General features: G+C 33.7%; 65 protein-coding genes and 1 riboswitch. Of the genes, 43 read left to right on the top strand and 22 right to left on the bottom strand.

The genetic code is table 11. The features are described from left to right. Together F6464_RS13300 and F6464_RS13295 are read left to right on the top strand one after the other, a co-directional pair. On the top strand, window positions 1–5,734 hold a 5,734-nt coding region (locus F6464_RS13300), incomplete at its 5' end, for a T9SS sorting signal type C domain-containing protein (protein WP_151108443.1). A gap of 267 nt (window positions 5,735–6,001) precedes the next feature. Next, complete coding sequence (locus tag F6464_RS13295) at window positions 6,002–6,355, top strand: hypothetical protein (RefSeq protein ID WP_151108442.1); 354 nt, start codon at window positions 6,002–6,004, stop codon at window positions 6,353–6,355. Window positions 6,356–6,458: 103 nt separating this feature from the next. Here the strand turns inward: F6464_RS13295 and metK are convergent, their stop codons facing one another. After that, window positions 6,459–7,709, bottom strand: coding sequence for a methionine adenosyltransferase (gene metK, locus F6464_RS13290; protein ID WP_151108441.1), 1,251 nt, complete (start codon window positions 7,707–7,709; stop codon window positions 6,459–6,461). Between the two features lie 700 nt (window positions 7,710–8,409). On the opposite strand from metK, the gene F6464_RS13285 reads away from it, so the two are divergent. The 20 genes from F6464_RS13285 to F6464_RS14740 all read left to right on the top strand — a co-directional run bounded on the left by F6464_RS13285 (window position 8,410) and on the right by F6464_RS14740 (window position 30,091). Continuing rightward, window positions 8,410–9,690, top strand: coding sequence for an O-acetylhomoserine aminocarboxypropyltransferase/cysteine synthase family protein (locus tag F6464_RS13285; protein ID WP_151108440.1), 1,281 nt, complete (start codon window positions 8,410–8,412; stop codon window positions 9,688–9,690). A 67-nt stretch (window positions 9,691–9,757) separates the two neighbouring features. Continuing rightward, entirely contained in the window at window positions 9,758–9,961 is a 204-nt protein-coding gene (locus F6464_RS13280; RefSeq protein ID WP_151108439.1) for a hypothetical protein, read from the top strand. 159 nt (window positions 9,962–10,120) lie between these two features. Continuing rightward, window positions 10,121–10,226: riboswitch (SAM riboswitch) on the top strand. Between the two features lie 78 nt (window positions 10,227–10,304). After that, on the top strand, window positions 10,305–13,697 hold the full coding sequence (gene thrA, locus F6464_RS13275) for a bifunctional aspartate kinase/homoserine dehydrogenase I (protein WP_151108438.1): 3,393 nt from the start codon (window positions 10,305–10,307) through the stop codon (window positions 13,695–13,697). A 55-nt stretch (window positions 13,698–13,752) separates the two neighbouring features. Continuing rightward, entirely contained in the window at window positions 13,753–14,184 is a 432-nt protein-coding gene (locus F6464_RS13270) for an OsmC family protein (RefSeq protein WP_151108437.1), read from the top strand. Window positions 14,185–14,264: 80 nt separating this feature from the next. Beyond that, entirely contained in the window at window positions 14,265–15,437 is a 1,173-nt protein-coding gene (locus tag F6464_RS13265) for a trans-sulfuration enzyme family protein (RefSeq protein WP_151108436.1), read from the top strand. A gap of 46 nt (window positions 15,438–15,483) precedes the next feature. Continuing rightward, on the top strand, window positions 15,484–15,894 hold the full coding sequence (locus tag F6464_RS13260) for an RrF2 family transcriptional regulator (RefSeq protein ID WP_151108435.1): 411 nt from the start codon (window positions 15,484–15,486) through the stop codon (window positions 15,892–15,894). 105 nt (window positions 15,895–15,999) lie between these two features. Beyond that, entirely contained in the window at window positions 16,000–16,902 is a 903-nt protein-coding gene (locus F6464_RS13255) for a sulfite exporter TauE/SafE family protein (protein WP_151108434.1), read from the top strand. Beyond that, window positions 16,902–17,603, top strand: coding sequence for a phosphoadenylyl-sulfate reductase (locus F6464_RS13250; RefSeq protein ID WP_151108433.1), 702 nt, complete (start codon window positions 16,902–16,904; stop codon window positions 17,601–17,603). The genes F6464_RS13255 and F6464_RS13250 overlap by 1 nt, the downstream gene beginning before the upstream one ends. Window positions 17,604–17,711: 108 nt before the next feature. After that, on the top strand, window positions 17,712–18,611 hold the full coding sequence (cysD, locus tag F6464_RS13245) for a sulfate adenylyltransferase subunit CysD (RefSeq protein WP_151108432.1): 900 nt from the start codon (window positions 17,712–17,714) through the stop codon (window positions 18,609–18,611). Between the two features lie 103 nt (window positions 18,612–18,714). Then, a complete protein-coding gene (locus F6464_RS13240; protein WP_151108431.1) occupies window positions 18,715–19,959 on the top strand; it encodes a sulfate adenylyltransferase subunit 1 in 1,245 nt (414 codons plus the stop codon). Window positions 19,960–20,019: 60 nt separating this feature from the next. Further along, window positions 20,020–22,110 (top strand): HEPN domain-containing protein, encoded by a 2,091-nt coding sequence (locus F6464_RS13235; protein ID WP_151108430.1) that lies wholly within the window; start codon window positions 20,020–20,022, stop codon window positions 22,108–22,110. Continuing rightward, window positions 22,110–22,688, top strand: a complete 579-nt coding sequence (locus F6464_RS13230) for a precorrin-2 dehydrogenase/sirohydrochlorin ferrochelatase family protein (protein ID WP_151108429.1) — start codon at window positions 22,110–22,112, stop codon at window positions 22,686–22,688. The genes F6464_RS13235 and F6464_RS13230 overlap by 1 nt, the downstream gene beginning before the upstream one ends. Before the next feature lie 90 nt (window positions 22,689–22,778). After that, window positions 22,779–23,831 carry an NAD(P)/FAD-dependent oxidoreductase gene (locus F6464_RS13225; RefSeq protein WP_151108428.1) on the top strand — a complete coding sequence of 351 codons (1,053 nt, stop codon included), beginning with the start codon at window positions 22,779–22,781 and terminating at the stop codon, window positions 23,829–23,831. A 120-nt stretch (window positions 23,832–23,951) separates the two neighbouring features. Continuing rightward, the gene (locus F6464_RS13220; protein WP_151108427.1) at window positions 23,952–24,953 is read left to right on the top strand and encodes a homocysteine S-methyltransferase family protein; all 1,002 of its coding nucleotides are present in this window, start codon (window positions 23,952–23,954) and stop codon (window positions 24,951–24,953) included. An 82-nt stretch (window positions 24,954–25,035) separates the two neighbouring features. Continuing rightward, window positions 25,036–27,717, top strand: a complete 2,682-nt coding sequence (gene metH, locus F6464_RS13215; RefSeq protein WP_151108426.1) for a methionine synthase — start codon at window positions 25,036–25,038, stop codon at window positions 27,715–27,717. A 73-nt stretch (window positions 27,718–27,790) separates the two neighbouring features. Further along, complete coding sequence (gene metF / locus F6464_RS13210) at window positions 27,791–28,747, top strand: methylenetetrahydrofolate reductase [NAD(P)H] (RefSeq protein WP_151108425.1); 957 nt, start codon at window positions 27,791–27,793, stop codon at window positions 28,745–28,747. Window positions 28,748–28,947: 200 nt separating this feature from the next. Next, entirely contained in the window at window positions 28,948–29,265 is a 318-nt protein-coding gene (locus F6464_RS14690; RefSeq protein ID WP_225318090.1) for a hypothetical protein, read from the top strand. Next, on the top strand, window positions 29,265–29,498 hold the full coding sequence (locus F6464_RS14685) for a hypothetical protein (RefSeq protein ID WP_225318089.1): 234 nt from the start codon (window positions 29,265–29,267) through the stop codon (window positions 29,496–29,498). Before F6464_RS14690 ends, F6464_RS14685 begins: the two co-directional genes overlap by 1 nt. Further along, window positions 29,492–29,794 (top strand): DDE-type integrase/transposase/recombinase, encoded by a 303-nt coding sequence (locus tag F6464_RS14680; RefSeq protein ID WP_225318088.1) that lies wholly within the window; start codon window positions 29,492–29,494, stop codon window positions 29,792–29,794. Before F6464_RS14685 ends, F6464_RS14680 begins: the two co-directional genes overlap by 7 nt. Before the next feature lie 174 nt (window positions 29,795–29,968). Then, the gene (locus F6464_RS14740) at window positions 29,969–30,091 is read left to right on the top strand and encodes a hypothetical protein (protein ID WP_262714081.1); all 123 of its coding nucleotides are present in this window, start codon (window positions 29,969–29,971) and stop codon (window positions 30,089–30,091) included. Window positions 30,092–30,191: 100 nt separating this feature from the next. Here F6464_RS14740 and F6464_RS13200 read toward each other — a convergent pair whose 3' ends face one another. The 4 genes from F6464_RS13200 to F6464_RS13185 form a co-directional block, all read right to left on the bottom strand. Beyond that, entirely contained in the window at window positions 30,192–30,464 is a 273-nt protein-coding gene (locus F6464_RS13200; protein WP_151108424.1) for an HU family DNA-binding protein, read from the bottom strand. Window positions 30,465–30,641: 177 nt separating this feature from the next. After that, window positions 30,642–31,589, bottom strand: a complete 948-nt coding sequence (gene fmt / locus F6464_RS13195) for a methionyl-tRNA formyltransferase (protein WP_151108423.1) — start codon at window positions 31,587–31,589, stop codon at window positions 30,642–30,644. Next, on the bottom strand, window positions 31,589–33,484 hold the full coding sequence (locus tag F6464_RS13190; RefSeq protein WP_151108422.1) for a RecQ family ATP-dependent DNA helicase: 1,896 nt from the start codon (window positions 33,482–33,484) through the stop codon (window positions 31,589–31,591). The genes fmt and F6464_RS13190 overlap by 1 nt, the downstream gene beginning before the upstream one ends. Window positions 33,485–33,532: 48 nt before the next feature. Further along, entirely contained in the window at window positions 33,533–34,099 is a 567-nt protein-coding gene (locus tag F6464_RS13185; protein ID WP_151108421.1) for an AAA family ATPase, read from the bottom strand. A 149-nt stretch (window positions 34,100–34,248) separates the two neighbouring features. Here F6464_RS13185 and F6464_RS13180 point away from each other — a divergent pair, with 149 nt between their 5' ends. From F6464_RS13180 to F6464_RS13165, 4 genes are all read left to right on the top strand, one after another. Continuing rightward, complete coding sequence (locus tag F6464_RS13180) at window positions 34,249–34,545, top strand: DUF493 family protein (RefSeq protein ID WP_151108420.1); 297 nt, start codon at window positions 34,249–34,251, stop codon at window positions 34,543–34,545. 3 nt (window positions 34,546–34,548) lie between these two features. Continuing rightward, the gene (locus tag F6464_RS13175) at window positions 34,549–35,268 is read left to right on the top strand and encodes a DUF4290 domain-containing protein (RefSeq protein WP_151108419.1); all 720 of its coding nucleotides are present in this window, start codon (window positions 34,549–34,551) and stop codon (window positions 35,266–35,268) included. Window positions 35,269–35,337: 69 nt separating this feature from the next. Beyond that, window positions 35,338–36,648, top strand: coding sequence for a UDP-N-acetylglucosamine 1-carboxyvinyltransferase (gene murA, locus F6464_RS13170; protein WP_151108418.1), 1,311 nt, complete (start codon window positions 35,338–35,340; stop codon window positions 36,646–36,648). 23 nt (window positions 36,649–36,671) lie between these two features. Continuing rightward, window positions 36,672–37,538: a cation diffusion facilitator family transporter gene (locus tag F6464_RS13165; protein ID WP_151108417.1), complete on the top strand. Its 867-nt coding sequence runs from the start codon at window positions 36,672–36,674 to the stop codon at window positions 37,536–37,538. 7 nt (window positions 37,539–37,545) lie between these two features. Here F6464_RS13165 and aroQ read toward each other — a convergent pair whose 3' ends face one another. Then, complete coding sequence (gene aroQ / locus F6464_RS13160; RefSeq protein ID WP_151108416.1) at window positions 37,546–37,959, bottom strand: type II 3-dehydroquinate dehydratase; 414 nt, start codon at window positions 37,957–37,959, stop codon at window positions 37,546–37,548. A gap of 223 nt (window positions 37,960–38,182) precedes the next feature. Between aroQ and F6464_RS13155 the strand changes: the two genes are divergently transcribed. From F6464_RS13155 to F6464_RS13140, 4 genes are all read left to right on the top strand, one after another. Beyond that, a complete protein-coding gene (locus F6464_RS13155; RefSeq protein ID WP_151108415.1) occupies window positions 38,183–38,878 on the top strand; it encodes a hypothetical protein in 696 nt (231 codons plus the stop codon). A 74-nt stretch (window positions 38,879–38,952) separates the two neighbouring features. Next, window positions 38,953–39,855: a site-specific tyrosine recombinase gene (locus tag F6464_RS13150; protein ID WP_151108414.1), complete on the top strand. Its 903-nt coding sequence runs from the start codon at window positions 38,953–38,955 to the stop codon at window positions 39,853–39,855. Between the two features lie 165 nt (window positions 39,856–40,020). Further along, the gene (locus tag F6464_RS13145; protein WP_151108413.1) at window positions 40,021–41,538 is read left to right on the top strand and encodes a PAS domain-containing sensor histidine kinase; all 1,518 of its coding nucleotides are present in this window, start codon (window positions 40,021–40,023) and stop codon (window positions 41,536–41,538) included. Continuing rightward, complete coding sequence (locus tag F6464_RS13140) at window positions 41,531–41,923, top strand: response regulator (RefSeq protein ID WP_151108412.1); 393 nt, start codon at window positions 41,531–41,533, stop codon at window positions 41,921–41,923. The genes F6464_RS13145 and F6464_RS13140 overlap by 8 nt, the downstream gene beginning before the upstream one ends. Before the next feature lie 55 nt (window positions 41,924–41,978). On the opposite strand, the gene rny is transcribed toward F6464_RS13140, so the two are convergent. The 3 genes from rny to F6464_RS13120 all read right to left on the bottom strand — a co-directional run bounded on the left by rny (window position 41,979) and on the right by F6464_RS13120 (window position 44,347). After that, a complete protein-coding gene (rny, locus tag F6464_RS13135) occupies window positions 41,979–43,544 on the bottom strand; it encodes a ribonuclease Y (RefSeq protein ID WP_151108411.1) in 1,566 nt (521 codons plus the stop codon). A 209-nt stretch (window positions 43,545–43,753) separates the two neighbouring features. After that, entirely contained in the window at window positions 43,754–44,047 is a 294-nt protein-coding gene (locus F6464_RS13125; RefSeq protein ID WP_151108410.1) for a cell division protein ZapA, read from the bottom strand. A 9-nt stretch (window positions 44,048–44,056) separates the two neighbouring features. After that, window positions 44,057–44,347, bottom strand: coding sequence for a hypothetical protein (locus F6464_RS13120; protein ID WP_151108409.1), 291 nt, complete (start codon window positions 44,345–44,347; stop codon window positions 44,057–44,059). Between the two features lie 188 nt (window positions 44,348–44,535). Between F6464_RS13120 and F6464_RS13115 the strand changes: the two genes are divergently transcribed. The 7 genes from F6464_RS13115 (at window position 44,536) to F6464_RS13085 (ending at window position 56,595) form a co-directional block, all read left to right on the top strand. Beyond that, entirely contained in the window at window positions 44,536–46,227 is a 1,692-nt protein-coding gene (locus F6464_RS13115; RefSeq protein WP_151108408.1) for a M23 family metallopeptidase, read from the top strand. Between the two features lie 11 nt (window positions 46,228–46,238). Further along, a complete protein-coding gene (locus tag F6464_RS13110) occupies window positions 46,239–48,758 on the top strand; it encodes a TonB-dependent receptor (RefSeq protein ID WP_225318087.1) in 2,520 nt (839 codons plus the stop codon). Window positions 48,759–48,794: 36 nt separating this feature from the next. Beyond that, on the top strand, window positions 48,795–49,520 hold the full coding sequence (locus F6464_RS13105) for a hypothetical protein (protein ID WP_151108407.1): 726 nt from the start codon (window positions 48,795–48,797) through the stop codon (window positions 49,518–49,520). A 134-nt stretch (window positions 49,521–49,654) separates the two neighbouring features. Beyond that, entirely contained in the window at window positions 49,655–50,632 is a 978-nt protein-coding gene (locus tag F6464_RS13100) for a pyruvate dehydrogenase complex E1 component subunit beta (protein WP_151108406.1), read from the top strand. A gap of 124 nt (window positions 50,633–50,756) precedes the next feature. Then, the gene (locus tag F6464_RS13095) at window positions 50,757–53,252 is read left to right on the top strand and encodes a DUF5686 and carboxypeptidase-like regulatory domain-containing protein (protein ID WP_151108405.1); all 2,496 of its coding nucleotides are present in this window, start codon (window positions 50,757–50,759) and stop codon (window positions 53,250–53,252) included. A gap of 179 nt (window positions 53,253–53,431) precedes the next feature. Then, window positions 53,432–53,962, top strand: a complete 531-nt coding sequence (locus F6464_RS13090) for an inorganic diphosphatase (RefSeq protein WP_151108404.1) — start codon at window positions 53,432–53,434, stop codon at window positions 53,960–53,962. Between the two features lie 116 nt (window positions 53,963–54,078). Beyond that, window positions 54,079–56,595 carry a sodium-translocating pyrophosphatase gene (locus F6464_RS13085; RefSeq protein ID WP_151108403.1) on the top strand — a complete coding sequence of 839 codons (2,517 nt, stop codon included), beginning with the start codon at window positions 54,079–54,081 and terminating at the stop codon, window positions 56,593–56,595. Between the two features lie 129 nt (window positions 56,596–56,724). Here F6464_RS13085 and F6464_RS14545 read toward each other — a convergent pair whose 3' ends face one another. The 6 genes from F6464_RS14545 to F6464_RS13060 form a co-directional block, all read right to left on the bottom strand. Then, window positions 56,725–56,889, bottom strand: coding sequence for a hypothetical protein (locus F6464_RS14545; RefSeq protein WP_191963392.1), 165 nt, complete (start codon window positions 56,887–56,889; stop codon window positions 56,725–56,727). Window positions 56,890–56,906: 17 nt separating this feature from the next. Continuing rightward, a complete protein-coding gene (locus F6464_RS13080; RefSeq protein WP_151108402.1) occupies window positions 56,907–57,113 on the bottom strand; it encodes a hypothetical protein in 207 nt (68 codons plus the stop codon). Between the two features lie 142 nt (window positions 57,114–57,255). Next, window positions 57,256–57,648, bottom strand: coding sequence for a hypothetical protein (locus tag F6464_RS13075; RefSeq protein WP_151108401.1), 393 nt, complete (start codon window positions 57,646–57,648; stop codon window positions 57,256–57,258). Window positions 57,649–57,817: 169 nt separating this feature from the next. After that, the gene (locus tag F6464_RS13070) at window positions 57,818–58,432 is read right to left on the bottom strand and encodes a deoxynucleoside kinase (protein WP_151108400.1); all 615 of its coding nucleotides are present in this window, start codon (window positions 58,430–58,432) and stop codon (window positions 57,818–57,820) included. After that, window positions 58,432–59,223, bottom strand: coding sequence for a hypothetical protein (locus F6464_RS13065; RefSeq protein ID WP_151108399.1), 792 nt, complete (start codon window positions 59,221–59,223; stop codon window positions 58,432–58,434). The genes F6464_RS13070 and F6464_RS13065 overlap by 1 nt, the downstream gene beginning before the upstream one ends. Window positions 59,224–59,269: 46 nt before the next feature. Continuing rightward, the gene (locus tag F6464_RS13060) at window positions 59,270–60,502 is read right to left on the bottom strand and encodes an HTTM domain-containing protein (RefSeq protein ID WP_151108398.1); all 1,233 of its coding nucleotides are present in this window, start codon (window positions 60,500–60,502) and stop codon (window positions 59,270–59,272) included. 371 nt (window positions 60,503–60,873) lie between these two features. Here F6464_RS13060 and F6464_RS13055 point away from each other — a divergent pair, with 371 nt between their 5' ends. Beyond that, on the top strand, window positions 60,874–62,349 hold the full coding sequence (locus F6464_RS13055) for a M28 family peptidase (protein ID WP_151108397.1): 1,476 nt from the start codon (window positions 60,874–60,876) through the stop codon (window positions 62,347–62,349). Window positions 62,350–62,422: 73 nt separating this feature from the next. On the opposite strand, the gene htpG is transcribed toward F6464_RS13055, so the two are convergent. Beyond that, window positions 62,423–64,309 carry a molecular chaperone HtpG gene (gene htpG / locus F6464_RS13050; RefSeq protein WP_151108396.1) on the bottom strand — a complete coding sequence of 629 codons (1,887 nt, stop codon included), beginning with the start codon at window positions 64,307–64,309 and terminating at the stop codon, window positions 62,423–62,425. A gap of 175 nt (window positions 64,310–64,484) precedes the next feature. On the opposite strand from htpG, the gene F6464_RS13045 reads away from it, so the two are divergent. From F6464_RS13045 to F6464_RS13030, 4 genes are all read left to right on the top strand, one after another. Beyond that, complete coding sequence (locus F6464_RS13045) at window positions 64,485–64,958, top strand: putative periplasmic lipoprotein (RefSeq protein ID WP_151108395.1); 474 nt, start codon at window positions 64,485–64,487, stop codon at window positions 64,956–64,958. 7 nt (window positions 64,959–64,965) lie between these two features. Further along, window positions 64,966–65,655, top strand: coding sequence for an OmpA family protein (locus F6464_RS13040; protein WP_151108394.1), 690 nt, complete (start codon window positions 64,966–64,968; stop codon window positions 65,653–65,655). A gap of 141 nt (window positions 65,656–65,796) precedes the next feature. After that, the gene (locus F6464_RS13035) at window positions 65,797–66,468 is read left to right on the top strand and encodes a TetR family transcriptional regulator C-terminal domain-containing protein (RefSeq protein WP_151108393.1); all 672 of its coding nucleotides are present in this window, start codon (window positions 65,797–65,799) and stop codon (window positions 66,466–66,468) included. 20 nt (window positions 66,469–66,488) lie between these two features. After that, window positions 66,489–67,805 (top strand): ABC1 kinase family protein, encoded by a 1,317-nt coding sequence (locus F6464_RS13030; protein WP_151108392.1) that lies wholly within the window; start codon window positions 66,489–66,491, stop codon window positions 67,803–67,805. A 53-nt stretch (window positions 67,806–67,858) separates the two neighbouring features. Here the strand turns inward: F6464_RS13030 and F6464_RS13025 are convergent, their stop codons facing one another. Both F6464_RS13025 and F6464_RS13020 read right to left on the bottom strand, forming a co-directional pair. Further along, window positions 67,859–69,784 (bottom strand): tail fiber domain-containing protein, encoded by a 1,926-nt coding sequence (locus F6464_RS13025; RefSeq protein ID WP_191963391.1) that lies wholly within the window; start codon window positions 69,782–69,784, stop codon window positions 67,859–67,861. A 591-nt stretch (window positions 69,785–70,375) separates the two neighbouring features. Next, window positions 70,376–72,700, bottom strand: a complete 2,325-nt coding sequence (locus tag F6464_RS13020; protein WP_151108390.1) for a tail fiber domain-containing protein — start codon at window positions 72,698–72,700, stop codon at window positions 70,376–70,378. 1,020 nt (window positions 72,701–73,720) lie between these two features. Between F6464_RS13020 and F6464_RS13015 the strand changes: the two genes are divergently transcribed. After that, window positions 73,721–74,050, top strand: coding sequence for an HU family DNA-binding protein (locus F6464_RS13015; protein ID WP_191963390.1), 330 nt, complete (start codon window positions 73,721–73,723; stop codon window positions 74,048–74,050). 245 nt (window positions 74,051–74,295) lie between these two features. Here F6464_RS13015 and F6464_RS13010 read toward each other — a convergent pair whose 3' ends face one another. The 4 genes from F6464_RS13010 to F6464_RS12995 form a co-directional block, all read right to left on the bottom strand. Beyond that, a complete protein-coding gene (locus F6464_RS13010; protein WP_151108388.1) occupies window positions 74,296–83,346 on the bottom strand; it encodes a YDG domain-containing protein in 9,051 nt (3,016 codons plus the stop codon). 544 nt (window positions 83,347–83,890) lie between these two features. Further along, window positions 83,891–87,499: a T9SS type A sorting domain-containing protein gene (locus tag F6464_RS13005; RefSeq protein ID WP_151108387.1), complete on the bottom strand. Its 3,609-nt coding sequence runs from the start codon at window positions 87,497–87,499 to the stop codon at window positions 83,891–83,893. An 835-nt stretch (window positions 87,500–88,334) separates the two neighbouring features. Continuing rightward, a complete protein-coding gene (locus tag F6464_RS13000; RefSeq protein ID WP_151108386.1) occupies window positions 88,335–88,772 on the bottom strand; it encodes a hypothetical protein in 438 nt (145 codons plus the stop codon). Window positions 88,773–88,861: 89 nt separating this feature from the next. Further along, a partial coding sequence (locus tag F6464_RS12995; protein WP_191963389.1) for a T9SS type B sorting domain-containing protein occupies window positions 88,862–91,436 on the bottom strand: 2,575 nt, incomplete at its 5' end.

Raw genomic sequence — 91,436 nt, 5'->3', positions numbered from 1 at the left:
AGATGCTACTACGGTAGCTTTTTCAGGCAATAGTATAAATTCATCCACAGGAGCTGTTACCTATGCAGCGGGCTGGAGCGGAACGACAACCATCACGGCAAGTGCAGCAGGTTGTAATGGACCAGCGACTACTACTCATGTAGTAACGATAAGCCCTATATCAACCACAGCAACCAATGGTTCTACTCAAACTATTTGTTCTATAGGTACTGCTACTTTAACTGGAAATATTCCTTCAGTGGGAACAAGTGCTTGGAGCGTAGTTAGTGGTCCAAGTATCTCTTCGGCACAGTTTGACAACACAGCTTTACCAGCCGCTATTTTTACACCTGCAGGTGGAGGAGGTTCGTATATTTTGAGATGGACCATAACCAATGGCGCGTGTAGCTCTTTTGCCGATGCAACGATTACAGTTACTTCTGGAACAATAGATGGAGTTAACTTGCAATATTGGTCAGCTTCTCCGAGTGCACAACAGGTATGTAACGGAAGTTCGTTTACCGTTTTTGGACAAGTTTATAAAGCAGGATTAACTAATATTACCACGGGAAGTGGAACCGGAATACAAGCCCAATTTGGTTATAATACAACTAATAACGATCCTTCGGTTACTTTAAATTCATGGACATGGGCAGATGCCACTTTTGGAAGTGATAAACCCTCTAATGATGAGTATACTTATAATTTTACTCCTCCAAGTACGGGACCGTATTACTTTACTTTTAGATATCGATTGAACGGATGTGCTTGGTATTATGGAGGCTATAAATCGGATGGCACTTTAGGTGCTTGGAATGGAACAACTTATGTAAGTGGTTCAGCAAACGTATCAGCAGCACCAACCACTGCTACCAACTCTTCCGCTCAAACCATTTGTTTTACAGGAACTGCTAATTTATTAGGGAATACTCCTTCAGTTGGCACAGGCGCTTGGAGTGTAGTGAGTGGACCAAATATATTAACAAGTCAATTTAGTAGTTTAAGTAATCCAACTGCAGTATTTACACCAGCAGGAGGAGCAGGATCATATACAGTAAGATGGACAATAAGCAATTCTCCGTGTTCTGCTTCGTTTACTGACGCTATAATTACTGTCAGTGCAACGAACACATGGACAGGAACAACCAGCAAAGATTGGAATGATGCTACTAACTGGAGTTGCAATGCTGTGCCAAATTCATCTACTGATGCATTAATTGTATCAGCAACTAATTCACCTGAAATTGGGTTTAGCGGAACAACTGCTGCAAACTGTAGAAATTTAACCATTACTTCAGGGACACTTACCATGTCAAATGCATCTTCACTTACATTAGCAACTACTTCGACATTTAGTAATAGTGCTTCATTTGTTCCTGGTAACGGAACAGTAAACTTTTTTGGAAGTGGGACTATCATAGGAACAGTTGAATTTAATAATATCAATTTAAGTGGCTCTGTTTCTTTTAGTAACGCAGTTTCTATTAAAACAAGATTGACAATCTCGACCAATGGAGCAGTTACTACTAATTCTCCAACATATTTGTTTAATAGTTTATTACAGTATTCTACAGGGGGTCCTTATAATAGAAATCTGGAGTGGACTACCGCAACTTCAGGAGCTGGTTATCCAGTCAACGTTCAAATTTCAGCTAATGGCACTTTTACTACCTTAAATATGTTGAGCACGGTTGCCCAATGTTCTGGAAATCTAACCATTGACTTAAATAATACTCTGAATACCACTTCAAATACATTAACGGTACTAGGAGATGTATTGATTAATGGTACGATGAGTTTGGGAGGAGATGTAAAAACCAGAGGCAATTGGACGGTAGGTGCCAACGGTGTTCAAACTAATAATGGAAAAGCAGTATTCTTTACAGCAGCTACTGGAGACCAAACGGTAACAAAAACTGGAGGAGGAACCGTGTTTTTTGATTACCTAATAATTGATAAAGCTACAAGTGGTAATGTTGTGATTGAAAGCACAACAAATATTACTTTAAACACTGCTACAGGACGTGTATTGCAATTGAATAACGTTGGAGGATTGGATTTGAATGGAAGGTCATTGACCCTTAATAATAGTGGAGGTTCTATTTATGTAAATGGTGCTAGAAGTATTATTTCATCACTATCTTCACCGAATGGGACTATTGAAATTAATCAATATAAATTTATTGGTAACAATAGCGGTACAGGATTTCTAAGTCTAGGAGCTACGGTTACAGTGAATTTAAATACCAACGGTAATCTTGATTTTGGACTATCAGGAGGTACGCCAATAACCACTTTAAATGGTATATTGTCTATAAACAGTAATACTAGCTGTTTTGTAAATACCAACCCACCAATTTATAGTACTACTTCTACCTTGATTTACAACAGTGGAGGAACCCGAAATAGAGATTTGGAATGGAACGCTACCAGTGGAGCGGGATATCCAAACGATGTGATTGTACAAAATCAAACTACTCTTGAAGTAGCTAATGGTAGTGATACCTTTAGAAAAATAGCAGGAGATTTAACTATTTTAGGAGCAGCTACATCAGGGACTTTGGGCTGCGCCAACTGTAGTAAATTTCGTATTACCGATTTGTATACTGCTAGTCCAGCAATAGTCTCTGGAACAACTGGAGTTGGTGTTGAGATAGGCGGAGATATTATTAACAAAGGAAGAATAGAATTAAAAGGAGATACCAATACTCGATTAAAATGTACTAATTTTTTCAATGGAGACACAACAACTGAGGGAAGAAAATCGACTACAGCTTTATCAGGAGATTTAAATGCTACTCCTCCTTTTAATGGAAATTATGGTGGAGATTTGGAAGTAACTGCTGATTTTCAAGATGATGCTTCTTTTGTTAGTAATCAAAGAGCCGTTTTCTTTACGGGGTCAGGTATACAAGATGTTAGAGGTTCTGCTCCTGGTACACTAAATATAGATTATGTGGTTGTTGCCAAAAGCGGCAGTACCAATCCAGTTCTTTTAAATAAAGAATTATTAATAGGTGGTCCTCAAGGAGGTAGTGCAGTTGTTTTTTATGCTGCTACTGACATCATCGATTTGAATGGTTTTAAATTAACAGTGGGTACCTCAGGGGTTTATAATACCGTTATTGGAGACGGAAAGTTTAAAGGAGGAACTAATGATTCTGAATTATCCATTTTGGGTATTGGAGAAATTGGAACGATTAATTTTGACAATTCAACCCCAGGAGTTACCAATAATTTGAAATACTTAACTCTTAATAGAACCATTTCTGCGCCAACCTATCCAACAGCTGGATTTAACTTAGGTAGTGATGTAGCTATTTCTAATACTGCTACCTTGACAGCAGGAACCCTAAATTTAGGTTCAGCCAATATGACTATTGGAGGATCAGGCTCTATTGCTGTTACATCACCTGATGCTACAAAAATGATTATAGCCAGTGGTACTGGTGAGTTGAGAAAAACGTTTTCAGCTGCGGGTTCTTTTACTTTCCCAATAGGAGATAATGTGGGTACTGCAGAATACAGTCCTGCTACTTTAGCTTTCTCAGGAAGTCCGTCAGGATATGTTGGAGTAAGAGTTCAAGATGCCAAACATCCAAATATTAATGTTGGTATAACAGATTATATAACTCGTTATTGGCCGGTAACCTCAACAATCGCTAGTCCATCATGTACAGCTTCGTTTACTTATTTAGCTGCTGATGAGAATGGAACAGTTGCAAATTATTTTGGAGGTCGCTATTTATCATCTGATTGGTATTGTATGGATGATGTAGATCAAACCAGTAGAATTATTTCTAAAACTGGTTTAAGTGCTTTTGGGGATTTTACGGTTTATACTCCGCCAGCCATGACAAGCGCACTTACTACTTCTGCAGCTACTATTTGTGCTAATACTAGTGCCAATTTGCAAGTTGCCATAGGAGGAGGTGATAGTCCTTATACCGTTGGGCCATATACAGTAGTATATAATGATAGTGTTTTGGCAACTAATGTTACGGTTAATAGTTATACTAGTGGCGCTAACATTACAGTATCACCAACAGCTGCCACCACCTATACCTTGGTGTCTGTTACTAGTTCTAAAGCTTGTTCTTCTGTGGCATCTGATGCGAAAACTGTAGCTATCGGCGGTACCTCTACTTGGAATGGAACTTCTTGGATAGGTGGAACACCAGGAGACACCAGCACAGCAGTTGTTACATCGAACTATAATCAATTTGCTAATATTACGGCTTGTACCTTGACGGTAAACAACAATGCTATAGTAACTATCCCTTCAACATTTAAAGTTACTTTGAGTGGTGCTTTGACGGTTGAGAATGGCAGTAGCTTTACTTTACAGAATGATTCTAATTTAGTTCAAACGGGAGGTACTACGAATCCAAATACAGGAAGTATACAAGTGAATCGAAATAGTTCATCCTTGTACTTGTTAGATTATACATTGTGGTCCTCACCAGTTGAGAATCAAAACTTGTATGCATTTTCACCTAGAACCCTTGGGAATCGTTTTTATGTATATGACACTCCAACCAATCAGTATAGTCCTATAGCTTCTAGTAATAACTTTACAGTAGCCAAAGGATATTTAATACGTGTGCCTAAGGATTACTCCTCAACAACACCTGCTATTTATAATGGCGTATTTACAGGGAAGCCTAATAGTGGTACAATAACATTCCCAATGAGCATGGGAGGAACACCAACTATAGGTTATGGCTTTAACGCAACAGGAAATCCGTATCCATCTCAAATAAACGTTCATAATTTTATAGATGCAAATCTTTCAAATATAACGGGAACACTTTATTTTTGGAGAAAGAAGAATGATCAAACTCAAACGAGTTATGCTACTTTAACAAAATTAGGCTATGTTGCTAATAGTGCACCAGGAGGAGGAACAACCAATACTTTCAATTATTTTAACACAGCAAATAATGCAGCAAATACATGGGTTATCAATGTAGGCCAAGGCTTTTTTGTAAAAGCTACAAATGCTGCAAATTTAGTATTTACCAATGCAATGCGAAGAGGTGTTAATAACAGCAACCAATTCTTTAGAACTGGCAGCAAGACTATTACTAGTGATCCTAGTCTTTATAAGTTGACAGTAACAAGCAACAATGGTTTCTACAGTCAAATGTTAGTAGGATACTCAACAGAGTATACCTTGGGAGTAGATCCAGGAATTGACGGTGAACTTGATTCTATTGACAATGATTATTTTTGTAGTAGTATAGAAGGAGCGCCATATAGAATTCAAGGACGACCAGAGTTCGATATTTCAGATGTAGTCCCATTACAATACAAGATAGAAACAGCAGATGAATATACAATAACAATCGAACAATTTGATGGCTTGTTTGGAACACAAGATGTATTTATAAAAGACAAATTGACAAATGTTATTCATAACTTAAAAACGGGACCATATATTTTTGGATCAGAATCTGGAACGTTCACCGATCGTTTTGAAGTGGTTTATGAAAGTCCACTGAGCACAATTGATTCACAGTTTAATCCAAACAGTGTAGTGGTATATAAACAGAATCAAGATGTAGTTATTAATACAGGTACAGTCCAAATGTCAAATGTAAAAATCTATGATATTCGAGGACGTTTGTTGGCATCAAAAACCAATATCAATGCCTCACAAGTTAAACTGTATGCAGGAACTACCCAACAGGTATTAATTGTAAAAATCACTTCAGACACTGATGCAGTAGTTACCAAAAAAGTAATCAACTAAAAAGTATCTTTTTTATTCTAAAAAGCCCTTTCGGTCACGAAAGGGCTTTTTTTATGCATAAAATCTAAAAAGTGATAGGTATTTCACCGATGAAGTGCCTAAACACAGTCGATGAAGTGCATCTTTTTTAGCCGAAATACTCCAAAATTACTGTTTTTGTAACTTGAACGAGTATTGCAGTACTTCAACGAAAATAATTGGAGTAGGCTAAGTGCTGGCCTATCTTTGACTTGTATTAGAAACGAAACAATACCTAAAACAAAAAAGATGAAAACAGCAACTCAAAACACCACAACTCAAAATTCTTTCTCAGGAATTAGAATGGTTGTTTTATTTGTTTTGCTAGTAGCATCTAGTTTTACAATGATAGGACAAAACAAAGATGAAGTTGTTACACCAGAAACTACAGTTGTTGCTACACAAAGTAATGTAACTACTAATACTTCAATGAATTTTGTTTCTTGGTTCATGGGAACAAAACAAACTCCAAACGCAAATCAATCAGGAGATGCTGCAACAAGCCAGAAAAAACAAATGATTAATTCAGGAATTGCTCCAAACCGTTTGTTGATTAAAGCTTTTTTGAAAAAAGCATCAAACTATAGTTCTACAATAGCATAATAGTTTTTTTAGACAGAAGAATTTTAAGGACTTTTAATTACTTTAAAGAACAAAAAAAAATCCAGATCAAAGAACTGGATTTTCATAATAGTTTAAGTATAGATTAGATTCCAAAAGCAATTTTTACCTGTTCTACAAAATCTAATTTTTCCCAAGTAAATAATTCGACCGTTACCGTTTTTTCGTTTCCGCCAGGAGCTGAGAACGTTTTAGTTACCATTTCTGGAGTTCGTCCCATATGTCCGTAAGCGGCAGTTTCGCTATAAATAGGATTTCTTAATTTTAAACGTTGCTCAATAAAGTAAGGGCGCATATCAAAAATAGCTTCTACTTTTTTTGCGATTTCACCATTTGTTAAATCTACTTTCGATGTTCCGTAGGTGTCAATAAAAATACCCATTGGTTTAGCAACACCAATAGCATATGAGACTTGAACCAATATTTCTGAAGCAACACCAGCCGCAACTAAGTTTTTTGCTATGTGTCTTGTAGCATACGCAGCACTTCGGTCTACTTTACTTGGGTCTTTCCCTGAGAATGCACCACCACCGTGAGCACCTTTTCCCCCATAAGTATCTACAATGATTTTTCTGCCAGTTAAACCAGTGTCTCCGTGAGGGCCTCCGATTACGAATTTTCCTGTTGGGTTAATGTGGTATTGAATTTTATCATTAAATAAATGAGCGTGTTTTGGATTTTTAGCAATGATTCTTGGAATCAAAATTTCAACAATATCTTTTTTGATTTTAGCAAGCATAGTAGCTTCTTCATCAAAATCGTCATGTTGAGTAGAAATCACAATGGCATCAATACGTGTTGGAACGTTGTCATCACTGTATTCTAAAGTAACCTGTGATTTTGCATCTGGACGTAAATAGGTAATTTCTTTATTTTCACGTCGTAATATCGCTAATTCTTGCAATAATTTATGCGATAAATCAAGCGCCAGTGGCATGTAATTTTCGGTTTCATTTGTCGCATAGCCAAACATCATTCCTTGGTCACCCGCACCTTGCTCTTCTGGATTTTTTCGATCTACTCCTTGGTTAATATCTGCAGATTGTTCGTGAATCGCTGAAAGAATACCACAAGAATTAGCCTCGAACATGTATTCGCTTTTGGTATATCCAATTTTACGAATAACATCACGAGCAATTTGTTGCACATCTAAATAGGTATTTGATTTTACTTCCCCAGCCAAAATGACTTGCCCAGTTGTAACTAAAGTTTCACACGCTACTTTAGAGTCAGCATCAAATGCTAGAAAGTTATCAATTAATGCATCCGAAATTTGATCTGCAATTTTGTCTGGATGTCCTTCACTTACAGATTCAGACGTAAATAAATAAGCCATAATAATTATAGTATTTAAAATTAATTGAGAAAAAAAATTGCTAAAAAGGACTAAAGGAGAATTTCTGCTTTAGCATTTTTACTACTGAAATTTTTTCAGTACTCATAATGAATTCCTTTCATTATGAAGAGGTTGCAATCAGTTCAAATTTTTCCTCTTGTATTCGGGTGCAAATGTATGAAACCATTTTGAATTGCAAATTATTCTTTACAGATTTTTGATGTTAAAATTAAGTACAAATGATTTGTTTGTAAAACGAATTGCTTTAAAACAATGTTATAACTTTATTAAATTTTATAATTTAATTTGGATAGATAGACATTAGTTTGCAAATTTGTTTAACATAAAAAAAACAAATGAATTCAAATATATGTTATACGTCGAAAGCCATTCAGGAGATATCTTGAGGGTAGACTATTGCTTAAATTTTAAAAAACAAATAGCAAAAGCCTCCCGAAAATTCGGAGGCTTTTTTAGATTTTATTCAAAAGACACTATTTAAAAATGAATGCCTTAAAACAGAAACAAATAAATTCTTCTACTGTCAAATCAATGATATGTATTAGTAGGACAATGTAAAATTACGTGTGTTAATTCCAAAAGAAAAGGTTTTCAGCTAATATCGCTTTTGGATTCCAATCTAAAAGGGGTTTTAGTTTTTAAAATTAAAAACAAAATTAAACATAAATAAAAAATAATCATGAGTACAACAAAATTTGCAACAAATGCTTTACATGCTGGACACGATGTTACCAAAACTGCTGGAACTAGAGCCGTTCCTATTTATCAAACATCATCTTATGTTTTTAACAATTCAGAACATGCAGCCAAATTATTTGGTCTTGCCGAAGCGGGTTTTATATACACAAGACTAAACAATCCTACCAATGATATTTTAGAGCAACGTCTTGCTTCGCTTGAAGGAGGAATAGCAGCTGTAGTTACTGCATCTGGCACTGCTGCAATTGCAACTTCCTTGTTGGTATTGCTTAAAGCAGGTGATCATATTGTGGCTTCTAGTAGTTTATATGGTGGAACCTATAATTTGTTGAATGTAACGTTGCCAAGATTAGGAATTACAACCACTTTTATTGATGCATCTGACGCAGCAAATTTTACAAAAGCGGCAAAAGAAAACACAAAAGTTTTCTTTGCAGAATCTTTAGGAAATCCAAAATTAGATGTTTTAGATTTAAAAGCTATTTCAGCTGAAGCTAAGGCTTTTAAAGTGCCATTTATTGTTGATAATACGGTTCCCTCTCCCTATTTGTTAAATCCAATTGAATTTGGTGCCAATATTGTCATTCATTCTTTGACAAAATATATTTCAGGCAATGGAACTTCATTAGGGGGAGCAATTATTGATGCAGGAACATTTGATTGGAGTAGCGGAAGATTTCCTGAATTTACAGAGCCATCTGCTGGATACCATGGTTTGGTTTACCATCAAGCATTAGGTAATGCCGCATTTATAGCCAAAGTTAGAATTGAAGGATTACGTGATTATGGTGCTGCTTTGAGCCCATTTAATGCCTTTCAAATTATTCAAGGATTAGAAACGTTGCCAGTTAGGGTTCAAAAACATAGTGAAAATGGACTTGAGTTAGCAAAATGGCTGGAAAAACAAGATGTTGTTTCTTGGGTTAATTACCCTGGTTTACAATCGAGTAAGTACTATGAATTAGCAAAAGAATATTTGCCAAAAGGACAAAACGGATTGCTTACTTTTGGTTTAAAAGGAGGTTTTGAAGCCGCCAAAAAAGTAGCCGACGAAACTAAATTATTCTCTCTTTTAGCTAATATAGGGGATACAAAATCACTAATTATTCATCCTGCAAGTACAACCCACCAGCAATTGTCCGATGACGAACAAGTCGCTACAGGAGTTACGAAAGATTTGATTAGACTTTCAGTTGGTTTAGAAGATATAGAAGATTTAAAAGAAGATTTGAAAGCAGTTTTCGATAATTTAAAAGCATAAATAACAGCATATTTGAACTTAGAGAAACTGAATTCAATATGTTTTATCATTAATAAAAATAGACATCATGAAAACACTAAAATATTTTTCAAAAGCAATTCAGTTTCTTACATGTTGGAATAGTAAGTCAAAAAAAGCAAATCAAACTAACCTAGAATTAACAAATTCGAGATTTGGAATTAATTTGAAAGAAATTTCAAAATCAAGTAGAATAACTAATTCAAGGTTGTTTCAATTGTATTCAAAAGAAAATGACACATTGTTCATTTAATTTGAATTAAAGTACAAATTACAAGACGGATTAAATTAAAGATATAAGTAACCTTTTTTTTAATCTGTTTTGTAATTTTATTTAAAAACAAATTTAGAGTACTTGCTTATTAAAAAAATAGTGCTAAATTTGCATCGTTAAGTTCATTATCGTATTGAAATGTTATAAAGAAAGGCAGAGGGATTAGACCCGATGAAGCCTTAGCAACCCTTCGGTTAACGAAGAAGGTGCTGCATTCTACCATACTTATATGGACAGATAACAACAAGGAGTCTTCTAATTCAATTCGAACTTTCTTTCTAATATTTCCAAATACAAATCATCAAACAATAAAGATTTGAAATTGGATCATAAACCGAAAAATATAGTTTTACAAAATTTTGTCACAGAAAGTGGAGTGCTTTGTCCTGTAATAAATCTAAGTTATCAAATATTTGGACCTGAGCTAAATTCGGCACCTATAATAGTTGTAAATCATGCATTAACTGGAAATTCACAAGTAGTAGGTGAAAACGGTTGGTGGAATGATTTGATAGGAATTGACAAAACCATAGATATTCGTAAATATACTATTGTATCATTTGATGTGCCAGGAAATGGTTTTGATGGTCATATAATTGATAATTATTTAGATTTTAATACTCGAGATATTGCCAGAATGTTTCTTGAAGGACTTCGATATTTAGATGTAAAGCGATTGTTTGCCCTTATAGGTGGTTCGGTTGGTGGAGGAATTGCTTGGGAAATGGTAGCACTAGCACCCAAAATAACTGAGAATTTAATTCCTATAGCAACCGATTGGAAATCGACAGATTGGTTAATTGCTAATTGCTATTTGCAAGAACAAATCCTCAACAATTCGCGTAAGCCAATTGAAGATGCTAGAATTCACGCTATGTTATGTTATAGAACTCCTGAATCTTTTAAAGAAAAATTTCAGCGAAATACCAGCGATCAGCTTGAAACGTTTAAAGTAGAAAGTTGGTTGAATCATCATGGTGAAAAGTTGCAAAAAAGATTTCAACTCTCAGCCTATAAAATGATGAATCAATTGCTTAAAACCATTGATATTACTCGAAACAGAATCTCTTTTGAATCGATAATCACTGAAGTAGATGCTACTATTTATATCATCGGAATCAATTCAGATCTCTTTTTTACAGCTAATGAAAATAGAGAAACCTATCAAGAAATTAAAAAGTTTAAAGAAAATGTGTTTTATAGCGAAATAGACTCACAACACGGTCATGACGCCTTTTTAATGGAATATGATCAACTAGACAATTTATTAGAAGTTGTTTTTAAAAATAAAAAAGACAAACAAATGAAAATATTGAAATTCGGAGGCAAGTCATTAGCAAATGGGGAAGGAATAAACAAAGTTTTAGATATAATTATTGACAAGAAAAATAAAGGAGAAAATATTGCTGTAGTTGTTTCTGCAAGAGGGAATGCAACTGATGAATTAGAAGATATTTTAACAATAGCTGCTAAAAACGGAAACTACAAACCTTTATTACAAAGTTTTAAAGAATACCAACAAGAGGAATACAGAGATGTGGATTTGTCTGAAGAATTCGAAAAATTAGATAAACTTTTTGAAGGAGTAAGTTTGATTGGTGATTATAGCGATAAAATAAAAGATCAAGTGTTATCGCAAGGCGAATTATTAGCTGCCAAATTAATTACTGCAGTTTTAATAAAAAAAGGGATTAATGCTAACTTTACCGATACTAGAGGTCTTATAATAACCGATTCAAAGTTTGGCGACGCTCAACCTTTAGAGCAAGTTTCAAAGAAAAATATTGTTCAGTATTTTAAAGAGAATAAAGATTCGGTTAACATAATTACAGGTTTTATAGGTTCAAATAATAAAAGCGAAACCACTACTTTAGGAAAAAATGGAAGCAATTATACTGCTTCGTTAATAGCCAATTACCTAAATGCATCGGAGCTTCAAAATTATACGCATGTTGATGGCATTTATACTGCTAATCCAGATTTAGTTTTAGACGCGAAAAAAATAGATCATTTATCTTTTAATGAAGCCAACGAATTAGCCAATTTTGGAGCAACGATTTTACATGCCAAAACGATTATTCCTTTATTAGAGAAAAATATTCCTTTACGAATTTTAAATACTTTTAACAATGATAATGATGGCACTTTAATCACATCAAATTCAAATAAAGAAGGAATTAAATCACTTTCGGTTTTAGATAATGTTTCGTTAGTTAATCTTGAAGGAAGAGGATTACTGGGAAAAACAGGAGTTGATGCTCGTATTTTTAAAGTTATGGGCGACCATAATATAAGTGTAAGTATTATTTCGCAAGGCTCATCAGAGCGAGGAATTGGTCTGGTTGTGTCTGCTGATAAGGCTACTAAAGCCATGATTGAGTTAGAAAAAGAATTCGAAAATGATTTTTATTCTAAAGATGTCAATAAAATAACCGTAACTGATAATGTAGCAGTAATTTCGATTATTGGACAGGATTTGAGTACTTTTCATAAGCCTTATACAGCGCTTATCAAAAACAAAATTATTCCAATACTTTTCAACAATACGGTTACTGGAAAGAACGTGAGTTTAGTAGTAAAAAAATCAGAACTTAACAAAGCGTTGAATGTAATTCACGGAGAGATTTTTGGTGTTTCTAAAAAAATAAATATTGCCATTTTCGGTCACGGATTAGTAGGCGGAACGCTAATCAATCAACTTTTAGAATCGGCTGGTGCTATAGAAAAAAGAAAAGGAATTAAATTGAATGTTTTTGCTATTGCGAATTCTAAAAGCCTTTTGTTAAATAAAAATGGAGTTTCGCCTAATTGGAGAAATGAAATCCAAACCAACGGAAGTTCTTATACAATTAACGACGTTATAGCTTTTGCAAATGAACATAATTTGGAGAATTTAATTGCAATTGATAACACTGCAAGTGCTAGTTTTGTGGAGAATTACTTCAAGTTGGTAGAGAATAGTTTCGATTTGGTTTCCTCTAATAAAGTTGCAAACACCTTGAGTTATGCTTTTTACAAAAAATTACGAAAAGTGTTAGAAGAAAATCAAAAAACATATCTCTATGAGACAAATGTTGGTGCTGGATTGCCATTAATTGATACTATAAAATTATTGCATCTTTCAGGTGAAAACATAACAAAAATTAAAGGTGTTTTCTCAGGTACTTTAAGTTATTTATTTAATAATTTTTCAGCTAAAGATATTCCATTTAGCGAAATTTTGAAAGAAGCAATTGATAATGGCTACACCGAACCCGACCCCAGAGAAGACCTTTGTGGCAACGATGTAGGTAGAAAATTATTGATTTTGGCAAGAGAATTAGATTTGCAAAATGAGTTTGAAGAAATAAATATTCAAAATTTAATTCCAGAGCATTTGCGTAAAGGAAATGTAACAGATTTTCTAAATAAATTGACAGAGTTTGATACAATTTATAACAAAATAAAAGCAGAACAAAAACCAAATCACGTCTTGAGATATATTGGCGAATTATCAGGTAATTTGCAAAACGAGAAAGGAAATCTTGAAGTAAAATTAGTTTCAGTGCCATCAGATACTGCTCTGGGCGGATTAAAGGGTTCTGATTCATTCTTCGAAATTTACACAGAATCTTATGGTGACAGGCCAATAGTCATTCAAGGAGCAGGAGCAGGTTCTGCAGTTACAGCACGTGGTGTTTTTGGCGATATTTTAAGATTATCCGATAAAGGGTAGGGATTTAAGATTGTAGAATTGAGACTTTTGATTTCAGATTTAAATTAAATATAAAATGAAAATTACATTAAACAGAGTGAACGATAACTTTCACTTCGAACTAAAAAACGATCGAGGACATATAGTAAATGTAGATGCTAGACCTGATTTTGGTGGAAATGATATGGGGCCAAGTCCAATGGAATTAGTATTAATGGGTGTTGCAGGCTGTAGCGCTATTGATATGATTTCAATTTTGAAAAAACAACGTCAAGAGATTACATCATTCAAAGCTGATGTAGAAGGAGTTCGTGTTCAAGTAGGAGAAGCAAAACCATTCAAAGATATTTATGTAGTCTTTTCGCTTGAAGGAGCAATTAAAGAAGATAAAGCTGCTAGAGCGGCACAACTGTCATTTGAAAAATATTGTTCAGTTTCTAAAACTTTAGAACCAACAGCAACTATACATTATAAAGTAGTTTTGAATGGAGAAACTCTTAGCAAGTAGCAATACACTTATCTAGTAATATATACAATAATAACAAGCCTTAGGCATTAGCTAAAAGCCAATAGGTAAAAGCAAAAAAAATGAACGATTCAGAATACGGTTTTGAAACCCAAGCCATACGAACACAATTAGAAAGAACACAATTTCAAGAACACTCAGTGCCTTTATATTTAACATCAAGTTTTGTATTTGAAGATGCCGAAGATATGCGAGCTTCTTTTACCGAAGAGAAAGAGCGCAACATTTACAGCCGTTTTAGCAATCCAAATACTACTGAATTTGTAGATAAAATTTGCAAAATGGAAGGAGCAGAAGCAGGTTATGCTTTTGCAACAGGAATGGCTGCGGTATATTCTACTTTTGCGGCTTTACTAAACGCTGGTGATCATATTGTTTCTGCGGGAAGTGTTTTTGGTTCGACTCATGCTTTATTTGTAAATTATTTTCCAAAATGGAATATTCAAACCACTTATTTCGATATCAATAAACCCGAAACTATTGAAAGTTGTATTCAACCCAATACTAAAATTTTGTATGCGGAATCGCCTACAAATCCAGCCATTGATATTATCGATTTAGAATTACTGGGAGCAATTGCTAAAAAACACAATCTCATTTTAATTATCGATAATTGTTTTGCAACACCCTACATTCAGCAACCAATAAAATTTGGAGCGCATTTAGTAATTCATTCCGCCACAAAATTAATTGACGGTCAAGGTCGTGTTTTAGGAGGAGTTACTGTAGGTAGAGAAGATTTAATTCGTGAAATATATTTGTTTTCAAGAAATACTGGGCCAGCTTTATCACCATTTAATGCATGGGTTTTATCTAAAAGTTTAGAAACTTTAGCGGTTCGTTTAGATAGACATTGTGAGAATGCTTTGAAAGTTGCCGAGTTTTTAGAATCACATCCTAATGTTAATACTGTAAAATATCCGTTTTTGAAATCGCATCCACAATATGAAATTGCCAAAAAGCAAATGATTTTGGGAGGAAATATTGTTGCTTTTGAGATCAAAGGCGGAATTGAAGCTGGAAGAAAATTCTTGAATAACATAAAATTATGTTCGCTTTCAGCAAATTTAGGTGATACAAGAACAATTGTTACACATCCAGCCTCTACAACGCATAGTAAGTTATCTGTTGAAGAAAGATTGGCAGTAAGCATTACCGATGGTTTAGTGAGAATTTCAGTCGGTTTAGAAACTGTAAAAGATGTTATTGCTGATTTAGAGCAAGCTTTAAATTAAAAATTACGACATTTGAATTTAGAAATTTTTAAATCTAAAAAATTAAATGCTTTCAAAGAAAACAAAATACGGAATAAAAGCATTGACTTTTTTGGCACGCCAAGAAAATCAAACTCCAGTTCAAATTGCTGAAATAGCAAAGGAAGAACATATTTCATTAAAGTTTTTAGAGAGTATTTTATTACTTTTGCGCCATTCGGGATTTTTAGGAGCTAAAAAAGGTAAAGGAGGCGGCTATTATTTAATAAAAGATCCTAAAGAAATCAATATGGCAATTGTATACCGAATCCTTGAAGGACCAATTGCTTTGTTGCCTTGTGCCAGTCATAATTTTTATGAAAAATGTGACGATTGTACAGACGAAGCTACTTGTGCCGTCCGCAAACTCATGATTGAAGTTAGAGATAATACCTTAAAAATTCTCGAAAACAATACTCTTGCCGATATTGCTTTTTAACAAACAATTTGTGGTTTAAAATTTTGTAGTTTATAAAAAAGTACTAATTTTGCACTTTAATCTACAAAACCGATAGGGTAGTAGATTTTAATAAAAATTATAATTATGATTAAACGATTTGTAAATAATTCTGTAGGGGCTATTCAGAATAGTGATTTTGCCAAGAAATTATGGGTTATTATTCCAGTATTTTTAATAATAGGATTAATCTCAATTTTAATTTATAATCATTATGCTGATTTTTCATGGGCGGGATTCTTAGCTGGTTTCAATCAAGAATTTTTAATTTTTTTCTGTATTGGTGTTTTTGCTCAATTAGTCGATGGTACTTTAGGAATGGGTTATGGAGCAACTTCAACCTCATTTTTATTAGCATACGGTGTTCCTCCAGTAGTTAGTAGTACAGGAGTGCATGTTGCTGAGATGTTTACAACTGGAGCGTCTGCAATTTCGCATCATCGTTTTGGAAATATTAATAAAAAATTAGTTCGTCATTTATTAATTCCTGGTGTTTTAGGTTCTATCACAGGAGCTTATTTGTTGTCCGATGTGATTGATGGCGATGTTATTAAACCATTTATTGCAGTATATATGATAATTTTAGCTTTCATAATTATTAGAAAAGCGATTCAAAAAAATATTGTAAAAAAGAAAACGAAACGTTTGGGGATTTTAGCTTCTTTTGGAGGCTTTATGGATGCTGTAGGAGGTGGAGGTTGGGGGCCAATTGTTACCTCAACTTTGTTGGGACGAGGTAGAAATCCTCGATATACAATTGGGTCAGTAAATGCTGCTGAATTTGCGGTTTCTTTTGCTAGTGGAATCACCTTCATGCTTTTTGGAGGAATTAGTGGTTGGCAGGTAATTATTGGTTTAATTTTAGGAGGAGTAATTGCGGCTCCACTTGCTGCTTATCTTGTAAATAAAATTCAAAGAAAACCAATGATGATAGTAGTAGGTATATTAATTATCATATTAAGTTTAAGAACCTTATCTAAATTAGTATAATGAGTACAGCTATAGTCAATAATTTATTAGATAAAACAAAGAATTTCTCTATAGAGGAAACATTATCTTTTTTAGCTAATGAGTACAAAGGCAAAGTCGTTTTTTCGACTTCTTTCGGGCAAGAAGACCAAGTGATTACAGCTTTAATTGCTAAAAATAATTTACCAATTACTGTTTTTACATTAGATACGGGAAGATTGTTTCAAGAAACCTACGATGTTTTTCATAAAACAGAAAAAAAGTATAAAGTAGGTATTAAAACCTATTTTCCAGAAACAACTGATGTAGAAAAGTTGCTAAATACAAAAGGACCAAACAGCTTTTACGAATCGGTAGAGAACAGAAAAGAATGTTGTTTTATCCGCAAAGTAGTTCCATTAACAAAGGCCTTAAAAGGAAATGAAATCTGGATTACAGGACTTCGTGCAGAGCAATCGGAAAACAGAAATGATTTGGCAACTTTTGAATATGATGCTCATTTCAATATCATAAAATTCAACCCGTTATTGAAATGGACTTTAGCCGAAGTTCAAAAATATATTGATGACAATAATGTGCCGCAAAACACTTTACACAAAAAAGGATTTGTAAGTATAGGTTGTGCACCTTGTACCAGAGCTATTGCCGAAGGAGAAGACATTAGAGCAGGGAGATGGTCTTGGGAATCTAGCCATAAAGAATGTGGTTTACACCAAAAATAGGAGAAAGAAGTTAGAATAAAGAGAAAAGAAAAAATAATAATAGTTAAGAGATTTTAGTCAAGGTCACAACCTTAAACTTTTAAACTTTTAAACTTTTAAACTTAAAAAATGAGTTCAATATTAAAAACAAATGCTTTAGAAAGCGAAGCAATTTACATATTCAGAGAAGTGATTTCTCAATTTGACAAACCTGTATTGCTATTTTCTGGTGGAAAAGATTCAATAACTTTGGTGCGTTTGGCACAAAAAGCATTTTTTCCTGCAAAAATCCCATTTCCTCTGTTGCATGTTGATACAGGTCATAATTTCCCTGAAACAATCGAATTCAGAGACAAATTAGTAGCTGAATTAGGATTAGAATTGATTGTTCGTAATGTGCAAGATGCTATAGATGAAGGAAAAGTAGTTGAAGAAACAGGAAAGTATTCTAGTAGAAATACACTTCAAACGACTACTTTATTAGATGCTATTGAAGAATTTAAATTTGATGCTTGTATAGGAGGAGCTCGTCGTGATGAAGAGAAAGCAAGAGCTAAAGAACGTATTTTTTCTGTTCGTGATGATTTCGGTCAGTGGGATGAAAAAAATCAACGCCCTGAATTATTTGATTTATTGAACGGAAAAATTGAAAATGGTCAAAATGTTCGCGTTTTCCCAATTTCGAACTGGACAGAATTAGACGTTTGGAGCTATATAGAACAAGAACAAATTGAAATTCCATCAATATATTTTTCTCACAAACGTAAAGTGTTCATTAGAGACGGTATGATTTGGTCACATTCTCCTTTTGTATACCAAGAAGAAGATGAACAAATCGAAGAAAGAATTGTTCGTTTTAGAACTGTTGGCGATATGAGTTGTACAGCTGCCGTTGATTCCTATGCGGCAACAATTCAAGAAGTAGTCGGAGAAATTCGTTCTTCGACAATTTCTGAAAGAGGAGCAAGAATCGATGATAAACGTTCTGAAGCTGCAATGGAGAAAAGAAAACAACAAGGTTATTTTTAGAATTTAATTTTTAGAAATTTAAGAAGTAAGTATAAAAACATAAGAAGTTTATAAGTGAAGTTTTCAAAACCTTAAACTTTTAAACTTTAAACAAAAAATTAGGATGGAAGTTTTAAAAATAGCAACAGCAGGAAGTGTAGATGATGGAAAAAGTACTTTAATCGGAAGATTATTGTATGATACAAAATCCTTGACTACCGATAAGATTGAAGCAATAGAAAAAAGCAGCAAACAAAAAGGATATGATTATCTTGATTTTTCTTTAGCTACCGATGGTTTAGTTGCTGAGAGGGAGCAAGGAATCACTATAGATGTAGCACATATCTATTTTTCGACTGCCAAAAAAAGTTACATCATTGCAGATACTCCAGGTCACGTAGAGTATACACGTAACATGGTTACAGGAGCTTCGACTTCACAAGTATCTATCATTTTAATCGATGCGCGTAAAGGAGTAATTGAGCAAACGTACCGTCACTTTTTTATCAATAATTTATTAAGAGTAAAAGATGTGATTGTAGCCATTAATAAAATGGATTTAGTTGATTATTCAGAAGAAGTTTTCAATAAAATCAAAACAGATTTCCAAGCTTTAAATGCAAAAAGCGCTTTCAAGGAACAAAACGTAAGTTACATTCCGCTAAGTGCTATTAATGGTGGAAATGTTGCTGATAAGTCTGAGAATATGCCATGGTACACTGGGCAAACGGTTTTAGAACATTTAGAAAATCTTGAACCAAATGATATTTACGAAAACGGAATTGCACGTTTTCCTGTTCAAACCGTTATTCGTCCAAAAACAGAAGAATATCATGATTTTAGAGGATATGCTGGAAAATTATACGGAAATAACATCAAAGTTGGTGATGCGGTGACAGTTCTTCCTTCATTAACAGAATCTAAAGTGACAAAAATTCACTTTTTTGACAAGCAATTTGATGAAGCTACAGCTGGTTCTTCAATCACCATTGAATTAGAAAACGATATCAATGTGACAAGAGGCGATATGATTGTAAAATCAACCGAACTTCCAAAAGTAGAAAAAGACATCACAACAACTGTTTGTTGGATGGATAGCAAAAAATTAGTGGCAGGAGCAAAGTATTTTGTTCAACACAACACTAATAGGGTTTTGGCCAAAATTGATAGCGTAAAAAATGTTATTGCTACCGATTATTCAGGAACAACTCCAGCCTCTCAATTGGCAATTAACGAAATTGGAGAAGTAACAATTAAATTAAGCAAAGCCATTTATTTTGATGCTTATACCGATAACAAATCAAATGGAGCATTTATATTAATTGATGCTGCAACAAATACAACGGCAGGAGTAGGATTTATAAAATAGTTATTAGTTTGTTGTTCAATTCAACTATAAACCAATAACTATAAACCAAAAACAATAGAAATGGAAAGTTTTCAAACAGAAATAGAAAATCCGATAGTACAAAAGGATATTATCGATTTAGAAAGAAAAATTGCTTTATTCCGTGATGGTAAAATTGATGACGAACGTTTTCGTAGTCTACGTTTAGCACGAGGCGTTTACGGTCAGCGTCAAGAAGGCGTGCAAATGATTCGTATTAAATTGCCTTTTGGTAAAGTAACAAGCGAACAATTAACTCGTATTTGTAAAGTTTCTGAGGAATATTCAACAGGTCGTTTGCATATTACAACGCGTCAGGATATTCAAATTCACTATGTAAGCTTAGATAGAACACCGCAACTTTGGGCAGAGTTAGAAAAAGATGATGTTACCTTGAGAGAAGCTTGTGGAAATACCGTACGAAATATAACCGCTAGCGAAACCGCTGGTATAGATCCCGATGAACCTTTTGATGTATCGCCTTACGCACACGCATTATTTCAGTTTTTCTTGAGAAATCCAGTGTGTCAGGAAATGGGACGTAAATTTAAAATGTCATTTTCATCATCGGATAAAGATACGGCGTTGAGTTATTTACACGATTTAGGATTTATTCCAAAAATAGTAAATGGTGAAAGAGGATTTAAAGTTATGCTAGGTGGCGGTTTAGGGTCACAACCTCACCATGCAGAATTGTTATCAGAGTTTGTTCCTGCGAATCAAATAATTCCAACAACCGAAGGAATTCTTAGAATATTTGATCGTTATGGCGAAAGAGCAAAACGTCTAAAAGCACGAATGAAATTCTTGATTAAAGAAATTGGAAAGGATGAATTTTTGAGATTAGTTGAAGAAGAAAAAAAAGCATTATCATACCAAACGGTAGAGATTGATCCTACTGCTTTTGAAGGAGAAATCCCAGAACCATTACAAGCAGCACCAAAAGTAGTTATCGATGATGTTCAGGCATTTGAAGCTTGGAAAAAATCAAACGTAATTGCCCAAAAACAAAAGGGTTATGTAGCCATAGGAATTAAAATTGCTTTAGGAGACTTTTATTTAGATAATGCTAGAAAATTAGCTTATTTGATAAAAAATTATGCTACAAATGAATTGCGTTTTACGTTAAGACAAAACATATTAATTCGTCACGTAAAAGAAGAAGACTTATCATTTTTCTATCAAGAATTGACCAAGTTAGATTTTGTAACTTTAGGGTATAATAGTACTGTTGATATTACCGCTTGTCCAGGAACCGATACTTGTAATTTAGGTATTGCAAGTAGCACAGGAATTGCAGATGAATTAGAAAGAGTGCTTGCGGCAGAGTATCCAAAGTATGCAAACAATAACGAAATCACTATTAAAATTAGTGGTTGTATGAACGCTTGCGGACAACACAATATGGCAGAAATTGGTTTTCAAGGAATGTCAATCAATTCAGGAAAACTAGTAGCGCCAGCTTTACAAGTACTTTTAGGTGGTGGAAATTTAGGAAACGGAGAAGGACGTTTTTCTGACAAAGTAATCAAAATTCCAAGTCGTCGCGGACCTGATGCTTTACGTCTCATTTTAAATGATTTTGAAGCAAATGCTAACGGACAATCGTTCTTGAATTATTATGATGCCAAAGGTGAAAAATATTTTTATGAATTCTTGAAACCTTTAGCTGATATAACCAATTTAACAGAAGCCGATTTTATAGATTGGGGAAATGCAGACAACTACGTAAAAGCTGTTGGAGTAGGAGAATGCGCCGGAGTAGTAATTGATTTAGTAGCTACTTTAATTTATGAAGCCAAAGACAAATTAACATTTGCGCAAGAAGCTTTTCAAGAAGAGAAATGGTCAGATGCTATTTACTTGGCCTATGCAGGATTTGTAAATGGTGCTAAAGCTTTATTATTAGCTGAAAACCAAAAAACAAACCACCATGCTGGGATTATCGATTTGTTTGATACCGTATTTACAGCAACTAATAAAATAGAGTTTAATGCCACATTTGCAAGTATAGTATATCAAATAAAAGAAAACGAACCAAGTAAAGAGTTTGCACAAAAGTATATTCAAGAAGGAATTGCCTTTTTTGATACTATTGAAGAATATAGAGCCAAAGATTTAGCTAAAATATAGTGGAAAGAAACGAGTTATATCCAATTTTTTTAAAGTTACACAACCTCAATGTACTTATTGTAGGTGGAGGAAACGTGGGTTTAGAAAAGTTATCGTTTATGCTAAAATCCAGTCCAAATGCAAATGTAGAGGTGGTGGCACCAAAGTTTTTACCAGAATTAGAAGCTTTAGCACAAAAACATCCATCAGTAAAATTGACTTATAAAAAGTTTAATCGCTGGATGCTTCGCAAACGCAATATGGTCATAGCATGCACCGATGATTTAAAAGTTAACAAAAGAGTATACGATTTATCTAGAAAGAGATATCTGATTTGCAATATAGCCGATACTCCGCCATTGTGCGATTATTATTTGGGAGGAATTGTAACTAAGGGAAATGTAAAAATAGCCATTTCTACTAACGGAAAATCGCCAACAACAGCAAAAAGGTTAAGAGAATTTTTTGAAGAAATTATTCCGGAAGACATCAATAAAATGGTTGAAAACCTTAATGAATATCGAAAAACGCTGAAAGGTAATTTTGAAGAAAAAGTTCAGAAAATGAATGAAATTACAGAAGGTTTAAAGAATAAATAATGGTACAAGTGTCACAATTGTCACATAAAGAATAAAAAATCATTCGTTGATTTGTATAAGAGTTAATAAAAATAGTAAAGACAAAAAAAAATGATTAAAACAGATATACTAATTATAGGAGCAGGACCAACAGGTTTATTTGCAGTTTTCGAAGCAGGATTATTAAAATTAAAATGTCATATTTTAGATGCTTTACCACAGCCTGGAGGGCAATTGTCTGAGTTATATCCAAAAAAACCTATTTACGATATTCCAGGATTTCCAGACATATTGGCGGGGGATTTAGTAGATAATTTGATGGAGCAAATCAAGCAGTTCGAGCCTGGATTTACTCTCGGAGAACGAGCAGAAACTATTGACAAGCAAGAAGACGGGACATTTATTGTAACCTCAAATAAAGGGAAAAAATTTCATGCTCCAGTTGTTGCTATTGCTGGTGGTTTAGGAAGTTTCGAACCTAGAAAACCACTAATCGAAGATATTGAGTTCTATGAAGACAAAGGAATTAAGTACTTCATTAAGAATCCAGAAAAATACAGAAACAAAAGAGTAGTAATTTCTGGTGGAGGTGATTCGGCCTTAGATTGGAGTATTTTCTTGTCAAATGTAGCTTCCGAAGTGACTTTAATTCACCGTAGAAACGAATTCCGTGGTGCTTTAGATTCTGTAGAAAAAGTACAAGAATTAAAAAATTCTGGAAAAATAAAAATGATTACTCCAGGAGAAGTTGTTGGGTTAAACGGAGCTGAACATCTAGAATCTGTTGATGTAGATATCGAAGGCGCGCATAGAAATATTCCGACGGATTATTTTATTCCACTTTTTGGACTTACACCAAAATTAGGACCTATAGGCGACTGGGGACTTGAAATTGAGAAAAATGCTATTAAAGTAAATAATTCATTAGATTATCAAACCAATATTCCAGGAATTTTTGCCATTGGAGATGTAAATACGTATCCTGGAAAGTTAAAATTGATTCTTTGCGGATTTCATGAAGCTACTTTAATGTGTCAAGCGGCGTATCAAATTATCAATCCAGGTAAAAAATATGTTATGAAATATACAACTGTTTCTGGTGTTGACGGATTTGACGGAACCCGAAAAGAAGCTCCAAAAGCAGTGGTAAAGGCAATAACCTAAAAATTTAAATTAGTATATACTATCAAAATAGCCTTATCATTTGCAAGTGGTAAGGCTATTGCGTTACTTTGCAGTTCGAATTTAAAAACACATCTCTAAGTGAGATTTTCATAAATAACTATGTCAACAATTCAAGAAGCGATACAAAAACGAATTCTCGTCCTCGATGGGGCAATGGGAACGATGTTGCAACGTTATAATTTTTCGGAAGAAGATTTTCGTGGAGTACAATTCAAAGATTTTCCACATTCTCTAAAAGGCAACAACGATTTATTATCATTAACACAACCACAAGCCATAAAGGATGTTCATGCCGCTTATTATGAAGCTGGTGCTGATATAGTAGAAACCAATACGTTTTCAGGTACAACAATAGGGATGGCCGATTATCATATAGAAGATTACGTATACGAACTAAACTATCAATCTGCTAAAATTGCTCGAGAAGTCGCTGATGCGTTTACAGCTAAAAATCCTGATAAACCTCGATTTGTTGCGGGTTCTATTGGTCCAACAAACAGAACGGCCAGTATGTCTCCAGACGTGAACGATCCAGGATACAGAGCCGTAACTTTTGATGATTTACGCATAGCCTACAAACAACAAGTCGAAGCGCTACTTGATGGTGGTGTAGATTTACTTTTAGTAGAAACAATTTTTGACACTTTAAATGCCAAAGCAGCACTTTTCGCCATTGAAGAAGTAAAAGAAGAACGCCATATCAATATTCCAATTATGGTTTCTGGGACAATTACCGATGCTTCAGGAAGAACACTTTCTGGACAAACGGTGGAAGCTTTCTTAGTTTCGGTTTCGCATATTCCGTTGTTGAGCGTAGGATTCAATTGTGCTTTGGGTGCGGATTTATTGAAACCCTATTTGCAAACTTTGTCGCATAATACATCGTTCAATATCTCGGCACATCCTAATGCAGGTTTGCCTAACGCTTTTGGAGAATATGACGAAACACCAGAGCAAATGCAAGCCCAAATTCGTAGCTATCTCGAAGATAATTTAGTAAACATCATAGGCGGTTGTTGCGGAACAACTCCAGAACACATAAAATTGATTGCTGACATTGCCAAGGATTATAAACCGAGGGTTTCGACGGCAGTTATGTAAATATAAACAGACACGATTTAGTGTCTAAATTATAACTAATGATTCACAAAATAAGAGTGAATTAGCAGTAAAAAAATAAAAAATGGCACAAGCAGAAAGTAGAAGAAACCTAGTATTATCAGGATTAGAACCCTTAATTATTACGCCGAAAAGTGTTTTTGTTAATGTTGGCGAACGAACAAATGTTACAGGTTCTAGAAAATTTCTTCGATTAATTAAGGAAGAAAAGTACGAGGAAGCATTAAGCATTGCCAAAGAGCAGGTAGAAGGTGGTGCGCAAATCATCGATATTAATATGGATGAAGGAATGTTGGATGGTCAATATGCTATGACAAAATTCCTGAATTTAATCGCTGCCGAACCCGATATTTCACGTGTTCCTATCATGATTGATAGCTCGAAATGGGATATCATTGAAGCAGGTCTAAAGGTGGTTCAAGGAAAATGTGTCGTAAACTCCATTTCGTTAAAAGAAGGAGAAGAAACTTTTATACATCACGCCAAATTAATTAAAAGGTACGGTGCTGCAGTAATCGTTATGGCTTTTGACGAAGTAGGCCAAGCCGATAATTATGATCGAAGAGTAGAAATTTGCCAACGGTCGTATGATATTTTGGTTCATAAAGTTAATTTTCCGCCACAGGATATTATTTTCGATTTGAATATATTTCCTGTAGCAACAGGAATGGACGAACACAAATTAAATGCTCTGGATTTTTTTAGAGGTACTAAATGGGTTCGTGAAAATTTGCCACACGCACACATAAGCGGCGGCGTGAGTAATGTTTCATTTTCGTTTAGAGGAAATGATACGGTTCGAGAAGCGATGCATTCGGTTTTCTTGTACCATGCCATTAAAAACGGAATGACAATGGGAATTGTAAACCCAGAGATGTTATCGATTTATGATGAAATTCCAAAAGATTTATTAGAACACGTGGAGGATGTAATTTTAAACCGCCGAGATGATGCCACTGAAAGACTGTTGGACTTTGCCGAAAATGTAAAAGGCGATGTAAAAAGTAATGATAAAGCAGTTCAAGAATGGCGTTCAGGAACTGTTCAAGAGCGAATCACACATTCCTTGGTAAAAGGAGTTGATGCCTTTATAGAAATAGATGTCGAAGAGGCTAGATTAGCTGCTTCAAAGCCGATTGAAGTAATCGAAATCAATCTAATGGCGGGTATGAATGTTGTAGGAGATTTGTTTGGTTCAGGAAAAATGTTTTTGCCCCAAGTAGTAAAATCGGCTCGGGTGATGAAAAAAGCAGTTGCCTATTTGTTGCCGTTTATTGAAGCGTCTAAACAAGTTGGCGACAAGCAAGGCAATGGAAAAATATTGATGGCAACCGTAAAAGGTGATGTGCACGATATTGGTAAAAATATTGTAAGTGTAGTACTAGCGTGTAATAATTATGAGATTGTAGATTTAGGTGTAATGGTGCCTCCCGAAAAAATTATTGCAGCTGCCATTGAGCACGACGTTGATATTATTGGATTAAGTGGATTAATTACGCCTTCACTTGATGAAATGGTTTACTTGGCTAAAGAATTGGATAAAAGAGGAATGAAAATTCCTATAATGATTGGAGGAGCAACAACTTCACGTGCACATACAGCAGTAAAAATAGCACCGCAATATAGGGAAACGGTTATACACGTTAATGATGCTTCTAGAGCTGTTACTGTAGCAGGAAATTTATTAGACGACAATAGAGAAAAATATACTCAAGATATTCGTGCAGATTATGATGCGTTTAGAGAGTCGTTTCTGAACCGTTCTAGAGACAAGAATTTCTTGACTATTGAGCAAGCCCGAAAAAATAAATTGCAATTAGATTGGACAAATTTTACTTCTGTTAAACCAAATACAATTGGAGAGCAAGTTATAGAAGTAGACTTAGATATTTTGGTTCCTTACATCGATTGGACACCATTTTTTAGAACATGGGAGTTGTTTGGAAAATATCCAGCAATTTTAACAGATGAGGTTGTTGGAGAACAAGCAACTTCTGTTTTTGCGGATGCTCAGGAAATGTTGAAAGTGATTTTAAGAGATAAGAAACTAACCGCAAAAGGGATTTACGGAATTTTTCCAGCCAACCAAATCAACGATGACGATATTGAATTGACAGATGAAAACGGAAAGCCATTGCAGACATTCTTGACCTTGCGTCAACAATCACAAAAAACAAAAGGAGCTCCAAACATTGCATTAGCTGATTTTATTGCTCCAAAAGATAATGGAGTAGTTGATTATATGGGTGCATTTTGTGTGACCACAGGTTTTGGTGTTGACGAATGGGCTGCTGAATTCGAAAAGGATTTAGATGATTATAACTCCATAATGGTAAAAGCTTTAGCGGATCGATTTGCCGAAGCCTTTGCTGAATATTTACACGAAAAAATCCGTAAAGAAATTTGGGGTTATTCTAAAGACGAAGCTTTAAGTGCGGAAGCTATGATTGATGAACAATACAAAGGAATACGACCAGCACCAGGGTATCCAGCTTGTCCTGACCATCTTGAAAAACCAACGATTTGGAAATTGTTAAATGTGGAAAAAGAAATTGGTGTAACTTTAACCGAAAGTATGGCGATGTGGCCAGCATCATCTGTATCTGGATACTATTTTGGAAACCCAGAAAGTAAGTATTTCGGACTTGGAAAAATAAAAGAAGACCAAGTAATTGATTATGCCAAACGAAGAAATATTTCAACCGATATGGCCATTAAATGGTTGAATCCTAACATAGCAGATTAAAAATTGTTGTAGGTTGTACGTTATAAGTTTTTTTAGCCTTATAACTTATAACTTATAACTTATAACTATTAATATGAAAGTAACAAAACATATAGAAAATGCAAAAGGGGAAACCTTATTCTCTTTCGAAATTATTCCACCTCAAAAAGGGAAAAGTATTCAAGAATTGTACGATAATATTGATCCATTAATGGAGTTTAAACCGCCATTTATAGACGTAACGACTTCTCGTGAAGAATATATTTATGTAAATAAAGGCAATGGTTTGTTAGAGAAAAAGCTAACTAGAATGCGTCCTGGAACATTGGGGATTTGCGCTTCTATAAAGCATAAATATAATGTAGATACTGTTCCTCATGTACTTTGCGGAGGATTTACAAAAGAAGAAACAGAATATTTATTAGTCGATTGTCATTACTTAGGAATAGACAATGTTATGGCTCTTCGTGGAGATGCTATGAAAGACGAACAATCTTTTGTGCCTAAAGAAGGCGGTAATAATTATGCTACAGATTTAGTAACTCAAATTTACCAACTTAATCAAGGGAAATACCTTCATGAAGTATTGGATGTAGATAACAAAGCCGATTTTTGTATTGGTGTTGCTGGTTATCCTGAAAAGCATTTAGAGTCACCATCTTTAATTTCTGATTTAAAACGACTAAAAGAGAAAGTAGATGCTGGAGCAGATTATGTGGTTACACAAATGTTTTTTGATAATACTAAATTTTTTGAGTTTGTAAAAAAAGCAAGAGAAATAGGAATTAATGTACCAATTATACCCGGTATCAAACCAATTGCTGTACAACGACATTTACAGGTTTTACCACAAATTTTCCGAATAGATTTACCAGAAGACTTAATAAATGCTGTTGATCAATGTAAAAACAATGCGGCTATAAAAGAAGTGGGAATTGAGTGGGCTATTCAGCAATCACTAGAATTAAAAGCCGCAGGAGTTCCAGTTTTACATTATTACTCAATGGGGAAATCAGAAAATATTAGAAAAATAGCTGGTAAAGTTTTTTAGAAACAAAGACTCAGTTTTATTTGATTGTGTCTTTGTTTTTAAATCTGTCTTATCCTGAAATAGCGACACACAAAATTCATCGTTATGGATAACAACCAAGAAAGTCGCTATGTAAAGCGCACCCAAAAAGACTACCCAATGTCTTTCAAATTACAAATTGTTCAAGAAATTTAGCAAGGAACTATCTCTATTTATGAATCTTGTCGAAATATGGGATTCAATCTCGTTCCACTATTGTTGGTTGGCTTCGAAAATTTGGTAATTTTGATTGGGAAAATCATACCCGATCGAATATGCAGAAATCTCCAGAACAAAAAATAATGGAACTTGAAGCTCAAGTTAAGTTATTAGAAAAACAAAAAGCATTTTTAGAACAACAAGCTTTTGTTGCTGATAAGAAAGCCATCATTTTTGATATGATGATTGATATTGCAGAAAAAGAATATCAAATCGATATCCGAAAAAACTCATCACCCAAACAATCGACCAATTTTAAGAACAACAAAAACAAACAGTAATGTTTGCCTGTACTTTGTTCGGGATAGAAAGACAGGTTTATTATCGAAAAATAAAACGCCTCATTATCAAGCAAGATAAAGCACAATTGGTAGTGACTATGGTTTTAGAAATCAGGACACAAATGCCTAGAATTGGCTCGAAAAAGTTATATTATTTATTAAATCAAGATTTAAAAACACTAAAAATGGAAGAGATAGATTTATCGATATTCTTAGAGCCAATCATTTGTTAATACTACCAAAACGTTCTTATCATACTACTACAAACTCCCATCACCGCTTTAGAAAGTATAAAAATCAGTTGCTGGATTTACAAATAAACAAGCCAGAACAAGTTTGGGTGTCAGACATTACTTTTATTTGGAAAAGAGAAAAACTTTGTTATTTAAGTTTAATAACTGATGCTTATTCTAAAAAAATAATGGGTTATAATGTATCAAATAATTTAAACACAGAAAGTAGTTTGGTTGTATTACGCATAGCTATAAAACAAAGGAAAAATAAAGAAATGCTATTGATACATCATTAGGATAGAGGATTACAATATTGTGTTAATGAGTATCAAAAAATACTAACTAAAAATCAAATCCAACCCACTATGACACAAAACTCGGATCCATATGAAAATGCTTTAGCAGAAAGAATAAATGGTATATTAAAGCAAGAATTCTATATTGACAAATACAATTAAGACTTGCCTATAATGAAACAAATAATAAAAGAAACCGTAGGTGTTTATAATGAAAAAAGGCATCATTTATCCAACAATATGCGAACACCAAATCAAATGCACCAACAAAGTAAAATCAAAATGAAAAACCTGTAAAACTAAAAACAGCATCAAAAAACGTTTTTTGATGCTGTTTAATTTATCTATTTTTGTCTAATAATCTGTATCGATTATTTAGGACTAGTCAAAATGTATACTAGTTTACTGAACCTTCTAATTCTGCACCAGCTTTAAATTTTACTACATTTTTAGCAGCAATTTGAATTGTTTTTCCTGTTTGAGGATTTCTTCCGTCTCTAGCAGCTCTGTTAGAAACAGACCAAGATCCAAAACCTACTAAAGAAACTCTACCACCTTTTTTCAAAGTAGCACCTACATTACCTAAAAATGATTCTAAAGCTAATTTTGCGGCAGCTTTTGTGATTCCTGCATCTGCAGCAATAGCATCGATTAATTCTGATTTATTCATAATAATAATTATTAATTGTTGGTTAAACATTTTGTTACTTATAACAAATTTAGTAGGAATTCCTTACCGTACAAGCGTTTTTGCTTGTTTTTAGCTGATTTGTTGATAACTCGAAACATTTGTTGATAAAGAGACTTGTTTTTGTCGAAAATTAGTCTGTTTCAGTGTTTTCGGAACCTAACAAACGTTTGTGTTTGCTGTAATGGTTATTCCGTTTAGTAATTCTTGAGTGGCCATTTTTTTCTTTCCCGGAAATTGAAGACGAAGAATATTTATAAATCCACCAGATACAGCTACTTTTAATTCTTTTTTATTAGATATTATTTTACCTATACTTTCTGAATGTTCAGCTTTATTAAATAGAGCTTCATAAATTTTCACATTCCACTCTTGACTATCGTCTTTAAAAATGCACCATGCTGTTGGATATGGCGAAAGTCCTCTAATAAGATTGTGAATTTCAGTTCCAGATTTTGTCCAATTAATTTTGCAATTGTCTTTATCTAGCTTGTAAGCTGTTTTAATTTCTTGATTTTCTTTTTGAATTGTAGTAACCACATTTCCTTTTTCAATTAAAGCTAGTGTCTCAACAACGGTTTTACTTCCCAATTGCATCAATCTGTCATGTAAGTGTCCTGCATTTTCATTTTCCGAAATCTCAATTGCATTACTTAAAATCATAGCGCCAGTATCTATTTTATCGTCTATAAAAAAAGTGGTTACCCCAGTTTTGGTTTCACCATTAATTATAGCCCAATTTATGGGAGCAGCTCCACGATAATTAGGAAGGAGTGAAGCATGAAGATTAAAGGTGCCTAATTGTGGCATTTCCCAAACTACTTTTGGCAACATTCTAAAAGCCACAACAACTTGCAAATTTGCATTTAGCGATTTTAATTCTTCTATAAAATTTTCGTCTTTTAAGTTTGTAGGTTGTAATAAACGTAAGTTATTAGTTAGTGCATATTCTTTAACTGCCGAATATTTTATTTTTTGTCCACGTCCTGCAGGTTTATCGGCGGCAGTAATTACCCCAACTACGCTATAGTTGTTTTTTAGTATTGTATCAAGAATTCCAACTGCAAATTCTGGTGTTCCCATAAATACAATTCGTAGTTTTTCCATTATAATTTTATTGAGTATTTATTATTTGGTTTTACCATTATAGTGTCATTATCTAATAATTGTTGCAGCGCAAAGATAATATCCTCAGCATTGTATTTTAATTTAATTTCAATTTCTCTAGAATTTAAATCCCCTTTGTTTAAAAGTATAATAATTGCCTCTGTAGTAGTTGTGGTATTCCTTTTTTTACTGTTTTTAGAAATACAGTAGGAACAGACCCCACAAACTGAATCTGTTTTTTCTCCAAAATAGTTCAAAATTAATTTGCTTCTACAAACGCTTTTTTCTTGAATATAATGAAGAACGGCGTCAAGTTGTTCTTTTTTTAAATTGTTTTGGCGTTCTAAATATTTTGAAACTCTGTTGATAGTCCTTTCATCTTCACGCACTTCATTGAAAATTAATGTGGCATCATTATTTCTGGAATGGTAGTCTATAATTTCTTTTTCTTTTAGTTTGTGTAAAACAGCTAGGACTTCGTTTTCTGAATGATTTGATTTTTTTGCAATCAATTGTAAATTAAAAGAGGTTTGCATGTCATAAACCCCTGGATATGTTCGTAAAATGTTTAAGATTATGGATTCGTCATTGGGATTTAAACTTACATATCGAATTACTTCTTTAGACGAGATAAGAAATTGAAGCGTAATTTTTTCTGTAAATTCTTGTGATAAACTAATAATTCCTTGCCTGTCTAAAAATTGCATCGCATTGTAGGTTTTTAAAATAGGAAATCCATATTTTAAACAAAAATGATTCAAGTTGAAAGAAAACTGTTCGTTAATGCCTTCTCCGTAAGCAATTTGAAAATAATTACACAGTTTCACATACATAGTATTTAAAAACGATTTGTCTGGAAGTACAGCAATAAACTGACTTTCAGCCTGAACGATATCTGAAGGGCTTGTTAGTATTACAGAAAATGCTTTTTCGCCATCTCGACCACAACGACCTGCTTCTTGATAATAATTTTCTAAATTCTCTGGGAGTTGAATGTGAATTACCGTTTTTACATTGGCTTTGTCAATTCCCATCCCAAAAGCATTTGTTGCAACAATAACTTGAACTTCTTCGCGCATCCACAATTGCATATTTTTATCTTTTTCTTTAGGTGAAAGACCACCGTGATAATAGGTTGACTTAATGCCTAAAGATTGTAACTGAGAAGAAACCTCCAAACATGATTTTCTGTTTCGTACATATATAATGGAAGGTTGCGGATTTTTTCTCAAAATTTGTTCGATACGAAATAATTTATCTTCAACCTCAAAAACCATATAGGCAATATTTTCACGAGCAAATGATTTTTGAAAAATTTGAGGGTTTAGTAAGTTTAATTCAGCTATAATATCTTCCTTAACTTTAGGAGTTGCCGTAGCAGTCAAAGCTAAAAAAGGAACTTTTGGAAAATGAGGTTTCAGTTCTGCAATTTTTAAATAAGCTGGACGAAAATCGTGACCCCATTGCGATACACAATGCGCTTCATCAATAGCAATTAGATTTATAGGAAGATTTTTTAGACGCTCTAAAATCCAATCCGATTGCAAACGCTCAGGCGATAGGTATAAAAATTTATAATTTCCGAATTCGCAATTGTCTAAAAGATCAATCATTTCTTCTGATTTTATGCCACCAGTTAATGCAATTGCTTTTATGTCTTTTTTTTGCAAATTGGCAACCTGATCTTTCATTAAAGCAACTAGTGGTGATATTACTAAACAAATCCCCTCTTTCATCATGCCAGGTATTTGAAAACAAATCGATTTTCCTCCTCCAGTTGGCATTAAAGCAAATGTGTCTTTTCCATTTAAAACTGCATCAATTATTTCGTTTTGTAACGATCTAAAAGCGTCATGTTTCCAATATTTTTGAAGAATTTGAAGCGCTGTTTGCATAGATTTCAGATTAATTTCTGCTATTTAACTAAAAAATGAGAATCCGATTTAATTAAAATCTAATCTAATTTGATTGGAATTAGAAACTTTATCTAAGATAAAAAAAATTCGATTATTAACACTATCTTTAGGAACTTCTATGAGTTCGTAGCCATAATTCTTGTAGGTTTCAGTAAGATGGCTGTATATGAGTTTGGCTTGTTCATAATTTTCATAACGTGCATCGTCACTTTCGTATATTTCTTCCCAAGGAGGAAGAATGAAAATTTTTGAATAAATATGTTCTTTGCAAGCGGCATCAAAAAAAGCAGGATAACTATCGCCAATGTAGTGCATATATGCTAATACATCAGGAATGCCTCTGTCAAGAAAAACAATTTCATGAGGTTCGTTTTGAGCGTTTTTATATTGTTTTTTTCTTCCTTCTAAAAGCAATTCGCTAAAAAGTAAAGGATTTTCAAGAAACAACTGTTCAATTCCTTGTTTTTTTGCTTCTAAGGTAACTTCGCGAGAAATTTCAGGATAGCAACAGTACCCTTTTGCTATTAATGCATCTATGATAGTGGTTTTTCCAGTTCCTGGTCCGCCTATAATAACTATGATTTCTTTGCGCACGATATAAAAATAAGGAGCAAACTTACTTAAACTAATTGGTATTTAAAAAAATGAATGCAGTTAAAAATTTAGTATTTACCAAAAATTCATAATACATCATTCATAATTCTCATTTGAAACTGTATATTTGCTTTTATTTTAGTTTAACAATGGACAACGAGAAAGAAAAAGAAGTAGCTGAGTTCTATGAAAGGTTAAAAGTAGAGTTAGATATGAGCAATACTTGGCCAGCAGAATATTTGTTTAAGTTTATTGTTCCATCAGTCGATGATAATGTAATTCGTGTAGAGGAAGCATTTAATTGTATGGGAGCAATAATAAAAACAACCAAATCTAAAACTGGAAAATTTACTAGTGTGTCTATAGATGTTACAGTAAATAATTCTCAAGAAGTAATCGATAAATACCAAGAAGTATCTACTATAAAAGGTATTGTTTCCCTATAAATTATGAATTCAAAGTATATAAAAGAAAATGCGAATGATACTGTCTTTAATTTAGAATACAATTCTGAAAGGCAGCATTTAATCATTCCAGAGTACGGCCGTCATTTGCAAAAACTGATTGATCAAGCCACAGTAATCGAGGATGATGTGGAGCGCAACAAAGCTGCTAAATATATCATTCAAGTTATGGGAAGCTTAAATCCTCATCTTCGTGATGTGCCCGATTTTCAGCATAAATTATGGGATCAGCTTTTTATTATGTCTGATTTTAGGATAGTTGTTGACTCACCATATCCAATTCCATCTCGTGAAGTATTGCAACTTAAGCCAGATGTTTTAAAATATCCTCAAAATTTTCCAAAATACAGATTTTACGGTAATAACATAAAATACATGATTGATGTTGCCAACAAATGGGAAGATGGAGAAATGAAGAATGCTTTGATTAAGGTCATTGCCAATCACATGAAAAAGTCCTATTTGAGTTGGAACAAAGACACTGTAAAAGACGATGTGATTTTCGAACATTTATTAGAACTATCAGAAGGAACCATCAACTTAACTCAAAGTACTGAAGAGCTTTTGAATACAAATGATTTGATGCGAACTAATAAACGAGTGTCGAATAAGATTATTCCGTCTGGAGCTATAAAACCAAAAATTACTAAAAACGGAAAATCAAATAATCCGATTCATAAAAATCAAAATAGAAAACCTTTGTAAAATTAGTTATGAATTATAAGTTGTATCATTCAATTCATAATTCATAATTTATAATTCATAATTATAAAAATGGGAACCTTTAAAATTGAAGGAGGCATTCGTCTAAAAGGCGATATTACTCCACAGGGTGCAAAAAATGAAGCATTACAAATTTTGTGTGCTGTTCTTTTAACTGCTGAAAAAGTTACAATCAATAATATTCCAGACATTATAGATGTCAATAAATTAATTACTTTGTTAGGTAATTTGGGTGTAAAAATTCAAAAAAACGGACAAAGTTCCATCACTTTTCAGTCAGATGATGTAAATGTAGGTTATCTTGAAACAGAAGCTTTTAAAAAAGAAGGCGGTTCGTTGCGTGGTTCTATAATGATTGTTGGACCACTTTTAGCGCGTTTCGGAAAGGGATATATTCCAAAACCGGGTGGTGATAAAATAGGAAGGCGACGATTAGATACCCATTTTGAAGGGTTTATAAATTTAGGCGCAAAATTTAGATACAATAAAGAAGACCATTTTTATGGCGTAGAAGCTACTGATGGTCTTACGGGATCTGATATGTTATTGGATGAAGCTTCAGTTACAGGAACAGCAAACATTGTTATGGCAGCTGTTTTAGCCAAAGGAAGAACAACGGTTTATAATGCTGCATGCGAACCATATTTGCAACAACTTTGTAAAATGTTGAATTCGATGGGAGCCAAAATCTCAGGAGTTGGGTCTAATTTATTAATCATTGAAGGGGTAGAAAAATTAGAGGGTTGTACTCATAAAATTCTTCCTGATATGATAGAAATTGGTTCTTGGATAGGATTAGCCGCCATGACCAAATCAGAGATTACCATTAAAAACGTAAGTTGGGAAAACCTTGGGGTTATTCCAAATGTATTTAGAAAACTAGGAATTACTTTAGAAAGAAAAGGCGATGATATTTTTATCCCAGCTCATGAAAATGGATATGAAGTAAAAACTGATATTGACGGTTCTATTCTTACTATTTCTGATGCTCCATGGCCAGGATTTACGCCAGATTTATTAAGTATTGTATTGGTAGTAGCCACACAAGCTAAAGGCGATGTGTTGATTCACCAAAAGATGTTCGAAAGCCGTTTGTTTTTTGTAGATAAATTAATTGACATGGGAGCAAAAATTATTCTTTGCGATCCCCATAGAGCAGTAGTTATTGGTCATGATTTTAAATCACAATTAAAAGCGACAATTATGTCTTCACCTGATATTCGTGCGGGGATATCTTTGCTAATTGCTGCACTTTCTGCAAAAGGAACCAGTACCATTCAAAATATTGAACAAATTGATAGAGGTTATGAACGAATTGACGAACGATTGAGAGCTATTGGCGCAAACATTGTTCGGGTATAAACTAAAATATAAAGTTTATTGACATGAATAACGAACAAACTGCTATTAAAGCTACTTATTTTAGTATTGTAGGTAATTCATGTCTAGCGATTATTAAGTTTTTAGCCGGTTTTTTCGGAAATTCTTACGCTTTAATTGCTGATGCTATAGAATCTACTACTGATATTTTTGCTTCCTTTTTAGTGTTATTTGGAATTAAATATTCTAACAAGCCTGCAGATAATAATCATCCATACGGTCATGGTAGAGCCGAACCTTTAATTACTTTTTTAGTTGTAGGGTTTTTAATAACTTCGGCTACAATTATCGCTTATGAGAGTATTATTAACATACAAATAGCTCATGATTTACCAAAATCATGGACACTTTATGTTTTGGGTGCAATTATCGTTTGGAAAGAATATTCATTTCGATTAGTGATGAAACGAAGCATAGAAAGCAACAGTTCCTCTTTAAAAGCAGATGCTTGGCATCATAGGAGTGATGCTATAACTTCAATTGCTGCATTTATAGGAATAGCTACAGCGTTAATTTTAGGAAAAGGTTATGAATCGGCCGATGATTGGGCAGCGCTTTTTGCCTCAGGATTTATCATTTATAATAGCTATCTTATTTTTAGACCAGCTCTTGGAGAGATTATGGACGAGCATCTTTATGATGATTTAATATATGATATCCGAAAGGTCTCTCTAACCGTTAATGGGATAGTAGCTACCGAAAAATGTTTTATTCGTAAAGCCGGGATGAAATACCATGTCGATTTGCATGCAATAGTAAACGGTAAAATTTCTGTAAAAGATGGTCATGATCTATCTCACAAACTTAAAGATACTTTGCGATACGAAATTCCTGAATTGGGACATGTGTTAATTCATATTGAACCTAATTAATTTTTCACTAAAGAAAAGACAATAAAGCCAATTCATAACTTTTCAGTCCAAAACCAAGAATTACTCCTTTAGCATTACCAGAAATATAAGACTGGTGTCTAAAGGATTCTCTAGAAAAAGTATTCGAAATATGCACTTCAACCACTGGAGTTGTAATGGCTTTTACAGCATCGCCAATACCAATAGAAGTATGAGTATATGCACCGGCATTTATAATAATACCATTGAAAGAAAAACCAACATCTTGCATTTTGGTAATTAATTCACCTTCTATATTACTTTGAAAATAGTGTAATTCTATTTGTGGAAATTTTGTTTGTAAAGCTTCAAAATATTCTTCGAATGTTTCTGACCCGTAGATTTCTGGTTCCCGTTTTCCTAACAAATTTAAATTTGGACCATTAATGATGATTATTTTCATTTCGTTTTTTTGTAAAAATAATAAAAACAGAATTGGAATTTAATAAATTTCAATTTAAAATCAAGAATACGCTGAAATAGCAGCTGGATTTTTAAATTCTCATTTTACGAAACTTATAATTTTTTTTTGTTCATAAATATGTTAACAAATCAATTATTTGATAAAATTTTAAGATAAGTTAAATTTTGTATATTTACTTAATAAACTTTTAAACAAAAAAATTATGAAAAAAATTATTTTAACAGCTGCTGCTGTTTTTGCGTTTAGTTTTGCTAACGCTCAAGACTTGAAATCTAAAAAAGGAGAAAATTATTTGCCGGAAGCTGGTGATTGGGCAATTGGCTTTAATGCTGATGGTATTTTTAATTATGTAGGAAATGCCTTTAATGGTAATACGGATAATTCTGCTCCATCTGTAAGTTTTCAAAAAGCTGGAACATTCGTAGGTAAAAAATTTATTACAGACAAAACTGCGTATAGAGTAGTAGCTAATTTTGCAGTTGGAAGCAATAGCGAAACTATTGGGTCAGAAGAAACAGTTGTTTCAGGACTTGATTTAGCAGCGGGGCTTGGAAAAGAGTGGAGAAAAGGAAAAACTCGTCTACAAGGTTTTTATGGTGCTGATGCATTGTTAATGATTAATAGTTCAAAGACTAAAATAACTGATACAGGTTATGAAAAAGTTACAACTTCAGGTATGAAGATTGGTGTTGGTATTAACGGATTTATCGGAGCTGAATACTTCCTTTTTCCTAAAATGTCAATTGGCGCACAATACGGTTATGGCCTAAATATAGGAATTGGTGGTGAAGGTAAAATTACTGAAACAGGAGAAGCAGATATTAAAACAGGAAAATCTACTGATATTAACCTTGGAGGAGTTAGTGTTTCTTCAATAAATTTAACATTGCATTTCTAAAATCTTAAATCATTTTTTAAAACCACGTCATCGACGTGGTTTTTTTATGCCCAAAAATAGCTTTACTTTGTAGTATGAATTGGCAAACCTATATAAAAAGTTATCAGTCTTATCTTAAAATCGAACGTGGATTGTCTAAAAACACTATTGATAATTATACGTTCGATATAGACCGTTTGTGTCTTTTTTTAGAAAATAGTCATATAGAAATTTCACCTATACAAATTACAGAAGAAATACTGCAACAATTTATTTACAGTGTTTCGAAAGAGGTAAATGCGCGTTCGCAGGCGAGAATTATTTCTGGATTAAAAAGTTTTTTTTCCTATCTCATTTTTGAAGATTATCGCAATGATAATCCATTAGAATTAATTGAGTCTCCCAGAATAGGTAGGAAATTGCCAGATACTTTAAGCGTAAAAGAAATTGATGATGTAATAGGTGCAATAGATTTAAGTTCTTCCGAAGGTGAGCGTAATAGAGCTATTTTAGAAACACTATATGGTTGTGGACTTAGGGTTTCGGAGTTGATATCGCTTAAAATATCAGATTTGTTTTTTGATGAGGGTTTTATCAAAATTACTGGTAAAGGCAACAAACAACGATTTGTGCCTATTGGAGATGTAACTCAAAAATTTATTTTAATTTATCAAAGTTCAATTCGTTCTCATTTGAATATTCAAAAGGGACATGAAGATACTCTATTTCTAAATAGAAGAGGAAAGCAATTGACTCGTGCAATGATTTTTACCATCATCAAGGATTTAGCGATTAAAATTGAGCTCAACAAAGTCATAAGTCCACATACTTTAAGACATTCTTTTGCCACTCATCTTCTTGAAAATGGTGCCGATTTACGTTCTATTCAATTAATGTTAGGACATGAATCTATAACTACTACAGAAATTTATGTGCATCTTGACAGAAAACATTTAACTCAGATTATGAATACGTTTCATCCAAGAAAGCACAATTAATTTTTATTAATACATAATATTAAACTTACATATTTTGTGATTTTTATGTATTTTAACTGATTTATTTGCATTTTATCGGATTTTTTTATTAGGTTTGAAGTGTTGTTAAATGTTATGGCAAAAAAGCATATTAAGTTTTGCTTCAAACTAATTTATAATACAATTATGAAAACCAAAAACCATTCAAACCTGAAATTACTTGAAGAAAAAAATAACTTTTATAAGAAATTGTTATTTCAATCTCCTGATCTAATTTTTGAATTTACATTTACTAATGAAGGAACTATTTTTTTTCCATTTCTGAGCAAATCGGTTATCACTCATTTTGATTTAACTCCAGAAGAAAAAGACAAACCTGCATTAGAAATTCTAAAAAGTAAAATTGTTCCTGAAGACTTCATTACTTTTATGTCTACAATTTACGAGTCCAAAAAAAGATTAAAAAATTGGGTTCATGAGTTTAGAGCTGTTTTACCTTTGAGAGGTTTGCGATGGTATAAAGGCATTGCTACTGTAGAATTAGAAGATAATGGTGATGTAAATTTTTATGGTAAGATTATTGATATTTCAGAATATAAAGAACAAGAAATTCGCTTAAAGCTTTCAGAGGAACGTTATTTGTTCGCACTTGAAGCATCATCAGAAGGTATTTGGGATTTAGATGTAAAAACAAAAAAAGTTTTTTATTCTTCTCAGTCAATGAAAATGCTTGGTTTTGTAGCTATTGATACAATAGATTCTATAGAAATGTGGAGTAATAGAGTGCATCCAGACGATAAGAGAAAGCATCTTAATGATATCCTATTGCATTTTAATAATGTCACACCTTATTATGAAAATGAGCAAAGAGTATTAAAAAAATCTGGTGAGTATATTTGGATTTTAAGCCGGGGTAAAATCATCGAGCGAGACTCAAATAATAAACCCTTACGCGTTATAGGAACTCATACGGATATTTCTTCACAAAAAGAAAAAGAAGAAAACTTATTACGAACGCTTCAAATTGTTGAGGAACAAAATAGTAGATTATTAAATTTCGCGCATATTGTATCTCATAATTTACGATCGCATTCAGGTAATATTCAAATGCTGTTAAACATTATTGATGACGATAACAGTTTAGAAAACTTATCCGAAAACCATGCTTATCTCAGATCATCATCTAATGCATTGACACAAACTATAGACCATTTAAAAGAATTGGTTGAGATACAAACCGTATTAGTCAATAAAAAAGAGAATTTAAATTTAAACGAATACTTAGCAAAAACGCTAGATATTTTGGCTGATGAGATTTGTAAAAATAAGGTAACCATAAATAATACAATTTCTAAAAATGAAACATTAACATATAACCCAGCGTATTTAGAAAGCATTTTGCTTAATTTTACTACTAATGCTATACGATACTCCCATCCAGATAGAGAGCCAATAATTAGTTATTCTATTACAACTAATAAGGATACAAAAATATTAAAAATAACCGATAATGGTTTAGGAATAAATTTAGAGCGACACGGAAAAAAGCTTTTCGGAATGTATAAAACATTTCATAACCATAAAGATTCAAGAGGTATTGGATTGTTTATTACTAAGAACCAAATTGAGGCAATGGGAGGCAGTGTATCTGTAAAAAGTGAAGTAGGAGTAGGAACAACTTTTAATATATGTTTCAATGAGTAAATTTAAAGATGTTTTTGTGGTGGATGATGATAAAGTGTATCACTTTATTATAAAGAAATTATTGACTAAAAACAATATAGATGTAAAGCCTTCTTTTTATTTGAATGGTCTTGAAGCTATAGAAGAAATTAAAGGTAAAATTAAATTAGGTATCAGTTTGCCTGATTTAATTCTTTTAGATATAAACATGCCTATTATGGATGGATGGCAGTTTTTAGACGAACTTAAAAAAACAAATAATATAGTAGATAAAAATACGACTATTTATCTTGTAAGTTCATCAGATAGCATTTCGGATGTCAATAAAGCTAAAGAATATCAAGATCAAATTAAAGATTTCTTTTTTAAACCAATGACCGCAGAGGATTTGTGGAAGATATTTTAAAAGAAAAAAGCCTCTAAAATTTTAGAGGCTTTTTAAATGTTGTATTTTTGAGTTTTTACTTAGCAATATTAACCGCTCTAGTTTCTCTAATTACGGTAACTTTTACTTGTCCTGGATAAGTCATTTCGGTTTGAATTTTTTGAGAAATTTCAAAAGATAAACTAGCGGCATTATCGTCAGAAACTTTTTCGCTTTCTACAATAACGCGTAATTCTCTTCCCGCCTGGATAGCATAGGCATTTTTTACTCCTGTAAAGCCATAAGCTACTTCTTCTAAATCTTTCAGACGTTGTATGTAAGAATCTAAAACTTGGCGTCTTGCTCCTGGTCTTGCTCCCGAAATAGCATCACAAACCTGAATGATTGGTGATAATAATGATTTCATTTCTATTTCGTCGTGGTGTGCTCCAATAGCGTTACACACTTCTTCTTTTTCACCGTATTTTTCAGCCCATTGCATTCCTAACAATGCATGAGGCAAATCACTTTCTACATCTGGTACTTTACCAATATCGTGAAGCAAACCAGCTCTTTTTGCAAGTTTTACATTCAAGCCTAATTCGGCAGCCATAATTCCACATAATTTAGAAACTTCGCGAGAGTGTTGCAATAAGTTTTGGCCGTAAGAAGAGCGGTATTTCATTCTTCCAACCACTTTAATTAATTCAGGATGCAAAGCATGTATTCCTAAATCGATTACAGTTCTCTTTCCAACTTCAATAATTTCGTCATCAATTTGTTTAGCAGTTTTTGCCACAACTTCTTCAATTCGAGCTGGGTGAATTCTTCCATCAGTTACTAATTTATGTAATGATAAACGGGCAATTTCTCTACGAACCGGATCAAAACAAGAAAGAATAATTGCTTCTGGAGTATCGTCTACAATGATTTCTACACCAGTTGCAGCTTCAAGTGCACGAATGTTTCGTCCTTCACGGCCAATGATTCTTCCTTTTACATCATCAGATTCGATATTAAATACCGACACGCAATTTTCTACGGCTTCTTCAGTACCAACTCTTTGAATGGTATTGATAATGATTTTCTTCGCTTCTTGTTGAGCAGTAAGTTTAGCTTCCTCAATAGTGTCTTGAATATGAGACATTGCTTGAGCTTTAGCCTCGCCTTTTAAACCTTCCATAAGTTGTTCTTTGGCTTCTTCAGCAGACAGTCCAGAAAGTACTTCCAATTGATTCAATTGGCTTTTGTGCATGCGCTCTACTTCATGTTGCTTTTTCTCTAATACTTCAATTTTACTATTGTATTCATTAGTTTTAGCTTCATAATCGTCATTGATTTTTTTTGCTTTAGCCAATTCATTAGAAACCAAAGATTCTTTATCACGAATTCTTTTTTCTACTTCAGCCATTTTTTTGTCACGAGAAAGAATGACTTGCTCATGCTCTGACTTGAGTTCGATAAATTTTTCTTTTGCTTGAAGAATTTTATCTTTTTTAGTGTTTTCAGCCTCAAAATTAGCGTCTTTTAAAATAGATGCGGCTTCTTTTTTAGCGTTTTTAATAAGGTTAGAGACGTTGCTTTTTTCGATGAATTTTGAAATAATAAAACCGCCTGCAATTCCTGTAATTCCTGAAATAATTATTAATAGTGTACTGTCCATTGTATGTTAAAATTTATATATAAAAAAGCCTACATTAGGTGAATGAATAAACTCGAAAGGACAAGTTTTGAGCTAACTCGTTGTTCAAGCTTCCGTACTGAAACGGCTTGCTATAGTAACGATGATTTGCTCATTCTAATTTGTTAGTGTTGAGTTTACCAAATATGAACTAATGTAGGCAGTATTTTAGTTTATGTAAAGAACGTATATTACTTGTCGAGATAACGACTCAATAAATCATTAATTTTACTAATTCTCTCTATGGTTTCTTTTCCGTCAATAGAATTATCAATTTGTTTCTGTTCTAATTGTGAGGCAAATTGCAAGGCACACATGGCCAATACATCTTGCTTATCACGAACTGCATAATTTTCTTCAAACTGCTTAATCATAATATCAATTTTTTTTGAAGCACTTCGCAATCCTTCTTCTTGAGACATTTCTACCGTTAGCGGATAGACTCTGTCTGCAATTGATAATTTAATTTTAAGCTTTTCGTCCATAATATTGTACTAGTCTGATAGCTGTGCTATACAGTAATCAATTTCACGAATTAATGAATTTATTTTAAGCTTGGTATCTCTTTTGTTTTCGTCACTGCCTAGTAATGAATTAGCTATTTTGAGTGTTTCACAATTCTTTTTCAAGGTATCAATTTCATTAGATTGATTTTGTATAATACTTGTAGTTTTTTTTAATTCCTGATGTAACTCTACTGAATTTTGTTCTAAATAATCTATTTTCGCTAATAGTTTTTTAAGCTTTCCTTCAAGAGTATCAATAATTTCTACAATCTCACTCATTATAATTTTAAGTTCATTACTTATCTCAACAAAGTTAACATTCCTATTGAATTAAACCAATACTTTTACTAAAATTTTAGTTCAGGCAAAAAATTTAATTGTAATATTTTGAAAAATAAGTAGTTATAACTTTGCAAATATACACTAAATGTATTGGCTTTTTTTTATATTAGCAAAAAAGCATTTTCATGAAATTTTTATATTTTTTGTTATTTTCTACCACGGTAATTTTTGCTCAAACCGATTATCCAAAAGATTATTTTAGGTCACCTCTCGATATTCCTATGAAACTTGCCGGAAATTTTGGAGAAATAAGACCCAACCATTTTCACGCAGGTTTCGATTTTAGAACCATGCAGAAAGAGGGTTTTAATATCTATGCTGTTGCCGACGGTTATGTGTCTAGAATTAAAATATCTACTTTTGGAAATGGGAAAACAATTTATATAGATCATCCTAATGGCTATACTTCTGTTTACGGACATCTTCAAAAGGGAGTTGGAAAAATTGAAGAGTTAATTAAAAAGACACATTATCAAGAACAATCGTATGAGATTGAAATTTTTCCGAAACCCAATGAAATACCAGTGAGTAAAGGAGAAATTATTGCGCTTTCTGGAAATACAGGAAGTTCAGAAGGGCCTCATTTGCATTTTGAGTTTCGAGATACAAAATCTGAGAAAGTGATTAATCCTTATTTTTTTGGGTTTGATAGTTTTATGAAAGATACTAAAAAGCCACAAATTTCTAGTCTTATTGTTTACCCTCTAGATGAAAATAGTGTGGTCAATCAATCGAAGCGATCAGTAACTGTAAATTTGTCATTGCAATCTAACGGAACCTATGTTTCGCAAGCTATTATTGCAAAAGGCAGAATTGGTTTTGGCATTCAGGCTTATGATGTTTTTGATTTTTCGTACGATAAATATGGTCTTTACAAAGTGCAAACTTTTTTAAATGGCAGTCCATCATTTGGGTATCAATTGGATGCTTTTTCATTTGACGAAACAAAATACATTAATGCATTTATAGACTATTATAGGTATAAAAAAACAAAACAAAAAGTGCAAAAATTATTTATGAAAAACCCATTTCCGTTAAGTATTTTGCATCCCGATTTTGAAAACGGAATTATAAATGTTTCTAATAATTTTACTAATTTATACCGTATTGAGCTTTCTGATTTTTACGGAAATACAACTCTCGTGACTGTTCCTATTCAATATTCAACTGTCGAAGCAACCATTCAGGATGAAATTGTTAAAACTAAATACTTTGTTCGAGCCAAAACTGATTCAAATTTCGAAAAAGACAATGGTTCTGTTTTTTTTCCGGCAGGAACTTTTTATGATGATTTTTATTTAGACTTTGAAGTTAACGATTCAACTATGACTGTTCATAACGATTTGGTTCCCGTAAACAATTCTTTTTTAGTAACAATGATTGGTAATGCTAAATTTAACGACGATAAAACCTTTATTGCATCAACAAAAGAAAAAAAATTAAGTTACAACGCCACTAAAAGGAAAGAAAATACGTTTACTACCTATACAAAGAAATTAGGACAGTTTGTTTTAGCTAAAGACACCATTGCGCCAAAGATAAGTATTGCAAAGCCAATACAAGGCAAATGGTTAACAAGCCAAAAAACGATTCAACTCTCCATTAGAGATGATTTATCTGGTATAAAATCATACAAAGGATTTCTTAATGGAAAATGGATTTTATTTGAATATGAAAATAAGACTAATAAAATTACACATTTTTTTGATGATGGAATTGTTTCCGAAGGAAAAAACGACTTGAAAGTTGAGGTTACAGATAATGTAGGAAATTCTACTATCTTTGAAACGCAATTTTTTAGAACGCAAAACAAATAAAAATACAGCATTTGAAAGCCAAATCACTTCTAATTACATTCTTCTTTTTCCTTATCGGATTATATAGTTATGCTCAAAACGCTAGAGTTAAAGGGATTATCCTTGACGAAAACAACAATCCAGTAGAAAACGTAAATATAAATGCTCAGAATAAATCGGCTAAAACAAATGCCAATGGTTTTTATGAAATAATTATTCCAGCCAATCAGAAAATTAGTATCATCTTTAGTCATGTTTCTCTTCAAAAAACTACAGTAACACTACAATTAAAACCCAATGAGGATTATGAGTTTAATGTTACTATGAATAACAAAGCTGAGCAAATGGGCGAGGTCGTTATCGTAAATAATAAAAAGCGAGTTCAAGGAATTACAAATATAGAACCTGAAGTTATAAGAAGAATTCCTGGAGCAAATGCTGGAATTGAAAATATTTTAAAAACTTTGCCAGGAGTATATTCAAACAATGAATTGAGTACACAGTATGCGGTTCGAGGGGGAAATTATGACGAGAATTTAGTATATGTAAACGAAATTGAAGTTTACAGGCCCTTTTTAATTCGTTCAGGGCAACAAGAAGGACTAAGTTTTACCAATACTGATTTGGTGCAAAATGTAGATTTTTCAGGCGGTGGTTTTCAAGCTAAATTCGGAGACAAACTATCTTCGGTGTTAGATATTACTTACAGGCGACCTACAAAGTTTGGCGCTACTGCCGAAGCCAGTTTTTTAGGTGGAAGTCTATCAGTCGACGCCGTTTCTAAAAATCAAAAATGGTCTGCCTTAACAGGAGTCCGCTATAGAGACAATAGCCTTTTAGTAAACAGTCAGGAAACCGAAACCAATTTTAGACCTACATTTGCTGACGTTCAAACTAACATTAATTATACCGCTTCCACAAAATGGCAATGGAGTTTTTTAGGAAATATTTCGCAAAATAAGTACAACAATCAACCGCTAACACGCCAAACGAATTTCGGTACAATAAATGACCCTATAGCATTATTGGTGTTTTATCAGGGCCAAGAAAAAAGCAAATACGATACTTATTTTGGCGCACTAAAATCTACTTTTACAGTAAATGAAAATTTTATTTTAAAGTTTATTGGATCTGTTTATCATACCTTAGAACAAGAATATTTTGACATTGATGCGGCTTATTCCTTAGGGGAAGTTGATGGAAATATTGGCGGAGAAAACTTCGGAAACGTTACCTTCAGTAGAGCTATTGGTAGTCAGTTGAATCACGCTAGAAACGATTTAGATGCTTTAATTGTTAATACTGAAATTAAAGGTTTTCATACTCTAAAAAAGCATCAAATAGAATGGGGAATTAAATATACTCGAGAAGATATTCGCGACCGAATTATAGAATGGGAAGTTATTGATTCTGCGGGATTTTCAATAAACCCACCAAAATTCCCAAAAGGAATAAAATTGCCTGCAAACAATCAGCCGTACGAACCTTACGTGGGACCTTTGGTGCCTTTTCAAAATGTGAGAGCTAAAAATTTTGTAACCATTAACCGTTTTTCAGGGTATGCGCAGTGGAGCCTAAAAGATAAAATAGGAAGTGCAGATGTTTGGTATAATGCTGGAGTTAGAATACATACTTGGCAAGTTCCTGAATATGATTTGGACAATAATGGTAAAATTGCTTTATGGCAATTTTCAGGAAGTAATACACATACTCAAGCTGTAATTAGCCCCAGAGCCCAGTTTGCTATAAAACCAGATTGGAGTAAAGACATGGTCTTTAGACTATCTGGCGGTTTTTATCATCAACCGCCGTTTTATAGAGAGATACGAGATGCTCAAGGTGAAGTCAATCCTAATGTAAAAGCGCAGCAGTCTATACATGTTGTTTTGAGTAATGACTATAGTTTCAAAATGTGGAAACGTCCTTTCAAAATGGTTACCGAGGCCTATTATAAATCGTTAACTGATGTAAATCCGTATACTATTGACAATGTCAGAATTCGTTATGCTGCCACAAATAACGCTACATCTTATGCGCAAGGATTTGATATGCGATTAAACGGAGAATTTGTTCACGGAACAGAATCTTGGTTCAGTTTTGGCTATCTAAAAACCAAAGAAAACATTGATAATAGAGGAGACATTCCTAGACCAACAGATCAAAGACTAAAATTTGCGATCCTATTTCAGGACTATATGCCAAATATTCCAAGTGTAAAAGTATATTTGAATTTAGTCTATAATACAGGTTTGCCAGGTGGTTCTCCATCATATGCCGATCCTTATGATTATCTTAATCGTTTGAGAGATTATCGTAGAGCCGATCTTGGATTTTCGTATGTCTTTACTGAAAAAAACAATTTACGACCAGAGGGTCATTGGATGAAAAGATTCAAAGATTTGTCTTTAGGGTTTGAAATTTTTAATATGTTCAACAATCAAAATGCCATTACCAATACATGGGTTAGAGACGCTTATACTAAAAGTCAATATGCCATTCCAAATTATTTAACCACTCGTGTATTTAATGTTAAATTGTCGGTGCGATTGTAATACATTTGTATTTTAAAATATTTAATTTTTTTTGAAATGAAAAATAGTTCAATATTCTGTATGCTATTTGTGCTTGTTTTTTTAATAGGATGCAAAGAAGAGGTTGAAAAACCAAAAGTGATTTACGAGAATTCAACGAAGCAAAAGGAGCAACCAAAAACAGATACGACTCAAATAAAAATTGCCGATTTGCCTATTCAAATGCAAGGTACAAATTATTTATTGCATCCAGTAGCCGACATTAGTGTTAGCGGAGCCAATGCAAAAATAAAATACGATTCCTCTTCAAGCTCCACTTATTTAAGCTTAAAGATTTCAAATTACAGTGAATATGAAATTACAGGTTATTTGCAAAATATAAAGTTTCAAGAAATAGGTTCAGATTCTATTCATTCATTAACTGAGAAACCTATGCTAATTCAAAATGTCATGTATTTAAAATCGGTTTCAGACAAAGCCAAGCAACAAGTTTTAGTGTATTCATTAGCCGATTTAGATACCAATAAAGATGGAAAATTAGACGAAAACGACATCAAATCGCTCTATATAAGTGAAATATCAGGAAAACGATTTACTAAAGTATCAGTCGATTTTCAGGAATTGATAGATTGGAATTTAATCGAATCGAATAACCGTTTGTATTTTAGAACCATTGAAGACACTAACAAAAATGGGCAATTCGATAAAAATGACTTAGTGCATTATCATTATTTAGATTTGTCAAATAAAGACTGGAAGGTTTTTGATTATAATCCGATATAAAAGAAGTGCGTCAACAGTAATTGAAAATAATTCAATTATTCAATACTGGTAATTATTTTAAACTAAAATTATGCTTTTAACTGGTTTAAAATATTTATTTTTGCTCTTCGAAAAACAAAGACATACATTATACTATGAGAACGATACAATTTAGAGAGGCCATTTGCGAAGCTATGAGTGAAGAAATGCGACGTGATGAAACCGTATATTTAATGGGTGAAGAAGTTGCTGAATACAATGGTGCCTATAAAGCTTCAAAAGGAATGTTAGCAGAATTTGGACCAAAAAGAGTTATAGATACTCCAATTGCAGAGCTAGGTTTTGCGGGTATTGCTGTAGGTTCTACCATGAACGGTTGCCGTCCAATTGTAGAGTATATGACTTTTAATTTTGCTTTGGTTGGAATCGATCAAATTATTAATAATGCTGCTAAAATGCGTCAAATGACCGCAGGTCAGTTTCCTATGCCGATGGTTTTTCGTGGGCCAACGGCTTCTGCAGGCCAACTTGGAGCAACACACTCGCAAGCATTCGAAAACTGGTTTGCCAATACTCCAGGGCTTAAAGTAATTGTACCATCTACAGTTTATGATGCTAAAGGATTATTAAAAGCTGCCATCAGAGACAATGATCCAATTATTTTTATGGAATCGGAGCAAATGTATGGTGATAAAGGAGAAGTGCCAGATGGCGAATATATTATTCCTATTGGTGTTGCCGATGTAAAACGAGAAGGAACAGATGTGACAATTGTTTCTTTCGGAAAAATAATTAAGGAAGCATTTATTGCCGCTGACGAATTAGCCAAAGAAGGAATTTCATGCGAGATTATTGATTTAAGAACGGTTCGTCCGATGGATCATGAAACTATTTTGACTTCTGTAAGAAAGACAAATAGATTGGTAATTCTTGAAGAAGCTTGGCCTTTTGCTAGTGTTTCATCTGAAATCACTTACATTGTTCAAGAACGTGCTTTCGACTTCTTAGATGCTCCAATTCAGAGAATTACAACTGCTGATACTCCTGCGCCCTATTCGCCAACCTTGTTAAAAGAATGGTTGCCTAATGCTAATGATGTTGTTAAAGCAGTTAAAAAAGTATTGTATAAATAGGTTTCAGAAGTTAAATACATTTAAAATTTAACAAAATCAGGACAAAAGTCTTAGGGATCTAGAAATCAAAATAACTATATTTGAAACTTCATCAGATTAATCCTGATGAGGTTTTTTTTTGCAAATGAAAAATAAATTAATTGTAACGGTTTTTATACTAATTTCAAATGTATTATTCGCACAAACTAAAGTTAGCGGAATTGTTGTAGACAATACCAATCAGCCAGTTCCTTATGCGAATGTTGTTTTTAAAGGGTCTAATGAAGGAACAGTAACTAACGAAGATGGTCGTTTTTATATTGAATCTGAAAAAACATTTTCAGCATTAATAGTTTCCTTTGTAGGTTTTGAAACTAAGATTGTGCCTTTGACAAAAGCAGTAAATTATAATTTTAAAATTCTTTTAAGTGACGGGCAACAACTCAATGAAGTAGTTATTTTTACTGGAAAAACTTCCAAAAAAAACAATCCTGCATTAGATATTCTGAGAAAAATTTGGGAAAGGAAGCGTAAAAACGGGTTGCGTCAGTTCAATCAATACCAATTTGATAAGTACGAAAAAGTGGAGTTCGATATGAATACCATTGACAGTGCTTTCATGAAAAATAAGATTTTCAAAGGCATGGAATTTATTTTTAACCAGGTCGATACTTCAAAAATTACAGGAAAAACCTATTTACCTATTTTTATAAACGAAGCTTTATATGATGTAAGCGGAGATAATAAATTAAACAAACGAAAAGAAAAACTTAAAGCCAATAAAACTTCAGGATTTGAGGGAAATCAACAAATTTTGGCATTCGTAAAAGATTTATATTCTGATTTTGATATTTACAACAACTACTTGACTTTTTTTGATAAAAGCTTCACCAGTCCGCTTTCTAGAACGGGTATAGACACCTATAATTATGTGCTGAAAGACAGTTCGTTTATTGATAACAAATGGTGTTATAATATTGTTTTTTATCCAAGACGAAAAAACGAATTGACTTTTAAAGGCGATTTTTGGGTGAGCGATACCACATTTGCAATCAAAAAAATTAACATGGCAGTTACCAAAAGCGCCAATATAAACTGGGTAAAAGACATCTATATCGAGCAGGAATTTGAGGTCATGAACGATTCTGTTTTTTTATTGACCAAAGATTATATGATGTCTGATTTTGCGTTAAACAAAAAAGAAAAATCTAAAGGGGTTTATGGAAAGCGAACTACATTTTACAAAAATCATCAGTTTAATATAGAAAAACCACTTGCTTTTTATAAAGATGAAATAAACTTTATTGATAATGAAGTGTATAAAAAGTCAGATGAATACTGGAAAGAAAACCGTTTCGAAAATTTAAGTAAAGACGAATTGGGAGTCTATAAAATGTTAGATACTTTACAAACCGTAAAAAAATTCAAACAAATTTATAATTTAGTTTCCATACTAGGAAGCGGATACGTGCAGTTTGGAAATTTCGATTATGGGCCTATTTTCTCCTCTTTTGGATTTAATGAAGTGGAAGGAATTCGATTAAGAGCAGGAGGAAGGACCTATTTTGGACCAAATGATACTTGGCGCTTGCAAGGATATACTGCGTATGGTTTCGACGATAATAAATTTAAATATGGGCTTTCTGGAAAATGGATGGCCGATAAAAGAAATAGAATTATACTATCTGGGGGAAACAGAAGAGATATTGAGCAAATCGGTGCAAGTCTTACCACCACAAATGATGTTTTAGGGAGGAGTTTTGCCTCATCGGCATTGTTTACTACTGGCGCAAACGGAAAACTAACCAATATAAATCTTACTAATGTTGCTGTAGAAATCGAACCAATCAAAAATTTAATTTTCTCAACAGGAATTTCATACAGAACATTAGAATCTGCATCGAATACCTTTAGTTTAAATTATTATACTACATTGCCAAGCACTACAAATTCATCTGGGGAAGTAAAAAGTGAAGTAAAACAATCAGAAGCCAATTTTGAAATCGAATATACTCCTAAAAGAAAAACAATAGGATACGGTGTAGAGAGAGCAAATGTCGATAGTCCTTACAGCAGATTGTATTTAAATTATAGTCATGGTTTTAAAGGCATTTTAAATAGTGATTTCAAATACGATAAAATACAGTTGTATTACAAACAGCCTATAATTATAGGGCCATTAGGACGAACAAATCTAATTATGGAGGTAGGTAAGACTTTTGGAACAGTACCACTAGGATTAATGAGTGTTATTCCTGGAAATCAAACTTATTTTAGTATAGAAAATACTTTTAATAATCTCAATTTTTATGAATTTGTTTCCGATCAATACGCTACATTTCAGTGGAATCATAATTTTAACGGCAGATTGTTCTCCAGAATTCCGTTCATGCGAAAGCTTAATTGGAGAGAAATTATAGGGATTAAAGGGGTTTACGGAACCATATCAAATGCAAATCGTGCTATAAACGCTTCAGGTTTGCCATACAATGCTCCCGAAAATGTCTATTGGGAATACAATGCCGGAATAGGCAATATATTCAAAGTTTTCCGAATTGATTTTGCTTGGAGAGGAAGTTATCTAAATGTTCCCGAAACCAATAATTTTTCTGTAAAAGGTTCTTTTGGGTTCTATTTTTAATACTTAAACTAATATATATTAGAAAAGTTATAACACTTATTTTTCTTAAATTAAAGTTATAATCTTATTTTCCTTTAATATCTTCGAAATCGTAATAGACGATAAAGCTCCTTTTTTGTGGAGAAGACATATAGTTTGTTTATTTTTGTAATCTGAAAATTTGTAAAGATAAAATAAAAATGACAGCAGATAAAGTAAAGACTTTCGACGTATTAATAGAAATTCCTAGAGGAAGTAGAAACAAGTACGAATATGATTTCTCTATAAAGAGAATGCGTTTTGATAGAATGTTATTTTCCTCAATGATGTATCCAGCTGATTATGGTTTTATTCCTGAAACATTAGCTCTAGATGGCGATCCATTGGATGTTTTAGTATTGATAAACGAACCTACTTTCCCTGGTTGTGTTATGGAGGTAAAACCAATAGGAGTTTTCCACATGGCAGATGATAAAGGACCAGATGAAAAAATAATATGTGTACCCGTTTCCGATCCAATTTGGAATTCATTAGAAAACCTATCTGATATTAATCCACATTTATTAAAAGAAATCGAGCACTTTTTTCAAGTTTACAAAGATCTAGAAAACAAAGTTGTAGATGTTGAAGGGTGGGGAGATCTTAATGAAGCTTATGCAATTATTAAGGAATGTACCGAACGTTTCAATCAAATTGAAAATAAACCAGAAGGCTTATTTAGTATAAAATAATTTTTTTAATATAATTTTTATATAAAAAGCAATATTCTAATAAGAATATTGCTTTTTTATTTATTTCTGTTTTGTTACATTTGCAACCTATTTATTTAACAAACAACATTTATTATATGGAATCATTAATGATTTATGTGCCGATAGTGATGGCATTTATTGGACTGGCATTTATGGCGGCTAAAAGAGCTTGGGTTTTAAAACAAGATCCAGGGGATGGAAAAATGAAAGAAATCTCAGATTATATTTATGAGGGGGCACTGGCTTTTCTAAAAGCGGAATACCGATTGTTAGCCATATTTGTACTTTTAGCAAGTATCGTATTAGCAGGAATTACGTTTATTCCTGGAGTTAAAACAGACATATTAATAGTTGTAGCTTTCATCTTTGGTGCTTTCTTCTCTGCTTTAGCGGGAAACATGGGGATGAAAATAGCAACTAAAACTAATGTAAGAACTACTCAAGCCGCTCGTACTAGTTTGCCACAAGCTTTAAAAGTATCTTTTGGCGGTGGGACTGTAATGGGATTGGGTGTTGCTGGTTTAGCAGTTCTTGGTTTAACAGGTTTCTTTATTGTTTTCTTCCAAATATTTATGAAAGGAGCTTGGACGTCTACCGAAGATATGACTGTAGTGCTAGAAACACTTGCTGGTTTTTCACTTGGTGCTGAATCTATTGCTTTATTCGCAAGAGTAGGTGGTGGTATTTATACTAAAGCTGCCGATGTTGGAGCTGACCTTGTAGGTAAAGTAGAAGCGGGTATTCCTGAAGATGACCCTCGTAATCCTGCTACAATTGCAGATAACGTTGGAGACAATGTGGGTGACGTTGCCGGAATGGGTGCCGATTTATTTGGTTCGTATGTAGCAACCGTTTTAGCCGCAATGGTTCTTGGAAACTATGTCATTAAAGATATGGGCGGGAATATTCAAGACGCTTTTGGCGGAATAGGACCAATCTTATTACCAATGGCAATTGCTGGTTTCGGAATTTTATTCTCTATCATCGGAACCATGTTAGTAAAAATATCAGATGATAATGCAAAAGAAGCGCAAGTTCAAAAAGCACTAAACATCGGAAACTGGGCATCAATAATAATGACTGCTATCGCTTGTTACTTTTTGGTAAACCTAATGTTGCCAGCAGTAATGACTATGGAATTCTTCGGTGAAGGAGCACAACAAATTTCATCCATGAGGGTGTTTTATGCAACACTTGTAGGTTTAGTTGTAGGTGGAGCTATTTCATCCGTTACAGAATATTACACAGGATTAGGGACAAAACCAGTTTTGGCTATTGTACAAAAATCGTCAACAGGAGCAGGAACTAACGTTATTGCGGGATTAGCAACAGGAATGATTTCTACTTTTCCAACAGTACTTTTATTTGCAGCTGCAATTTGGTCTTCTTATGCTTTTGCTGGATTTTACGGAGTCGCTTTGGCTGCGTCTGCAATGATGGCAACAACAGCTATGCAATTAGCGATTGATGCTTTCGGACCAATTTCTGACAACGCTGGTGGAATTGCTGAAATGAGTGAATTGCCAAAAGAAGTTAGAACAAGAACGGATATTTTAGATTCAGTGGGTAATACTACTGCTGCAACTGGAAAAGGTTTTGCAATTGCTTCTGCTGCATTAACTTCGTTAGCTTTATTTGCTGCCTATGTAACCTTTACAGGAATTGATGGAATTAATATCTTTAAAGCACCAGTATTAGCCATGTTATTTGTAGGTGGAATGATACCAGTAGTTTTCTCTGCTTTAGCAATGAATTCTGTTGGAAAAGCAGCCATGGATATGGTATACGAAGTACGTCGTCAGTTCAAGGAAATCCCAGGAATTATGGAAGGAACTGGAAAACCAGAATACGCAAAATGCGTTGACATCTCTACAAAAGCAGCTTTACGTGAAATGATGTTACCAGGAATCATGACAATTGGTTTTCCAATTGCAATCGTATTATTGGGTAAATTAGTTTATGGAGATAACAACCAGTTAATTGCTGAAATGTTAGGTGGTTATATGGCTGGAGTTACTGTTTCTGGTGTGCTTTGGGCTGTGTTCCAAAACAATGCAGGTGGCGCTTGGGATAATGCTAAAAAATCGTTCGAAGCTGGAGTTATGATAAATGGGGAAATGACGTACAAAGGATCGGATGCGCACAAAGCAGCTGTAACCGGAGATACTGTTGGAGATCCGTTTAAAGATACTTCTGGACCATCTATGAATATTTTGATTAAATTGACATGTTTAATAGGATTAGTTATCGCTCCAATTTTAGGTAGTGGTAGTCATTCTGATACTATGATGCCAACATGTTGTGTAACTTCTGAAAAATGTGCTTCAATGAGCAAGGAAGAATGTGCAAAAATGGGTTGTGCAGATATGACAGATTGTAAATCAATGTCAAAAGAAGAGTGCATGGAAAAAGGGTGTAAAAGCAAAACTTGTAAATTCATGAACCCAACTGAAATTACTAAAGAAATTTCAAAAGCCTTAAGAGTTGAAATTACAAATACTGACGGAAAAGCCAAAGCAACAGTTACCACAACCGTAAATGGAGCTTCGGCTTCTCAAACTTTTGAAGGAACAGAAGCGGAAGTAAAAGCTAAAGTAGATGCTTTGAAATAATTAGCATATCTTTTTTATAAAACAAAAATGCCTCGTGATTAGATTTGCGAGGCATTTTTATTATAGAATTATTAATATTAAGCGATAATTGATTAGCAATAATTTAGTTTTTATATTCATATGTTTCAGTTATTCAATTCCAATATCACCAAGATCTTTTAAACTATTGTCTAAAATAATTCCTCCAATTATTAGGGGAATAACTATACTCGCAATGGTTAATTTAGTTGATATACTTTCATTTTTGGTTCGAATTCTTATTATCTCATTTTTAGATAATGGTTCTTTTACCATTTGCCCTTTGACTTTTTTTACACCATAATAAACATTGTTAACTTGTTCGATTTTTTGAAATGGATTATGGAATCGTTTGTTTTTACAACTTCTACTTTTTTACACGATGCTTCAGCTTCTTGCAGAGATAAAGGAGTTTTATTATAAACGGAACAGCTTTGAAGTATGACAATTTCAATGAAAAACCATGGAGCAAAATTGTTTTCAAAAAGTCTAGATTTCATGATTATTTTTATTAAGGTACTAATCAGTTATTATAGCAAATGAAATCTGATGGCGATTTGGGAATTTATTAGAATAAAAAGAAATTTAAGTTCAGCATCTGTTCTATTTATGATTTGATTTTAATCTTTTTTAAATATTAAGTTATTCGCCAAAACCTATATTTCCTGGACCCCAATCTCCATACAAAATCACAGCAACGATTATTAGTGGAATGACTATTATTCCAATGGTTAAAGCTGTAGAGTTAGATTTGTCTAGTATGCGAAAGGTTTTTATTTCACTTTCTTTTAAAGGAGTTTTCACAATTTTTCCTTTATAGTCTTTAGCAATCCCGTAATACATTCCGTCTGTAAGTTCAATTTTTTTAAATTTTAATTTTGTGTCGTCAGATGTAGTAACCAATACCTTGTGATTTGTATCCATAGCTTCTGCTATTGAAACAGGCGTTTCTTGATAGGCAGCACAACTTTGCAGGAGAATTACAAAAACTAAAAAGACACAAACAAACTTATTTTTGAAATTTGTAATAATCATGATTTTTAAGAGTTAAATTAATAATCAGAAAAACCAAAGATTCGCAGATTTTGTAAATTAAGGGCAACGAAAAGACACTGACCAATTTTCAGGATAAGCCTTAACAGATTGATATATAAAGTTATAGATAATTATAATAAAAACAAAATAAAAGAGAGGGATTTTTACTCTAAAACAACCCGTTTATTTCCGCATCAATTTTATTAATGATTATTCCTAAATCTTCGGGGTTGTCTACAAAATTCAGTTGGTCTACATCTATAATGAGGAGTTTGCCTTTATCGTAGGTATGAATCCAAGCTTCGTATCGTTCGTTTAATCGGCTTAAATAATCTATAGAAATCGTGTTCTCATATTCTCGACCACGCTTGTGAATTTGTCCTACTAAGTTTGGTATAGAACTTCTTAGATAAATCAATAAATCTGGAGCGCCTACTAAGCCTTCCATCAATTCAAATAATAAAGAATAATTCTGAAAATCACGATTGGTCATCAAACCCATTGCGTGCAGATTGGGTGCAAATATATGCGCGTCTTCATAAATTGTCCGATCTTGAATGATTTTCTTGCCACTTTGTCTAATCTGCAATACTTGACGAAAACGACTGTTCAAGAAATAAATTTGTAGATTAAAGGACCAACGCTCCATCTGATGGTAAAAATCATCTAAATACGGATTGTCGACAACGTCTTCAAAATGCGGTTCCCATTTGAAATGTTTGGCTAATAAACGTGTTAGTGTAGTTTTTCCTGCTCCGATGTTTCCCGCTATTGCTATGTGCATTATGGTATAGTAATTTTATAATTCGTAATTCCTTCGACTGTAAAAATAGTTAAAATTTGGTCTTTGTAATAAAATTTTTTAAAGCTTTTTTTGTCAAATTCAATTAAAGTTGTTTTATTTTCATTCAAAGTATAATAATACAAATCATTACCTTTTTTATATATCAAATCAGTATTGGATATGAATTGCACGGCATCAAAATCAGGAACTTTTCCCAAAAGTGTAGTTTTACCAAAAATAGTGCATTGATACCAATTTTGCTGGTCGTCAACCCATTGAAATGTATTGTAATCAGAGGAATAGTGAAGTATAGCTCCATTAAAAGGGGTTGTTATGATTTTATATTCTGATTTTAAAAAATCGAATAAACCAATTTGTTGTGATAAGTTGTTGTAAATCCACAATCGATTGCCAAAAGCCAATCCAGTGGCAGTGGCTAGAATTGGAATTGGGTTTTCTGAAAAATTAATTCGCTGTGTTTCATTGAGCTGATTGTCAAGTAGAATTACAGTATTAAAATCTTCATAAAAAAGAACAATATTTAATGGGTTTTGAATATCAACATTCGAAATTTTACCAAAAGAAAGATTTTTATACTGCCAAATTTGAGATTTAGTCTTCTTGATAAAAACATTATTTTTAATATAGTATTGAGCACCAAACGGATCAAATCCTATGTAATCATCTGCATGAAAGGCAATAGTGTCTCTTTTTGTGAGACTCCATTTTTTATCTTGTGCAGACAAAAGCACTGCATAAAAGAGCACAAGTAAATAGATTAGGTTTTTCATAGTAGGCTAAATTACAATTTAAATTTGTTTTAGGTAATTGTATTTATTACCATCTGCATGTATTAGGTCCTTCCGTTTGAATTTTTCTAAAGTATAAATAACGATTCCACCATTGTGTTTTAACAAATTCAGATTTTCTTAAATCATCAATGACTATGGTGTCTTTTTTATATACCAATGTACAATTTAGTTTCACTTTATACAATCGGCACCAATTACTAGAAAGAAATTGAAACTCACTTATTGGGATTTTATTATGTTCGAATTGCTCTTTTTTTAATGTATCATGAAGTTTTAAAATGAGTACATTGTCTTCTTCAAAATTAAAAATCTTGGTTTTTTTAGTATCAATTAGCAAATGATTGTTGGTTGATTTTTCAGTAACTAAATTGCTAAACATTGTAAAATTACCGCTATTTCCTAGCCCAATATAGGTTCTTAATGTCCAAAAACTAATCAAAATAAAGCAAGTTGATAAAATAAACAGATGTCTTTTGTTAATTAAATACGATTTGCCTTTAACGTTTGTAAATAAATAATAAAAGAAGATAATCCAACCAATGTTAAAAATTAAACCTTGAATGAATCCAAGATAGTATGGGTTAAATTTGTATTTTATGAGAATTATTTTTACGCCAAAAGTCAATAATGTAAAAAAAACATAATACCGAATTGCTCTTGAAATTTTGTAATGAATGGTTTTTGATTCAAAATCTAAAATACAACCAACAATTAAAAATACAGCCAGCGATCCAAAATCAGAATATACAGCTAAATTTAAATAGAAATGAAAGAACAGTAATAGTAAAGCACTCCCTTTACGTGTTGGGTTCCATAATAATCCAAAAGGAATTAGCATTTCCATTACAATTGATGCATACTGAAAAAAGCAAGATACGTTGTCGGATATTTTAAAAGTAGTGGCAGTTAAATGGCCAATAATATATTCGTTTACTTCATTTACGCAACTAACACAAGGATTAAAATAGTCGGAATTTAGCTTATGAAAACCCGTATAAAAATAAATAGTCATTACCGAAATTCTAAAAACCCAACCAACTAAATTGGGTGCAATTTTTAATTTTGGGTATATAACTTTATTTACAAATAAGAAAAGTATTAAAATCGCTAAAAAAAACTCAATATTAGCGTGATTGGCTAATCTTGGAAATCGAGTTATAAAATAGAAGAGACTAATGCCGATATTGATAATAGTTGCCCACCATAATCTATAATTTACAAAAGTGATGCACACCATTGTAAAAAGTAATATGGTCATGTAGGGTTTTTTCCAATACAGCTCATGAAAATTCATTAAAAGAGCACAATTAAATAGAGCTAATAGTAATAAATAGTTTTCGTTAATGAGTGTAACGGATTTTATTTTTCTTGTAACAGTTTCTAAAAAGGGTTGCATTTTTTCATTTTAGATATGCAAAATACTAAAAATGTGCGACTAATTTTTTTTAATTCATTTTTAACTGATTAGGTTGTTTTAAAATAAACCATATTTCACAATCAACAGGGCTAAATTTTCCATTGTAAAATCTGTAATTTGAAGTAAAAGCAACAATCATGTCTAAACTAATAGGATTAAAAGACAAACTATTAGAAGTTAATTTTCTACATTTGAGAATAAATAGTTAAGCGATGAAAAGTAAATTAGGTATCTCATTTTTGGTTTCAATTGTTTTAATAAATAATGTTTTTTCGCAGGCAATAAAGAAACCTTTAATTGCAGCAATTACTTCTAAAGATTTGCGAACGGATATGTTTGAAATGTCTGGAGATCACTTTAACGGACGAGAGGCAGGAACTTTAGACGAACTTAAAGTTTCTATGTGGTTGGCCGATAAAGCCAAGGAGGCTGGAATGAAACCTGCAGGAGATGATGGAACATTTTTTCAATATTTCAATTTACATCGGCATCAAGTGTCATCTTCTACTTTCGTAACTATTGGTGCTAAAAGTTATGAATTATGGAAAGAGGTATTGATTTCAGAAACCAATCCATCTAAAGTTAATGCGCCAATCCTTTTTGTAGAAAATACCGCTTTATCAAATTTAGAAAGTATAGATGTAAAAGGAAAAGTAGTAGCAATACTCGCATCTCAGGAAGGAATTTTAAATGATATTTCATTATTTGAAAGGCGTTATCCAGGCTATGTTCGCAACAAGTTTTATGAAACACTAGTAAAAAAAGGAGCATCCGCCTTAATTATTATTGCAGACGAACAAGGGGAGAAGAGTTGGGATGCTGTAACACCACAAATGTCTCGTGGTATATATGGCATCGACGGAGTTAGAGACGCTGTTGTTCCAGCCATGCCCGTTTTTTGGTTGCATAATTCAGAATTAGATTTTATCAAAAACACTAAAGATTTTTTAAAATCAGAAGTTCATGTAGCATCCTATCAATATCCTTCAGTTAATGTCATTGGCAAAGTAGAAGGAACTGACCCTGTTTTAAAAAAAGAGTTTGTTTTAATCAGCGGACATCAAGATCACGATGGCGTGCGACAAAAATACGGTCAGGATTCTATCTATAACGGTGCAGATGACAATGCCAGTACCTGTGTAGCCATGTTAGCCATGGCAAGAGCTTATAAAAAGCAACCTGGTAAAAGATCAATATTGTTTGTTTTTCATGGTGCAGAAGAACGAGGCTTGCTAGGATCTCGTTGGCATGCTTCACACCCTGTAGTTCCTGAAAAAGATATAGTTGCAGTATTAAACGGAGACATGATAGGTAGAAATAATGTGAATCAAGCTGCATTATTAGGTTCTACATCGCCTCATGAAACGTCTTCAGATTTAGTACGTATCGCAAAACAAGCGAATGATGATGGTCCAAAATTCGAATTGGATAAACTTTGGGATAGGCCTGAACATCCTGAAGTTTTCTTTTTTAGATCCGATCATTTGCCCTATGCAAGAAAAGAAATTCCAAGTGTTTTCTTTACAAGTGTTTTGCATAGCCAATATCATACTCCTATGGATGAAGCAGAAAACATAGATTATGTCAAATTGCATAAAATGACTGAATGGATGTATAGAACGAGTTGGTATTTAGCCAATGATAAAAATCGTCCAAAACCTTTACCGAATATTAATTTTGAAAGATAAAGAACGATATGACATTAACTAAAAAATCCTGTAATGTGAATTACAGGATTTATAGGTTAAAATAAGTTTGCAATTATTTTATCATTTCAAAACTTCTTTTTACAAAAGCAGTTAAAGCCTCACCTTTTAATAAGTTTTGTGACAATTTAGCCAAATCTAAAGCTTGTTTTACCAAATGCTCTTGATGCGATTTGTCTTCAGTATTTAAAATATTGGTGGCCAATTCTGAGTTGGTGTTTACCACCAAATTATACATTTCTGGCATATTACCCATTCCAAACATTCCGCCACCGCCTGATTGGCTCATTTCTTTCATTCGACGCAAAAATTCTGGCTGCGTGATAATAAATGGAGAAGCGTTGCTGTCTAAAGCTTCTAGTTGAACAGAATAGGTTTGTTTAGGAACAATAGTTTCAAGTACTGTTTTTAAGCTTTCTTTCTCTTCATCTGATAATTTAGAAATAGCATTTTCCTCTTTCTTAATTAAATTATCAATATGATCTGAATCTACACGAACAAAAGTTACATCTTTATTATCGCTCTCTAGTTTCTGAATTAAATGCGAAATAATAGGCGAGTCTAACAACAATACTTCATAGCCTTTGTCTTTTGCAATTTCTATGTAGGAATGCTGTGCTTCTTTATTACCAGCATATAAAACAACTAATTTCCCGTCTTTATCGGTTTGTTTGTCTTTCAGATTTTCTTTTAATTCTTCTAAAGTATAATATTTACCATCAACAGTAGGATATAAAACAAAGGCTCCCGCTTTTTCATAAAACTTGTCTTCAGATAACATTCCGTATTCTAAAACAATTTTAATGTCGTTCCATTTTTTCTCAAAATCTTCACGGTTTTCAGTGAATAATGATTTCAATTTATCAGCTACTTTACGAGTAATATAGTTTGATATCTTTTTTACAGCACCATCTGCTTGTAAACTAGAACGAGAAACATTCAAAGGAATGTCCGGAGAATCAATAGCTCCTTTTAGCATTGTTAAAAATTCTGGAACAATTCCTTCAACATTATCAGTTACATAAACCTGATTTTGGTAGAGTTGAATTTTATCTTTTTGAATTTGAATATCAGAACCTAATTTGGGGAAATATAAAATTCCAGTTAAGTTAAACGGATAATCAACATTCAAATGAATATTGAATAACGGTTCTTCAAATTGCATTGGATACAATTCGTGGTAGAAATTCTTGTAATCTTCATCCGTTAATTCTGTTGGTTGCTTAGTCCAAGCAGGATTAGTGTTGTTAATGAAATTATCTACTTCAATAGTCTCTGCTTTTGCATCTTCTGGCGCATCATCGGCTAAAGGAAGCGTTTCTTTTTTTGTTCCAAATTTAATTGGAATAGGCATGAACTTATTGTACTTATTCAGTAATTCTTTGATTTTGAACTCTTCTAAAAATTCTAAAGAATCCTCAGCAATGTGCAAAATTATTTCGGTGCCACGGGTCGTTTTGTCAGCTGGTTCTAATGAAAATTCAGGACTTCCGTCACAAGTCCAGTGTGCAGCTGGCTCGTCTTTATAGGATTTAGTAATTATTTCTACTTTTGAAGCTACCATAAAGGCAGAATAGAATCCAAGTCCAAAATGACCAATAATACCAGAATCTTTAGCAGAATCTTTGTATTTTTCTAAAAACTCTTCAGCTCCTGAAAAAGCCAATTGGTTGATATATTTTTCAACTTCATCAGAGGTCATTCCAATTCCTTGGTCGATGATGTGAAGTTTTTTGCCTTCTTTATCGATTTTTACCTCAATAATTGGGTTGCCATATTCCACATTTGTTTCTCCAATACTGGTTAAATGTTTTAATTTTAGCGTAGCATCTGTTCCGTTCGAAATCAACTCACGTAAAAAAATTTCGTGATCGCTGTATAAAAATTTCTTGATTAAGGGAAAGATGTTTTCTACCGAAACATTAATTTTTCCTGTTGTCATAGTTGTAAATTTTTTAAGTTAATTTTTTTTATATTAGTCAAATAAGATACCAAATTCTAATAAATGACAAATTGTCGCAACTATTTATTTTGAAAGAAAATATTTTTATTTTGAAACAATTTACATGGAAATGCTTTGTACATTCGCAGTAATTTAATTTTAACTTTTGTAAATTATGAAAAAAATACTTTTACTATTATCCATTTCTGTATTCCTATGTGGATGCAAATCGAAGTCAGTTACTAATACTAAGGTAGACAATAAGACAGAACGAGTTATTAAAGGGAATTGGTCAATAACAGCTGTAAATTATCCAAGTTCAGAATATATTAAAGTAAATTCTTTTGATATTGCTGATTCAAAATGCTTTGTGGGAAGCACATGGAAATTTATTTCTAACAATAATAAGGGAAGTATGGCTTTGACTAATGCTTCGTGTCTGACTTTTACTTCTGATATTACTTGGTTTATTAATAAAGAAGGCCAGTTTGTTATGAAAGTATTGTCAGCTGGAGAGAAAGCAAAAAGAGTTAGAGACGGATATGTCTTGAATGTTGCAAATGTAACTGAAACCTCATTTCAACTCGTTGATAAGATTAACGTAGGAGGAAAAATGACAGAAGTGATTTATCAATTTCAAAAAAACTAAATAAAATATGAAAAAGTTTACACTATTATCAGGGATACTATTAGTTGCGCTGAGCACTATAATTACAAGTTGCGAAGCTGTAAAAAACACAAACAAAACACAAAGAGGCGCTGGAATTGGAGCAGTTAGCGGAGCAATTATTGGCGGGATTCTTGGTAATAACCTAGGAAAAGGGGGTAATGGTGCGCTTGGTGCTGTGCTTGGAGGTGTTATAGGAGGTACTGCTGGTGGAGTTATTGGTAATAAAATGGACAAACAGGCTAGAGAAATCGATACAGCAATTCCTGGAGCACAAGTAGAGCGAGTGGGAGAGGGGATTAAATTAGTTTTAAATGAAAATGCGGTTCGTTTTGATACTAACAAATCAACTTTGACCGCAACTGCAAAAGCAAATTTAGATAAACTGGTTAAAGTTTTTAATGAATACCCAGATACAAATATCGTTATTTATGGGTATACTGATAGTACGGGTTCTGCTGATCATAATTTAAAGTTATCGAGAGAAAGAGCTACTTCTGTAAAGAATTATTTATCGAACCAAGGCTTATTGGCTAGCAGGTTTAGTATTAACGGTTTAGGAATTGCTGATCCAATTGCATCAAACGATACTCCACAAGGAAGAAGTCAAAACCGTCGTGTTGAATTTGCTATTACTGCAAACGAAAAAATGATACAAGAAGCTCAAGAAGGAAAATAAAATTCAATTTTCTATAACCTAAAGCTGTTTCGTTTAGAAGCAGCTTTTTTTTTGCCAAAATTTAACACAATATTTTGTTTAATCATTGTGTACATATATTAAACAAACAGTATCTTTACCAAAGATTTAAAATACATTATTATGGCAACCACTAAAAAAATAGCTTCAAAAAAACACACAATCAATGATGACCATATCATTACATTGTACATGAATTCCGTTTTAGAAAACAATCAAAGACCAAAAAACGTTTTCCAATTTTGCAAAGAAAATGCAATAGAAGAGGCTGATTTTTACTCTTTTTTTGGATCGTTTAGCGCTGTAAAGCAAGCCATTTGGGCTAAATTTTTTGAGAATGCAATTGCATCCATTGAGAAAGACGAGAATTATAGTACGTATACAGATAAGAATAAATTGTTGACTTTGTTTTTTACGCTATTCGAAATCTTGACGTTAAATAGAAGCTATGTGCTATTTTCACTACAAGAAAATAACGATGGATTGAAAAATTTAAAAGATTTAAAACAATTTAGAAGTTTATTCAAAACGTTTATAACTGAAATTATTGAAGAGAATCCGAGCGAAAGCTTCGTGAAATTAGAAAAAATAACAAAACCAGTATTTTCTGAAGGAGCATGGATTCAGTTTTTGTTTATATTAAAATTTTGGATGGACGATACTTCTAAAAGTTTTGAAAAGACAGATATCGTAATCGAGAAATCAGTAAATACTGTAGTTGATTTATTAAATACTAAACCGTTAGAGAGTTTGTTTGATCTAGGTAAATTTCTGTGGAAAGAACGTAAAATGTAATTTATTACAAGCACTATAAAATGAAAACAATAGATAAAATTCCAACAGGAAAAATAGAACGTGCCAGCCAACTCGTAAAGACAGGTTTTAAGGTTGGAGGAAACTATGTTGCTTATTATGGGGAGAAAATAGTTAATCCGTCCTTAACCAAAGATAAATTGAATGAAAACAATGCGGAAGACATTTATGATGGATTGCAAAATTTAAAAGGGAGTGCTCTTAAAGTGGCTCAAATGCTGAGTATGGACAAAAGCATTATGCCACAAGCTTATGTAGACAAGTTTTCCTTATCCCAATTCTCTGTTCCTCCTTTATCGGCACCCTTGGTTAGAAAAACGTTCAAGAAATATTTAGGAAAGTTTCCAGAAGAAATTTACGATACTTTTACTCCAAATTCTATAAATGCGGCTAGTATAGGTCAGGTGCATGTTGCTACAAAAAACGGAAAGAAATTAGCCGTAAAAATTCAATATCCAGGCGTTGCTGATAGTATTAGTTCAGATTTGGCGTTGGTAAAACCTTTTGCAACCAGAATGTTCAATCTAAAAGGGAAGGATTCTGAAAAATATTTTATAGAAGTTGAAAATAAATTGCTTGAAGAGACCAATTATATTTTAGAATTAAAGCAAAGCCTCGAAATGGCAAATGCCTGTAAAGACATAGCCAATTTAAGATTTCCTAACTATTACCCAGAGTTGTCTTCAGAAAAGATTTTAACCATGGATTGGATGGAAGGGGAGCATTTGTCTGAATTTGCAGCTAAAAATACTGATAGAGCAAAAGGAGATAAATTAGGACAAGCTCTGTGGGATTTTTATATGTTTCAAATGCATGAACTGCGACAAGTGCATGCTGACCCACATCCCGGTAATTTTTTAATTGATAGCGAGGCAAATTTGATGCCAATCGATTTTGGTTGTATCAAGAAAGTGCCAGACGAATTTTATTTTCCTTATTTTGAATTGGCAGACCCAAAAGTGATTAATAATCCTTTTTTGTTTAATGAAAAATTATACGAATTAGAGATATTGCGTTTAGACGATTCGCCAGCTGAAATTGAATACTTTACAGGAATTTTTCACCGATTGTTAAGTTTGTTTACCAAACCTTTTCATGGTGATTATTTCGATTTCTCCGATGAAGATTTTTTTGCTGAAATAGCCGTTATGGGCGAAGATTTTACTAAAGACACCCAATTGCGAAAAATGAATGGCAATAGAGGTTCTAAGCATTTTTTGTACATTAATAGAACCTTTTTCGGGCTATACAATTTAATGCACGATCTAAAAGCTAGGGTAGCTACTCAAAATTACATGATTTATAGCTCGACGAGTTAGATGAGTTGTTTGTTGTTTTAGGTTGGTAAGAGTGGTTTTTCTTTTTTAGGAAATTAATCACTCTTACTTTTTTCTAATTTCTCCAAGCGTTTTAGTATAGTAGCGTTTGCTTTTACAAGCTCAGCATTTGCTTTTTGAAGTTGTTCTATAAGTTCTTGTTGCTCTTGTACTGCCTTTACGGTAATTGGAATAATATCGTTATATCTCATACCATAATTCCCTTCAGGGTCTTTATAAATTACACCATTATTATAATCCCCCTCTTTTTTCAAAGATGCTTCTACTTCTTGGGCAATAAAACCATATTCTGTTTTTTTATTTTCATCATTATTTTTGAAATAAGAAACAGGACGTAATTTTTTTATAAAATTCAATCCTAAAGGAGAGTCTTTTATGTTCGATTTTGCTCTTTTGTCAGAAGTTACGGTCCAACCCACTTGAATTACAGCCGATGTAATTGCCCCGTTTCCTAATTTTACTTGATTACTAATAGTATTGTTAACTCCAAATCCAATTGATATAGCATTACTGGTAGCACCAGTACCATTGGTCTGATATCCAATAAAAGTATTACTATCACCAGGTGTATCTCTACCAGCATTGTGTCCTACTGCAGTATTATTATTTCCAGGAGATTGCATTAAAGCATCTCTACCAATTGCTACATTAGCACTGGCATTACCTTGAGAGAATGCATTATACCCTACGGCAACATTATCAATTCCACCTGTTGTTTGTCCACAAGCTTGTGTGCCAATTGCAACATTGTTACTAGCAGTGGTTGAATTTAAAGCTTGATACCCTATGGCTACGTTATGTGCTGCTACACCTGTACTTCCACCCATAGCTTGAGATCCAATAGCTATGCTAAATTGAGAGGCAGGATCATTGTTACCATCAAAAGCACCATTACCTATAGCTACACAGTCACCCCCACGAATAGCTGCGCCTGCTTGAAAACCAATTGCAACTATTCCACTTCCTTGAACTGCATTTCCAGCTTGAAAACCCAATAAGGTATTATTAGAAGCTGTATTATTCAATCCTGCTTGATATCCCATCGCAACAGTGTTATTACCACCAACGTAATTTAATAAAGCATTATAGCCTACAGCAACATTTGCAGAACCACCAACGTTTGCTCCTAAAGCATCAGTTCCTACTGCTATATTTTGCAATCCAGTAGTGTTTGCATCTAAAGCACGAATACCTAAAGCAATATTATTACTTCCTGTTGAGTTTGTTGTTAAAGCATTGTAACCTACAGCTGTATTATCAGCTGCCGTGCTAACCGCTAAAGCTCCAGAACCAACTGCAACATTATTTGCACCAGCAGTAGTACCTAAAGCATTAAAACCTACAGCAGTATTATCTGCTGAAGTAAGTGCATCGCCTGCTCCATAACCGACAGCAGTATTGTTTGCTGCAGTACTAGCCGCTAATGCGGAGTATCCTAAAGCCGTATTCCCAACAGCAGCTATATTCGCAGCTAATGCACTAACCCCAAAGGCAGTGGTTCCCGCAGCAGTATTTAAGTTTGCGGAAGACAAACCAAAAGAAGTGCTTGTAGTTCCAATTTTCCCAGCCTCTAAATTATTTCTTCTAAAAGCGACATCAACACCATTTGTAGTTCCCAAAAAATTAGTGCCATCTACAATATTAGAATTCCCTGTTATAAGCCAAGAGTTTGTTGCTCCACTTCCTAGTCTAACCCAAGGACCTGTTGCGGAACTTAAGAAATAAAAACCAGGAGTAACATCGTTTAATGTATTGGTATTGTATACTAGTTCTGATTCGGTACCTGTAAGTACGGGTAGCACAACAGTGGTTGCTGTTAATGCCACTCTAGGTATTAATAGCCCATCTGTACCTGAAAATACATCTAAAGCAGCGAAAGGGTTTGTAGTGCCTATTCCTACTTGAGCATTCGTTCTAGTTATTGCAAAAACAACTATTAAAAGCAATAGAAGAGATTTCATTTTTTTCATTTTAATTTCCATCAGTTGGTAAGTTGTCAATTTATTTAGTATTGATTCCTAAAAAGTGAAATTTTTAGGGGAATCTTTTTAGTAATTTAAAATACAGCTACTTTTAATTTTTCTTTTTTAAGAATGGAAGTAGAAGCTTTAATTGGTTTTGTATATAAATAAATTTGAAAAATGTATTGATTTTTTTATTAATTCAAATTCATAATACGGACTAACACAAAATTAGCTACAAAACTCTAATTTTACAGCTATTTTACATATACAAAAACTATACAAAAGCCAATTACAACGTTGTAAATTAGTAAAACCCTTATAAATCGAATGGTTTTGACTCTAAAACAGTTTTAATTATTTTTTTGTGTTTAACTGTTGTTAATTCAATTTTAGAGAATGTTGTAGTAATGTTGTGGTTTTTTTAATTTTAATCTAAAAGTCAAGACTATTAATTGCTTAATTTTTAAGGCATTAAAATTGGTGTTGCAATAATTAAATGTTTTTATAAATTTCAAATTCACCAAAAAATAACATTTATTACAATATTTTTAATGCTTGTTTTAGTGTGATAAGTTTTTTTAAAAACTATTACTCACTCTTTTTTTTCTCTAATTTTTCTAAACGTTTTAAAATAGCAAGATTTGATTTTAAAAGTTCGGCATTAGTTTTTAAAAGTTCTGTATTTGTGTATTTAAGTTGTTCAATAATTTCCTGTTGCTCTTGTACTGCTTTTATTGTAATTGACGTAAAATCATTATATCTAACGGCATACATACCCGCATCGTCTTTACTGATAATTCCATTGTTTTTGTCTCCTGCTTTAGTAAGAGCCAGTTCTAGTTCTTGAGCAATAAACCCGTATTCCGTTTTTTTATCTTTATCGTTTGTACGGAAATAAGACACCGGACGTAATTTTTTAATAAAATCTAATCCCAAATTAGAATTTTCTATATTCGATTTCAGCCTTCTGTCTGAGGTTGCTGACCATGCCACTTGTGTAGTTGCTAACGAAATGGCTCCATCTCCAATTCGTATTTGATTAGAATTAGTTGCAACAGCAACTTGAGCGTTAAAACCAATTGCTGTATTGTTTGTGCCTGTTGTAATAGCATTTCCTGCAAGATTTCCTAGTGCAGTATTATCACTTGCAGTAGTACTAAACAATGCATTTTTCCCTACAGCAGTACAATTATTTACAATAACGGCATTGTTTAGTGATCCTTGACCAACCGATACATTGTCATTTCCAGATTGAAGCCCTTGAGAGGAATTAAAACCAATAGCTACATTATTATTGGAATCATTGCTGCCACTTCCAGCACTTCCCAGTGCATTAGCACCAACAGCAACATTTTGAGAACATACATGATCGAATGTAGCGTCTAATGCACCCCATCCAACAGCTACATTATTTGATGTGCCTAAATTGATACTATTGGTTAAGGCATTTACACCAATTGCTGTATTTCTTGTAGAAATATCATTAGATAATGCACCAACACCAAATGCAGTGCTAGAACTTCCAATTTTACCTGCAGATAAATTATTTCGTCTAAATCGGACATCAAAATCATTAATAGTTCCCATAAAATTTAATGGACTGGCAATTGTATTCCCTGTGATATCCCAACTTGTTGGTGCCGCTACACTCGACCAAGACAAGACTCCAGTTCCGTTTGTGGTTAAAGTTTGACCATTAGTTCCACGAGCGGTTGGAAACACATAACCTGTTGTTGCAGGATCTCCTATTTGAAATTGACTATTTGTTCTTAGGATTTTTGGAGATGAAGTAAAATCTCCATAAATTAGTGAAGTTGTAGGTGTAGTTGCAGAATTTGAGATGTATAATTTATTGCTAGTTGCTCCCGCTTCTGCCGAACCCGCTTCGTTTCCTAAAAACACGTTATTACTTCCTGTAGTAGTTGCACTGCCTGCTAACCGACCTAAAAATACATTATTAGAACCAGACGAGTTAAACCACCCTGCATGAAAACCAAGGGCTGAATTTCCAGTGCCCGTTGTAGCCAATTGCATAGACTGATAGCCAACAGATGTATTATCAGCACCCGCAGAAAGTGCTGATACTGCATCCCCTTGAAGTGCTTGAAATCCTAGCGCTGTTTGTCTATTCGATTTATTAAACTGTAAGCTTTGATGCCCTACTGCTGTATTATGTTCGCCTGAAGAATTGGTTGCTAAAGTTTCTTGACCTATAGCTACATTATTACCACCTGATGTATTTTGGCTTAAAGCTCTATAGCCAATTCCAGTATTTTCAATTCCTGTTGTATTTGACTCTAATGCACCAGATCCAACAGCAGTATGGGTACCAGTAGTTGTATTCGATTGTAATGCATTATAGCCAATGGCTGTATTGTCAGAAGCGGTTTGGTTGGAAGCTAATGCATTTACACCTATTGCGGTACTTTGTGTACCAGATGTATTAGCTGCCAAAGTTCCTACTCCATATGAAGTGTTTGTTATTCCTATTTTCCCAGATGCAACATTATTTCTTCTAAAAGCAACATCTACATCGGTTAAAGCTGCGGTTCCTATATAGTTAGTTCCATCAACTATTCCAGTATTGCCAGTAACCGACCAATCTGTTGTTGCAGAAGCGGAAGCTGCAGCTAATCTAACCCAAGGTCCTATTGCAGTACTTAAGTAATAAAAACCTGGTGTAACATCGCTTATTGTTGCTGTGTTGTATACTAGTTCAGAAGTAGTACCTGTTAGAATTGGTAACACAGTTGCAGTACCTGTTAAAGCTACTCTTGGTATAAGTAATCCATCATTTGTAGAATTTATATCTAAAGCTGCTGTAGGAGTAGTAGTTCCTATTCCTACTTGCGCATTGGTCGAAAGTACTGAAAATATAAAAAGTAGGAAAAAAAAAGATTTGAAGTTATTCATAATTATTTAATAGGTTGTCATACAGAGGTTTTAATTTAATACCTATTGTACTGTTTATATAAGCTAAATTTTTGATTGTTTTAATTACGAAATAAATCAGTAAATCTCATTTGTTTTTTTAAATTCACTTGAAAAATCAATCAAATTTTCTTAATAAAATATAAAAAGTATTTGTAGATTTTTATATGTCAACAAAAATAATACTTATTATTTTATAAAAATAATTTAAGGATATAAAATCTGTATAATGCTTAATTTCAACGTTATAATTCAATGTTTCAAAATAGTCTTTTACTTTTTTTCATTCTAAAATTGAATTTTATTTAGTATAAAAATTTATACTGTTTAGGCAGGTATAACCATAAATATTTCAGTTCAAGTTTTTTTTATAAACAGGAATCAAAACTACTAAAATTTAAATCCAAAACGAATTACACCCAACAGGTTTTCAATTCGTATATTATCCTTTTGGGTATATAAATATAGTATTTCGGTTTTTTATGCGTTTTTCGATAGCTATTTGTAGGGATAAAACTCCTAGATACGCTACATATTAGAAGCGGCGTACTTAAACCTGAGAGCAACAAACGGAGCGGATCCAGTCTTTTTTTAATGGGATTTTACTTGTGTCTTAATACAATTTGCATTGGCAAATTATGTATGAACTATAAGCTTTTTATAAAAAATAATTTGGTACAAAGGGTTGCAATTGTGTATTTTATTTTCTTATTGTTCTCCTTAGTGTATGTATAACTAAAGACTTCCCATCTAAAGTATCAATTCGTCCCTACTAACTGTACATGCAATACGTATGAGCCATCAATGTGACCGCGGTCAATTAGGTTAACGACCGCGGTCAATTGTTAGTTTCACCGCGGTCAAATGAACCTATTACTAAGACAAAGTGGTGTCTTTGTGCCAAAGTTTATTTTTACTTATTGTATCACCTTAAATTTTTATACTCTGACAATTCCTTAAACCGCTGTTGGCAAAACCAACCCTACTGATTCTATGGCTTCAATGCTCTACTATCCCCGAGCAACACTATCGGGCGAAATAGATTTGGATACACTTGCGGAGGAAGTTTCCTTAAAATGTACCGCAACACCCGCTGATTGTTATGCAGTAATTATAAGCTTAGTTCATGTTGTTTCTAATGCTTTAAAAGACGGAAATATTGTGCGTCTTGGCGCAATGGGATCGTTTCAGGTAAGTGTCAAAGGAACGGCAAGTAATAGTCCCGAGGCTTTAAATCAGAACAACATAAAAAGCGCTTCTATTTTTTTTAGACCTGGAGCCAAATTTAAAAAGATGTTAGGCGAATTGGTATTTTATAAGAAAAAAATATAATACAACTTAACTTTCTATTATAATTTATACACCTGCATCATTTTGACTCGTTCTTTTTTTAGGTAGTGCATCATGAAGCTTTTGTTAAGAATTACTATTTATAGCTTTGTTTGTTCATCCCTAAATGGTATAGAACCATTACAGTTAATTGGTTCATAAGGTAAGTGGGGTCTACAATATTATATAAAAACAAGAAACCTCTTCATTGCTGAAGAGGTTTCTCTGAGATAACTTAATTCTAAAACTTATCTTTTAATCATTCGTAATGATTTCACTTTTTGTCCTTGAGATACAATTACATTGTAAATACCTGTTGGATAATTACGTCCTATTTCTAGAACACTCAATTCTGAAACTGAAGCTTTACGAACTTCTAGTTGACGTCCAATCATATCGTACACTTTCATTTCAACTTGAGCGTCGCTTGAACTCTCGATGTCTAAATTAAAGTGTGATGCAAACGGATTCGGGAATGATTTTACGTTGAATATGTTATCAACTTGAGTTTCATTCATTCTTGCAATAGGCGTTGTAATCGTACAAATGTCACCACCGTATGATTCTTGCCACTGTCCACTAACTGAGTATCTAACGGCAACATCTACTAAATAGGTAGTACCAGCGGCATAACCTCCCGGCAATTCCGCAGCTGTTAATACTGTCATGTTACCTGAAGTTTTTTCAACTACTCTACTGATTAATGGATTGGATTGTAATCGTACTCTAAAGCGATATCCATCGGCTAAGAAAATTGATGCAGCATTAAGTCTTGGTGTAAGACTTGTAACTGTTTTGTTACATTGCGTAGTAACTAACTTAGAAAAAGGAAGTCCAGGAGTTGTTACTGTACAAGCTGCTCCCCAAGGGGTTAGTGGAATATCTCTATTTACACCAGTAAAAGTTCTCACTCTAATACTATAAGGGGTATCATATTGTACTCCGCCTAGTATTCCCGTCATTGGATTAAAATAATACAATGTACTAGTAGTGAAACGTGTACCAGAACCATCGGTTACTTCAAACTCATATAGAGTAGCTGTTACAACAGGACTTGCTTCAATAAATGTATTTATAGTAGCCAGTGTTTTCCCACATTGAAAAGGTCTAACGGTTGTTGTAGCAGAAGCTGCTGGTGCAACAAGAGGTGCTTTAATTAAACAAACACCACCATAAGGATACTCCGTAGCACCAATAAATGGTTTTACGCGTATGTTATACTCTTTACCATACGCTAATCCTCCTCCTAAAACGGTTGTTGGATTAAAATAGTAGTTTGGCCAAGTATATACGGTTACTGTATTAGGAGCGGTCGTTAAGGTAATCTCGAAACGATATTGTGTCGCGCCAGGAACTGGATTCGCTTGTATTACTGTATCTGCGGCAGGTACAAATTGACCACATTGAGCGGCTCTAAGTTGTGTACATATACCAGTAGTTACCGTTGCAGTTCCAGCTTGTGCCTGAGAACAACCTGAAACAATATCTCTAACACCTAACAAAATATAATTTATCGCTCCACTTACATTGGTAGATGCTACTATAAAAGTAGAAGCACTTCCAGGATTAGTAGTTATCGTTGTTGGTGTTCCACCAGCTCCGATTTTATAAGTAAATTCATATTGTAACGTGCCACCAAGTCCTGTTGTTCCTGCACCTAATGCACCAGTGAAGGTAACTAATGGAGCTGAACCAATACAAGTGGCTACAGTACCTGTTACGGTAGCTGTTGGTGATGGATTTACGGTTAACACCCCATCAACAGGAGTAACAATATAGTTACTTGCTCCTGGTACAGGAAGGCTAGGTCTTACTGGATAAGAACCTGATATTGAACCATCACCCCCAATTACTGTTAATGTTACCGATACGATATCACCAGCAATATTATAGTCCTTAGTAAAATCTACATTCAAATTGCCTGGGCTGCTAAAAGCACCTCCAGCACATTTAATTTGATCTGTTGCAGTAATAGTAATGGGTCTTCTATCAATATTTGCTGTAGTTGTAGTAGTGTTAATGCTATAATTGGAAGCATTAGCTCCGCTAATACTAAGACCAGCAATGGTTACTGTTTTACCAGTACCAAAATCTCTAGTAATAAAACTACCTGTTGCAAGCGATGTATCTAAAGTTACTCCAGCTTCTTCGCCAGATAAGATGCCACTTAGTGTAGCACCACCTGTATTTATTACAGCATCAGTATTCCCGTCATACGTTTTATTGTCAGCAGTAATACCAGTCACATCTAATCCTACAGGAGTAATGTCTTTTTTAGTACTAAATACGGGTTGAGACAAGATGTAGTTGTCTTTTTCAGATCCTGTAAGTTCAGTGGTAGAGGTAATTGTCCAGTTTCCTACATTGGCATCAGCATAATATCCTGATGGTGTAAACGATAGATTAGCAGTATCTGATGGGAATTCACCTTGCAATTCTGTTGCAGGTACTACCGAAATAATAGCGGTATTCGTTTTATCGTATACCTTATCAGCAGTAGCAAGATTGTTTATTGTTACCACTTTTGGAGTAATACTAGCAGTGTTTACTGAAGGCTGAGTTAAGAAATAATTATCTTTTTCAGTACCCGCTAGACTACATGAAGGAGTTACAACTAAATTATCCCCTACATTTTTAGATGGGAATGTACCTTTTTGAACTAGTAGTACATCGTCAGATCCTATAACACCTACTAAACTACCACCAGTTATAATGGCTGTATCAGTAGTATTGTACTCTTTGTCTTGAGAAGTTGCTCCTGTTACTGTTAACTCAGCTTGTCCAATTACAAATGCAGTTGGTGCAGAGCTTGTAGTAGGATAATTAGCGTCTTCAACCACAGTTGCTGTTGCAGTATAGCTACCCGCTTTAGTTGGTGGTGTAGCAGTTGGTCCGTAGGTTAAACTTACTCCAGTATAACTGTACGTTACAGATGCAGGAGCGGGTGTAATTACACTTATTGAGTTTGGTCCCTGAGATGCTGTATTATACGTATAAGTTCCAACATTTACCGTAACCGTTGGTGTTGTTTTACTTTCTCCAATTGCAAAATCTCCAAAAGTGGTTACACCTGTTGCTGTCGCAGTTGTTGATGTAGGTGTGCCAGATACGGTTGAGGATGCCCATGCACTACCATTATACGTTTGAATACCATAATTTGCAGGTGTTGCACTACCATCATTATCTCCAACTAGATACAAGAAGTCAGGATTATATGATGTTAAACCAGGAACAGCAGGGCTGTTTGTTACTGTAAAATATCTGTTTACACTTTTGTTACTATTTATACTAGAACTAACAATTTGTGGATGATCTCCATCAGTAGTCGAAGCGGTTATACTTCCTCCTGCAGTGATCGTTCCTGTAAAGTTTAAAGTTAAAGGTAAATAATTTGTAGCGTTTCCTATTTCAAAAGTTCTAGATGTACTTGAAGCGGCTATAAACTTCTTAAAATTACCATTTACATATCCAGTAGTTCTAGAATAACTTCCTCCAGAGTCTAGTGTTATGGTATTGGCACCTGTAGTTACAACGTTATTGGTAATATCAAGATTAGAAGTTGCAAGACTTTGGTTTGCATTAATATTACCTGTTGCACTGTTAAGTTTCAAAGTTCCAGTAATAGTATTTGCAGTTGATAAATTAAAGTTTCCTGTATTGGCACCTTTAAATTCATAACTCGCACCACTATTATACGTTCTTGTTCCTGAAGATTGAACGGTACCCGATGCGCCACTAGCAGTAAGACCATTAGCATTCGCAGTAATAATTTTACCTCCAGAAGCAAGATTAAATGTACCGGTAGAACCGCTACTAATTACCGATGTGCCAAAATCTACAGTAGCGCCATTTGCTATACTATGATTGATGGCATTAGCCAGCGTACCTCCTGAAGTGTACGTTTGAGTAGTACCATTAAAATTAATAGTTCCTGATGCACTTGTTGATTTAATAGTTCCTGCAGTTTGACTAAAATTTCCAGAAACATTTACAACACCAGCTGTACCAGTAGAAAAATCAACTGTTCCACCTGTTTGTGTAAAGTCTTTAACAGTAATTGTTTTATTTAATATTATAGAACCTGTTCCTGTACTAGTAACCGTAAAGGTATTTGTAGTACCAACAAACCCAGTGATTCCAAAGTCTAAATTACTAGTCTGGCTAGGACAATTCCAAGTAAGATTATTAAAAGTTTGATTAAAACTACCAATATTAGCTGTACTTGTAGTCCCAGAAATCAAAGTAATGGATCCTGTTTGCCAGTTTGCATAAGGTAAGAAACCTTGGTTTGTAGTATATTTGTGTCGGTAGGTTCCTGCTATCAGTAAACTTGAAGTATTTGTACCAAGCCAAGGATTGTTAGTCCATATACTTCCTCCAGCAAGAGTTCCAGATGCTGACACCGTCATAACACAATTTGTCAAATTAATACTATTTGTAGCAGTAGTGTTGTCTATTTCAAAGACACCATCTATAAGTGCAGTTGATCCCGATGTAAATTCCAATGCAATACCAAACCCAGTGCTATTGAACTTCAAACTACCTAAACTCTCAACACTCAACTCATTTGTTGCTGTACCGTCTGAGATTATTGTTAAAGTTTTGCCTGAAGTTACGGTTTGCAAAAGAACATTTGCTCCAGCACTAATAATTAATCTACCAATAGATTGTGTAGGAACATTGGTAACCGTAAAGTTACCTGAAGGAAAGGTCAAGATATCATTAAAAGCTGCTGTTGTTCTTGTAGGAGTCCAGTTTGAACCGACAGTCCAATCAGTCGTATTTCCGTTCCAAGTGTATGAATTTGGATTCACAGTAATTGACCCTATTGTTGTAATTGTTCCACAGCCACCTGTTAGAGTCACTGTATAGGTTCCTGCTGTACTTGTAGGAGTACCACTTATATTAACTACATTTCCTGACCAACCCGATGTTAACCCAGTTGGAAGTCCAGTAATGGTTGCTCCTGTAGCTCCTGTTGTAGCATAAGTAATGGTAGTAATGGCATTACCAGCATTAATGGTTTGAGCATTTGTACCTACAGCTGATGTTAGTGCTACCGTATTGAGTACACAAGTAACCGTTAAAATACCTGCATTTGCCGTAAAGAAGCCTGAAGTAGTATTTGTAGCCCCTGAACCTGTTCCTCCGTAATCAGAGAATCCTTGTGAAGTTACATTAAGAATTAGATTATTAACCGTACGATTAAGAGAATTTAAGTTTAATGTACTGCCTGAACCCACTGTAATATTCAAAGGACCATTAGAAGCTGGAAATACAGTAGCAGTAGCAATTCGGCCTGCCCCACCATCATACGTTAATCTAGATCCCACAGCATATACTAATGTCAAAGTAGAGGTTATAGGCGCTGTTGCAGCCGAAGATACTCTAACACCTCCGGTAGCATTGATGTTGAAATTAGTAGTCAAGGTACCGCTTCCTGTTAAATTAATACCGTTAACATTATTAACTCGATACGTTAAACCGCTTCCTGTAGGTGCTGCATTAAAGAAATTTACGTTTTGAGTTGTAGTTCCGTTGAAACTTAGTAATGGAGTTCCTAAATTGCTTGATTGAAAGGTACCAGCAGTTTGGTTAAAGGTACCCGTTACATTCATTGTAGAAGTTCCTGTTGCTGTATTCATTTCAAAAGCACCACCTGTTTGTGTAAAATCTTTGGTGTTTATAGTACCATTGCCCATCGTTAATGAACCTGTAGTAGCTCCAGTACTAATAACCTTAAATTCATTACTCACATTAATAATGGCTGAAGAAGTATTTAAGTTAAAACCAACAAGAGTTTGGCTCGGACAATTCCAAGTCAAATTATAAAAATTTTGACCTAAACCAGTTATTTGAGGAACACTTACATTACCAATAATAGAACACAAGGATCCTGTTTGCCATCCTGCTGTAGGTACACGACCTAAATTGTTTGTTGAATATTTACATTCGAATGTTCCCGCATTAGCTATTAATAAACTACTTGCAGAAGTTGTCCAGGGATCGTTATCTAAAGTACCACCAGCTGCTAATGTTCCAGTTACGGTCATTACGCAATTTGTGGTATTAATTTTAATAGGATTCGCGCAACCGCAATTATTAGTGATCTCTAATCTACCCGCGACAGTTGCCGTTGAAGACGTACCAAATGCTAAAGTTAATCCACCTACCCCGTTGTTATTTGCGCCAGCTACACTAACGAATAAACTGCCAGTGCTGGCAATACTTAACTCATCTGCTGCAGTTCCATCAGTCATTGTTAATGTACCAGCTGCAGAAGTTTGTAACGTTGCGTTTGCCCCAGCGTTTACTATTAATCTACCAATAGTTTGAGTAGGAACAGCAGTTATGGTATAAGTCCCTGAGGGTAAAGTAAGTATGTCATTAATTGCGGGTGTAGTTCTAGTAGGAGTCCAGCTTGCTGCTGTAGTCCAGGCACTATTAGTTCCGCCCCAAGTATAAGATGATGGTGCTGCGGTAACTGTAAGAGTAGCTGACACACTACTTGCAACATACCCATTAGCGGCTGCTTGTGTAGCTGTAATAACCGAAGTACCTGCGCCAAAAATAGTTATTAGGCCAGTACTACTATTAATGGTAGCTACACCAGGAGTGGCACTTGTATAAGTAAAGGCACCTGAAACGTTATTTGATGTTGGTTGAGTTACCGTGAAAGCAGTATCTCCCACAATTTTTGAAGTAAGAGCTAACGCTCCTAGTTGTGGAGCAAGTGTACCTCTAATATTATCTACTATAATAGTTCTTGCAGGTTTAAGTGTTCCAAAAGCAGTTTGAACTGCAGTCTCCCAGTAGGGGTGAATAACAAAACCAGTATAAACACCAGTTGCCGTAGCAGCCTGGCTATCAAGTGCAGTACCAAATGTAAAATAACAAGTCTGCCATGTATTAGTACCAGTGTAGCTAACAATTGCTGCAGGTGTTCCAGTACCGCCTTTTACTTTTACTAAAAAAAACATGGGTCCAGAAGCATATACATCTATAGACATTGTTTTGGTCACTGTTAAATCGACAGGTTTTGTTAAATTTATATCTTCTCCTTGCCAAACTTGTTGTGCTGTATCTGTAACTATTTGTTGAACTCTAGTGGTGTTAGTTCCAGTGCCAGTTACAAGTGTAGGCACTGGCATGCCTCCAAAGATGCCTGTGTAACCTCCTGTTTCTCCCACTTCATATCCTAGTGCTAAGCCAAATTGCGGTAATACGGTGATTGTTCCAGTTGTAGTAGTTATTCCACAGCCACCCGTTAATGATACTGTATAGGTTCCTCCTGCACTTGTAGGTGTACCATTAATAGTAAGTACATTTGCTAGCCAATTGCTAGTTACCCCTGTAGGTAGCCCAGTGACTGTTGCTCCTGTTGCTCCTGATGTAGTATAAGTAATGTTTGTAATTGCTGCACCTGAACTAATCGTCTGAGCATTTGTACCCGCTGCTGATGAAAGTGTTATAGTATCACTACAAAATTCATCCGCACCGATTTCATAAGTTCCTCCTAATGGTCGTGTAGTTCCATCAATATCATCAATTACTAAACTACTATTACCCACAGCAATAGCAGGAGAACCCGTTTGTAGATGTAAATCATTAGTAGCGAGAGATGCTATATTTACATATAATGGATTATTAGCCAGTACAGCACCTCCTTGGCCATTGGCTTCACGAATCGCAAGTGGGTTTCCTGATGCTTTCCATGTAGCAAGAGAAGATGTTACACCACTTAGATTAACTGCACCTGTACCACTAGGATAGTAGTAATGATTGTAATTCATTGTTGCTGCTGTTGTAGCGTTCACTAGAACACAAGCCGCTGCACCATAAGTGTATAATACATTATTTTGTATATCCCAATTGTTCATAAAAGCTGGGGTTATAGCATACAGACAATTATCAGCAGTGTAGAAAGAATTATTATACACTTTTAAGCCTGTTATCTGAGTGTTTACAATACCCCAGTTGGAGCTAAAAAAATTATTTTTAATAATTGTGCTCGCATTTGCAGCAATAGTTCCTGCTGCAACAAAACCCACTCCATAGCCACCACCATAAAGTTTGTTGCGTTCCATAATTAATACTGATGCAGCATTTGCTGCAAACTGCACGGAAGACGCCGTTCCAACAGCTGCTATAGCAGAAAATCTAATGGTGTTATCTTGTAATGTTAAAGAAGTACCTGCTACTACTTCTATCATGTGATAATTAGTGTTGTTTCTTGAAAGCGTACAGTTTTTTATAGCCAGTTGGCCCCCGGCATTAGCCATTACAACAGACTGAATAGTAGTACCAGTACCAGTAAAATTGAAGATACAGTTTTGTAAGGTGATCCCTATTGCAGTATCAACCCTTGCAGACCATGCTGTTGTTGCATTCCATTGTAAGTCTTTTACCGTCCAATAATTACCCGTTGAAAAATACAATCCAGAATTAGCTGCTGCAGTGGATGTTATGATGGTTGACCCATTTCCTTTTCCCTGTATGGTAATAGGACTAGCCAATGTACCCGATGCAGTAAATGTATGTACTGTCGACCAAGAGTAGGTACCCGCATCGATATAAAAAATAGTGCCTGCAGCCTGCGAAGAGCGTGATAATGCATAGGCTAAAGTAGCAAATGGCTTAGCTGATGTGCCATCATTACCAGCAATATCTTGACCTGCCGCTGTACAAAAATCACCAGCAGCAAAAGTACCATCATTGATATACATATTACCAGTTAATAGTTCGGGTTTATAAAAATAGACATTAGTAATAAATAGAGTTGCATTTTGACCAAAAGTAACAGGAACGATGTATTTTAAGCTACTTAAAATATTTCCAGTATTGTAAGTACTTAAATCTAAATCAAGGCTAATCCATTGATTTCTTGTGGTACTTGAAGGAATAGTTGAGCCTGTTACCGTTAATTCTCTTGCAGTTGTAGTAGATGACTCTAGTTTAACAGCCAGAGAAGTATAATTAGTAGAATAAACATCTAAGTGTAAAGTAGTCATCCCTGACACGTCAAGAACTCCTGCAGTATTTACTTGAATACCAGAAAAGCTGTGAGCACTATAACTTTTGGCAGTTCCTGCTGGAGAACCAGGCAAAGCAAGATCTGCGTTAAGAGTGGCTCCCCCAAAAGTGGGGTAACTAACTCCAGTCTGATTGGTGTAGGCTCCACTGTAAATGGATAATACATTAGATGCAGTTCTAGTCGGTGGAGTAGTGGGCATCACTGTGGGTTGCGAAAATCCTGAAGCGTAAACTAACAGGAAAAAGAGTAATAATAATTTTTTCATGTTTTAATTTTTTTGGTGAATATGTAAATTTACAACGTTGTAGTATTTTTACGCTATCGATATAGTATATAAAAACTATACAATCTAAAATAAATTTTTATTTTTTCTTTTTTTTTCAATAAAATCAATTGTTTGCGAAGATTTTGTTACAACAAAACTCAATTGTATGTTCTTATTAATTTTAGCAATATTATGTAAATGTTGTGTTAATGTATAGTTTTTGTTTTCTATTTATCTAATGTAGTGGGGTTGTAATTTTCTATTAAATAAAAAAAGTATACTTAAATTAGTATATGTCTATTTATTTATGTTAAAAAAACATTTTTAATAAATTTCATATTCCTAAAAAAATATGAATAGTAGTAAGTATATCTTATTTTTAATACTAGTACTTTATTCATTTATAGATTTTTGGTTTTATGAGGGTTTGTAACTACTTATTTTAGTAAAGAACAGTTATGGGCTTAAGAATTATAAAACAAATAAAAAAAACCTCTTCATTGCTGAAGAGGTTTCTTTAAGATAACTTAATTTTTAAATAAACTTATCTTTTAATCATTCTAATAGATTTCGTGTTTTTACCTTGAGATACAACAACGTTGTATATACCTGTTGGGTAATTCCGTCCCACTTCAAGAACACTTAATTCTGAAACCGAAGCTTTACGTACTTCTAATTGACGTCCAATCATATCATACACTTTCATATCTACTTGAGCGTCGCTTGTACTCTCGATGTCTAAACTAAAGTGTGATGCAAATGGGTTAGGGAATGCTTTTACTTCAAAAACATCATTATTGGATACTTCAGACATTCTTGCAATAGGTGTAGTAACTACACAAGAATCACCGTAAGCTGTGAATGCAGTAGCAGCACCTTTAGATCTAACAGATATTGTATACGCTGTTCCATAAACACCACCACCAGGAAAACTACTTAGTCTGAAGTAATAATTGGCAGACGGGATAACTACAGTAGTAACACCATCAGAAACTTGAAACTCATATTGAGTTGCTAAGTATACAGGACTCGCCTGGATAGCATCATTTAAAAAATTAAGAGTTTTGCCACACTGCATTGGTCTAATCTTAGTTGTAGTTACAACTGGCTCACTAGGTGCTGTAATAATACATGTAACACCATAAAGTTGATAAACACCACCTACTTTTGCTTTTACTCTTACAGAATATGATTTTCCATAAACTAATCCACCAGTTATTTTAGTAGCTGGGAAAAAGAAATAGTTAGACCAAACAATAGTATCAACAACATTATTGTCAGTTCTTGTTACTTCAAAAGTATATTCGGTAGCGCCATTTACAGGGCTTGCTTCTATAGCAGTATCTAGGCTAGCTAACGTTTTACCACATAATGAAGGTCTCAATTGAGTAATTTTATTATCCCAGAAATACATATTATCAACATAAATCTGTGTTGTATTTGGAGCAACATTTTGCTCTAATTTAAATCCTCTAATTTGGGTTAAATCTGCTCCGCCCCAGTTAGATAAACTAATATTTAATGAATTCCAACCTGCTTTAAGGGCACCTGTATTATAAAGAATATCACCTGGTGCTAAAAACACGACAAACATATTTGATAACGGTGTGTTAAGATATATATCCATATGCATTGTGTTCATTCCAGCTGCACTAAAACGTACTTCCCCTTGATTTACAAGACCAATAAATCCAAAATTATCAATTTTTAATGCGGTATTAGTTCCATTAGAAATTGATGTCATTGTAGTTCCTGATGTCCAATCAGAACGTACCATATTACATGCATTAGCAAAAGTAGTCGGTGTTCCTGTGTACATTGATACTACTCCTGAAGGATCTAAGGCCGGAGGTGTTGGTGATGGTCCTGGCGAAAGAAAGGTTACCACTAACGAAGCAGCTTTACTAGTTGGACCAACATTTCCGTCCGCAATTTGTGAAGCAGTAATAGTAGAAGTACCTCCACTAATAATACTCACTTGGTTTCCGTTAACTATTCTCGCTACAGCAGTATTGCTACTGGTATATGTAAAAGGTTTAATATTATTGGAAGATGGAGGAGTTAATGTAAAAATAGCATCTCCTTGAGTTTTTGCAGGAACTGTAAATGTTCCTACAGTAGCAGGAAATAAAGTAGCAGGTCTGTAGAAATAAACATTATCTACATACACGGTTTTTCCACCACCAGTTAAGCTTTCAAACTTAAGAAAACTAATTCCTGACATGTTTAAACCTTTATTCACATAAGTCGATAAAGGTATGTCAATACTTCTCCATCCATTGATAGCTGGAAAAATCTGTGCATTTCTATCGCCATTATTAAGCAACCAAATGTTAAAACTAGGACTATCAGGAGTATAAATATCCATATGTAACATAGTCATTGCAGAAACATCAGTAGCAGCGAAGTTAATAATCTCAACAATAAAATTACTCATTTTTTTAGTGGCATTTCCTTGAAGCACAACATCTGTTAAAGTTGAAGCAGCTGCCCAAGTAGCACTAGCTAAATTAGTATAAGCTCCACTGTAAAGAGAAACAACATCCCAAGTATTTCGTGTTGGAGCTGCAGGAGCTGAACCTGGTGAAACATCTAAAGTGGCAGTTGCAAGACCTGAACCATAAATTCCGTTTGCTGCTTGTATAACACTAATAGTCGCTGTTCCAGCACCAACAATTGTTAAAGTATTTCCAGCAATTGTAGCTACCGCAAGATTATTACTTGTAAAAGTAAAAGCACCAGCGCTATTTGAAGTTGGAGCGGTTAATGTTATTGCGCTGTCTCCTACAGTTTTAGGACTAGCAACGGTAAAAGTAGTGCTAAATGTTGGAGGTTGAACAGTTGCCGCTCTGTAGAAATATAGATTATCGATATAAATTGTTCTCAAACCAGGCTGATTGTGCTCAAACTTAAATCCTCTTACTGTACCTGGAGCTGCTATAGGAAAACTTGATAATGGGATATCAAGTGAATTCCAACCTGCAACAAGTGCCCCTGTATTATACAGACGATCTCCAGTATCTAAAAGTACGATAAACATATTTGCAAGCGGTGTGCTTAAATAAATGTCAACATGAACATCTGTCATTCCAGTTACAGGAAAATTAGCAGTATCAGCAGTATTTGCAACATACCCTAAGAATCCAAAATTATCTATTCGTAATGCAGTATCTGTTCCGCTACCTATGCCTGTAGTTGTTAAAGTAGAACCAGATGTCCAAAAAGATCTCCCTGCAGTTGCAGATACGTTAGCATATGCTGGGGTTGTACCACCTGTAAACATAGAAACGACATCCCAAGCATTTCTTGCAGGGGCTGAAGGGAGTGCAGGTGATGCTCCAGGAATTACCGTTAATGTAGCAGATGTTGAACCTTGATAATAACTAGCATCGGCAGCTTGAGTTGCTGTAATAGTAGTAGTTCCTGCGGCTAAAATAGTTACTGTGCTTCCACTAATAGTTGCTACAGCAGTATTACTACTAGTGTAAGTAGGTGTAGCAGGATTATCTGAGGTAGCCGTTACTGTAAATGGAGCATTTCCAACTACTTTAGATCCCACAGTAAATGCATTAAATGTTGGATTAATAAGACATGGACCACATGAACCTCCACAGTCTATACCAGTTTCAGTACCATCTTGAATAAAATTAGTACATTCAGTAGCAGTTCCTGCTATTAAAGTGATATCATCAAGAGCTACACCTTGTGAAAATCCTTGTCCACCCAAATGGAATTGCATCTGAGTATCAGCACTACTTATTGATGCATTGAAAGTATACGTATATACTGTCATGGTAGTCGTTAAGCTAATATATGTTGAAGTAACTAGACCCCAGCCACCTACATTCTGCATTTGAACTTTTATGTTTCTGGTGCCTGACAAACATCTAGCTCTAAAAGTAACAGTGTAGGTAGCCCCACCTGTTATCGAAATACCCGCCTGATAAAACTCGGAACTGAAATCTGGAGCTGCTGAATTAGTTGCAGACCAAACAAATTCATTACCCACTGCTTGTGCTGTTTGTGCGGCTGGTATCCCGTTAGCAGTCCATCCAGTGGAGGAGTTGCCGTTGAAATAAGAATTTGTTATCAAATTCTGAGATTGTCCTAATGAAATAGTCATTAAGAAAAGTAATAAAAATAATTTTTTCATAATAAATTGTTTTTGGTAAATAATTAATTTTTGTGGTCACCAATATTAGGTTAAAAATTGCTCTAAAAAATATAAATTACATATACAATAACTATACAGTCTCAAATTACAACGTTGTAATTATGGTAAAACACTTAAAAACAAAGAGTTTTTAGCCTTTTATAAATCGTTTTTTTCTTTTTTTTCTTTCTGAGATTTACAACAAATGTTGTGGCAATGTTGTGGAAAATTTGTAATATGGCTCTTTATATTTTATTTTATTTAAGAGTAAGATTTCTATATAAATAATAAAAAACGTCTTAAAATTCATTTTTTACATATATATGGGTAAAAAACTTCATTTTTTATTTTTTTTATTTTTATAAAATTATAGGGATTTTAGTATTAAAATAGCATTTAAATTCCACTTTTTTTAATAATATTTTGGTTTATTTATAGCTACATCCTCTAAAATGGAATAATCAGGAGTTTATAAAAGGTTTATTGATTTGTTTTATTCTTAAAAGGGAAGGTAAAGGACTATTTGTGAATATAATTTTATGTTTAGTACTTTTCAATGACTTTTTCGTGTATCCTCAAAGTTATCTTTATTTACAAAAAGCACTCAAAGCGGCCAGCGTTTTGAAATAGAATAGATGAGGTTTTTAACAAAGGAGTTAATTTAAAATAAATTGTTTAGTGTATCGTTACTTCGAGTTTTTCAAAATTGTAAATTTTGAAAAGTATCGAGAAGCCATAAAAAATAAACTGCTGTTTTACTTATTGCGACTTAAGAGTGCAATTTCGCAAAAAGAGTATTATTTAAATTAGATTTATGTAATGAAGAAGACGAAAGTTACCCTTTATGTAATTTTTCAGCCAAAACGCGTTGGATTTTTTTTGCATCTTCTTTCAAGTGTTCTTTTACTATAAATGTTATGCATTCGTTAAGTTTTACAATGATAAATTTGTATTGGTATTCTTTGTAGAGCATCCCTAAAGTCAATAAGAATAAGGCTAATGTTTCAAATATTATTTTATATACTAATGCAATATCCAAATAATAGCTAAAAATAAGAGTATAAACAGCAATGGCAATCAAAAAAATATTTTTAGTCATGATTCTGCTCTTTCGCATATTTACATGCTTTGCTTCGCTCATGTTTATTTTTATTTTTTTATTATTATCAAATACAACAAAGTGCTTTTCGAAAACGATTCCGAAGGCATTCATAAACTCCATTTGGTTTGTAGTTTCTTTTTCTATTATATCATTGGTTAACGTTTCAACCATGGTTTTAAATTTATGTATACTTTTTTATTAAATAGTCTTGAATAACAATTAGTATGGTTTTTCTAATAATCTTAATCCTTAAAGTTGAATTAACGTTTGAGTGAAAAATGGGCTTTAAATAGTTTTTCAATCTGGTCTTCAAAATAATTAATGGTAAACCAATAGTCGGTTGCAGGCAATAATTGTTTGTTAAACGTTCCGTCCCAGCCCGTTCCATCCGAACTTATTTGTTTTATTAATTTTCCGTATCGATCGTATATAGATAGTTTTGCATTTGCATTTTCGGCTAATCCCACGACATTCCAAGTATCATTATATCCATCACCATTAGGAGTAAAAAACTTAGGATAATTAATAATAGTAACGGTATCTGAAAAACTCGTACAGCCTTCGGTATCAGTTATGTTAATGGTGTGTAAACCGCTTGAAATACCAGAAAAAACATTGGAATTTTGCCAAGCGCCATTATCTATTTTATAGAGGTATTCATTTAAGTCTCCGTTAACGGTTATGGTTATAGTAGCGCTTTCTGTAAAAGCTGTTGTTTGTTCTATGGTATAGGAATTGGCAGGGAACGTTTCACTAATAGTAGCAAATACCTCTTTCGAAGTACAACCTGTTAGTTTATTAAAAACGAGTACAGAATATTTTCCAATTGCTGCAGCTTCATAGCTGTTTTGCGTTGCGCCATTAATTTTAACGTTTTCAAAGTACCATTCAAATTCTAAATTTGGGTCGCTTAAGTTGGTTTCTATCAGGTAGGCATTTAAGGTACTTCCCGTAGCTTTTTCAATACAAATTTTACCGTCTTTTAGATTTGGTTTTGGAAGTGGGTCAACATTTATTTTTACCAAAGACGGGTTTCCTTTACAGCCAGAATAGCTTGGAGTTACAGTATAAGTAACTGTTCCTCCGGTTTCTGTTTCTAAAAGTTGTTCGATAACATCTTCTCCAGAATCATCTTTGGCACCAGTAACATCTATTGGGTTGGCAGTCCATTCAAATGTTGTTAGAGGAATGTTTGGATTAGGAATTAACTTAATATTGGTATAGTTGCTACTACAAATCGAACCTCCTGAAGTACCAAAAATTTCAGGAATAGGATTTACTTTTACAACCACAGACAGAGGTGCTCCAAAGCATCCATTTATTTTTGGAGTCACAATATATTCAGCAAAACCTTCTTTTATATCTGTAGTGGTTAAAGTTTGAACAATGGTACTGTCGTTTCCTGAAAGGCCTCCCAAAACTCCAGTTTGAATAACTGTCCAATCAAAAGTGGTCAATCCTACTTCGCTAGATAATATAATAGAAGTAGTCCCGCCTGAACAAATTGTTTGTAAGTTAGGAGAAGCACTAACTTGAGGGATTGGATTAACAACTATAGGAGCTAGTATAGTTAAACCATTGCATCCTTTTGCTGATGGGGTAATTGCATAAACAACTTCTCCCGATTGATTATCAACAGTAAAGAGTTTCTGAATTATTTGATCACCTGATCCGGCAGTTGCACCAGTTGCATTACTGTTAATAGCATTCCAATTATAGGTTGTTGCAGGAACAGTGCTAGTGAGTGTTATTGCAGTATTACTTCCTGAACAAATAGAAGAAGAAACAGCATTAGCTTGAACAATTGGAATGTCTAATACCTCAATTTGTAGTTGAGTAGTTGAAGCACATTGACCCAAATCAGGAGTAAAAGTATAAGAAGTGGTAGTGGTAGTATTTAATGGCGGTGACCAAGTTCCTTTTATAGTATTTATAGATGTTAAAGGTAAGTCTGAAAGTACCCCACCAACACATATAGGATCAACTGTGTCGAATAAAGGAGTGATAGTTGCACTTGTATTTATGGTAATATCCAAAGTAGTGCTAGTAGCACATAATCCATTAGTTGGAGTAAAAGTATAAGTTGTTGTTTTAGTATTGTCTAATGGCGGGGTCCAAGTACCTGTTATTGCTTCTAAAGAAGATAATGGCAAAGGCGATAAAATTGCTCCTAAGCATATATCAGGTACAGGAGTAAACGTAGGAGTTACGTTTGGATTTACGGTTATAATAAGCGGAGTTGTTGTTGCGCATAGCCCAGCAGTTGGTGTAAAAGTATAAGTATCAGTTTTAGTATTGTCAAAAGCAGGCAACCAAGTTCCAGTAATACTATTAATTGAAGACAGAGGTAATGTAAAAAGAGTGTCTCCAGAGCAAATAGGAGTAGTTGCTGAAAATATTGGCGTTATTTTTGGATTTACAGTTATGGTTAGTGGTGCAGCAGTTGCACATTGTCCAGCATTTGGCGTAAAAGTATAAGTGTCGGATTTAGTATTATCAAAAGCCGGCAACCAAGTTCCAGTAATACTATTGCTTGATGATGGGGGTAATGTAAAAAGAGTGTCTCCTGAGCAAATAGGTGAAGGTGCAACAAATGTTGGCGTTATTTTTGGATTTACAGTTATGGTTAGTGGTGCTGTAGTTGCACATTGTCCGGCAGTTGGCGTAAAAGTATAAGTATCAGTTTTAGTATTATCAAAAGCAGGCAACCAAGTTCCCGTAATACTATTGCTTGATGATGGGGGTAATGTAAAAAGAGTGTCTCCTGAGCAAATAGGTGAAGGTGCAACAAATGTTGGCGTTATTTTTGGATTTACAGTTATGGTTAGTGGTGCT

Source organism: Flavobacterium luteum (assembly GCF_008806775.1).
In the GTDB taxonomy this organism is placed as follows: domain Bacteria; phylum Bacteroidota; class Bacteroidia; order Flavobacteriales; family Flavobacteriaceae; genus Flavobacterium; species Flavobacterium luteum.
Note: the sequence above shows the minus strand (reverse complement) of the source record. Positions and strands in the feature narration are given on the sequence as shown.

What these genes read in the sequence shown, in the direction of transcription:
- F6464_RS13025 (WP_191963391.1), bottom strand. Translation starts at nt 69,784, where the DNA reads ATGAAATCTCTTCTATTGCTTTTAATAGTTGTTTTTGCAATAACTAGA.
- F6464_RS13260 (WP_151108435.1), top strand. Translation starts at nt 15,484, where the DNA reads ATGCTTTCAAAGAAAACAAAATACGGAATAAAAGCATTGACTTTTTTG.
- F6464_RS13120 (WP_151108409.1), bottom strand. Translation starts at nt 44,347, where the DNA reads ATGAGTGAGATTGTAGAAATTATTGATACTCTTGAAGGAAAGCTTAAA.
- F6464_RS13145 (WP_151108413.1), top strand. Translation starts at nt 40,021, where the DNA reads ATGAAAACCAAAAACCATTCAAACCTGAAATTACTTGAAGAAAAAAAT.
- F6464_RS13125 (WP_151108410.1), bottom strand. Translation starts at nt 44,047, where the DNA reads ATGGACGAAAAGCTTAAAATTAAATTATCAATTGCAGACAGAGTCTAT.
- F6464_RS13155 (WP_151108415.1), top strand. Translation starts at nt 38,183, where the DNA reads ATGAAAAAAATTATTTTAACAGCTGCTGCTGTTTTTGCGTTTAGTTTT.
- F6464_RS13265 (WP_151108436.1), top strand. Translation starts at nt 14,265, where the DNA reads ATGAACGATTCAGAATACGGTTTTGAAACCCAAGCCATACGAACACAA.
- F6464_RS13060 (WP_151108398.1), bottom strand. Translation starts at nt 60,502, where the DNA reads ATGACCATATTACTTTTTACAATGGTGTGCATCACTTTTGTAAATTAT.
- F6464_RS13095 (WP_151108405.1), top strand. Translation starts at nt 50,757, where the DNA reads ATGAAAAATAAATTAATTGTAACGGTTTTTATACTAATTTCAAATGTA.
- F6464_RS13040 (WP_151108394.1), top strand. Translation starts at nt 64,966, where the DNA reads ATGAAAAAGTTTACACTATTATCAGGGATACTATTAGTTGCGCTGAGC.
- F6464_RS13175 (WP_151108419.1), top strand. Translation starts at nt 34,549, where the DNA reads ATGAATTCAAAGTATATAAAAGAAAATGCGAATGATACTGTCTTTAAT.
- F6464_RS13015 (WP_191963390.1), top strand. Translation starts at nt 73,721, where the DNA reads ATGCTCTACTATCCCCGAGCAACACTATCGGGCGAAATAGATTTGGAT.
- F6464_RS13070 (WP_151108400.1), bottom strand. Translation starts at nt 58,432, where the DNA reads ATGCACATAGCAATAGCGGGAAACATCGGAGCAGGAAAAACTACACTA.
- F6464_RS13240 (WP_151108431.1), top strand. Translation starts at nt 18,715, where the DNA reads ATGGAAGTTTTAAAAATAGCAACAGCAGGAAGTGTAGATGATGGAAAA.
- F6464_RS13140 (WP_151108412.1), top strand. Translation starts at nt 41,531, where the DNA reads ATGAGTAAATTTAAAGATGTTTTTGTGGTGGATGATGATAAAGTGTAT.
- F6464_RS13295 (WP_151108442.1), top strand. Translation starts at nt 6,002, where the DNA reads ATGAAAACAGCAACTCAAAACACCACAACTCAAAATTCTTTCTCAGGA.
- rny (WP_151108411.1), bottom strand. Translation starts at nt 43,544, where the DNA reads ATGGACAGTACACTATTAATAATTATTTCAGGAATTACAGGAATTGCA.
- F6464_RS13270 (WP_151108437.1), top strand. Translation starts at nt 13,753, where the DNA reads ATGAAAATTACATTAAACAGAGTGAACGATAACTTTCACTTCGAACTA.
- F6464_RS13035 (WP_151108393.1), top strand. Translation starts at nt 65,797, where the DNA reads ATGGCAACCACTAAAAAAATAGCTTCAAAAAAACACACAATCAATGAT.
- F6464_RS13075 (WP_151108401.1), bottom strand. Translation starts at nt 57,648, where the DNA reads ATGATTATTACAAATTTCAAAAATAAGTTTGTTTGTGTCTTTTTAGTT.
- aroQ (WP_151108416.1), bottom strand. Translation starts at nt 37,959, where the DNA reads ATGAAAATAATCATCATTAATGGTCCAAATTTAAATTTGTTAGGAAAA.
- F6464_RS14545 (WP_191963392.1), bottom strand. Translation starts at nt 56,889, where the DNA reads ATGGTAAAAGAACCATTATCTAAAAATGAGATAATAAGAATTCGAACC.
- F6464_RS13180 (WP_151108420.1), top strand. Translation starts at nt 34,249, where the DNA reads ATGGACAACGAGAAAGAAAAAGAAGTAGCTGAGTTCTATGAAAGGTTA.
- fmt (WP_151108423.1), bottom strand. Translation starts at nt 31,589, where the DNA reads ATGGAAAAACTACGAATTGTATTTATGGGAACACCAGAATTTGCAGTT.
- F6464_RS13225 (WP_151108428.1), top strand. Translation starts at nt 22,779, where the DNA reads ATGATTAAAACAGATATACTAATTATAGGAGCAGGACCAACAGGTTTA.
- F6464_RS13220 (WP_151108427.1), top strand. Translation starts at nt 23,952, where the DNA reads ATGTCAACAATTCAAGAAGCGATACAAAAACGAATTCTCGTCCTCGAT.
- F6464_RS14685 (WP_225318089.1), top strand. Translation starts at nt 29,265, where the DNA reads ATGTTTGCCTGTACTTTGTTCGGGATAGAAAGACAGGTTTATTATCGA.
- htpG (WP_151108396.1), bottom strand. Translation starts at nt 64,309, where the DNA reads ATGACAACAGGAAAAATTAATGTTTCGGTAGAAAACATCTTTCCCTTA.
- F6464_RS13115 (WP_151108408.1), top strand. Translation starts at nt 44,536, where the DNA reads ATGAAATTTTTATATTTTTTGTTATTTTCTACCACGGTAATTTTTGCT.
- F6464_RS13165 (WP_151108417.1), top strand. Translation starts at nt 36,672, where the DNA reads ATGAATAACGAACAAACTGCTATTAAAGCTACTTATTTTAGTATTGTA.
- metK (WP_151108441.1), bottom strand. Translation starts at nt 7,709, where the DNA reads ATGGCTTATTTATTTACGTCTGAATCTGTAAGTGAAGGACATCCAGAC.
- F6464_RS13010 (WP_151108388.1), bottom strand. Translation starts at nt 83,346, where the DNA reads ATGAAAAAATTATTATTACTCTTTTTCCTGTTAGTTTACGCTTCAGGA.
- F6464_RS13100 (WP_151108406.1), top strand. Translation starts at nt 49,655, where the DNA reads ATGAGAACGATACAATTTAGAGAGGCCATTTGCGAAGCTATGAGTGAA.
- F6464_RS13030 (WP_151108392.1), top strand. Translation starts at nt 66,489, where the DNA reads ATGAAAACAATAGATAAAATTCCAACAGGAAAAATAGAACGTGCCAGC.
- cysD (WP_151108432.1), top strand. Translation starts at nt 17,712, where the DNA reads ATGAGTTCAATATTAAAAACAAATGCTTTAGAAAGCGAAGCAATTTAC.
- F6464_RS13105 (WP_151108407.1), top strand. Translation starts at nt 48,795, where the DNA reads ATGAAAAATAGTTCAATATTCTGTATGCTATTTGTGCTTGTTTTTTTA.
- F6464_RS13255 (WP_151108434.1), top strand. Translation starts at nt 16,000, where the DNA reads ATGATTAAACGATTTGTAAATAATTCTGTAGGGGCTATTCAGAATAGT.
- F6464_RS13005 (WP_151108387.1), bottom strand. Translation starts at nt 87,499, where the DNA reads ATGAAAAAATTATTTTTATTACTTTTCTTAATGACTATTTCATTAGGA.
- F6464_RS13150 (WP_151108414.1), top strand. Translation starts at nt 38,953, where the DNA reads ATGAATTGGCAAACCTATATAAAAAGTTATCAGTCTTATCTTAAAATC.
- F6464_RS13250 (WP_151108433.1), top strand. Translation starts at nt 16,902, where the DNA reads ATGAGTACAGCTATAGTCAATAATTTATTAGATAAAACAAAGAATTTC.
- F6464_RS13085 (WP_151108403.1), top strand. Translation starts at nt 54,079, where the DNA reads ATGGAATCATTAATGATTTATGTGCCGATAGTGATGGCATTTATTGGA.
- F6464_RS13020 (WP_151108390.1), bottom strand. Translation starts at nt 72,700, where the DNA reads ATGAATAACTTCAAATCTTTTTTTTTCCTACTTTTTATATTTTCAGTA.
- F6464_RS13280 (WP_151108439.1), top strand. Translation starts at nt 9,758, where the DNA reads ATGAAAACACTAAAATATTTTTCAAAAGCAATTCAGTTTCTTACATGT.
- F6464_RS13285 (WP_151108440.1), top strand. Translation starts at nt 8,410, where the DNA reads ATGAGTACAACAAAATTTGCAACAAATGCTTTACATGCTGGACACGAT.
- metH (WP_151108426.1), top strand. Translation starts at nt 25,036, where the DNA reads ATGGCACAAGCAGAAAGTAGAAGAAACCTAGTATTATCAGGATTAGAA.
- F6464_RS14740 (WP_262714081.1), top strand. Translation starts at nt 29,969, where the DNA reads ATGAAACAAATAATAAAAGAAACCGTAGGTGTTTATAATGAAAAAAGG.
- F6464_RS13190 (WP_151108422.1), bottom strand. Translation starts at nt 33,484, where the DNA reads ATGCAAACAGCGCTTCAAATTCTTCAAAAATATTGGAAACATGACGCT.
- F6464_RS13000 (WP_151108386.1), bottom strand. Translation starts at nt 88,772, where the DNA reads ATGGTTGAAACGTTAACCAATGATATAATAGAAAAAGAAACTACAAAC.
- F6464_RS13080 (WP_151108402.1), bottom strand. Translation starts at nt 57,113, where the DNA reads ATGAAATCTAGACTTTTTGAAAACAATTTTGCTCCATGGTTTTTCATT.
- F6464_RS13055 (WP_151108397.1), top strand. Translation starts at nt 60,874, where the DNA reads ATGAAAAGTAAATTAGGTATCTCATTTTTGGTTTCAATTGTTTTAATA.
- F6464_RS13045 (WP_151108395.1), top strand. Translation starts at nt 64,485, where the DNA reads ATGAAAAAAATACTTTTACTATTATCCATTTCTGTATTCCTATGTGGA.
- F6464_RS13235 (WP_151108430.1), top strand. Translation starts at nt 20,020, where the DNA reads ATGGAAAGTTTTCAAACAGAAATAGAAAATCCGATAGTACAAAAGGAT.
- murA (WP_151108418.1), top strand. Translation starts at nt 35,338, where the DNA reads ATGGGAACCTTTAAAATTGAAGGAGGCATTCGTCTAAAAGGCGATATT.
- F6464_RS13200 (WP_151108424.1), bottom strand. Translation starts at nt 30,464, where the DNA reads ATGAATAAATCAGAATTAATCGATGCTATTGCTGCAGATGCAGGAATC.
- F6464_RS13090 (WP_151108404.1), top strand. Translation starts at nt 53,432, where the DNA reads ATGACAGCAGATAAAGTAAAGACTTTCGACGTATTAATAGAAATTCCT.
- metF (WP_151108425.1), top strand. Translation starts at nt 27,791, where the DNA reads ATGAAAGTAACAAAACATATAGAAAATGCAAAAGGGGAAACCTTATTC.
- F6464_RS13065 (WP_151108399.1), bottom strand. Translation starts at nt 59,223, where the DNA reads ATGAAAAACCTAATCTATTTACTTGTGCTCTTTTATGCAGTGCTTTTG.